Below are 115,343 nucleotides of genomic sequence, written 5' to 3' on the forward strand. Positions count from 1 at the left end.
GTCGATTCCAATTTACGCCTTCCTCTGAAACCTCACCTAGCAACACTGTTAATGTATACTATACTGAATTCACTTTCATGCAAACTGTAGATAATCCTATTAATACAGTTCAGGTTTATCTAACAAACATTGATCCGCAAACATCAAGAGGCACTGAAACAACTGTACAGAATTGAGTACAAATGACCAAGCTAAAAATCTTCATTATTGTATGTTTGGCATGGCAACCGTTTTCTCTTTTTTCCATGGTTCAGCAGGATAGCTTATTTAGTATTGCGCTAAAAAATAAGGCACTGCAATCCCAATCGAATAAATTTTTTTATTTAACTCATGCGTTTTTTTTAGAACATAACTGGGATTCTACCCTGATCTATTCCATGAAGGTGATTGCCGACGGAAATGCTGATCCCCAAATCATTGATTATAGTCATTACTGCCGGGCTATTAGCTTTAAGGAAAAACAACTTTTTAAGGAAGCAGAAAAAGAACTGGGCCTCATTTCTCCCGGATTTGCTTTTGCTTATAAAGTTACACTTAAACTTGGTGCCATTGCATTAGAACTCAAGAACTTTTCCAAAGCATTAACTTACTTTCAGCAAATTGAAAATCTTCCAGACACGGGCTTCTATGATGTGAAAAAAAGTACTGTTTATCATGATATCGGAATCTGTTACCTGCATTTGAAGAATTTTGCCAGGGCAGAAGAATACCTCTTTAAAAGTGAAAAATTGCAACAGGAGCAAAACGATACCTTGTTTATGATTGGCAGCTACATGGATATTGCGAATGTTTATTACGAACAATATAAGGATAAGCAAGCCATTCCTTATTTTCAAAAAGCGTATCAGTTGTCAAAAAAAACAAACGATTTCGGGCTCAGACGGCGGGCCGCCAAAAACATGGCAGTAGTGGAGGAGAACAGGGAAAATTTTCCGGCAGCTTTGCAATACAGGAAAGAATTTGAACAATGGCAGGATTCTGTTAACGATCAGAACAAAGTATGGACCATTGCCGAGATGGAGAAAAATGCGACGGTCATGCAAAAACAGAAGGAAGTGGATCTCCTGGCGACGGAAAATAAACTGAAAGTAGCCCAGCGGAACACTTTATTAGCCATATTGGTATTATCCATTTCTCTGCTGATAGCGGGAAGCTACTTTTATACACAAAAAATTAAAAGCAATAAGATTATACTTGCTCAAAAACACCAGGTAGATGAACTAAACACCGCAAAAGATAAATTATTTTCTATTGTTAGTCATGACCTGCGCTCGTCTGTTGCCGCACTGAAAGTCAGCAATACTAAATTAACCGGCTGTCTGGAAACAAAAGACATAAACGCATTAGATCAATTATTGCGAAATAACAGCGCTATTACAAACGCCACTTATAGCTTATTGGACAACTTGCTTAACTGGGCATTACTGCAAACGAAACAACTTTATTTTCACCAGGAATCCGTTCACCTGCATTCCATTGTGGAGCAGGTGGCATATAACTACAGGCCCCTGATGACAGAAAAAAACATCAGCTTTACCTGCACTATTGATACCGTTATTTTTGTTTTCGCCGACCTGGATTCTTTAAAAGTTATTTTACGAAATTTACTGGACAATGCTATTAAATTCTCTCATGAAGGTGGTATCATTAAAGTATGGTCGCAGGAAGCAGCAAGCGGTTTTTACAACATGGTAGTTGAGGACAACGGAACAGGCATGAATCCATTATCCCACCAGAGCAGGCAGCCGCATTCAGGAACAGGTCTTGGATTACAGTTATGCAAATCTATGGCTGAAAAAAACGGAGGCTATTTATCTATTGAAAGCCAGGAGGGAATTGGCACCAGGGTGTTTGTATCATTACCTACATACCATCCCCATGGATAATATTCATATACTAATCGTTGAGGATAACCCGGCACAAAGTAAAACACTGGCAGATGTATTGACAGCTCACAGCTATATTATATCAGCAGTAGCAGCCAGTTATGCCGAAGCAATCCATTTGTTTTATAAAAACAAAGTGGATTTGGTAATTATTGATATACTTTTAAACGATATTCCCGATGGAATAACGTTTGCTGAAACCATCAATACCGTTCCGAACTCAGCCAGGCCCTTTGTATTCTTAACCAGCTCGAAGGACCGGCAAATTTTCGAAAGAGCCAAACTCGCCCATCCCTTTAGTTTTTTATTAAAGCCTTTCAATGAGCTGGAAATCTTATATGCCATAGAAATGGCGGTAGAGAAATTTTATGGCCAACAACAGGTATTTACCAGTGAAGAACCAGCTGCTGTAGTGAGCAAAGACTTCCTGTTTATAAAAAAGAAAGGCGCCCTGAAAAAAGTACAAACAGGCGATATTATTTATATTGAAGTGGTAGAAAGATACTGTAACATTATTACAGAGAAAGAAAAATTTCTCGTACAGATTTCGCTTTCTAAAATCCTCGACTTAGTGGATACCACCCTCTTTTACCAGACCCACCGGAATTATATTGTAAATGCTGAAAAAATCATTGAAATCATTCCAGCCGATAACCTTATCCTTTTACAAGGCAATCATCAGGTTCTGTTAAGTGATACATACAAGAACTTTATAAACCGATTCCATATCCTGAAATAGCCAATTCGGTTCCCGCTCCGACTCCTTTCATACCTCCTTTTTGCCTTCTCCCGGCAATGAAAGCCGGTTCTGTGTCATTATACCCGTCATGGGGTAGCAGCCTCCCTATCTTTACATTCCAATTACACGATAACATTACATGGGAATTTTTAAAAATCCACGAATCTTATGATTAAAAATATCCCCACTCCACAGAAGTATTCAGACCTCCGCCTGCGGGTGGTATGGCTACCCCTGCTACTGCTGCTAATACTGCCACAATGTAAAAGCAAACACACTGCGATAGCAAAGTTGGATGAGGCCACCCGGTTTGCCGGTGCTTACCAGCCTCCAGGTGTGGGTTCATTCCCTGCTTCTGCAGCTAAGGTGAACAAGTGGATCACAGACCTCGACGAACAGCAGATACGTGCACATGCCTGGGATATCTGGGAATCGATAAATACGCAGGCGGCAGACAGTATGCCTATCTGGGAAAACTGGTTTTCCGGCTATGAAGTATTCAATGCTCCCACATCATTGGAAGTAAGGAAACACGGTCGGGATTATGAATTTCCCTCGCAGTTTTTCCACACCTCCGCACATGTAAGCATTCCCAAAGACCCGGCAGAGAGGCCTGTTTCTTTTAACCGGTTTTCACCAGAACTAGCCCGATACCTGGTTAGCCATCGGTTAACCAGCGCCAGAGTACTGGATTCCATCAACCAGTCATTCGCACCTGGTACGCCCATCGCGGCAATGCAGGTGAACACTTCTGCCGATAGCGTGGCTCCGAATTCAATCGCCTTAAAACCCGTGTTCCAGTTTATCAGGGGCGATACCCTTACAGCATTTCCCTATTGGGCGGGCGTATCGCCTCAAACGACCACCAATTTTAATAACCCCACGCCAGACACCTGGCGACAATGCGTGGTGATTGACCCCACAGGTCAACACCCGCCAGGCAGCACAGTGTGCATATCATGCAACGGGGAACCAGCGCGCAACTGGCCGGTAGTATCACTGAGAGATTTTTATCATATCAAAATCACGAAAGCAGAGGCTGATTCATTTAGTGTGTTCGCCAATACTTCAGGCGACGATGTGGGAAGGCATAATAACAGTGATTCCGCTTCCGTAGCCGACCTGGTAAAAGCCGGTAATTATGCACTGCTGGTTGCCATGCATGTAACAAGTAAGGAGACGATTAACTGGACCTGGCAAACCTTCTGGTGGAGCCCGGATACGAAGAACCCGGTATTCGGAGCTGATAGGCCGGCTACAATTTCCAAACCCTGGAATAACTATAATATGCGCACGGCTTACTACATGGTTGCCCCTGCAGAAGCCATCACAAACGGGGAACCCAATATCCAGTTTAATCCTTACCTGGAGACTAATTTATCAGGAGCCATACCTGGTAACCTGCTAGGCTCGAACGAAAAAATAACATGGTATGGCAATTTTTCTAATTGCATGAGCTGCCATCGTATGGCTGCATGGGGTAATACGGTCTATATTCCAAACGGCTTTATTAATTCATCGGACTCACTGTTCTTCGCCGCTAAAACAAAAACTGATTTTCTCTGGTCCATACCCACCAGGGCACATTAAACCAAACTATTCATCAATCAAAATTCTGCCATGAAAAAGAAAGTGATACTCTCCATCATGTCGCTAACAGCACTGGGGCTTATCTTATTGCTTGGTATACATGCCGGAAAAGAAAATGCACCACTTCCTGCATTTAATATCCAGTTCTCACCGAATGCGCCGAAAGATCTCGCTACTGATAAAGTTACTGACACACAGCTGGTAGTATTTGCCTGGGAGGAATTCCTGGCGCTGAACTGGAAATCCTCCTACAAGAATAGCGGTCTTCGCGATAATCCTGACCTTAATTGGACTTTCAAAAATGCAAACCCTGATTTGGTAGTTTGGGAAACCTATGCACACCGAACCGAATTAAGGCCATACAATGACTCAATGTTGCCATTTGATGTTGCACCGCATTATAGTTTTGGCCAAAAGCTGTACAAGGCCAGTGATAGCACGAGTTTTACGCTGTTTAATATGCTGGATGAAAACAATGAAATAGGGTCCTGCGATGTGTATGCACATGTGAATGAAAATTATAAACAATACCGTGTATTGTACCAGGCCAAGGTAAACCGCGATGAATACAATTATATTTTACAGCATTATCCTACCAAGGCAAAACTCAGCAGCGCAAGGGCATATACGAAGAAGATGATCGATTCTTTAAAAGCCTATTATCCCGATGTGAAAAATTCCTGTAATTGTCCGCCCGATTATAAAGGCATTAGCCTGCCCTGCGGAAAGAATGGTGGTAAAACGGGTGCAATAGAAGTAAAAACAGCCTGGCGGCAACTGACCCAGGAAGACAACCCGGCGCGGTTCTTTACCAGGACTGTGGTATATTTTACCGGTAATAAGGGTCATGTGGTATATCACAACAAAACGTATGCGCTCATTGGCTTACACATCATTCACAAAACAAACAATTACGAAGATTTTGTGTTTGCCACCTGGGAACATGTAGATGTGCAAAAAGATCACATGGGCTATGTACCGTTGGATAGTAATGGTAATGAAACTAACCAATTCTATAAAGATTATCAACGCCTGCATGCCATACCCTCCCTCGTTAATCAGTCCACCGAATATGTACACAAAAAATTGCGGAACATGAACCCGCAATCCGTTTGGCTCAACTACCGGCTGGTAGGCGTACAGGGTAAGCCTACCAAGGATTCTACCAGTTTTAATTTCTTTCTTGCCAATTATGTAGTGGAATCGGATGCTACCCTTGGCGATTTTAATGGAAGTGGTATTGGTACACCATTCGATCATCTACCCAATACCCTGTATAAAGGCCAGTTTATTTCGATGGGCGGTTGCAAGGGCTGTCACGGCGTAGCACAAATAAAGTTGGGTACAGATTTCTCTTTTTTACTCGATAACGTTGGGAAACCAGTGCTGCGTCCAGACCTTGATGGCGACTCTTCCAAGCTGCAAAGGCTCATTAGGGCTACTCAATGACAACATTGCTTTTTACAAAAACCTGGTTTGTGGTGTTCTGCTCCACAAAAAAGAACTGATCCCGTTCAGTTAATTCAGCTGGAGGTATTCTATTAGTTGCCATTATTTATCAGTAATTATCAAACTAATGCACTTGTAATATGTCTACAAATACATTCACTGTTGCCGATTACTTACTAACACGGCTTAAACAATTAAATGTCACTGATGTATTTCAGATTCCGGGTGACTATGTAAAGCATTTTACCCAGGCTCTTGAGTATTTTAATGGAATAAATGCAATTGGTGCAATAAATGAATTAGATGCCGCTTATGCCGCCGATGCTTATGCAAGAACAAGAGGTCTTGCAGCAGTATCGCTGCAATATGGAGTAAGTACATTCAGTGCACTTAATGCTATTGCGGGGGCTTATGTGGAAAGAAGCCCGATAGTAGTGATTAGTGCTGCTCCAGGTGCGGACATGCGTAACCAAACAGATCGGTACGGAATGATCTTCCATCATTCCACCGGGAACCTGCTCGCTGACCAGAATGTGTATAGTAATGTGACAGTGGCCGCGGAAACATTGAGTACGAATGTGGGTGCACCTGAAAAAATTGACAATCTCCTAATTCAGGCAATTACACATAAGCGGCCGGTTTATATTGCATGCTACAAGGAAGTGTGGCAACAGCCCTGTCCACGCCCTTCAGCAAAACCGTTGCAACCATTGCTAATTAAAAGCGAACCGGCTGCACTTGAAAATGCAGTTGATATGGCGTGGCAGATTATTATCAATGCAAAAAATCCATTGATATGGGCCGGCGTGGAAGTGTTGCGTCATGGACTAACAGGCTTGCTCCAGCAGATCATCGATGCAAGCGGTATTTATTATACGACGACTACTCTTGGGAAAACTGTGCTGGATGAAGATCCCCAAAATTTCATTGGTACATATTCAGATGCGGCTTCAGTAAAAAGCGTATTCGATATCGTTGAGCAATCGGACTGTATCATTTCACTCGGAACAATTCTGACGGATGACTACCTCTGGTTCATGGAGAATAAATATGAATACATGGTACTGGCGTCCACAGATCAGATTCGTGCAGGATATTTTAAATACCAGGAAATAACGATGAAAGATTTCATGGAAGCACTACTCAGGAAATTCAAGACAAGCGCGAAGCCGAAGTATCCGCTCAAAATGACCCCGCCCAAATGGCCAGTATATCCTGAGCCATGGGAATCGAATTCCGATCCGAAATTCAACAGTAAACCGGAAGTGATCACTTTCAACAGGTTCTTCCAGCACACGATGCAATTCCTGCAGGATAATAAAATGATGAACGATGTGAACATGGTGTTTGGTGTAAGCTGTTCGCTGTACGTTGCTGCCAATGCAACAGGATTAAAGCAAGGTAGCTTCATCGGTTCGGCAGCATGGCAATGCATAGGTTTTGAAACCGGTGCAGCACTTGGCGCCCAACTCGGAAGCGGAAAGCGTTCATGGACTGTTGCGGGAGACGGAGGATTTATGATGGTAAGCCAATCGTTATCAACCCTTGCGCGTAACAAAGTAAACGCGGTAATCTTTGTGATGAGCAACGGTGTTTATGCGATCGAGCAGGTGTATGTAGATGTAAAAGCGTTCCAACCCAGTTCGGGAGTACCATTCGACGCCTTTGATATTCTTCCCAAATGGGATTATGCTGCACTGGCTAAAGCATTTGGTGCAGAAAGCTTTTGTGCTGAAACAGTTTCCGATCTCAAATCAATACTTCCTAAGCTGAAAGCCCTCAAGAACAAACCGGCATTGGTTGAGGTGATTATTCCATATAACGATCTGCCAGGACAAATGAATCGCCTGGGAGAAGAAACACTGCCTTTATAACTCAACTTTTAAATCAATAATACAATGAACCCAAAAACATACTCCATTTTCGGAGCCGGAGCTGCAGGATTGTACACCGCATGGCGTTTGCTTGAAGGCAAGACCAATGACCCGACATTCAAATCGAAGCAACTCTCGAAAGGCGATGTGCTTGAACTATATGACTGGGGTAAGTACGATTTTTCAAAATCACATCCTGGTTCCCGTGCTGCGGGGGCACGTATTTGCACCTGGCATTACAAAGATGACAAGGACAACTCTTATGTAGAACTTGGTGGAATGCGTTATTCATTCTGGGATCAAAAATCTCCCCATTCAAATGATGGGCGTGCACCAGGTCATCGTCTGGTAACAAAAACTATTGAAAATCTGGGACTTGACAAATATTCAGTTCCTTTCAATGTTACCAACAATCAATTATTTTATCTGCGTTCACGCAATTTTTACATTAATGATATTACTTCCAGCAATCCCGCCCCTTATAATATAAATAATTTTGGAGCTGGAGCCACACCTGACCAGGCTTTTACCATTCTTGAAAATCTTGGTATTCCTGCCGGGGTGAAAAAAGACGGTGGATTTACCCGTTTAGAATGGTGCAGATTCTACAAGGAAGGACGAATCATCAAAAAACTTCCGGAATCTTCTGTTTTCCAGGAGGGGGATTTACTTAAAGATATTGGTTACTGGAACCTGCTTTACGACCAGGTAGGATCGGAAGGATATGATTATGCAGCCGATGGAAATGGTTATAGTTCGAATGTGATCAACACAAACACTGCGGTATCCATGAATATCAATGATGAATTTACTCCGGGTAGCCAGTATAAAACATTGTCTATTGGTTATTCAGGAATGTTCAATGCACTCTTTGACGAAATTGTGAAGCTATGCAAGCAGAAAGGCATTGTTTTCAAGTATTATCCTGATACTCGCCTGCATTCTATTTTATGGAAAAACAAGAAAGCGGTGTTTACTTATGCATCACGCACAAATCCGAACATAGCCGAAGGAACACGTGAGGCGGATGCTGCATGGCTGGCTATTCCACGTGCAGCCATTGATCTTGTAGCTCAGGCTACCCGCTACCATCAGCCGGCAAAAGATGAGGTAGATGTACTTAATCATGAAAAGGTAAATCTCTATCTGGAATCAACAATCATGCAGCCCTCCTATAAAATAGGAATGTTTTTTGACGATCCATGGTGGACTACAGCGGCAAAAAATAATCCTGCAATTTACCCCGCACAAATTACCGGGTATGTTATCACCCCTGATGTAATTGAGCAACTAGGTAAGGATAAATTTCCTGCAAAGGTATTAAAAGACATAAGCACGCTGATTGATGTTCCTTATTCTGGCCTCAATGAAATGGTGAAAGCAATTGAGAACAAAACCGAAGAAGCTTTGACCATTGCACAGGTAAATCAGTTATCAATAGCTGCACGCCGTGATACCATTGGGCCAAGCGTATCCAATTCCCCAATACGCATGGTTGTTTATTTTGGGAACAACGCTAAAGTGCAAGGCAAAAAACCTATCTATGGCATTCTTGCCAGCTATGATGATGAAGACAATACCACTTTCTGGCAGGAATTAGAACTTGGTGCCAGGCGCGAACGCACAGTTCCGGTTTCCAGTGATACGCAACCACTGGAAGGACCAAGAAAAGTGCCTGAACGCATGGTAAAGATGCTTCGAAAGATGTTGGCTGAACTTCATTATGGACCGAATTCTGATTATAGCAATATTCCCGAACCATTGGAAGCAGCCTATATGGACTGGTCTCTTCCCCCATTCAATGCAGGATACCACGAATGGGCGCCACATTTTGATGTAGGTGATGTGCAACGCAAGATTCGTAAACCTTCTCAACTCATTACCGGAAAAGATGCAGATATTTTCATTGTAGGCGAAGCATACTCTAATGATCAGGCTTGGGTGGAAGGTGCATATTGCACTGCTGAATCTGTGCTAAATGATTTTTTTGGTATAGAGCCGATCATCGATAATAGTGAATATCCATTTATTTGTCCGGAATAGCTTGAAAGCCGGATGTCCTTTTATTTGAATATCTATTGTCATTTGTTGTTGTTCACCAGCAAATTTTATTAACTACAGAACGCCTTGCCTGGTTTTTCCGCTTACTTATCAGCCCATAAAATTTCTGATTTCTTAATCGAAAGCTCTTTAACTGGAGCAGCAAACATTTTATAAAGCGAAACTGATCTCATTCAGACAATTCAATGAGAGGCGGTAACCGAAAAGCCTTATGAGTAGGACTAAAAATAACAATTATGTCCACAATTCAAAACGGAACCTGGAGATTCATTCAAAAGTGGTCTGACTCTTCACATTATTCATTTAACGCAACTTTAATTAATGGCACTTTAACCATTAATGATGGGGAGTTTTTTGGTACATACACTGCATTGGACGGAGCCAATCCTGGTCAAATAGCTATTGCCATTGCCGATTTTACTAATCGCACTATCACATCATATGTTGGTAATTACCAGGGAAACTTAATGGGGGGGCAAATGGTAGGGGCGCCAGATAATGGGGCAGCTACCCCAAAGGGAGTTTGGACGGCATTCCACATTTCTATTCTGGAAATTAATGAAGGATCTTATGGTATAGAAGTATAGTTCTCAGAAGATATTTTAGCCAAACAAGAGCTGCATTTGTTTAAAAACGGACTGATCCTGTTCAGTCACTTCAACAGGAGGAGTAAACCGAAAAGCCTCAAGAGTAGGAAAAATTTAAAAATATAAACTATGAATTCATTTATTGGCACTTGGCAAGACCAAGGCAACGCAAAAATTACAATTACCGGTTCTCAAAATTTTTTAACTGTAACCTATAATAATGGACGAGGTCCATTTCAAGGCTTTGAAATTGATTTAACATCACCGGTAATAAATGTAAACTTTACGGATGATGCGCCATTTGTTGGCGTACTAGGAATTAATAATGGGAAAACGCAGATTTTTTGGATTAATGCCACTGTATGGACAAAAATATAATAACTCATACATAGGCTTTTTACAAAAAAACATCAGTTATTAGTGAGGGGCTGATTAGGGTTATTTGATGAGCAATGCTAATTTATATATATCAAATGCATTTGATGAAAAGTGAGGTGAAAATCACTCTCATATGCGGCCTGTCTATTACAGGAAATTAAATATATAAATTACGATTATCCTATTAGATAGCCGGAACAACACATATTGGACAGCCCTCAATTTTGGACTTGAACTGACTCTGATGACGGCTAAAATGGCCGGACAACATAGGTTTAACGATTTAACAAGTGGTGGAACAGTGACATATGGAAATGTCTACAATATTCAAATGTCGGGCCTGATTGTTCAATTGGAGACATTCAAAGTGGCATTCATGCAACAACTGTCAATTTCGGAAACATTGCAGTACCGTCAACCTCTATTACAAGGAATACGGCGACTAGCCTGACTATACCGGTACCAGCCGGGATAACAGCTACGGGGAATGTCAATGTAACGATTACCAATGCATCCAAAGAATAGCAATTGCCGCAAAATCCTCCAAAAAGTTCGATATGATCCCGCTCCCCTCCACTTAAAATTAAAGCCCTCCAAATCATTGATTTGAAGGGCTTTTTTATTAACTCCATTTTAATATTAAACTACATCAGTTGATTTTAAGTTACCCGACTTATCAGGAATAGTTAAATAAGGTAGGCTAAGTTTAATTCTTATCTGACAATTTCAGCCAGCTTTTCACGGCAAATAGGTACGATCATATTTATTAAAGCTATTGTGAGAGTGGCTGTTCAATTTGATTACACCTAACAGAATAACATAGTATTGGTATCACATAATGACATACAAGATGCCGACTTTGGCCTCGGTTATACGGTTAAGTCATAACATTACTTCAATAACCACATCAGTTTGTTGATTTCATCATAACCTTCATACTGCCGGTTAAGCGCATCTACCAGATGCTCACGGTTATAATTCGTCTCAGATGTTGGATATAGCCAACGCATGGGAATGCCGTTTTTATTGTTGACATTGAGGCTGCTCACTGGATTTACAGGAAACACCGGATAAGCATTGCGACGGTATTCAAAGTAGCTGGTTTCCGCATCCTGCATAAAGTTGAGTAAATAACGCTGCATCCATATCTGCTGTAACTGATCCTGTACAAGGGTTTTGAAAGCAGCTTCCCCTGTAAAGTAACCGTTAATGTAAGACTGGTCAATGCTCATGCCATGTGCATATGATGAAGTAACATTCATGAAAGCTGCCAGTGCATCACTTACTCCCTGTTCGTAGTATACTTGTGCAGTACCGGGAGTTATCCAGCCACGAACGCTTGCTTCCGCCAGAATTAATTGCTGTTCTGCATAGGTTAGCAGACGCCTTGGCTCTGTTGCAACTTCTTCCAGGTAACGTTTGTTGATGACAGAATACTCATTTCTGCTATGGCCGGCGTTCATAGTATCGTATGGCACTGAAACATCAAGACCAACATATGCAGACGAATCATTTGCGGTTTTACCGTTAGCTATCTGCTTCAGGGAAGGCTCGGCGATATAATACATACGCCTGTCATTGAATTTCTTCAGGTTGTCTATAGTGAGGGAACTAAGTAGTGTTCGGCTGGTGAACATATCATTGGTGCTGGACAGTGGGTGCTTATTTTGTGTTGAATATTGTAATCCCCAGTAGCCGGTTCCGCTTTCCAGCAGAAATCCTTTGTTGACAATAGTAATAAACCTGTTTTTGATATCCAGAACGTTATCATCTGCCTTATTGCTCAGACTCATAAGTACTTTCAATGCAAAGGCATTCGTTGCACGACGCCATTTGGCCGGATCTCCGTTGTATGGAGTTGGATCACCAGTGAAGGCCTGTCCATTAGCAAAATATCCGTCAGCTTTATTTAACTCATCCAATATAGCTTTGAATACATCTTCCTGTTTATCATATTGGGGTCTGTAAGATCCTGATGATGCCTTATTCGCATCGCTGTAAGGTATATCTCCCATTTCCATGCTTAGCTTATAGAACATAAATGCACGGGCAAAACTAGCTAAGCCTTTATAAGAGTTTTCCATTGTACTACCCGCAGCATATTCCAGCATTTTATCAATGTTGGGAAGAATTGTCATTAACCCAAAGCTACCATTCCCAAGATTGTTATACTGGGCATCCAGTTGTCCCTCATTGGCATATCCTACATATTTAGGCAGTGCATTCTCTGAAATAAATGATTTACTATCGCTTCCGCCAAATTTGGCTATTTGTAAAATTACATTGGTACAAACCATAGAGGCGCTTACCTGTGTGGTGGTATCGGGATTGATATTGATATCATCAAACTTACTACAGCCTGTAATTATTATCAAAGCTGCTATGCTTAATAATTTCATTATATTTTTCATGATATTTTTTTGTATAATTCTTATGTATGAGGCTTCCTGTTTTTATTTTTAGAAATCAACTTTCAGATTCATTCCCACATAACGTTGTGAAGGATCGCTGAAGTTGTCTACGCCACCATCCGGATCAGAATATTTGAATTTTTTAGACCAGAGAAATATATTTTGTCCTGTTGCAGATATAGAGATTTTTTTTGCATTAATATGGTTACTTATTGCTGATGGCAGATTATAGGTTAAGGCTACTTCTCTTATTTTAAGGAAAGTAGTACTATATACATCTACCGGTGATGCATAACCGCCCCAGGCCGTACCTTTATGCTGGTTGTTCAGATAGGTACTATAAGAAACAGGTGCGTCATTGGCTGCATAAGTACGTGTATCTGATACAATATTTCCATAGGTATCATAAGTTGCTGCACCTGAAACCACTTTTACACCTTTACCGATATAAGTCGCTTTTCCTTGTGCATATTCTGTATAACGTTCCGGTATAATAGATTTGGGATGTGAACCTGCGCGCCACATATACATTTCTGTGGTCGTCTGTGCAAGTCCTCCCACGCGGCCGTCTGCAGCAATAGAAAACTGCCAGTTCCTATAACGCAGAGTAGCATTTGCTCCCCATATCCAGTCAGGATCGGAAAAACCAAAGCGGGACGTATAGGAAGAATATAACGGCAGGCCGTTGCTGTGGATAATATTACCATTAGGATCTTTCTGATAATCGTTCAATACATAAGCGTCTGCACGTTGACCTACTTTAACCCATGGCTTGTCTTCGGAAAATTGTTTGTCCAGTTTGGTGTAATAACGTGCATAAGTAGACCAGTTAATGCCGATGTCTAATTTAAGATCTTGTTTGGCGATTGCAGTAACATTACCTGCTACCTCATAACCACGGCGGGTAATTTCTTCGCTGATATTTACATAATTGCTTGTATAACCCGAAGCAGGACTAATACCAGTAGAACGCAGGAAGTTATACATCCTTTTGCTATAGTAAGTAACATCCACTGATACCCTGTTGCTTAAAATGTTTACAGCAGTACCCACTTCAAAAGTAGAAGCTGATTCAGGCTTTACATCTGTGCCCCGTATGCTGCCGGGTAAAGCTGCAGCACTTAGATTGCCCCATGCATTATTGGTAATAGTATATACGGAATTGATATCGTATACTGCCGCAGGTGTTTTGGAATTAGTCCAGGATCCACGTATTTTCCAGAAGTTAAACCAGTTTGTTTTAGGCATTATTTCTGAGGGTACAAAACTGGCAGAGAAAGAAGGATACACATAAGAACGTGTACTGGATGGTAAAGTAGAACTCCAGTCATTACGAAGGGTCGCTTCTGCAAAAGCTATTCCTTTCCATGAAGTACCAATCCTTCCAAATAAACTGTTCACCTGCTGGCGGTTCAGGGAAGAATTTACCACCGCATTATTTACAGAAGCTTTCAGCGAATAAAATCCCGGAATAGAAAGTCCCCCCTTTGTAAATGCCTCCATGCCTTCATCCCGTCGGTAAAACAAAGTTCCACCCACAAAGCCGTCCAGATGAAAACTACCTATCTGGCCATTCGCATTCAGCAAAAGGTCATTGTTCAGACTATACCCTCTGCCCAATCCCTTATTGAAAGAACCGTTACCGGATTCCCCCCATATTTGTGTTCCATTTAGTATTACTGTGGCAACACCGGCACTAACCAATGATCCCTTTGAAACACGCACTTCCTGTGCGTTACTATAAGTATCAAAACCGGTACGGAAAATACCTTTTAACCAGGGAGTAAATTCATAGTTCATTGCCAGGGATCCGTTGAAGATATCTTTATTGAGACTATGAATACGTTCATAACGGTCGAAATAAGGGTTGTTATTAGTTCCCTTATAACTATTGTTCTGGCTCTCATTCTTAACCAGCCAGTAGTTTTTGTAATCCCTTACATCCCAATCCGGGGCTGACCATACCAGCATGGTATACATAGGGTCATATGCTGTATAACCATTGAATCCGATATTGGGCGAGAATTGCTTATTATAGGACATGGTCGATGTCAGCTCAAACCCTTTGATTTTGATGTTACCACCCATACTATAAGTGACTTTATCAAACATAGAGTTCGGATATTGTCCTTTGTTTTTTACCCAGGTTGCGGAAGCCCTGAAGCTACCCAATTCACCCTGCTGTATAACACTAATGTTGTTATTGAGAATATAGCCCTGATCCAGGAAGTTCTTAAAGTTGTTTTTTCCTCTTGCTATGAATGGCATAGACTTCATAGTTTTGGACACCGGGTCCCATTGAATCACATCCTGTCCTTCCAGGGGAGCTCCCCACGAGCCACTGCTTGACCTGTTATACGTGTTGTTGGCAGTGTTGATCGAACGGCCATAGACAGACTGAAGTTCCGGGATGGCAAGAAAGCCGGCTGTGAACATAATACCACTGTTAACAGAAACACTGAGGCCTTTATTACGACTGCTCTTCCTGGTGGTAACCATGATAGCACCGCTGGCGCCGCGATAACCATATAATGCTGCTGCTGTGGCTCCTTTTAATACGTTGATGCTTTCAACATCATCCGGTGAAATATCCCTCAGGGTCATATTGCCATATGGAACACCATCCACAACCAACAGGGGACTTTCTCCGCGTATCTGTAAGTCAGGAGCTTCTGCAAATTCAGTACTGTTCTTTACCATTAATCCAGCAATCCTGCCAGTAAGTGATGTACCAAGATCTACCCCCTTAACAGTTTGCAGCTTTTCACCGGCAATAGACTGTGTAGCATATCCCAGTGCTTTTTCTTCTCTTTTTATACCCAGTGCTGTCACTACAATGCCTTGTAAAGCACTCGTGGAATCCGTCATTACAATGTTGTAGCTAAGCCGACCTGGTACTACCTTTACGGTCTGTGTTCTTTTTCCTACATAAGAAAAACGAAGTATGGCTCCATCGATTGCCATTATAGCATATCTGCCTTCCTGGTCGGTGTTTGTTCCCACACCCGTCCCTTCAATTACTACACTTACATTAGGAACCGGATTATTCGCTTCATTTTTTACCAGTCCGCTTATTTTAACCTGCTGTGCAGTTACGCTTCCTATCAATAAAGTCGTAAAAAACAACGTGCCTAACCAACGTGTTCGTTTTGTTCCCGTTTGGAAATTCTTAATTTTTGCATTCATAATTTGATAATTGATTTTAAATATTTACAGTCCAGCTTTAACCTGCAAGCCTCACTCAAGGCGAAAAAGGAGGATGCAAAGATATCTTCCGACTCAGGCCGGGAGAAATTCTGCGCCCCTACAATAACCCTACAGAATCAATTTCAATATTGATAATCAATCACTTAATGCATAACAAATTGATAACACAGCTTATGTACTGCTTTTTGAATGTTTTACGCAGTTTTACGGGGTTGTTCAAATGATGAGTGCTCCATTTTTTCTTTACAGATATCTGCTCACCTTCTTATTCTTACTACCTGTATGGGCTATTGGTCAAAACACAATCGGTTTGGCCGAGATAAAGAATTATACACGAGAAATAACGCGTGCTCAGGCTCAGACATGGAATATTCAGGAAGACCGGTTTGGTAATCTTTATTTTGCCAATAATGTGGGTTTGTTATGTTTTAATGGTCATGAATGGAAAAAATATTTATTACCTAACAAAACGTTCTTACGTTCCCTGGCAATAGCCCGGGATGACAGAATTTACGTAGGCGGACAGGATGCACTGGGCTATTTTTTCCCTGATGAGAATGGGCTTCTGGTATACCATTCCCTTGCATCTCTGATTCCACCTGCAGATCGGGCCTTTGCAGACGTATGGAATATTGTTACGTATGAAAACGCCGTTTTTTTCAGGTCTTTACATAAAATTTTCAGATACGATCCCTTAAAGGGGAAAATGGAAGTATATAACATAAGAGAAGGTTCCCGGTGGATCTATATGGCTGTTTATGACCAGCATTTATATGCGCAGGATGAAACTACCCTGAAGCTGTTTCAATACACACAGGGACAGTGGAAACCTGCTGTCATCCAACCAGGGCATTCTATCATGGCTATGTATCACTATAATAAGGATACTACATTAATTGCATCCTGGAAAAATGGATTGTTTTTGATGAACAGTCAAAAACAGATCCCTCTTGTAATAGATAGTGCTATTTTTAAAGATCAACTTTATTGTATTGGAAGGATAAATGCAAATACTTACGCGCTTGGAACTGTTTCCAATGGCATCTATTTCATTGACAGAAACGGCCATACCATTAGACATTTGTCTATGCACGAGGGAATTCAGGATAACAATATCAGAACCCTTTTTACAGACCATGAGTCCAATCTCTGGGCAGGACTGGATGAAGGTATTGATATGATCTATTCAGCCTCTGCTATACAAAAGATAAAATCTGATAAGCTGCCATCAACATCTGCCTACACCATTCGTATCCTGAATAATTCTTTATATATAGGATCTGCAGAAGGTTTATATTATACGCAGCTAAGTTTGCCTGCATCTGAAGATATTTCTCTTTCACGCGGAACATTTTCTTTAGTGCCTCACTCGGAAGGACAAACATGGGATATTGATACAATCAACGGAATGATACTGATGGGCCATCATGATGGGGTTTGGAGTATACAGCAGCATGGTGCCAGCTTTATCAATGACAATCAAAAAGGAGTGTGGCAATTCAGACGTTTACCCAAACCAGGCTATCTGGTTGCGGGAACTTATGAAGGACTGCAACTGTTTCGACAAAGAAAAGGAAAACTGGAAACTGTTCCACTTTATCATAATTTCCTCAATGAACCATTACGCTTTATAGAAATAGATGATGAGAACAATATTGTCTGGGCTTCACATCCCTACCGCGGTATTTACCAGATAAAGTTTTCGCCTCAATTTGATTCCGTGAAATCTATCAGGCTGTTTACTAATGCAGAGGGCCTGCCCGGTGCACTGGGCAATTATGTTTTTAAAATAAACAACCACATCGTGTTTGCAACCAGTCAGGGTATTTACGAATTTGATAAGCATAGTCAGACTTTTAAAACATCTGTAAAATACGCTCCTGTATTTGGGAAATTGCCTGTCCAGTATATGGTATCAGATGCTACCGGGAAGATATGGTTTGCTTCAGGGGATAAGTTCGGGGTAGCAGAAAAAAAAACCATCAAATATTTTCCTGAACTACAGGGGCTGCTGGTAGGTGGTTTTGAGAAGATTTATCCTTATAATGATAACAACATATTTATTGCTGCATACAGAGGCATTATTCATCTCAATTATAATAAATATATAGAACCAGATAGTAATCTGTCTGCCCGGTTAACCAAAGTAGTCACCCATTTTAAAAGAGATTCGCTACTTTTCAGTGATTATTTTGTATATAAAGGTCAACTTTCAGAAACGCAGTATCCCGCTAATATACATAATTTGCCCGCCGGTTACAGTGCTTTCCATTTTGAATTTGCTTCTAACCAGGTGAGAGAGTCTGCTAAGGTTTTGTATAGCTACCGTCTGTCAGGACTTGATGAGGAATGGTCTGCGTGGTCAACACAAAATTTTAAGGACTATATCAATCTCCCTTATGGGAACTATCGTTTCGAATTAAGAGCGAAAGACAATCGCGGTAATATATCGCTACCTGTTGTCTATTCATTTGAAATATTACCTTTATGGTACCAGACCAGATGGGCCTTATTGATGTACATCATATTGTTTGTTGCACTCATACTTTTTTTAAATAGGTTGCATCATAACAGACTCCGCATACAAAAAGAAAAGTTTGAGAAAGAAGAGGCCCAGTTAAAATACCTGCATGAGCTGGAGATCAAAAACAACGAACAGGAAATCATTCATCTGAAAAATGAACGGCTGGAAACAGAAGTTATCTATAAAAATAAAGAGCTTGCGGCTACTACTATGCATCTCTATAAAAGAGGCCGTTTGCTGGGTAAAATCAAAGATGAACTTTCCATTGCCACACAAAAACTATCAGTTAAAGAAAGCCGTAATGATTTTAAAAAAGTACTTAAGCTGATTAGTGACGAAGAAAAACGTGAAAATGACTGGGAACAGTTTGCCATTCATTTTGATCAGGTACATAACCAGTTTCTCAGCAAAATGAAATTAACTTATCCCGATCTCACCTCAACCGACCTGAAAACCTGTGCTTACCTGAAAATGGGACTTTCATCTAAAGAAATGGCACAGTTTCTCAATATCAGTTTAAAAGGAGTTGAAATTGCGCGCTACCGGTTACGAAAAAAACTCGGTCTTTCTCCCGGTATACATCTTACAGATTTTATTAATCAGGAAGCTACTAAATAGCGCAGTCCTTCGATGTTAATGTTGTTATGGTGGGATGTGAAGGAATAGAAATAAAAAGGCGTCTCATCAATTATGATGAGACGCCTTTCGTATAGTAGTATTAATAAGACAGACTGTCTTTACCTACCGGACTAGAAACCAGATTTTTCAAAGGAGGTGCGAACTTTGTCAGATCGATACCTTCTACAGCCGTTTTATATTCTTCCATATTAGGAATTCTTCCAAGGATAGCAGAAAGAACAACTACTGGTGTGGAAGCAAGCAAAGATTCTCCTTTTTTACGATCGGAATCTTCCACAACTCTACCCTGGAAAAGACGGGTTGATGTGGCCATTACTGTATCTCCTTTAGCTGCTTTTTCCTGGTTACCCATACAAAGGTTACAACCCGGACGCTCGAGATACATCATGTTTTCGTATTCTGTACGTGCAGCGCCTTTCGGAGCATTGTCGTTGAATTCGAAGCCAGAATATTTCTGCAATATTTCCCAATCTCCTTCTACCTGCAATTCATCAATGATATTGTAAGTTGGAGCTGCTACCACCAGCGGAGCATTGAACTCAACCTTACCTTTCTGTTTTTCCAGGTTCCTGAGCATTTGAGAAACGATTTTCAAATCGCCCTTGTGTACCATGCAGGATCCTACGAAACCAAGATCCACTTTTTTATCACCGTAGTAAGAGAGTGTACGGATGGTATCGTGGGTATAACGCTTAGAAACGTCGTCATTATTCACATCAGGGTCTGCAATCATTGGTTCAACGATGATATCCAGATCCACTACCACTTCAGCGTAATACTTAGCATTCGTATCTGGTGTTAAAGCTGGCTTTTCACCTGATTTAATCTCAGCGATTCTCTTATCAGCTTTATTGATCAATCCCTGCAGTACCTGCCTGCTGTTATCCATGCCTTTTTCGATCATGATCTGGATTCTGCCTTTCGCAATTTCCAGTGATTGAATCAGGGTATCATCTTCAGAAATACAGATGGAAGCTTTTGCTTTCATCTCTGCGGTCCAGTCAGTAAAGGTGAAAGCCTGGTCAGCAGGGAGTGTTCCGATGTGTACTTCAATCACTCTGCCCTGGAAAACGTTCTCTCCGGCAAATTTCTGCAGCATCTGCGCCTGTGTAGCGTGTACAACATCACGGAAATCCATGTGATCCTTCATTTCTCCTTTGAAGGTTACTTTCACTGACTCCGGAATTGGCATGGATGCTTCACCAGTAGCCAATGCCAGGGCAACGGTACCTGAGTCAGCCCCAAAAGCAACACCTTTAGACATTCTTGTGTGAGAGTCACCACCAATGATGATTGCCCACTCATCTATCGTAATATCGTTGAGTACTTTGTGAATTACATCTGTCATGGAATGATATTCACCTTTCGGGTCACGGGCAGTAATCAATCCAAACTCATTCATGAATTTCATGAGTTTTGGAATGTTTGTCTGCGCCTTCTTGTCCCATACTGATGCGGTGTGACAGCCTGACTGGTAAGCACCGTCAACAATTGGCGAAATCACAGTGGCAGCCATAGATTCCAGTTCCTGGGCAGTCATCAGACCGGTCGTATCCTGAGAACCTACGATATTTACCTCTACACGAACATCTGAACCGGCATGTAATACTTTGCCCGGAGTAATACCAACCGCATTTTTGTTAAAGATCTTTTCTACTGCTGTCAGACCCTGGCCCTCGTGAGAAATTTCTTTTGGCAGTGCAAATACAGCGGTAGGTTCAATACCGAGGATCTTAGCCGCTATGGTCTGGATCTTTTTACCGAACACGATAGCATATGATCCGCCAGCCTTGATAAATTCCATTTTCTGAGGCGTCAGTGCCTTAGAAATGTCAATCAGTTCCTTATCGCCGTTGTAAAGTTTCTTTGTCTTTGTGTTGATGGTAAGAACTGTGCCGGTAGCAACAGAGTATACTTCCTCGAGAATATGCTCACCAGCTTCATTGCGAACAAGTTTACCATTTTCGTCTACCTTTTTCACCCAGTTTTTGAGGTCAATACCGATACCACCGGTTACGTCAACAGTCGTGAGGAAAATTGGAGAAATGCCGTTTGTACCACCTACAATCGGGGCAATGTTCACAAATGGAACATAAGGACTTGCCTGTTTGCCCGTCCAGAGGGCCACGTTATTTACACCAGACATTCTTGATGAACCTACGCCCATGGTGCCTTTATCAGCAATCAACATCACGCTCTTGTTAGGATGTTGTGCCTGCAGCGCCCTGATTTCGGCCTGTGCCTGGGGAGTGATCATGCATTTACCATGCAATTCACGGTCAGATCTGGAGTGTGCCTGATTACCCGGAGAGAGTAAGTCAGTAGAAATATCACCTTCACCAGCTATGAAAGTTACTACCTTAATTTCTTCAGGCAGTTCAGGGAGGTTAGTGAAAAATTCCGCTTTAGCATAACTTTCAAGGATCTCTTTAGCTATCTCATTTTCATTTTTGAATGCTTCTTTCAGACGGTCTGTGTCGGCATCATAGAGGAAAACCTGCGTTTTCAGCACATTTGCAGCTTTTTTCGCAATAGCGACATCTTCACCCAGCGCCAGATCCAGCAACACCCCGATGGAAGGACCACCCTTCATATGTGATAATAGCTCAAAAGCAAAAGATGGGGAAATTTCCTCAACTACGGCAGTACCAAGAATGATTTCCTTTAAAAACTGAGCCTTTACACCAGCAGCAGGAGTAGTTCCTGGCAATACGTTGTAAATAAAGAAGTTAAGAGAATCTTTTCTGTGCACATTGTCAAGATCTCTAATTTGCGCGATGACTTCACTTAGTAATTCTGCGCCATCAATCGGCTTGGGATGGAGGTCCTGACCTTTTCTTTCCTCAATTTCATTGAGATACTCATTATAACGACTCATACGACTTTTCTTTTTAAATGCGAAGACGCAAAGGTAAATAATGTAGATAATATTACATAGCTATCTAATAATATCTCACTTTAGCGGAGGGGGAATAAGCATCTCCACCCGCTCCCACTAAAGGAAACAGCTTAAACCATAATTCTCACATGCGATTCTTCGGAGGGTTACTTATTTTAATGTAACCTGCTTATTCTCTGCACTATGCCTTAAATAAATCACACATATGGCCCCCAGTGCGATCATTACCCCCAGCCCCGCAGCGGTAAATGCCTCCAGGTAAGGTCGTGCCGCCGCCATCACATGGTAAAAGCTATTTTCAGGGTGATCTACAGAAAGATACCCCTTGACGAATCCTGCCACTATCAATGCCACCCAGAACACTGCGAGGCTTAAATTATTGATGACTGTCTCCTTTTGAGACGGTCTTTTTATTCTTATAATTGCTGTCTGGTTCCAGCTTTATAATATAATTCAGCCAGCTTTTTCTGATACCCCGATATGATACTCTCTCTCTTGATTTTCATATCTATCAGCTTACTTTCCCTGCTATTAATCAAAAACAGCGTACTCTCTCCCAGATCAAATTTCTGCAATTCACCTGCTAATAATGCCTGTTGGTTATTAATACTCCGCACCTGCACGATTAGCTGTGACTGATAAGCTGTGAGGCTATTAAATGAGGCCGTGATATCATTGTTAATCTCGCGTCCGGATTGCATCAGATCGTAATCTACCTGCTGCTGTTTAAATCTGACCTGTTTCAGTTTTCCCCGCTCTGCACGCAGGAACAACGGGAAAGCAAAATCGACACCTATCTTGTAATTACTCCATCCAAAGTCATAATAATCCGGTACATAAGAACCAAAATCTGTACGTCTGCTCAGCAATGATCCATTGATGTTGATCTTGGGCTTCAGCTTCTCCTGTGCAAACCGGCGTTCTACATCCAGTTGCTCTCCCTTTGCACGCAGCTTTACCAGCTCCGGATGCATATCGGCTAATCCAAGTAAAGAGTCCAGCAGTACTCTGTCTGGCAATTGCAGTTGCTGATTTGACTCCTGTGGAATCGCGTCTTTGGGTAGCTCCAGCGGTGTACCTTTCTCGTTCCAGAGATGGTTGGAAAGTACCAGCATCGCATTCTTTACTTCTATCTCACTCTTAGCCAGCTGGATCTCCCTGTCCTGTACCGTGATGCTTGCTTCGATGGTATCCAGTCCAGGTTTATCACCCAGCAATGCCTGATTAGTCAGTGCTTTAAAACGCTTTGTGGCAAGATCCAGCCCTTCTTTAATCAACACATATTCCCTGAAGGCATAGTACCAGTTCCAGTAATCTTTTACGGCACCAAACCACACGCTGTTTATTTGTTTCACTTTATCTGCTTCTGCATAGTTCAGCATGGCTTTTGCCTGCCAGAGCGTACTACGCCGCGCATCAATCAGCAACCCTGCACCTAGTGGTATGTTCAACCCAACTGCTACAAGACCTGCATCAGTCGTATGTGTTTCAGGATTTGTATACACACCCGTGTTGCGGTCATAGCCTACTTTCAGATCAGCACCGGCAATGTATAAAGGTACCTTCAGTTCATTATGCCAGTTATTATAGTATGTAGTATGACCAAATAATTTACGTCCGAAAGCAGATTTCAATGTCGGGTCAAATTCTCCTTTTGATTGCAGCACGCCGGCCTTTGCCGCATCGCTCAATAAAGCCGCCTGCTTTACGATAGGATGATTCATGAAAACGATATCTTCCAGATCCCCCAGCGAAAAGATTCTGGCCGTATCCTGCGCATAAGCACATTCCCACGAAAACAGCAGTAAGCCGGCAATTAAATAATAGCTTAATTTCTTCATCATTTCTTACTATTTGAATCCTTTGTTGAAGGCTCTTTCTCCAAACTTGGCGGGAAACCATTCAGTTGTCGCCAGATTTCATACCACAGCGGCACTGATCGAAGAATAATACGACCATATACGCCAGAACCCTGTCTGAGCTGAATAGGCCAGGCCTCATCATTTTGAGGAACCGGCGTAGTAGGTTTTATCAGCAATCTGTATTTACCACCATTACTACTGATCCTGTCAATCGCCCATACCTTGCCCGCAAATGTTCCTACCGCTACTGAAGGCCATCCGGAAAACTGCACTGATGGCCAGCCTTCAAACTGTAATCGAACATCACTCGTATCCAGGATCAGGGGCACGTCCATGGCATTTACATATAATTCTGCCGCCACCTGTGGATGGAGTGGTTGTAGTGTTGCAATGGATTCACCTTCTTTGATATTTTCGCCAATACCAGCTTTCAGTGTTTTTACCACATATCCGTCCTGTGGTGCACGTACTACATATAGACCACGGCGTATCGTGATATTGGAGATGTCATTGCGTAGTTTGGCAATATCTCCTTTTACGCCTGCACGGCTTGACAGAGCAGAACTCATATCCGACTGGGCTTTGGCCAGTGATTCCTGGTACTTGGCCCTGATATTGTCGAGGTCAATCAGTGCATTTAGTAAGCCCTGTTTGGAGTTGTTCAATTTGTTTTGTTGTCCGATCACTTTGGCATTGTCTTCCTGCAGTTTGAGGCGGCGGGTTTCAATGTCAGTCAGTGAGAACAGGCCATTCTTATAGCCGGATTCGTACCGTTCCAGACGGGCTTTAGATGTTTCGTAATAATTCTGTACAGCTACCAGGTCAGCACTGTCCATCTTCACATAGTTTTCAGACTGACGCACCTTATTTTCGGCAGCGGACAACTGGTATTGCAATCCACGGTTCATGGCCTGGATCTGAGCAGCTGTTGCCTCCATTTTCTGTACGGCAGCGCTTTCGCTGTTCTTTTTGGCTTCCAGCTGTTCTGCGAGCCGCTCTGGCAATTCAGGGTCAAAGTAAGACTGGCTGGTCTCTGAGATCACCAGGATCGTATCCCCTTTTTTTACTTCCTGACCATCGCGCACGGCCCAGTGTTCAATCCGCCCACCTATCTGGTTCTGCACAGTCTGAGGACGGTCTTCAGGCCTTAGCGCGGTGACAGTTCCTTTGCCTGGAATGGTCTGGCGCCAGGGCAGGAGCAGGATGATAAAGAATATGACGAGGCAGATGCTCATGATCTTGCCCAGCATTTGCGATCCATTTATCTGAATGAGTTCGGCTTGTGACTGTGTATTCAAAGCCTCCATGTGTTTATGATGTAAACTATTTTGTGCCATATTATTTGCCCTCCTCTATTTCAAGATCAGTGACTACAGCCAGTTTCTCTGCGCCGGTTACCATGTCAAATACTGTATTCAGACTAGTCATTAGTTTTTCAATAGCATAACTAATCTGTACCACGATCACTTCCGCAGCTACAAACTGACCGAAAGTCATTTCTCTTTCTACTACGAAAAATGATCCCATCAGCAACAGACCGCCCATCAGGATGGTGCGTAGTGCTACAGAACTGACGAAGAATTTCTTCAGTACATTAAAGTGATCATTACGGGCCATGAGATATTTAGCGGTGATCTCGTCAGTGGTTTTACATACCTGGTCCATCTTTTCAGGATGGCCACGGTAGGTGTCCAGATCAGCTGCTACCTCTTCGAGGTGAGCGACCAGCTCATATTTATAGCCGGATTCGTCAATGCTGGTATTGACCCCATGTCTGAAATAGAGTATGAGCACCAATGCGATGGCGGCAATAGCAAATAACCCCACCGCCATAAATACAGGGTGGTAAAAGGAGAGGAGTATGGCACTGAAAAATATCTGGACGGATGCAGCTACAATGTCCACCAGCAATTTAGTCAGGCCTTTTTGAATAGTGAGAATATCAAAGAAACGGTTCACCAGTTCTGGTGGATGTTCACCATTTATTTCTTCCTTTTTGATACGGGGCAGGCGATACGCGAACTCCATGGCCGCTTTGGCAAATATCTTCTGCTCGAGAAATTCAACAAGCGTCAGTTGTCCGATCAATAGTGCACCCCCAATCACGATACCTGTCAGTACTACCGCTATTAAGATATAGGTAGAACTATACATAGAACCGTTGGACAGCAAGTTATAGACAGCCGTTGTTCCTAACGGCAGCGTGAGACCAATGATGCCGATAAGTACGGCATAAATAAAAATGTAATTAATAGAGGTTCGTTCGTGATGTAACAACCTCACCAACCTTTGCCAGGGTGACGGAGCATCCGCATGCTTCTTCTTCTTCTTCATAAACAAAGTTTATTCTAGTAATGAATTGATGATGTAGTATTACTATATATACTGGTGTGTTATGACGGTAACGAAGCCTGATCAGGATTTAAATGAATAAAAGTGGAGGAGGGGTCAGCACATCCCTGAGGGGTTCTTTAAAAATGCTAAAACTATAGGTCTCCCAATGTACAGAAAGGGGGGAGGCCCAGGTAAGTGTGGAAAGGCTGAGGCCGTCTTCATAAAATGAGAAGAGTTCTTTGCCGCCTTTTTTTACACAGTTATCCCCAAAGTCGCCGATAGGCGCTTCGTCACTGGCATTCTCGATATTATAGGATTTGTAAAAAGCGTACGAATAACGGCATGCGCCTACAGTAAATACTGTAATCAGCAGCAACCATATTATCCTCTTTAACGACGAGTTCCTTAAATTGTTCACAGTTTCCACTATTACAAATATAGGTATTCAGCCTAAAAATAGTAGTGTTATAACAATTATTTATATGAATTGAACAGGATATAATATAGTCCCAATAAGATCTTCACTAAAATTACCGTAAAAAGTATAGGCTTTGACGCATGCTGTTTTGTGGGAAAGTATGTATGACGGTGTAGAATAACTCATTGATAGGTTTGCTGAATACCAAACTTCTTCATCTTTGCAAATAGGGTCTGCGCAGCTATACCCAAGGCTGCGGCAGCTCCTCCTGCACCACTCACCTTGCCATGACTGGCGCGCAGCGCCCTGATAATATGCTCCTTCTCCATCTCCTCCATGGTCTTGATCACCTCCGACGAAGCCACTGGCGTAATATCTGGTTGTGACCGCAAATCAATCGAAGTGATCTCCGATCCCTCTGCCAGCAATACCTGTCTTTCGATCAGGTGCTCCAGTTCCCTGATATTCCCCGGCCAGGGATATTCCTTCATTTGTCGCAATACAGTTGCGCTGATCTTATTGACTGTCTTCCCAAACTTCTCTAAAAAATAATATGCTAACGGTTCTATATCCTCTTTCCGCTCCCGCAATGGGGGCACTTCTATGGGAAACACATTCAATCTGTAATACAGATCCAATCTGAATCTTCCTTCAGCCACCTCTTTCTCTAAATTCCTGTTTGTAGCAGTAATGATCCGCACATCAATAGGTATAATTGCCTGTCCTCCTAATCGCTCTACCTCCCGCTGCTGCAATACCCGCAGCAGTTTTACCTGTGCCTCTAAGGGCAATTCACCTATTTCATCTAAAAATACGGTACCTCCATTTGCCTGTTCAAACTTCCCGATCCGTTGCTGGTTTGCACCTGTAAAAGCCCCTCTCTCATATCCAAACAACTCTGATTCTACCAGTGATAAAGGCAATGCTGCACAGTTTACCGTCACCATTGGCTGATGACTGCGGGAAGAAGCCCTATGTATTGCTGCTGCCACTTTTTCCTTGCCTGTACCGCTTTCGCCGGTGATGAGCACAGAGGTATTGCTGGGTGCTACTTTGCTGATGTGGGCCAATACATTTGAAAATGCCCTGCTCCGGCCTACCATCCCTGTATCCTGTAGTACTGCCGGCTGTTGTTGCTTTGCTTCTAATTCATGTCTGAAGAAGGCAATATCCAGCATGACCAGCAGATCCTTTTCCCTGAATGGTTTTACAAGAAAGCCATACGGGTTCGTGGTCTTAGCCGCTTCCAGTATATCCTGGTTTGTATTCGCTGAAATAAAAAGGAAAGGTAAGCGCTGTGTCATCAGCTCCCTCGCCAGATCAATGCCCGTCAGGTCGCCTTTGAGTATAATATCTATCAGCATCCAGTCAGGTTGTTTACTCTCAATCAGCTTGCGGGCCTGTACCACGCCCGATGCTATGCCGACTACCGTATATCCTGCTTTCTGCAGCATCAGCCGCAAATCGTTTGCTACAATAAACTCGTCCTCTACAATCAATATCTTCATATCATTTCTTTTTGCGCAGCGGGGAAAACTATTGTAATGACAGTACCTTGCTCACTCGTCACCTCAAATGTACCATCCAGCTGTTCACTCAGCCCACGCATGAGGTTCATGCCAAGTGATGATGTATTATCGATGTTAAATTGCTCAGGCAGTCCTGTTCCATTATCGAAGATACGAAGCTGCCAGTGCTGCTCATCTATGTTTTTTAGCGAAATTTCAATAATACCCTGACGTGTTCCGGGGAATGCATATTTGATGGCATTGCTCACTGACTCATTCAGCACAAGTCCCAGCGGTACAGCCTGTGCAACATCTAATTCCAGTGGGGTAATATCCAGGTTGAATAGTATTTGTGCTTTTGTCGGGAAACTTTCCTGCATGTAAGCCACCAGTTCCCTGATATACCAGCTCATGTCAATCCTGGCCAGATTGTCCGTCTGGTATAGCTTCTGGTGGATCAGTGACATAGCATGCATACGATGTTGACTGTTGCGGATCGCATCGATAGCGTCCTGGTTGTCCAGGTAATTGGATTGGGAATTAAGCAGACTAATTACAATCTGTAAATTGTTTTTTACCCGATGATGAATCTCTTTCAGTAACCATTCTTTTTCCTGTAGCAGCTTGCGCAATAATTCATTCTGATTATTGATCTCCTCCTGTTTTTGTTGCAATTGCAGGTTGCTGCGTTGTTTCAGCCTGCTACGGTTATATGTCAGCGCGAGGATAATCAGCAATGCACATACTCCTGCAAAGATTACATTCCTGAATATAATTTCTTTTTGTAATGATGCTTCCTGCAATGCTGACTTTTGTCGTAATAATTGAATATCCTGGTCTTTTTTATTGGTTTCAAACTGGATCTGTAGCACAGCCAGTTGTCTTGATTTATTCAGATTAGTAGTAGAATCTGAGAATAATTTATATAGCTTATAGTGTTCCAGTGCTCCTTGTACATCGCCCGCTGCAGAATCTGCACGATACAGTAACTGGTGGCTTTGTAGTAACCTGATGGCTGGTTCGTCACGGTTCAGGACATCCTCTGAATAAGCTACCAGGTAGGGTTTGCTTTCTTTCATTTTTCCCATACCCTGCAAATAGCCAGCTATAGCAAGCCTGCTTATCTGTCTGAAATAAGGCGATAATTTTTGCCTGTTGTACAGTGTTACGATCTTATTGAAGTACGGCATTCCGCTTTTAAAATCTTTCATGGCAAGATAGGTGTTGATATAACGGGTCAACAGATCTACCCAGGCGTCATCATCTTCTTTAGCAATGGGAATGAGGGATTCTATCTTATGAAGCGTATCCAGCGAAGCTTTGTACTGACCCAGCTTACGAAGAATAAATGAAATATTGATCTGAATACTTTGTATGCTATTCGTATCGCTGTTTGAATAAGCAATTTTTAACCCACGATTGAAGTATTCCAATGCCTGTTCATATTGATCTATGGTATAAAAAATCATACCAAGACGGTTGTAGATAGGGCTCATGATAATACCTGTTTCATGTACTTGTTCTCCCGTTTGCATAGCCATGAGGTTATAACGGAGTGCGTTGGGAAAATCATTCAGAAAAGTATAGGTATTCCCCATCAGGCTATAGAGTCCGTGTAATCTTATAAAGTGTACTTGGTTGTAAAGTTGTAACGCGGTCTGAAGTGTTTGTAATGATTTGGTATACTCTCCGTTCACACTATAGAGATCCCCTACGAATTCCAGCATACTGGCTGCGCTCAGGTAATCGTGGATGCTGCGGTAAATGTCGACGGCATCTTCGTAGTAGAGAATCTTTGCAGGGAGATCGGTGGATCTGTTTTGAAAAGTGCCTCCTATTTCGATCAGGGCTTCTGCCTGTAACCGGGGTGTACCATACTTCCTGAGAATATTGTAGGCTTCCATGCTGGTAGCACGACGGCCATCATCCCTGTGTGATTCGTTCAGGATCTTTGCGGTCAGGAGTTTACCAATACCAATGCCTCCCTGATAGTTCATCTTTCTGCTGAGAGAATCTATTTGTCTGGCAATGGTCCAGGCAGAATCCATATCCTGTTTTTCATAACCTGTCTTCAGGATCAGGCGTTGCCCATCTCTGTACAGGGCGCTGATTTTCGCGGTATCCTGTCCAAATGAAGGAATAAAAAACAGGAGGGCCACCAAAGTGGCCACTCCTTTTATTTGAAGATCATGCATCATATTATACCAGCTGTTTGCGTGGCAGTGCTTCCCTCATCAGATAACAGATACAGATGGCTACACCTGGTCCAATGATGGACGTCAATCCCAGGTATCTGGCCATAATGGCGCCCATCAGGCATCCCAGCAAAAAGCCTCCGATTAATATGGAGACATTTCGCAAACGCTGCATGGCTGCCGGCTCTTTAAAACCAGTACGTACCAGATTGCCCAGATCAAGTGCAGCCTGTGTTACATTGTCCGTCATCATCGTGGTCGGACCATGCGTCTCTTTGGCAAAGAGTTTACCAAAGGCATTCTGCAGTCCCATTGCCACCACTACCATGAATACCAGCAAATATAACATAAAGGAACTCATCAGGGGCAGGAACATCGCCAGCACCCCAGTCATCATCAGCAGCACGCTTTCCACCAGCATGATCCGGTACTTTCTGACTAGTACCCTGGCCAGCCAGCCACCTATCATCACCGCCGCCACAATGCGGAGTGCATAAAATTGAGATCAGCTTTCATAATTACTGGAATGATTGAATAGCTGTCTCAATGCCTTGTCCTGCTACTGTGAAGAATGAAGGCCCTGCCAGCAGTATCACTTTGCTCAGTGGTTTGAAAGCTGCATAGTGTTTACTTTTAAGGTATTCAGCTACTTTATAAGCCTGCAGCATACCTTTGGTCACATTCTCTGCTACCAGTGCTGTCGGAGAGTCGATACCCGCATCTTTCAGATCACTTGCAAATGACAGAGAAGCTACATTCAGTGACAGTGCTTCACGCATAGCGACACTACCTACTTTCGTCATCAGCCCGGGTGTGAATTGATTACGATCGCCGAGACCGATGAGCAACAGTTTCTTTGCCTTGATCTTGCCCGCTGGTGGTGTGATGAGAATTGTTTCCAATGCATGACCTGCAAACTGGCCGGACTTACGGATTTCAGTGATAAGGCCATTGGTGGCTTCATCCAGATATACCATGCCATTGAGTGCTGCTGGCAGGGCAGGAGGGGCGTTGAAAATATCGCCTTCGGTATATTCAAATACACAGGCTATCTGCAGGTCTGCTACAGCTGCAGAAGGTCCTTGTACAAGCCCTTCGATGGTGACGCCATCTACTTTGCCCCAGGCTTTGGAGGTGCCTACAGCAGTATTAGTTTGCTGTGCATGTACAAAAATGTGTGCGAGTAATAATGTGGTTACAACTATTGTGCGTTTCATGTTTATTAAAATTTAAATGCGACATGTGTATTTACGAAGATGCCATAAGGAGTAGCGCCAGTTAAATACAGCATCTGCCTGCAATACGAAGTGCTCACCAAATGGCATGTTACTGTAATGATGCAGGTCTATCAGGTTCACCGGACCTGGAGATGGTTTCATGTTATGATGTTTTTACAGGGGGCAATCTGTATGCCGAGGGTTAACATGCTTTAAATCAATTGTTTAAAATAAATATAGACAATGGCTTATTTACCGTATTTCGTATTTTGAATAAAAAAAACAAAACCGCACCCGGAAAAGGAGTGCGGTTTCGAAAAATATATTGCAGGGTGAATTACACAGTAATCGCTTCGTATGCTTTTTCCATCGCAGTATCCTGTACACCTGGTACACTCAAACCTTCTGCTCTTACCACGGTCACATCCGTCATGCCCATAAACCCTAACACCGCTCTCAGGTAATTTTCTGTATAATCATACACCTTCATCATTCCTTCAGAATAGACGCCTCCTGTAGAAATAGCCAGATATACTTTCTTGCCTTTCACCAATCCTTCCGGTCCATTTGCTCCATAGCTAAATGTCTTTCCTCTTCTGGCAATATGATCAATCCATGACTTCAGATTGGAAGTAATACTGAAGTTATACATCGGTGCGCCGATTACCACTACATCTGCTGCCAGCAATTCAGCAATTGCTTCGTCAGAATGTGCAATCGCACTCACCTGCTCAGCAGATCTATTTTCTTCAGGGGTAAAAAAGGATTGAATATGCGCTTCTTCCAGGTGCGGAAACGGTGCTGCGGCCAGGTCGCGAATTACTACAGTGCTACCGGGATGAGCAGCAGTCAGCTTTTCAACAATGGCATTTCCTAATTGTGCGCTATACGACTGAGACTTTCTTGGGCTGGTGATCAAATGCAATATTCTCATGATGCTTATTTTTAAATTTTAACCCAAAAGTATCTACAATCTCCTCGCGGCTGGCGATACTATATTCCCGGATAGCACTATCCTACAGGATAGTAATATGTCGTATTTTTGTACCATGAGCGTACGAACCAAAGAAACATGCAGAAAACACATCATTCCTGTCAAAGATGCCCTTGATGTACTCGGTGGCAGGTGGAAGCTCCAGCTCCTGATTCATTTGGGCTTTGGTCCCCGTCGTTTCAACCAGCTCGCCAAAGAGCTGGCTCCCATTACAGACAGAACCCTTTCCAAAGAGCTAAAAAGCCTGGAAGCTAACAAGATTATTTCACGCACCGAATATGATGCTTTCCCTCCTGTAGTAGAATACAGGATCACGCCCCACGGAGAATCACTGTTTGCCGTGATTTCAGAACTCGGCAACTGGGGGCGTGCCCATAGAAAGTTAATAATGGATAAGTAAAGTTGTGCTCAGGAAAAGTCTCTGAAAATATCGGCCACCGCAGTTGTCAGCTCCTTCGCCAGCAAAGGCTTTTTTAGCAACTTCACCACCATGGGATTGGCATACGTGCGGCTGATATCACTATAATCAAGCGAAGAGGATACCATGATCACATGGCACTGCGATTTGATCTTAGCAGGATAACTATCAAAAGCCTCCAGGAAATCAAACCCATCCATCTCCGGCATTTGTATATCCAACAATATTATGGTAGGAGGAATACGAGGTAATGTTATATTGGACGATAGAAACTCAAGCGCTTTATTGGCATTATTAAAAGCAAGTATAGTCCGGCTGATCTGCTGTATGGCAATCAACTTTTCATGCAATAGAAGGTCCACTTCATTGTCATCTATCAAAATCACACGTAAATCAGGAATCGAAATCATTTCTGTTCGGAATGCTTATTTCAAATTGTGTACCTTCTCCATACTTGGATTCTACATTGATCGTACCGCCAATCTTGTTCAGGGCTTCTTTCACTATATAAAGGCCAATGCCGCTGCCCGGCTTGTTGTTATTCTTAGATCTGAAGAACATTTTGAAGATGTTGTTCAGGTGTTCACTTAATATACCAATACCATTGTCCGATATTACCAGCGTTGCCTTGTGGGGCTCTACTTTTACTGCCAGGTTCACTTTTGGATGCACCTCATCCGGTTTCTGATATTTAACAGCATTTGATATAAGGTTGTTTAAAATTACACTAATTCGGAAAGTATCTCCCTTAAATTCAACCGGCTGGTCTACATTGACCTGGAACTCTATCGCTGTATTCTGATGTTTGAATTGTGTGATACATTCATTCAGCAGATGGTCAAAAGTAATTTTCTCATACTCCACATCCAATCTTGAATTGCGATAGTATTCAATAATCTTTTGAATAAAGCCATCCAGTTTCTGAATACATACTTCGATCATATTCAGATAGCCGTTAGGGTCAGTAACAGAGTTATCCAGTCTGCTCAGGTTAATGATACCCAGTACAGACATGAGCGGAGAGCGAAGGTCATGCGAAGTAGAGTAGATAAAGCGGTTCAGCTCATCATTGATCTTTTCCAGTTCGATGATCTTTTCTTTCAGTTGTTTGCGGGTTGCATATATTTCGTAGGCATTCTGAATGGTTCTGTGCAGCTCGTGCTCATCCCATGGTTTCTTGATATAGGAGAAGATATGCCCCTTGTTGATGGCATCGATAATGTCTTCTACATCGGTATAGCCGGTGAGCAGGATACGCATGGGATCAGGCAAGGTATCTTTAATCTCATTAAAGAATTCAACACCGGTAGATACGGGCATCTTCTGGTCAGCGATGATAATGTGTACATCGATGCTCTTTAGTAACTGCTTGCCTTCCTGGGCGGAGTTTGCTGTGTAAATTTCATAACTGCGGCGGAAGCTGGCTTTAAAAGCATTTAGGTTGTGTACTTCGTCGTCAATGTAGAGAATCCTGATACGGTTTTCTTTCATCCACTAATGTTTTATACAAAAAACGATAATGATTTAATTGCAGGGCTCTATTCCTGTCTGGGGGGGTACCATCGGAGCAAGACACTAGGTCATAGTGTTTATCTTCAATGGTAAATATATAATAAATTCTGCACCTTCCCCGGGTGCAGTATTAACGAATATCCGTCCCTGATGTTTTTCTATGATACTGAATACGATAGAAAGGCCCAGGCCTGTACCTTCGCCTACGTCTTTGGTAGTAAAGAATGGGTCGAAGATCTTTTCTTTTACTTTTTCTGTCATACCCGGACCAGTGTCTTTGATACTGATCACGGCCATTTCATCTTCCTGCCAGGTAGTGATGATCACACTTTCTTCCCTGCCGTTTGAATGGGTATTAATCGCATTGAAGGCATTGGTCAGTATGTTCATGAATACCTGGTTCATTTTACCGGCATAGCATTCAATCTTAGGTAGTGTACCGTAGTGCTTCGTGACCGTTACATTTGGCGGAATGCTGTTCTTCAGGAGTACCAGCGTGCTATCCAGCCCTTCGTGCAGGTCTACCGATTTCACATCACTTTCGTCAAGGCGGCTGAAGGTACGTAATCCTTTGACAATCTCAGCCGTACGTGTGGCACCATCTTCAATACCTTTTATCAGTGAGGCTATTTCTTCGTGAATATAGTCAATGTCTATCTCTTGTTTGTAAGCCGCGATCTCCCGCAGTTCCATTTTTACATCGGTGGCGGTGGCGAGATCATCGTACTTATTAAGCAGCGTTTTAATATCTGCTATATCCATTTTGAGCGGCTTGATATTGGAAGTGACAAAGTTGATCGGGTTATTGATTTCGTGTGCAATACCAGCAGTAAGCTGACCCAGAGATGCCATTTTCTCTCTTTCCACTAGTTGTGTCTGTGCGTCTTTCAGGTTTTTGAGGGCTACATTCAGCTCTTCATTGCTGGCCTGTAACTCTTCCGTACGTTTATGCACTTTGTCTTCCAGTATAATATTCTGCTCTCTTACAAGGCGCTCATTCTCCTGTGAGGCTTGCAGGGCTTCGGCTCTGAATACATTGATCTTGTGTGCCAGTGCGAAGGAGAGGAGCAGGGCTTCCATTCCTGAGCCGATCTGCAGTGCATAATAGGTAAAGTCATTATATGGCAGCACGTTCATATTGCGTAGTACGAATATGATCACACTGACGAGGAACACAGACCATGCCAGCAAAAAGAAACGGGCGGAGCTATAGCCCATCCGGCTCATCCTGAGTGGTACGATAAATACGATGACGGCAGCGGCAGAAACTACCAGCTGTACCCACACCTGCGCAATGGTATACCAATCCAGCAGGGCAGGAATGAAACATACCAGGTATGCATAAATGAGGTAGTTGATCAGGTTGTGTCCACGCCTGTAATGTTGCTTCGTTTGCAGGAACTGCTGTACGAACATCAATGCCGTTAGTCCATTGAAGATGGGTACCAGTACGGTGGCATGTATTTCCATCCAGGGCCACGAAGGCCATAGAAAGCGGAAGGCAAACCCCTGCAGGGTAGCTTGTGTGAGGCCTACGAAGATATTGTAGGCTACATAGATCAGGTAACTGTTATCCTTGGTAGAAAGGAAGATAAAGAGGTTATAAAACGACATAGCGAGGATGACCCCGACATACAACCCGAAGATAAGTCCCCGGGAGCTGTTTTTGGTCGTAATCTGCTCTTTGGTACCAATGTAGATAGGCAGTTGTAACTGTTCTCCCGCCTTGATGCGCAGGTAGTACAAATGGGTACTGTGTGCCTGGAATACGAGGGGGAATATATAGTTCTGATGATCGAAAATTCTGTTGTGAAACTGGGTGAATTCCCCTAGTCTGGTTTCTTTGTAACTGCCATCAGGCATTTGTTCAAAGAGGGTAATATCGTCGATGGTGGGATATTCTACTTCCAGCAGCAGTTTGCGGGCGGCGCCGGGGTTTTCGATATGGAACCGTGCCCAATGGGTATAGGGTGTGATTTGCAGGTTAGGTACATTCTCTCCTGGTGAGACAAAGGAAATGTGTTGCACATCTCCGATCCCGAGCTTGTTTGACTTGTCAGTAAATAATTCAAGGTATTTGCCTATGCGGGTGAGGGGCATGCCTTCCTCATATACAAAGGGAGCTGCTGCCTGCGTATGCAGATAGCATAATAGGGCGAATAACCATAAGGTAATGATCCGGAACATGCGATAAATTTAGAAAAAATTCACCTTTCACTCTGCACTTTGGTATATTGATAGTCGGGAATTTCCAGGTGATAACTGACTTCGTAAGAGCCTTTGGGGCCAACTTCTGTTTTGGTTTGAACAAGATGTTCGCGCAGATCATAGATAAGTTCCCGCTCCTTTGGATCTGCATATTCCAGGGTATTGACGTCGTTGATCACCATGGCAGTGGCTACGAAGTCGTCTTTAGGATAGAAAAAGGTGCCTTTATCGCCGAGGGATTCGTCGATCATAAATCCTACTCTCTTTCCGATACGTGTGGTGATGGGTGCACATAATACGTGAAAATTATCTATTGGCAGCTGTGCAGCGAGTACTACGCCTGCCCTGGCCAGTACCTGGCTACCGATGCCCATACCGGCTACTTCCTTGGAGTTCCACATTGCACAGATCTCCGCACTACCGGGTTTCACCATGTCATAGATCTTGTTGTCGTACTTGCCGATCGCAGTTTCTATAGGCAGGGGAATGACACCGTCAGCCAGCTGTACTCTGGCGCCACCGTAGGTTTTGGTGCGGGATTCATCTTCAACAATAATTACAATACTATTTTCATGTTGCATCCAGTCCGCATTACCGGACGTGATTTTAGCAATCCCAAAATAGATCTCCAACAACCGGAGGTGGCCGTTGTAAAACCTCAGGCAGGCTTCAGGATCGTCTGGTGCTCTAAATGCCCTTACTGTAATCATGATTTTGCATGTGGGTACTCTTTAATAATAGCATTGGTACTAGGGATGGAGGGAACATAGCTGCATTGCATTCGTTTGCAAAGAATGCAATGCAGTTATGTTCTAACCAGCTTGATTTAAACAAATATCTGCTCGAAGTCTACATAATACCTGCCAGAGCTTTTGTATTGATTCAGCAATATGCGCCTGCAGGTGTCTGTAACAGCAGCACCTCCCAATACAACGGAGGAGGCCAGCTGTGGCCAGGTGGTGATAGTTTTACCAATTTCGCTCAGGGAGTATTTCATCCTGGCAGACATATCATCCAGGGCAACCATGGGACGGAAGATGGGTAATTTTTCTGCGTCAGTCAGCCCTTTTAAGCGTTCCAGGTCCAGATCGGCAGGGATAAAACCATGCAGCAGGGGCCTGTCAGGCTCAAGGTCAAAACGTTCTACATCCACCATCCCTCTGTCATTGGTGTCCATTATTACCGGGATTTGCAAAGCTTTTGCCTTTACCCGGCTCAGAATTTTTATATCGATTCCATCACATTCTTCTATCAGTACATCCAGATTACCATCAGCAGTAAAAAAGTCATCCAGGTTCTGCTCTGTTGCGCCATCCAGGTAACATTTTACTTTGATGAAAGGATCCAGTTCTGCTATTTCCCTGGCTGCTACTACAGCCTTGGATATTTGTATATTGTGTATGCCCGTACGGATACGGTTCATATTGGTCAGTTCTACTTTATCAAAATCCGATAGTCTCAACTCTCCACACACTCTTTCCATAGCAATCGTAAGCGCGATACTGCCACCTACTGAGAGACCGATAATGCCGATCTTCTTTGTACGCAGTGTTTCAATTTCTTCTTTCGTGATCTTATGCTGGTTGCGGCTTGTGCGCAATGCAATAAAATCTTCTTCATCTACTATGTGCACTACTCTGTCAGCCCATGGATAATACACCCATACTCCGATTTCTTCCAGCGCCTGTGTTCCAACATAAGCGGCTAAATGCTGCTCATACTCTTCAGGTGTCAAACGCTTGGTCGGGTTGCTGATCTTAATGAGTTCCTTCAACTGTGATACGATGTGGTCATGAACGCGGATATGCGGGTTATTACTCAATAAGCTGGTAAGGGATTTATACTCTTCGGCATTTCCCAACCTATAAAAGGATGGTGTGAAATTGTCTGTTTCTGGCTGTTGTTGTTTTATATGTTCTTCTAATTGTCTCATTTTGCCTGGCATAAAAAAATTATGAACAACGAATGGTATAAATTGGAATATGAATTGTATAATTAATAAATTTAATATTGTATCAGCACCCACCCCTAAGTGTAGAGATATGTATCGGCATAAGGTTGAAGCCCTCTGAAGGCCTGGTTAGTTAGCGTACTACATATATTAGTTCGTCATCATGTAGTTTCGGGACAAATAGTTTTTATAATCAAATAAAAAAAATTGTTAAAGTTTCACATGAAAGCTATGGTAAAATAACAATTAATTTCAAAAGAATGTGATTTATAGACGTTATTTTAGGAATAAACCGTGAAATACGTAGTTGCCACAACGCCGTCATTGATTAAATTTTTTTAATAATTGGTGTAGTATTTGTGGCATACAGCAGGTCGTCGTAAATTGAATAATTATCTACATCATGATTTTAATACCTGGTATATGAATAAAAGAGAATTTATTAAGTTAGCCGGTCTTGCCAGCGTAGCTGCTGCTGTGGGCAACCCTGCCGGTATGGTGAGTGCTGCTTCATTGAAGGGAAAAAAAGAAACGAACGGAAATAGCCCAAAAGCTCCTTTTACTGTGCCTGCCTTGCCGTATGCTTTTGATGCACTGGAACCAAACATCGACAAGACGACAATGGAAATCCACCATGATAAGCATCATGGCGCCTATGTGAAAAATCTGAACGACGCTGTAAAAGGTACTAAGTACGAAAGCCTGACGCTGGATGAAATCCTGGCTACAATAAAAGCAGATGATAAAGCCATTCGTAACAATGGTGGTGGTCACTACAATCACTCTCTGTTCTGGACATTGCTGTCACCTACTAAAACTACTCCATCCGACAAGCTGAAAGCCGCTGTAACAGCATCTTTTGGCTCATGGGAGAAATTCCAGGATGCGTTCAATACTGCTGCAAAAACAGTATTTGGTTCTGGTTGGGCATGGCTCATTGTTACACCAGCTAAGAAGCTGCAGGTGATATCGACACCAAATCAGGATAATCCTTTAATGAAAGGGATTGTGAAGGAAACGGGTACGCCGGTTCTGGCACTGGATGTATGGGAGCATGCTTATTATCTGAAGTATCATAACGTGCGTCCTGATTATATCAGTGCTTTCTGGAATGTGATTAACTGGAATGAAGTGGATAAGTTGTATGCTGCGGCAGTGAAATAATTAACCAAATTAAAAGGGCTGGCTTTTCGCCAGCCCTTTTAATTTGTGTGCAAACAAAAACGCTCTTGCCGTAGGCAAGAGCGTTTTTGTTTGCTTATTTATTTATTCATTTTCGCTTAAAGAACACAAACCCATTTTTCTCTCCTATCACTTCCAGATTCGGATCCTTCCTCCACGGCTCACTATCAGTAATTCTACAAATAAAATACGTCGGCTTATCCACCGGTCCTTTCAACAGCCACTCCTGATTATAATAATTCTTATTTGTCGCCGGCAACTTCTTTGTATAAAACAAATGCGCATAACTATGATATTTCAACACCTGCACATAATCATCCTTTCCCTGAAACGACTCAAAAAACTCTATCGCCGCTCTCTGTGAAAACGCCTCTATCTTGGGTGTAAAATGCACCACCGTAATCTGAATCGCCCCTATCGTACTTACAAATAACATCAACATGCCCACCTTCACTTTCTTATTAAACAACAACACGGCACTCACAATCACCAGCAACAAATACACTGCCCCATACGCACTCTCCCACAATGAAAACGATACATCTGCCTGCAAATTAGCCTTCGCAAATTTATCTCCAATTGCAGATATCAGCTGTTGCTTATACACACCTACTATCGGCAATAAAGTGATTGCCGTGCCTATCAGCATTCCAATCAACAACATCAGCACAATATTCCATGCGCGCAATACCACTTTCCCTTCTGCAATTCTATATATCTGCCACGCTGCCAAAAAGCTCAATGGAAAATAACACAAAGAAGAATAATGCACAATCTTCGTCTCCACAATAGAGAACAGGATCAACACCACCCAAAACAACACCCACATCCATGTTCTGAAATCTCTCACCTCTGCACCCTGTGCGCCACCATAAATAGACCGATCATTCTTTCCCCTGAAATAACTGAATAGGAATATACTCGCAGGGAAACAACCCACCAGCAATACAATCCAGTGATAAAAGAAATTCCCCCCATGTCCTGCATCAGGCGTAGTGAGCAAACGGATCTGATAAGTCACAAACTCATTGATAAACCACCAGCCATGAGTCAGCAGTTCATACCCAAACCACAGCGCTGTAGTAATAAAGGTAAACAAAGTGATCAGTGCCAGCTGTGGCAGCTTAATCCCTGTTTTCCCTTTCTTCACAATCCAGTATACGATGAAAGTGAGCAGACTCACCAGTATAGCCACCGGCCCTTTCGTCAGTACCGCCAATCCCAGTGCAACACCACCCAGGATAGCAATCCTGTTTGGCTTTGCCGAATAAGGCACGCGAAACACACAGTAAATTGCTAAGAATATGAAATAATTGAAAGTCGGATCAATAATCCCTGACTTGAAATAAAAATGTGGTAACCAGGAGCCGGCATATGCCAGTGCCCACCATAAGCCCATCTTTTCATCAACCAGCTTTTTCCCAATACCAAACAGCGTAACGATGGTAGCAATACCAATGATGGCATTAGGAAAACGTGCGGCAAATTCATTGACACCAAACAGGGCCATACTAATGGCCTGCATCCAGATAAATAATGGCGGCTTTTCCCAGAAAGGAGCAAAGTCGATCTGAACCTGAGAGTAGTTGTGTGTTACCAGCATCTCCCTTGCTGCCTCCGCAAAGTTGATCTCGTCCCAGTCAAACAAGTGCACATGCCCCAGAAAAGGGACGAACAGGATAGCAGCCGCAATGGCGATAAGCAGGTATTTCATTCCGTAATTTAGATTGATCTGTTAAGACTCCTTTATTCTTCCTGATTAACAAATCAACAAAAATAACTAAATCAACTAAGACGAATAGCCGCTTCGGGAATAATTTCGGCAGGTGTATTCCCTTTTCTTTTATCGAATACCATGTAAAGCAGGATACTGCTGCATGTACCGATAATACTTCCTACATACACATCGATAAAGAAGTGCTGCGCCAGATAAATTCTGGACCAGGCAGCACAAAATGCCAGCATGATGAACACCAGTCCCATCACCTTATTACGGCTGATCAGGGAAAGAAAGCAAAACATGGCGAAGGCAGTCGTGGTATGACCGGAAGGGAAGCTGCATCCTCCGTGAACGGTTACCCATTTTACGGTATGAATGATGGCTGGATCTTCGAAGTATTTAATAGGTCTGGGAGCGTTGAAGTAATGTTTGGCAGTTTGTACCAGGATGGTCACCAGCAGCAGGATACAACCTGCATTGAGGAACATCCGGAACTTACGCATGGCCAGGATCACCACCAGCATTATGCCAAAGGTGATACCGTCGCCCACGTAGGTGAGACATGACATGACAACGTCGGCCCAGGGAGCGTGAAAGCTGTTGATAGCCAGAAATAATTCTTCATGTGTGAAGAAGAATATTTGTAGGATGGCTCCTGTTACTACCCATAACAGGAATGGTGCAAAGAACCATACGTTCTTGCTGAACAGTGTAACAATCGTTTTCAATTGTCGTGAATTTTAACGTTGTAGGTATGCTGAGTAGTTTCCCTTTTTTAGTCCCGCAATTGGTCTTGACGTAGTACCCGTATGACATTTATGGGCACATCAATTTTTATATGCTCATTTTGTCAGCTGGCATTGGATACCTGTAGTTCGCAGGCTAAAATAGTGTAACTACTCAGGTTGTAGGTTTGAGTGTATTTCTTATAAAGAACTTTTTTATCCTGTTGAAGATCCTCACATAGAATTCTTTATTGAACAGGTTGGAGTCGTTCATGGCTTTCACGATCAGGAACACGGCGATGGGGATCAACACGATGTTTGACAACCACATGCCACTCCAGGTAGCCATTACGTCTTTACGGGCCATTTTCTCGCCCGTCATAAAGAATATATTGAAGATCACAAAGAATGCAACGGCAAAGATGAGCGGGGTACCCAGGCCACCCTTACGGATGATAGAGCCCAGGGGTGCTCCGATCAGGAACATCACGATACAGGAGAAGGCCAGTGTAAATTTACGCTGCCATTCTACCTTATGCAGGATCAGGGTATTGTGTTTATCCTGGAATTCCTTGGCAGGGCCTTCCAGGTTACTCTGACCATCACGAACACTTTGTTCTGTTCTCTCGAATACAAAACGACGGGCATCTTCAGGCACCAGGTCCCTGAAGTTCTTTGTTTTGATAGGAGGGGCGGTCGCCAGCCAACCGGTATCTTTCCATTGTCCGAACGGATAGCGGCTGGTAATATATACATTCACTGTACGGGTAAAGACTTTTTCCTGTTCCTTCAGTGAATCGATGGCTTTATCCAGTTGTCTTACATTCAGCATTTGCTGGTTAGAGGCGAAGAGGCCCATATCCAGGCGGCTGAAAGCAAAAGAGCTCAGGTCAAATGCTTTTTTATACTGGCTGAAGCCCAGTCTGATCAGGTCACCTGGCTGGTTGAAGTTGCGGTTGCCGCGTTCTTCATAGCGCCAGCCGTTTTCCAGGATAAAGTATAAGAAGCGTTTGTCGTTAGACAGTACCATTTCGCCTTTTTTGGCAAGGATCAGTTTGTCGCCGCCACCTGGGCTATGATCGATGATCATGACCTGGTGGATAGTTTTGTTATCCTTTTCCTTGTTGGCTACTTTGATGGTATAGTCCGGAATATCTGTATAGAACACGCCAGCCTTGATATTGAAGGCGGGTTTGGAGTTCGTAATATCGTAGAGGAGTGATTTGGCGCGGAGGTTTGCCACCGGCATCACATAGTTGTTAAAGAGGAAAGCCAGCACAGCGATGATGGAGCAGCAGTACAGTACGGGGCGCATGAAGCGCAGCAGGGAGATACCAGACGATTTGATGGCAACGAGTTCAAAGCTTTCGCCCAGGTTACCGAAGGTCATTATAGAAGACAGGAGTACCGCCAGCGGGAGTGCCAGAGATACCAGGTTAGCGCTGGTATAAGTGATCAGTTCGATGATCACGGGTGTATCCAGTCCCTTTCCCACCAGGTCATCAATGTATTTCCAGAGGAATTGCATGATGAGCACGAACAAGGTGACAAAGAAGGTAGCCACGAAGGGCCCCAGAAATGTCTTTATAATTAGCTTATCCAGTTTTTTCACTCCTGCTCTAACGTTAAGGTGCTGTTTATTAGTACTATTCTTTGGTTTTATGCCTGTGCAGTGAAAAAGGCATAAAACCTTTTCCCTGCTAAAATGGCCGCTGTCTGTGTTGTTGCAATTGCATATCACTGTAAAGCGGGCATTTACAATGGGCAAATTTAACATGATTTCCGATAGTCCCGAATATCGGCGTTTAAAATAAGGTTAAATTTATCTTTGCAGCTATGAACAAAGTAATCCTTACTGTTGAGGAACAGGCACTTGTATCAAATCCTGACTGGATTTATCTAAAAAATAACATTCTGCAAAAGGTGATGAGCCTGCTGGGCGACCTGCATGTTGCCTTACAGGCAGCACTTCCCCTGCAGGAAATGTCGTTTCCTGGAGATGGGGGAGGTAAACTGAGCAAGGGAGAACGTTACAAAGATTTGCCTTATATCATGCTGGATTATCCACGCTACTTCAACCGTGAGGATATTTTTGCATTCCGGACCATGTTCTGGTGGGGACATTACTTTATCGCCACGCTGCATCTCGGCGGGGAGTTGAAACTGCGGTATTCACAGACAATCATCGATAGCTGGCAGGCACTATCTGCTGCCCGGTTTCAGATCTATGTAAGAGAGGACGATCCCTGGCATCATGATTTTGAGTATGGGAATTTCATTTCTATATCAGATTTGCCGGTATCGGAATTTGAAATGCTTATACACCGGCTTCCATTTATTAAGATCGCAAAGCCCTGGCCATTAGAGAGCTGGGAAGGACTAATACCTGGTGTAGTGGACGATTATACACTACTACTACAGTTATTGTGCGGCTTTTGAAACGGTTGGTGTTAATTGCCAATACGGTGGAACAGGTCTTTTACCTGGTAATCCCATAGTTGGCTTTGGTCAGCTATTTCTTTTTTCTCTGCAAAATCCCTTACAATAAGGATTGTCTCGTTAGTTACTTCAGAAATGGTAATGCGAAATTCAAAGAATTCTTCTTTGGGCGCATGTTTCCAATGTAAACGAATAAACTCATCTTCTTCCTGTTCCAGCACCTCCGCTTCTTCAACAGATCCATTCCAGGAGAAGGAAAATACGTTGTCCCTGTAATCTACTTTATCCGCAAACCACTCCTGTAATCCAGCAGGTGTGGATAGGAATTCATATAAGATACTGGGTGAGCACCGTACGGGGTATTCCAACTCATATTGCACTTTCTTAGACATCGCTCAAAGTAATTAGTAAATCAATATCATCTGGCTGCAATTATAGAAAAATATTTATTCTGTCAAAATTATTTTGCATTTTTTTTTAATAATTGCCCAAATCTTTTTACACTTTATAAATAACAATTCTATTATGAAAATTAACGATACATTAGCATTTCGCAGCACTTCTTTCACAGCAATTTACTGTCAGATGAGCATTTCAGCCTTCTAATATGTACGTTGTGAATGGTGAAACGTTTTTGCTTAAAAATGATTCAACAAGTAACAATTTATTTTGGCTACTATCTAAAAAAACTTATTTTTGTCTGGCATTCATCAAAAAGGTAACGTTTTTTTCACCTGTAACTGTTCCGAGTCTTTATGTCAATGCGCCAACTCAAAATCACTAAGTCCATCACTAACCGTGAGTCCCAATCACTGGAGAAATACTTACAGGAAATTGGGAAAGTAGACTTAATCACGCCGGAGGAAGAAGTGAACCTGGCTATCCGCATTAAGCAAGGAGATCAGAGAGCACTGGAAAAGCTTACAAAGGCTAACCTGCGCTTCGTGGTATCTGTTGCCAAGCAATATCAGAACCAGGGTTTATCTCTCAGTGATCTGATTAATGAGGGCAACCTCGGTCTTATTAAGGCTGCACAGCGTTTCGATGAAACACGTGGTTTTAAATTTATCTCTTATGCCGTATGGTGGATTCGTCAATCTATCCTGCAGGCATTGGCAGAACAAAGCCGCATTGTTCGTTTACCGCTTAATAAGGTAGGTCTGAGCAATAAGATCAGCAAAGCATACTCTCAACTCGAACAGGAATTTGAAAGAGAACCTTCACCAGACGAACTGGCTACTATTCTCGAAATCAATACAGAAGAAGTTGAAGCCACTTTAGGTGTTGCCGCACGTCACGTATCTATGGATGCACCTTTCATCGACGGAGAAGACAATTCCCTGCTGGATGTACTGGCTAATCCAAATGCAAGCAGCGCAGATGAGGAACTGGATCACCACGATTCACTGCGTCGCGAAATAGAACGTTCTTTATCTACACTCACAGATCGTCAGAAAGATGTAATTATGCTATACTTTGGTATCGCAGTAGAACATCCGATGTCTCTGGAAGATATAGGGGAGAAGTTCGGTCTCACCCGCGAAAGGGTTCGCCAGATCAAAGATAAGGCGATCACCAAGCTGAGAACTACCAGCCGCAGCAAACTGCTGAGGAACTACCTGGGCAACTAAGTAAGATTTACGTTCATCATATTGAAAAAGGATAATACCAATCGGTATTATCCTTTTTTTATTTCAGGCCGATATAGTTCTGCTTCGCTACTTCCTTAGCGCTCTCAGGGAGATAAGCCGCCTATAACCCGCCCATAAGCCGCTTATAAACCGTAGATAACCCGCATCTATAAAGAGGCGGGTTATCTACGGGATAGGTACGATTTACCTATGGGTTATGGCCAGGATCGCCGCGAAAAAACTTCCTTCTCTTCGTCACCAGTAGCGACCTGGCCAGATAATCCTGCTTTTGCCGAAGGCGGGCGGGGGATTATTAGATATTTCTTTTCGCTACCTTTTTATTATTTTTGCAACCCTTAAGCTATTTCCCGGCTTAATTAAAAACAGGTTTCTGATGTTTGAATCATTATCAGAGCGGCTCGACTCCGCCTTCAAGCAGTTGAAAGGTGAAGGCCGTATCAGTGAAATAAATATTGCCAGTACCGTAAAGGAAATCCGCCGTGCGCTGGTAGATGCTGACGTTAACTATAAAATCGCGAAAGACTTTACCGACAGGGTAAGGGAAAAAGCGCTGGGTGAAAAGGTACTTACTGCCATTTCTCCGGGTCAGCTCATGGTGAAAATCGTGAAAGACGAGTTGGCAGAACTGATGGGGGGATCCGAAGTCGAACTGGATATCAAATCCAATCCTTCAGTTATCCTGATTGCAGGTCTGCAGGGTTCCGGTAAAACCACTTTCTCCGGTAAACTTGCTAACTTTCTCAAAACTAAAAAAGGTAAAAAGCCCCTGCTGGTGGCAGCTGACATCTACCGTCCTGCGGCGATTGATCAGCTGAAAGTACTGGGCGAGCAGATTGGTGTAGAAGTTTACAGCGAACCTGAGAACAAGGACGCTGTGAAAATTGCCCAGAATGCAATCGCACAGGCTAAGCAGAATGGTAATACTGTCGTGATCATCGATACCGCCGGTCGTCTGGCAGTCGATGAAGTCATGATGACGGAGGTAGCCAATGTAAAGGCTGCTGTAAAACCAAACGAAATCCTCTTTGTCGTGGATGCCATGACAGGTCAGGATGCCGTAAATACTGCCAAAGCCTTCAATGAACGCCTGGACTTCAGTGGGGTAGTACTCACAAAGTTGGATGGTGATACCCGTGGTGGTGCTGCATTAACTATCAAATACACAGTTGAGAAGCCCATCAAGTTCGTGAGCATGGGCGAAAAGCTGGATACCCTCGATGTGTTTTACCCTGAGCGTATGGCACAGCGTATTCTGGGTATGGGTGATATCACTACCCTGGTAGAACGTGCGCAGGCACAGTTCAACGAAGAGCAGGCGAAGAAGCTGGAAAAGAAGATCCGTCAGAACCAGTTCGATTTTGATGATTTCCGTGAGCAGCTGAACCAGATTAAGAAAATGGGTAACCTGAAAGACCTGATGGGCATGATCCCAGGTATCGGTAAGGCTATCAAAGATATTGACATCAGTGATGATGCGTTCAAAGGTATAGAAGCTATTATCGGCTCTATGACCCCGTCAGAGCGTAGCAATCCAGACCTGATTGATGGCAGCCGCCGTCGCCGTATTGCGAAAGGCGCCGGTAAAGACATCCAGGATGTGAACCAGTTTATGAAACAATTTGAACAAATGCGCCAGATGATGAAACAAATGAATAAATTTGGTGCGGGAGGTAGAGGTCTGAGAGCAATGGGCAAGTAAAATATTCATGAAAATGGGATTTACCAACTGGGATGAAAACCATTTTCAGGAAAAAAAGCCAGCTTTAGGAGCGAAACCAGATAAACTGGAAACAAAACTTTTTGCAGCAAAAGGGAATTTTTAACAGAAAATATTTTGAACTAATCCTTTTTAAGATTACTTTTGCTGCCCCAATTGAATAATATTTTTTAACAACTCGCAAAAAAATAATTCGAATTATTTATGCCAGTCAAGATCAGATTACAACGTCATGGCGCTAAAAAGAGACCTTTTTATTTTATCGTAGTTGCCGATGCTCGCGCGCCAAGAGACGGTAAGTTCATTCAGAAGATCGGTACTTACAATCCACTGACAGTTCCTGCCTCTATCAACATTGATACTGAAAAGGCACTGCGTTGGTTACAGAAAGGTGCTCAGCCAACTGATACCGTTAGAAGAATCCTGTCTTTCAAAGGTGTGCTTTACCTGAAGCACCTGTTGAGAGGTGTAAAGCTGGGCCTGTTCGACGAGCCTACTGCTTTCCAGAAATTCGAACAATGGCAGGCTGAACACGAGCAGAAAGTTGCTGCACGTCGCGATAGCCACAAGAAAGCCAGAATCGCTACACCAATTGTGAGAAGAGTAGAAGACGCTTCTGCTCCACAGGAAGGTGGCGAAGCTTAATCAGGCTTTCAAATAAAATACTGAAAGGGAAATACTCAAGGGTATTTCCCTTTTTACTTATTAGTCGTCAGATAATGAATAATTACTTTAGCATAGGTAAACTGGTTTCTGTATTTGGATTACAGGGTGAGTTTATTCTGAAGCACAGCCTGGGCAAAAGGGCATCCCTGCAAGGGGTGGAAGCCATCTTCCTGGAAGAGCGTAAGAATAGCTTTATACCTTATTTCGTACAGAAAGCCAGTGTGAAGGACCATGAACATACCTTTGTGAAGCTGGAAGGCATTGACACCAAGGAAGATGCGCGTAAGCTGGTACAAACGCCTGTTTACCTGGGTGAGGCAGATTTTAAGGCACAGGCAGCGTCGTCTGCTCCGCTGGCCATGCTGGGTTATGCTGTGCATGACAAAGAGCTGGGCGAACTGGGGGTGATAGAAGAAGTGATCGAAATGCCGATGCAGGTATTGCTGAAGATCATGTATAAGGAGAAAGAGGTGCTGTTGCCACTGAATGAGCAATCGCTGATAAAGGTGGATAAGAAAGGACAGATTGTGCATGTAGACCTGCCTGAAGGATTGCTGGATATTTATCTGGATTAGAATTATTAACACATGAGGATCGATATTATTACCGTACAGCCAGGGTTGCTGGAAAGCCCCTTTTCGCACTCGATATTAAAGCGGGCGCAGACAAAAGGATTGCTGGAAATACACACCCATAATCTCCGGGATTATTCTACCCAGAAGCAAAAGCAGGTAGATGATTATCAGTTCGGGGGAGGGGCAGGTATGGTGATGATGCTGGAGCCGGTAGTAAGGGCCATTGAGACCCTGCAGGAGAAGATCACCTATGATGAGGTAATCTATCTTACACCGGATGGCGAGACCCTGAACCAGGGAATTGCCAACCAGTTGTCGCTGAAAGGGAACCTGCTTATGCTGTGTGGGCATTATAAAGGGATTGATGAGCGGATCCGACAGCATTTTGTGACGAAGGAGATTTCTATTGGCGACTATGTACTCTCCGGCGGCGAGTTGGCGGCAGCGGTACTGGTAGATGCGATAGGTCGACTGATTCCGGGAGTGTTGAATGATGAGCAATCTGCCTTGCTGGATTCATTCCAGGATAACCTGCTGGCGCCACCGGTATATACCCGTCCTGAGGAGTTCAGGGGCTGGAAGGTACCGGAAGTGCTGATGAGCGGGGATCATAAGAAGATTGATAACTGGCGGCATGAGATGGCCCTGGAAAGGACTAAGGATCGCAGGCCTGATTTGCTGGATAAGCACTAGGACAAGCAGGTTATTGGTTAATCTTCCCTTATTAAAGCCACCAGCAAAGAGTTGCACTCATTTATCCTGCTTTGTATTTTACCTGCATTCGCAAAGCAAATTTTGACAGCAACTTCATCCATTAAAAAGTTAAGCTAAAATTGAACTCATTTTCAATTAGTTAAAAAATTATTCCTTAATAAAAGGCACTGTTATTTGGAAGTTGTGGATTTCTCGATTACCTTTGCAGTCCGATAAATAAATTTGAAAGATGAACGCGATTTCTTTTGTTCACGAGCAACTGACAGGTAATACAAAAAAATACCCTAAGTTTAAAGCCGGTGACAATGTCACTGTAAACTATAAAATTGTTGAAGGTAACAAGGAAAGAATCCAGTCCTTCAAAGGTGATGTAATCAAGATCCAGGGTACTGGTTTTACTGCATCATTCACAGTAAGAAAGATCTCTGATGGAATTGGTGTAGAAAGAGTTTTCCCTCTGTTCTCTCCAAACATCGATGGTATCGTACTGAACAAAGTTGGTAAAGTAAGAAGAGCAAGACTGTTCTACCTGCGTGAACGTGCTGGTAAAGCTGCTCGTATTAAAGAAAAAAGGGTTTAGTATAAATACAGGGAAATTAGTGATAACGGGGACCATTCCGGTTCCCGTTTTTTTTTGTCACTTCCCGGTACCAGCAACCTCTACTCATGTTAATCTGACTACTGCAGGGAAATTTCCCTTGTTGACCCCGTCTGCCTACTCTTAAAATGGAATTAAAGTTTCTCTGATCTTCGAGCAGTACAATTGAATCCCGGATTATATTACCTATCTTTGTTAGCTTAACATTTTAAAACAGAGAAAATGACTGCCGTTATTGTAAAATCACCACTGTTATTGTTCCAGGATCTGGGTATGAGCGAACTGTTGTTGATCGCCCTGGTTGTATTACTGTTATTTGGCGGTAAGAAAATCCCTGAACTGATGCGCGGACTGGGTAAAGGTATCCGTGAGTTCAATGATGCCAAGAACAATGTACGTAAGGAGATCGAAGATGGAATGAAGGAAACACCTTCAACTACAGATCAGAAAGGAGCTTAATTCCTTCCCTGTACTTTACTGACTAAAAAATATCAAACAAAAGGAGAAGTCGTGCGCCTATGATAGTCATAGACTAGCATTTCCACGTCATAAAACCTGAAGTACGCCACAACCTGGACGCAACACTTTTTGTGTCCGGCTTACGAGTTTGACCTGATATTTTATTTTTTCAAGCAATTAACTGGTTTGGCTTTGTCTGAATTCAGCAGTATATCGGCTTTTCATGAAGCATTATACGCCGGCAGAACAACCTGTACGGAAGCGGTGCAATATTACCTTGACCGTATAGCAAAGACAAAACATCTGAATGCATACCTGGAGGTTTGGGAAGAGGAAGCTCTTCAAAAAGCAGCCGAGCTGGATGTCCGTTTACAAAACGGGGAAAAGCTGGGGTCGCTGGGGGGCGTTGTGATCGGGATTAAGGATGTGATCTGCTACAAAGGGCATAAAATAAGTGCGGCATCTAAGATGCTGGAAGGGTTTACATCTATGTATTCTGCCACCGCTGTCGAAAGATTGCTGGAGGCAGATGCCATTTTGATAGGTAATCTCAATTGTGATGAGTTCGCAATGGGGTCTACTAATGAGAATTCGGCACATGGACCAGTACTCAATGCATTGGATATCACTCGTGTACCTGGTGGTTCATCAGGTGGTTCGGCGGTAGCGGTGCAGGCAGATCTGTGTATGGTAAGCCTTGGTAGCGATACCGGTGGTTCTGTACGTCAGCCAGCGGATTTCTGTGGAATAGTTGGCTTAAAACCGACTTATGGCAGGATCTCCCGCTATGGACTGATCGCTTATGCGTCCTCTTTTGATCAGATAGGTATCTTTGGCAGGAATGTTGCAGATGTGGCAGGTGTACTACAACAAATAGCAGGGCCCGATAACTATGATAGCACGGTATCTTCAGAAGAAGTGCCTGATTATCAGACGAGGGAACACAATAAATCGTGGAAAATCGCGTATTTAAAGGACGCGATATTTCACCCTGGATTGGACCCCGAAATGAAAGAGGAGTACCAAAGCTTTTTTGAAGAACTGAATGCCTCAGGGAATTCAGTGTCAGCGGTGGATTTCGCCTATCTTGATTATGTAGTTCCTGCTTATTATGTATTAACTACAGCAGAGGCTTCATCCAATCTTTCCCGTTTCGATGGGGTAAAATATGGACATAGGACACCGCTTCAGAATTTAGATTTAACAGATTTTTATAAGAAAAGCAGATCGGAAGGTTTCGGTATAGAAGTAAAACGACGTATCTTACTGGGCACTTTCGTGCTAAGCGCAGGATATTACGACGCTTACTTTACGAAAGCGCAGCAGGTGAGGAGACTGGTGGTCAACAAATTATCAGAAATCCTGTCAACTTATGATGCGATTTTGATGCCAACTGTGCCGTCGACAGCTTTTAAAATAGGGGAGAAAACAGATGACCCTATTGCCATGTACCTGGCAGATATCTATACGGTACTGGCAAACCTGGCCGGAGTTCCGGCAATTTCCGTACCTTTGCAGCGGCATTCAAACGGGATGCCTTATGGTGTACAGATCATCACAAAGAAATTTAGCGAAGCGAACCTGTTAAATATTGCAGAGACAATTATGCAATCAAAGCAGGTCACTCCTGTTTAAAATATAATATGTGTATGAGGAAAATCTTTTTACTATTGCTGTTACCAACTTTGGGTGCATGGCATTTTGAAGCGAATGGTGGCAACGGCATACCTAAGAAGGTGGTTACTCCCATAGGAGGCCCAGATACTACGGTATTGAACCACAAAGTTCGGTTACCCAAGGACACAATTGTTGTTCCTTCAGTAACCTCTCAGGCCGTGCGTCAAAACGCACAGAGCTTGCCGTCCAGCATCAGCAATCCAAAGGTCTATGAACAGATCAACAACAACATTGTAGCTGGATATATCAATAACTTTGCCAGCAGGTATAGCCAACATCTGCAGGTAATGATTTCCAGAGGTCAGCCATACTTTGTGATGGTAGAAAAGATCTTTAGAGAGCATGGTATTCCTGAAGAAATGAAATACCTGGCGGTTATTGAGTCTAGTTTTAACACCAACGCCCGTTCCCGTGTAGGGGCTGTAGGCGCCTGGCAGTTTATGTCGGGTACTGCACGCATCTTCGGACTGAGCGTAGGTAAGAAAGTAGACGAACGTAAAGACTTCTACAAATCCACTGTAGCAGCGGCTAAGTTCCTCAATGAACTGTACAACCAGTTCGGCGATTGGTTACTGGTAGTAGCGGCATACAACTGCGGTCCAGGCGGCGTACAACGCGCTATGGCAGCAAGTGGACGCAGCGATTTCTGGGGCATGCAGTATTTTCTGCCTGCTGAATCCAGGAACCATGTGTACAAATTCATCGCGACCGGTTACATCCTCGATAGGTTCAATACCTTCTTCGGTGTGGGGAACGATGACAACAGTGATCATCCTGGCATAAGCACAATCAATGTTCCGGCTTCCTCAGTAGCCTACACTTCAACTGAACTGACAGAAGAAGAAATGTACAATACTGTAGAGTTCAACATTGCCGGCAAATACCGCCTTGATGCAATCGCTAAGAAACTGAATGTAGAACAGGCACAGCTGGAACACCTGAACCCTGATTTCGCAAGAATGATGTCAGGACCAGATAATAGCTATGACCTGCGCATTCCAAAAGACAAAATGAAACAGTTCCAGGCAGAAAAAGAAGAGATCCTGAAAGAATCTCTGGCCCTGATGCTGGATGAAAAAGCGACAGGAGTAGATAAGTCTAAGTTTCCACCGCCGGCTAAGTTAGTGCTGACACCGGAAGCAAAGGCAGCAGCGAAAGCGAAAGCAAAAGCACCGGTTGCTAAGAAGAAGGCAGCAGCTGCTAAGAAGAAAGCGCCGGCAAAGAAAGCGACAAGTGGTAAGAAACCGGCAGCCGCAAAGAAGAAGACAACGCATAAGAAGTAAGATATTACAGCAATCAAAAGATATTGCAACAATAAAAAAGCCGCTCGTAACGAGCGGCTTTTTTTATTCTTTAGTTCCGAATTGGTTCAGGATTGCGAAGCAATCCTGAACCAATTCGGCTTGTATTTAAGCCTTTATGCATTGCTTACCTGCAACTTATTCGCTGAGATCTTCTTGACCAGATCCAGCAGTGGCCCTGTCATAAATGTTGTCGTCAGCGCCATCAATACGAGCATCGCAAATACCTCGGGAGATAAGATACCGAGATCATACCCAATATTCAACACCACCAGTTCCATCAACCCTCTTGTATTCATGAGCGCACCAATCGCCAGTGACTCAGCCCATGGTTGCCCCATCAGTTTTGCAGTCAATGCACTGCCACCCAGTTTACCACCTACAGCTACCAGCATAATCAGTCCAAACGCAGCCCACAGGTGACCCTGTCCCAGTAAACCGATCTGCGTACGTAAACCTGTAAATGCAAAGAAGATAGGTAATAACAAGAGTACACTTACATCTTCCAGTTTATCTGTCAGCAGCTTTTGCACAGATGCTTCTGCAGGAATGATCACACCTGCCAGGAATGCACCAAACAAAGCATGAATGCCAATCGTCTCTGCTATAAATGCAGACAGCAACATGAGGCAGAATGCTACCGCTACGGTTGCTTTTTCTTTGCCAGCTGCCAGCAGCTGTGGTATTTTCTTCGCGAGGAATGGCTTGATCACATACAGCATTACACTCAGGAACGCCATTGCCATTACCAATGTAATGAGGGCACTCCATATGGAACCTGCTTTTACAACTGTAATCACTACAGCAAGAATACACCATGCTGTCACATCATCCGCTGCTGCACAGGTAATAGCCAGTATACCCAGTGGGGTACCTGTCAGTTTCCTTTCCTGTACGATACGGGCCAGTACCGGAAATGCCGTGATACTCATGGCGATTCCCATGAACAGGGCGAAAGACAGGAAGCTCACATTCGGTACTGAGAATTGTGTATACAGATTATACGCCAGTAATACACCAAGAAAGAAAGGCAGTACAATGCTCGCATGACTGATCATGACCGCATCATGTGCTTTATTTTTTACTTTAGATACATCCAGCTCCATCCCTACTACAAACATGAAGAAGGCCAGTCCGATCTGACTCAGAAACTGGAGGTTCTTAAAACTGTCAGGAGGGAAGAGGAAATCTTTTCCTTCAGGCCACAACATTCCAAAGAGAGAAGGCCCAAGGCATACGCCTGCAATAATTTCACCTACTACCGATGGTTGACCAATGCGATTTGCCAGCCAACCAAATATTCTTGCTACCAGTACGATGACGAGTACCTGAAATAATAATAGGGAAAGAGGCTGTTGCATATTGTGTAATAAGGTAGCACCGATACCTGTACCAGCAGCTGCGCCATGAGCAGCAGCGGGAGCATTAGGTAACAGTCTAGCCGCACCGGTCTTCAGGGGCAATAGGTTGCCCTGCCGGATCACGAGCCAGGTAAGGCCGCCAAATACGCCGATGATGGCTGGGTATAACAACAGTTTCTTTCGCATAGTCACAATTTTTATTGATCAAACAACAAGTCTATCAACCGAAAGATAATGATAATCTTTAATTGCTACCGCACTGTACTTTCAGCGAACAGTGCTCCAAACCCATTGCTGTAAATGAAAGCAAGGATTTTGTCAGCCCGGAGGTGAAGGATTTTTATCAAATACCATGGTTAGTGATGAAGGCAAAGTATTATCCAATAAGGCGTGTAGGATTATTGCTTCAAATGACATCAAATGAGAGGCTGCCTATAACAGCAAGGGTATAATCGATGAGGCGTGCTATATTAAAAAAGTATGAATCTTTTCATTTTCACTTAGTAGTTTGTAACTTCTATAATAACTTGTCTAGCATATGGATACCAGGAGAGACTTTCTAAAAAAAGCCGCATTATTATCCGGTGGCGCCGGACTGGCGGGCGTATTGCCCCCTGCCATTCAAAGAGCATTGGCCATTGACCCTGCTCCCGGCACTACATATCTGGATGCTGAGCACATCGTGATCCTTATGCAGGAGAACAGATCATTTGATCATTGCTATGGTACGTTGCGTGGTGTACGTGGCTTCAATGATCCACGTGCTATACAGTTGCCGAATAAAAATCTGGTATGGCTGCAATCGAACAAGGAAGGAGAAACCTATGCACCTTTCCGCCTGGATCTGAAAGATTCAAAAGCAACGTGGATGAGCAGCCTGCCACATAGCTGGGAAAACCAGGTAGATGCACGTAATGGTGGTAAGTATGATAAATGGCTGGATGTAAAACGCTCCGGCAATAAAGCATATGCACACCTGCCGATGACCATGGGGTATTATACAAGAGAAGATATTCCATTCTATTATTCACTGGCAGATGCTTTCACAATTTGCGACCAGAACTTCTGTTCCTCACTCACAGGTACGACGCCGAATCGTTTGTATTTCTGGAGTGGTACGATACGTAACCAGGAAGGGATTCCGGCAGTGCGTAACAATGAATGTGATTATCCTGAACCAGGTAGCTGGACCACGTATCCTGAAAGACTGGAAGATGCCGGTATTTCATGGAAAGTGTACCAGAATGAACTGAGTGTGGGTGTAGGTTTGGATGGGGAAGAAGATGCATGGCTGGCGAATTTTACAGACAATCCATTGGAGTTCTTTACTCAGTACAAACCGCAATTATCCGAAGCTCATTTGCAATATGTGCAGAGAGAAATTGCACGTTTGGAAAAAGAATTAGAAGATAAAGCACTGCCACATGATGAGAGAGCTGATCGCGAAGAGAAACTGGCAGAATGGAAAAAACACCATGAACAGTACAATGCAGAGAAGTATGCTGCATTGTCTCAACGTGAAAAGAACCTGCATGACAAAGCTTTTGTAACGAATAAGAAAGACCCTGATTACCATAAACTCACCCCACTGCATTATCATGATGGCAATGTAGAAAGAGTGGTGAATGTACCCAAAGGAGATGTGTTATATCAGTTCCGCGAAGATGTGAAAACAGGGCAGTTACCGACTGTATCGTGGCTGGTAGCACCTGAAGCATTCTCTGATCATCCTGGTTCACCATGGTATGGTGCGTGGTATATTTCGGAAGTAATGGATATACTCACACAGAATCCGGATGTGTGGAAGAAGACGGTGTTCATTTTAGCATATGATGAAAATGATGGTGACTTTGATCATGTGCCACCATTTGTACCTCCGCATGGAGAGGGTCATGGTAAAGCGTCTAAAGGGATTGATCTGGCAGCGGAATTCGTAACGCGTGAGCAGGAGATGAAGAAGAAAGGTTGGGAAGAGGAAGATATACGCGAGAGTGTAATTGGATTAGGTTATCGTGTACCATTAGTCATCGCATCGCCATGGAGCAGAGGAGGAGTGGTGAATTCACAGGTGTTTGATCATACTTCTACCTTACAGTTCCTGGAAAAATTCCTGGAGCATAAAACGGGTAAGAAAGTGATAGAAACGAATATCAGTACATGGAGACGTACGGTGTGTGGGGATCTGAGTTCAGTGTTCCAACCATTTACAGGAGATAAGCCGACGGAGCTGAAGCCGATTGTGCGGGATGAATATATTCAGACGATTCACATGGCGAAGTTCAAAGGGATTCCAGCAGGGTTTAAGTTATTGACAAAAGATGAAATTGCAGCTATCAATGCAGATCCTGCGAATGCACCATATATGGCGAAGCAGGAAAAGGGAACGAAGCTGTCATCTGCATTGCCGTATGATTTGCATGTAGAAGGGATGTTGAGTAAAGATAAGGAGCATTTTAAAATCAGCTTTGGCAGTGGCAAAGGGGTAGGTGCGCCATTCAATGTATATGCGCATGACATTGCAAAGAATTGGGCTTATACGGTTGCAGCAGGAGATACTTTGAAGGATGAGTGGCCGTTGACGCAGTTTGAAAATGGAGCGTATTATTTGAGTGTGTATGGGCCGAATGGTTTCTTAAGGGAGTTCAGAGGGAACAGTAAAGATCCGCAGGTGGAATGCGTGTGTAAGTACGAGGTGAATGCGAAGATTGCATTTCATTTGAATAATCTGGATAGTAAGAACCACAAGGTCTTTGTGAAGGATAATGCTTATAAGAGAGGAGAACAGCAGGAGTTTGTGTTGGGGGCAAAGGCAAAAAAACAGGTGGTGTTTGCTTTATCAGATCATGGTGGTTGGTATGATTTCAGTGTGATTGTGGATGGTTGTGCAAGGAGGTATGCGGGCAGAGTGGAAACAGGAGGGATGAGTATTACTGATCCGGTAATGGGGCGCACGATATAAAGTAAAATACTGGTCCAACACTTCATGGTGGCTCTGCCACCATGAAGTGTTGGACCCAAATAGCAGAAAGCCCGTCCTCCGAAGGAGGACGGGCTTTCTGCTATTTGTTATTTGGTTAAGGAGAATGGTCTGTCGGTTATTGCGATACCACGAGATCTTTCTGGTTGATCAGACATTTCTAAATGTAGGATGCCTCCATTCGTAATATCGGTATGAGATAACCAATCCTTCGTCAACACCTGTCCATTCAGCGTAGCCGATTTGATATACACATTCTTCATACTATTATTATTCGCCTCAATTACAAACTGCTTCCCATTCTCTAAAGTGATGGTGGTTTTATTAAACACCGGACTCCCCATCACATACTGATCTGTTCCCGGACACACACTATAAAACCCTAATGCACTCAACACATACCATGAAGAAGTCTGTCCCTGATCCTCATCTCCCGGATACCCATTCTCCGTCGCATTATACAACTTCTCCATCACTGCTCTCGCCCAATACTGCGCTTTCCACGGCTGCCCCGCATAGTTATACAAATACACCATGTGTTGTATCGGCTGATTGCCATGTGCATACTGCCCCATATTCGCCATCACCATTTCCGTCATCTCATGTATCGGCCCACCATAAGTCCCGACTTTATAATTATTAGGAGAAGCAAACACTGCATCCAGCTTATGCACAAAATTACTATCACCCCCCATCAGGTTGATCAACCCCTGTATATCATGAAACACTGACCACTGCCAATGCCATGCATTCCCCTCTGTAAAAGGGCCTCCCCATTCAATCGGATCAAAATCCGCTTTGAAGCTGCCATCTGCTTCTCTTCCTCTCATAAATCCTGTCACACTATCCCACACATTTTTATAGTTGTACATCTGCCTGCTAAACACACCTTCACAAAAGGTATTACCTGTTTCTTTCGCCAGGGTATACCCGCAGAAATCATCATACGCATATTCCAGGGTTTTTGCTGTCGCTTCTCTCACACCAGGATAAGGTACATATCCTAAAGTATAATACTCTTTCCAGCCATCACGGCCATTCGCCGGCCCCCATGGACCTTTGTTTGTCGCTTCGTGCAAATAAGCTTTCAATGCTTTTTGCGGATCAAAAGTATGCAGTCCTTTTGCCCATGCATCTGCCAATAAAGAGATCGCATGATTACCGATCATACTTCCACCTTCACCAGGAAAAGACCAGGAAGGTAACCAGCCACATTGATCATATGCATCCAGTAATGCCGCTACATAACGACCGTGCATAGTGGGATGCAGCAATGCATTGAGCGGAAACTGTGCACGGAAGGTATCCCAGAACCCAGTATCTGTATACAGGTAACCTGCATGCACTTTATCGTCATAAGGGCTATAGTAATAAGGTAATCCATCCTTATCATATTCAAAGAACTGACGGGAGAATAAACTAGCTCTGAAAAAGCAGGAATAGAAGGTGGCTTTTTGTGCAGGCGTACCGCCTTCGACCTTTACCTTGCCCAGATAGTCATTCCATACTTTCCATGCAGCAGCCTTTGTCTGATCAAAGGACGCGAAGCTACCCAATTCTCTTTGCAGGTTCAGTTCTGCCTGATCCTGGCTGATATAACTGCTGGCAGCTTTTACCTGTACAACAGCGCCTTTTTTGAATTTGATATAAGCGTTTTTACCACTGAGTGTATCGGCAGTGATCGTACCGGTCTTACTATCCCACACACCATACGCCGTGAATGGCTGATCGAATTGTAATACAAAATAGCTACGCAGCTCTCTGGATAACTGCTGGCCATTGTTAATATACCCGATGATCTTTCTTTCGGCAGGAATGATCTTTACATTACTGATACGGGTATATCCATCCAGCACTACCCATGCATCGCCGGAGCGGGGAAATGTAAACCGAAGGTGTGCTCCTCTTTCTGTAGGTGCAATTTCTGTAGTGATTTTGTTGTCGAGCGTAACCTTGTAATAGTTGGGTTTCGCAATTTCATTTTTGTGGCTGAATCGTGCCGCACGCTGAAACTGGTTCACTGCCAGTGTGCCGGTAACAGGCATGAGCGAGAATACACAATAGTCATTAGACCATGAGCTACATTGATGGGCTTGTTGAAACCCGCGAATACTGTCTTTTTCGTACTGGTATTTCCAGCCATCACCATTTTTACCTGTTTGTGGTGTCCAGGTATGCATTCCAAATGGAAGGGCTGTGGTTGGATAGGTGTTGCCTCTGGTGAGGGTGAAACTGGAATTGGTACCTTGAAGGGTATTTACGTACCTGACCAGGTCGGTAGTGTCAGCAAATAGCGACTGGCAGTACAAAAGACTGCACAGCATGAGACCTTTTCTAAGCATGATTGTGGATATTTTAGCAGGGGTGAAAGTAAATAAAAATAATTCATAGGTCAATGTTTTTGGTTAGCAGGCAAAGAACGAAAAAATCGCTTCTGCCGAAGGGCAGAAGCGATTTTTTCGTGTGAGTGATGACCAGCGGCCAGCGGGATGAAAGGTTGCTATTGCTTATATTTGCAACAATAAAAATCAGCTAGCGTATGGAATCATTAAAAGGTAAAAATGCGTTGATCACAGGCGCAGGTAAGGGGATTGGGAAGGCAGTGGCTCAACAGTTGGCAGCAGAAGGTGCGAACCTCGCACTGATTGCACGTACAGAAAAAGATTTACAGGCAGTAGCTGCTGAACTGGCAGGTACAGGTGTAAAGATTGTATATGCTACGGCAGACGTAGCAGACAGACAGGCAGTAGAAACTGCGATTGCTAAACTGACCGCTGAACTGGGTACGATCGATATCCTGATCAACAACGCCGGTGTGGGTAAGTTTGGTAAATTCCTGGATCTGTCACCAGAAGAGTGGGAGCATATTGTGAAGGTAAACCTGTTCGGTGCTTACTACACTGTACGTGCGGTATTGCCAGGTATGCTGTCCCGCCAGACGGGAGATATCGTAAATATCTCTTCTACAGCGGGTAAGAATGGAGCTGCAGTAACCAGTGCTTACAGCGCATCGAAGTTTGGTTTGATTGGTATGTCTGAATCACTGATGCAGGAAGTGCGTAAGTCTAACATCCGTGTGACGACGCTGACACCCAGCACTATTGCCACTGATATGGCGATTGATCTGAAACTGACTGATGGTAATCCTGAGAAGGTGATGCAGGCAGAAGATTTTGCGGAGTTGATTGTAAGTCAGCTGAAGCTGAACAGGAGAGTGTTTGTGAAAGAGGCGGGTATCTGGTCAACAAATCCGTGATAAAAGAATATGGCATTTAGCCGGTCGCAGGCCATAGGCGACCAAATAAAGGAGAGTATATCAAAAATAAATAAACCTTCTCAGAAGTGCTTAAAGGACTACCTATCTCCATTAGGTATCCGAATAAATAAGAGCTGACCATTACTTTTTGGTCAGCTCTTATTTATTCGGATACCTGTTATAGGCATATCATCGTTTAAGCAATTGTCAGGGCCTTCATTTTGCTTTTGAGCCCCATTTGCAGTTTTAATTTAATAAAGAAAGCGCCTGTTCAAATGCGGGGAGTTTCATTTCAGTTAATGCCTCCTGCATCAGCATCTTCCCATACAATATCTTTCCTTCATAGCTCCCTAAGTTCACCTCTCCCTTACTCATCATCTTTTTCACTTCGGGTAGCGTAGGTACTTTCATATCCTGATCATGTGTCTCCTTCATTTCAGCCGCCATTCTTAAGAAGATCGTACCATAATACAGGAACACCACTTGTCTCATCAGGTAGAACTTTGCCTTTTGCAACGCAGTTGGCGTCTCTCCAAAATAAGCAGTCAGGAAAGTATCGATATGCTGTTCATTTGCTGCAAAATACAAAGCCACTATTGCCAGATCTACATATCGGTCATTTTTAAAACTCGCTTCCCAGTCGATGAGCCAGATCTTTTCCCCATCAAAAAGTACATTAGCTGGATTCAGATCATTGTGTGAAGACACGAGTTCTTCATTGATAGGATAAATACTTTTTATCTGGTCAAAGTGTGCGAAATGCTCCGCAGTGGCACTTTCCGGAAACATATTCATTTCCAGAAAACGATCTCTGAAATGCGTCATCCCCTCGAGAAAATTGATCAATGGCGGAAAGAGTGGGAGGGCATGAATCGCCTTTACCTTTTCCGCAATGCTTTTTAGCTGCACATCTTTTTCCGGCAGACCTACCCATATAGGAGGTCCTGCAATAAACCGGCAAATGGACACCGCAGCATTTGCATCAGCATATAATACGGCTGGTGCAATACCTGCATCCGCCGCAGCACGCAGACAGGCGTATTCACGTGCAGGGTCAATCAGTTCATTGATGGCCATGACAAGCCTTAAGATATAGGCCTGCCCGTTTACCTGGATCTTATACACCAAAGCGGGTGATAGTCCCCTTGTCATGAGTTCAATGTCTTCTACCGTGGATGTCCCAAAGGTTTGCTGCAGGGCAGCTTCTACCACCTTTAGCTTGTGCGGCGGCAAAATGGAAAGTAGGGAGTGGTGCATACAATTAAATAATGTTGCCGCCAAGTTCTGTGAGCATGTCAGAAAAAGCATCCAGTTTTTTGGCTTTGGCAGTGGTGATAGTATCTGTGGAAAAAATGTCCTGGGCTACAACTTCGGCAGAGGCCAGGGATTCTTCAAAGATCTGTTTACCTATGTCGGTCAAACCTACATAACTAACACGGGCATCTCTTTCGTAAGCCTCCCGCTGTACAAGACCTATTTTCTCTAAAGGTATCAGCATGCGGGTAACGCCGGAAGCAGTAAAACCTACTTTCTCGGCAAGGTCCACACGGCGAAGCTTTTGCCCCGGTGCCTGGTGTAATATCAAAAGGATGGCAAAGTCGGTATAGCCAATGCCATGGCCGGATAACCGGGTTTCTAACCTTCTGGAAAGGATCACATGGGCCTTCGAGAGGTTGAGTATGAGCTTTAATGATGGACTAATGGCAGTCATGGTATTTAGTTGTAAAATACTTGACATGTCAAGTATTTTGTGAAGGTATGGGATTCCCTTTTAAAAACAAAATCCTCCACAACGGTCAGCATTAAACCTTGATCAGGACCATCGATTTTATAATAAATTCAGGGGTTTAGTGCACGATTGAAGGATAGCAGGATCTCTGTGGGTATAAAGGTTGTCTTTGTGACACTTATATTATATATTTATCCTAAACTATCATGCAATGAATTTCCGTTATGTATTACTGGTCATGTTGATGAGCAACGTACCCACGTTACTTTATGGTGTATATTCCAATTTCCCCTTATGATGAGAGGAAATAAGCCGGAGAATACAGATTTTGTTAATAAATTACTGACTGATAAGGAAGTACTGGATATAGATCAGCATAGCACAGGTAGTAAACAGTTGTACAGAAAAGGCGATGCCGTAGTATGGGTATCAGAAATGCCGGATACGGGATACCTGAATGGTGCATTGTTCAACCTGGGCGATAATGCGCAGGAGCAGTCAGTTACTTATGCTGATTTAGGTATTAAAGACAGCTGGCAGGCCAAAGATCTATGGACCGGAGAAGAACAGGGAACAACCAAAGTTATGATTAAGCAGGCTATACAACCACATGGTACAGTATTACTGCGTTTACACAAAAAATAAGAAAACAGTGTCTATGAAAGTTTTTAGCAGGGTACTTAGTATCTGTGGGTTTGTCATGTTCGCACACTCGTCGGTATCGGCACAATTGAATAAGCCGGCGGCACTGGCGCTCATTAAACGTGTTTTGCCTACACAGGCAGCTTCTTTTGAGGTAGGTGAATTGCCTGCTTCCGAAGCAAAAGATGTATTTGAGATTACACCACACCAGGGAAAGATCTTACTAAAAGGGAATAATGGAGTGGCAGTTGCTTCTGCCCTGTATTATTACCTGACTGAATATTGCCATTGCCAGATCACCTGGAATGGTACACAGCTGAAACTACCGGCAAAATTGCCAATGCCGGCAGCTACCGTAAAGAAAACCACACCTTATCAATATCGTTATTACCTGAACTATTGCACATTCAACTACAGCATGAGCTGGTGGGATTGGACGCGCTGGCAAAAGGAGATCGACTGGATGGCGATGCATGGCATCAATATGCCGCTGGCCATTACAGGGGAAGAGTATACCTGGTATGAGGTGTATAAACAAATGGGCTTTACAGATAAAGAGCTGGGAGGGTTCTTTTGTGGCCCGGCTTACTTCTCCTGGTTCTGGATGGGGAATTTAGATGGCTGGGGTGGTCCGTTGCCACTTAGCTGGATGAAGAGTCATAAGACCTTGCAGCAGCAGATCATAAAGCAGGAACGTGCGTTAGGAATGACACCCGTATTACCTGCATTTACAGGGCATGTACCGGCCGCATTCAAAGAGAAATATCCTCAGGCGAAACTGAAAGCGACCAACTGGAATAATGGTTTTGCTGATACCTACATCTTAGATTCAGAAGATCCTTTGTTTGCAAAGATTGGTAAGCAGTTTTTAGAAACACAGACCAGGCTGTTTGGAACAGATCATTTGTATTCAGCAGATACATTCAATGAGAATGAACCCCCTTCTGATGATCCGGAGTTCCTCTCTAAATTGAGTGCACGGATTTATGAGGGTATGAGACAGGCAGATACCAGTGCGGTGTGGGTCATGCAGGGATGGCTGTTCTATAGTGATCGTAAGTTCTGGAAGGCACCACAGATCGAAGCGCTGTTGAAAGCAGTGCCGGATAATAAAATGATTCTGTTAGACCTGGCCGCAGAAATTGAACCGGTATGGAAAAGAACAGATGCATTCTATGGCAAGCCATGGATCTGGAACCAGCTGAACAACTTCGGAGGCAATGTGAACCTGTTTGGTCGTTTGGAAGGAGTGGCGGCAGGACCCGCACTGGCATTACAGGATCCGAATTCAAAAAACCTGAAAGGGATTGGACTGACCATGGAAGCGATAGAGAACAATCCGGTGATCTATGAACTGACCATGCAGCATACCTGGCAAACAGAACCTATACAGCTGGATGAGTGGCTGAGAAAATACGCACGTAACCGTTATGGTGTGGATAATTATACTTTGGTACAGGCATGGCAGGTATTGAGAAAGACGGCTTATAATGGACAGACGATACGTGATGGAGCAGAGTCGATCATTACCGGCAGACCTACATTTGATAGTACTACCATATGGACAAGAACTAGGCTGAACTATGCGCCATTGGACCTGATTCCTGCATGGGACTTATTCATCAAGGCTTCTAAGAAAGGCGTGCGTACAGATGGATTTACGTATGACCTGGTAGATGTGACCAGACAGGTGATGGCGAACTATGCCACGCCTTTGCAACAACAGTTTGTGAGTGCTTATAAGACACGCAATATGGCCGGGTTTCATAAATATAGCAAAGCATATCTGGAATTGATAGATGATATGGATCGCTTATTAGCTACGAAAAAAGATTTTCTGTTAGGGCCATGGATTGCGAGTGCGCGCAACTGGGGTACTACTCCTGCAGAGAAGGCGCTGTACGAACAGAATGCCCGTGACCTGATCACCTTGTGGGGAGATGCGGAGAGTCCATTGCATGAATATGCAAACAGGCAATGGAGCGGATTGCTGAAGGATTTTTATAAGGCACGCTGGGAGCAGTTCTTTGATTACCTGATGACGGAGGAACGACCGGATTTCAAAGCGTTTGATAAGAAGATCAGTCAGTGGGAGTGGCAGTTTGTAAAGACGCAGAAGACCTATCCTTTGACGACCAGTGGCGATCCGGTAGTGGTAGCACAGCAGATGTATACAAAATATCATGACCTAATAGTTGCAGCTTATGAAAGATAATCAACGATTGCAGTCATTGGACGCACTGAGAGGGTTTGATATGTTCTGGATTATGAGTGGGGAGCATATCATTCATACACTGGCGAAGGCGACCGGGTGGGCGCCGGTGGAATGGATGTCAGCACAGTTGAATCATACGGAGTGGAATGGGTTTACTTTTTATGATATGATCTTTCCGTTGTTCCTGTTTATTGCAGGGGTGACGATGCCATTGTCGTTGCAAAAGAAGATGGATGTGGCGGGTGTAAAGTATACTTATTTACTGCCAGGTGAGGAGAAGCGGAAGCTATATAAGGTAATGCTGAAGCGGGCTTTGATATTGGTGGTATTGGGTTTTATCGTGAATGGATTGTTGAAGTTTAATGGATTGGAGAATACAAGATTTCCGAGTGTGTTGGGAAGGATAGGGCTGGCATGGTTCTTTGCAGGATTGATTAGTTTGAACTTTTCTGTGAAGGGACAGGTGTATTGGTTAGTGGGGATACTGTTAGGATATTGGGCATTGATGATGTGGGTGCCGGTGCCGGGGTATGGAGCGGGTGTATTGACGATGGATGGATCGTTGGAGTCCTATATTGATAGGGTGTTAGTGCCGGGGAGGTTGCATGATAAGGTGCATGATCCGGAGGGTGTATTGTCTACATTGCCGGCGATCGGGACGGCGCTGTTAGGAACATTGGTAGGGACTTTTATACAGAGAGGCGTGCAAACGCCGTTGAGAAAAGGTGTCATGATATTTGCCTTTGGAGCGGTGTTGGTGTTGTTAGGGTATGTATGGGGTTTCAGTTTCCCTATTAATAAGCGGTTGTGGACGAGTTCTTTTGTATTGTATGCAGGTGGTTTTAGCGTGTTGTTCCTGGCAGTGTTTTATTTGATAATAGATGTGTGGGGACTCAGGAAATGGGCATTCCCATTTGTGATCATTGGTACAAATTCGATCCTGATCTATATGGCGGCAGAGGGGATGGTAGATTTTAGATATACTGCAGGGTTTGTGTTTAATGGGGTAATACAATATGCGCCGTTATTGTGGCAGCCTGTGTTTGCGGCAATGTCGGTGACGTTTGTACAGTTATGTTTGTTGTATGTCTTGTATAGAAATAAGTTGTTCCTGAAGATCTAAAAAAGGGATGTATCAAAAATAAAAAAACCTCTTCAGAATTGCATAAAGGACTACTTATCTCCATTAGGTACCCGAATAAAACGAGGCCGTATCTTACTTCTGATACGGCCTCGTTTTCTTTGAAAATGGGTTTCATTTTCGTTGGTGAATTCCCTCTTTCACGAATGTTTTTTATTGTTTGAATAAGCCAAGTATGTTTAGTTTGTCAATTATCAATAGCAATACAAAAACAAAGATTGATAATACCGTAAAGCCAATGACTATATAAGCAAAGTAGTGGATGGTCCATTGCAAAGCAATCTTTAACCTGTGGATAAATGAGGTAGATTGAGCAGTCGCGCCTTCATACAAGGACAACTTCACTGTACAGAATTCATTTTCTGTATTGAAATTTCCTAAGTCAACACCGAGGTTTTGCAACCTGTCTTCCAATTCCAATTGTCTATCATAAATAGGTAACAATTCCTGATTGGTACCGGGTTGTTTTTTCAACGCTTCTAATGATGTTACTGTTTTCTCTAAAGAAACCTTTTGCGCATTCAATTGTCTATACTCATTCGTCTTATCTACTTTCGTAATTGACATAGACCGGATGATGCCAATTCCCTGTATTTCATGATAGAAGGCATCGAACGTTTCAGGATTCACGCCAATCATCAAATGCAACTCCCGATCGCCTTTTCTCCCTAATGCTTTTTCATACTGGATCATGGCTTTGTAGGACTCTATTTTCTTTCGCACATTTTCTTCGTCCTTTTGAAAGTCACTGGTGGTTGTTCTTACCACTGCGGTCTTCTCATACTTTTGATTAGTAGAAAAATCCGGTTGTGGACCTGCTGTAGGAGCCATTTTTAATTTAGATGTGGCATAGTTCTTTCTCAGTCCGTTCACCTGATCAAAGTAATTCTCATAATAATCCCCGGTACTATTCGTATTCGACGCTACATACCCATAAATCAATCTGAAAATAAACAATACACAGAATACTCCCGCCCCCCAGCGGAAGAGACGCCAAAACCTGGCCTTAATTGAGGTTTGCATAGTTTAAAATTGTAATGTGAATATAGGCTAAATTTCTACTGAAATACCAAATGCTGCATTCAGCACCAACTTACCTTCGGCCTCTGTGCCATCAGGTAATTTCAATCCTTTTAATTTAGTGGTTTTCCCTTTGGTCAGCAGATCAATCATTTGTTTGTCAGATAGTTTCTTTCCATGGGTTTCAAAAGGCACCTTGAATCCACATACTTTAAAGTTGGAACATCCATACGCTGCATTCCCTTTGATCAAAGGATGCTCCTTACATTTAGGGCACTGCAGGCTGGAAATTTCCTGTTTAGGTTTAGGTGCTTTTTTAGGTTTCTCTTCTTTTTCGGGCGCTGTTGCTGGTGCGGGCGCTGGCGTTTGCACGGCTACAATGGTTTTGTAGGAGGCGTTCTTCACTTCCTGGGTCAGGTCCACCACCATCTGGATCAGTTCCTGTTTAAAGGTATCCAGCTGGTATTCCCCTTTTTCTATCAGTCTTAATTTCCGCTCCCATTGTCCTGTCAGCTCTGCACTTTTCAGCAGGTCGGAAGTAATGGTATCGATCAGGTCCATACCGGTTTGGGTAGCGAACAGGTTCTTTTTTCTCTTCTCTATGTATTTACGTCTGAACAGGGTTTCGATGATATTCGCACGGGTAGAAGGACGGCCGATACCGTTGTCCTTCATCAATTCTCTCATTTCTTCATCGTCTACCTGCTTACCGGCGGTTTCCATGGCACGGAGCAGGGTGGCTTCCGTAAATGCTTTTGGGGGCGTGGTTTTACCCTGGTGTACCCTTGGAGTATGGGGGCCGCTTTCACCCACTACAAATACGGGCAGTACTTTTTCCTCGATTTCTTCTTTGCCGTCTTTGGTTTCTTTTGGCGCGGGTGCATCATTGGCATACACTTCTTTCCAGCCGGGTTCCAGTATCTGTTTACCTGTTACTTTGAATTCAACCTGACCTACTACACCCAATACGGTGGTGTTCGAAATCTTACATTCCGGGTAGAAGGCCGCGATAAAGCGTCTGGCTACCAGGTCGTAAATGCGCTTTTCTTCCAGCGGAAGATTGCTGGGATATACACCTGTAGGGATGATGGCATGGTGATCCGTTACCTTTTTATCGTCAAAGACGGTTTTCAGTTTGGGGATCGGTTTAGCCAGTATAGGTGCTGTCAGGTTAGCGTATGGTTTCAGGTCCTGTAAGATCCCTTCAACTTTTGGATGGAGGTCTTCAGAGAGGTAGGTGGTATCCACCCTTGGGTAGGTGACCAGTTTCTTCTCGTACAGGCTCTGGATATATTTTAAGGTATCGTCTGCCGTGAATGCGAATTTCTTGTTGGCTTCTACCTGCAAACCGGTCAGGTCAAATAAACGAGGGTTGCCTTCTTTTCCTTCCTTCTTTTCGAAACTTGTGATTTCGAAAGGATGTTGTTTCAGGTATTCCAATCCCTTATTGGCTCTGTCCAGGTTTTTGATACGGTCAATAGTGGCTGTGAATTCTGTTTCGCGGTAGATGGTTTTGAGTTCCCAGTATTCTTCTGATACGAAGGCGTTGATTTCCTTTTGCCTTTGTACGATCATGGCGAGGGTAGGGGTTTGCACACGGCCGATGGACAAGACGGTTTTGCCGATGGCAAATTTCTTGGTGAAGAGGCGGGTGGCGTTCATACCCAGCAGCCAGTCGCCAATAGCGCGGGCACTACCTGCAGCGTATAAGTTATCGTACTGATTCGCGTCTTTGAGTTTCTGAAAACCATCGCGGATGGCTTGTTCCGTCAGGGATGAGATCCACAGCCTTTTCACAGGTGCAGAACACTGGGCTTTGAGTAATACCCAGCGTTGAATGAGTTCTCCTTCCTGCCCGGCATCCCCGCAGTTGATCACCTCATCACAGGCTTGTACTAAGGTTTCGATGACTTTGAATTGCTTTTCCACACCACCGTTGGATATGAGTTTAATACCGAAGTGGGAGGGGATCATGGGTAGATCTTCCAGTCGCCAGAATTTCCATTGCTCGGTGTAATCGTGAGGTTCTTTGAGGGTACAGAAGTGCCCGAAGGTCCAGGTGACCTGGTACCCGTTTCCTTCATAGTATCCATCTTTGCGTGTTTTAGCGCCGATTACTTCAGCGATGTCGCGGGCGACACTGGGTTTTTCTGCAATGCAAACCTTCATAAATTACATTCCCTGATGGGGCAGGCAAATGTAGGAAAACAAAACCACGAAAAAATCGATTTTACCTTCGGCAAAATCGATTTTTTCGCAAGGGGCATGGACTGCGGCCGGTTGGAAAGGCTATCCGGTATTCTTCGGTTAGCTGGAAAATGTTATTTAATAATCAACGAACTGTTCATCCACATAACACCACAACCATCTTTCTCCCGGTTCTGCCGATATCACCACCGGATGTTGTGTTTTATGAAAATGCTTCGTCATATGCTTCTCTGGCGACTGGTCGCAACATAAAGTTGCGCCGCAGGTCTGGCAGGTACGAAGGTGCACCCAGTCAGATCCTATTTTTACACACTCCCCGCATACATGTTCCTCATCAACTTTGAGTGTCTTGATTGCTGTAATATGTGAACAAATTTCTGACATAGTTATTTATTTCACCTCTGCGAGGTATTTGTGTACAAAACTGATGGCCATAGACCCTTCGCCTACAGCTGCCGCTACCCTGTTCATGGCATTTGCTCTTACGTCGCCGGCTGCAAAAATGCCCGGACAACTGGTTTCCAACAGATAAGGATCTCTCTGCTGTTTCCAGATCTGCTCAAACTCAGGGTGCGTGAACAGGTCCCGACCCGTTTCTATAAATCCTTTGTCGTTCTTGATGATATTCATTTCCAGCCATTCTGTAAATGGCTTCGCACCAATAAAGATGTACAATCCATCTGCATGTTCCTGTGTCTGCTCACCTGTTTTGGTGTTGGAAATGATCAGGCATTCCAGTCTGTCAGATCCTCTGGCTTCTACCACTTCAGCAAATGGACGTACATGAATATTATCCGTTTCCACGATCCTATCTATAAGGTAGGCAGACATGGTGCTGGACAAATCTTCTCTGCGAATGAGGATATTCACATTCCTTGCAAACTTGGAGAGATACATGGCAGCCTGTCCGGCAGAGTTACCGCCACCTACTATGAACACATCTTTGTCCTTGCAGGCAGGGGCCTCTGTCATAGCAGCACCATAGTAAATACCGGCACCTGTAAAATCAGCTACACCTTTTGTATCCAGTGTGCGGTAATCCACACCTGTGGTAATTACCACACTCCGGCTGTTTACAAATGTGTCATCTTCCATGATGATCTTATTGTATCCACCCGTTTGCTCAATGGCTTTCACTGATTGCGGGGTGATGAACTCTGTTCCTAAACGTTGTGCCTGAGAGATGGCTCTACGGGCCAGATCAGCCCCACTCAACCCCTTTGGAAAACCCAGGTAGTTTTCAATTCTGGAACTGGTGCCAGCCTGTCCGCCGGGGGCACGTTTCTCTATCAGCAGGGTTTTCAATCCTTCAGAAGCGCCATATACACCCGCTGCTAAACCGGCAGGTCCTGCACCAATAATCACTACATCGTACACTTCATGTTTGATCTGTGGATTCAGGCCTACTTTGCGGGCAGTGTCCTGTATAGAAGGATTGGAGAGGAAAGTGCCATCTTCGAAGAAGATCACTGGTACATCCTTTTCATCCAGTTTATTGAGAGCAAGCAGATTACAACCTTCCTGGTTGCTATGTATATCCAGCCATTTATAAGGAATGAGGTTCCCTGCCAGAAAATCTTTGATGGCATGGCAGGTGCGTGAGTACTGGTACCCAACTACCTTAATGCCTTTGAATTCCGGGTGATAATCGCTTTTCCAGTCATCCAGCAGATCATCAATCACAGGGTAGAGTTTGTCTTCTGGCGGATCCCATGGCTTTACCAGATAGTAATCCAGTTGTACCGTATTGATGGCTTTAATAGCTGCGTCCGTATCAGAGTAAGCAGTGAGTAATACCCTTTTTGCATCCGGGTAAAATTTGATCGCCTTTTCCAGGAAAGTCACCCCATCCATCACCGGCATGCGTTGATCGCTGATGAACATGGCGATGGTTTCTCCTTTGTTCTTCAGTTCCAGCAGGCTATTGAGCGCTTCCTGCACATCGGAGGTACTGATGATCTTATAATGCTGTCTATACTTGTTTTTCAAGTCACGCACGATCGCCCGTAAAACCTGCGGATCGTCGTCAATACAAAGAATAATAGGTTGGTTCGTATTTTTCTCAGTGTCTTTATCTGGCATAAGCGCACCGTTTTTTTAGTGAATTAATGGATGGGGATCAGCACAGAAAAAAGTGTCTTTCCCGGGACTGAATTTACTTTAATATTTCCATGATGTTGTTTCACGATCTGGCAGGAAATGTCCAGACCGAGTCCGGTACCTTTACCAATTTCTTTGGTTGTAAAGAAAGGGTCGAAGATCCTGGACTGGATATTCTCAGGAATACCGGGCCCGTTGTCGATGATGGAGACCTTTACACAGGTGCCATCTTTCTCTGTTTTTATTTCGAGGGTACTGTTTTCCCGGCCCTGCATAGCATCCACTGCATTATCGATCAGGTTGGTCCATACCTGGTTCATTTCCCCGATCATGATACTGACAGGTGGGAGAGAAGTATCGTAGTTTTCGATGAGTTGCACATGTCCTTTGCGCAGTTTGTACTCCATGATGTTGAGCGTATTCCGGATACCATCATGAATATCTGTGAGTCTTTTATCATGGGACTGGTCCATGTGGGTAAAGGTTTTCACAGAGCCAACCAGTTTTACGATGCGGGCAGAAGCTTCTTCGATGTCCAGCACCATTCTTTCGGTGACGAGGTTCTTGTCGATCCAGTTGAGTACAGCCGACAGAGAATTTGGTGACATATGGGATTTAAATTCTTCCAGTATGTCTATGGTAATGCCGAATTCCACGAAATTCTCAGCTATTTCCACACCATTGGCCACATCGTGGTCATCCAGCCAGTTCACCATGTCATCTTCCTTTGCGCCTCTTTCCATCATGGTGAGTTTGGGTCTGTCGGTAGATTTGAGGATGGCGAACATTTTATCTTTTACAAAAGTCACATCTTCCGGGGTCATCTTTATGGACATGACCTCCTGGAAGGTATCCGGCATGAGTTGCAGGTGCTTCCTTAAAGAGGAGGCGCCCCGAACGATGGCGGCAGCGGGGTTGTTCAGTTCATGCGCCAGACCGGCGGAGAGCTTGCCCAGTGCCATCATCTTTTCATTCTGGCGCATCATGGTGGTATATTCCCTGACCCTGTTTGTCATCACATGCACTAATGCCTGGGTGAGTTCAAACTGGGTATGGATCATGACATCGATCTTTTCGATAGGGAAGCACATGAGCTGTGATTCCACCATTGCTTCGCTGTAGATGGTCGCTGTCATACCGCGGGAGAAGGGGAGGTAGCCACTGATAGTACCTGCTTCCATGACGGTAATTTCGACGGGATCGTTGTTCTGCATGTAGTACAGACGGAGCTTTCCTGAAATAAGGATATAGGTAGCATTGAGGGGTTCGCCTGTTTTGAACATAAAATCCCCTGGTAGAAGCGTTTTGGGTTCGCTGTTTTCAGCCAGCCATCGAAGTTGTTCGACGGGTACGTCTTTGAACGCCTCGACTGATTGTAGCCATTCAGTGGAAATGTTTACCATAACTTAAAGTTAAAGATAATTTGCCCGTAAGTGGAGAGCAAAAGATGTTCCGGAAAGGATAGACGAGAGAAGCGATGAAATGTACAAGTGGAAATGATTATAATATCATTAAATACTGGAACTTAATAAAAAATCACTGGGGCTTTTGGCGTATTTTGCGTAAGTTTAAATAACACGCGTACATACGCCATCCCTATTGACCTATAAAAGCACATGTTTATGTATAAGTATTTGTATCAGTGATAAATGTAAGACGATGTCAAAAAGTGGAAAGAATATATTTTTAGCCGATGACGACGCCGACGATTGTCTGCTTTTTGAAGACGCTCTCAAAGAGGTCGCGGATGATATTATTCTGACTACAATCTCTGATGGCAAAGAACTCATGGATATGTTAGACGAGCGCGTTCCCTCGCCTCCCGACATGATCTTCCTGGACTTGAATATGCCTCGTAAAAATGGTTTTGAATGTCTCAGGGAAATCAGGACAGATCAGCGCCTCAAGTCCATTCCCGTAATTATCTTTTCTACCTCATCACAACCGGAATTTATAGAACAGGTGTACATTTCAGGAGCTAACCGATACATCAGGAAGCCCTCTTCCTTTTCGGAACTTATGAAAGCAATAGCAGAAATGTTATCTATTGATTGGGATACCAATGAAAGATTCCCTAAACGAGATAAATTCTTTATCTCCTTTTAAGAAAACAACGCTCCTGTCGTGGGAAATATAGAACAACACTTAAAAGAATTACTGGCATTACGTCAATCCGTGCAAAATATGGATGAGCAAATCCGGGTAGAGACAGCAAAAAAAGCAATTAACAACGAAAGCCGTTTCAGAGAAAGTGTGGAACAGGCTCCGGTAGGTATTGCTATTTTCAGAGGGCGGAATATGGTGTTTGAAATGGCGAATGCTATGTACCTGGAACTGATCACCCGTCCTGTGGAAGCAGTGGTGGGCAGGTCGCTCTACGACGTATTGCCGGAAGTAAAGGAATCGGTAAAGCCGCTGTTGGACAATGTTTGGGATACCGTTACTCCGCACTATGGAAATGAGTTTCCTGTCATTCTGTACAGACATGGGGTGCCGGAGATGGTGTATTTCAACTTCGTCTACCAACCACTGAAGAATAGTACCGGGGAAATTGATGGTATAATGGTGGCTGCGACAGATGTGACAGCAGCAGTAATAGCCAAGCACTCCCTGATTGAAAGCGAGAACCAGTTTCGCAACCTTGTGATGCAATCGCCTATAGCCATGGCTATTTTCAAAGGAAGGGAGATGGTGATTGATATGGCAAATAATACCATGCTGCAGACAATGTGGCGCAGAACATCCGCCCAGGTAACGGGTTTGAACCTGCTGGATGTGTTCCCTGAACTGGCAGGGCAGAAGTTTCCTGAGTTATTACAACAGGTGTACAATAGTGGGATTGCCTACCAGGAAAAAGAGGCGATCGCTTATGTAGATGGTCCGGATGGCATGAAGCGGTTTTACCTGGATTTTGAATATAAGCCCCTGTTTGACCTGGAAAAGAATGTATATGCCATCATGGCCACAGTGTCTGATGTGACAGAGCGAAAGGAGCATGAGATGGCACTCCGACTGTCAGAAGAACGGTTCAGGGTATTGGGTGATACGCTGTCACAGATGGTCTGGACCACGGATCCGGAAGGCAAATTGAACTATGCCAGCAAGCAGTATTTTGAGTTTACAGGCATGACACTGGAGGAGTTGAATGGGATAGGATGGTTTAGTGTGATACATCCGGAAGACCTGATGAAGAACTTACCTATATGGCAGGAGGCGTTGAGTAAAGGCGTTGAGTATCAGATAGAGCATAGAATGAGAAAAGCAGATGGTACCTATCGCTGGCACCTGACACGGACGGTGCCCCAAAAAGATGCGGAAGGGAATGTGAATATGTGGGTAGGATCTACGACGGATATTCATGAAGGCAAAATGTTTATAGATAAGCTGGAAGCAGAGGTGCAGGAGAGAACGAAGGCCTTGCAGCGATCCAATGATGAGCTGAGGAAATCGAATGAGGAGTTGGCACAGTTTGCATATGTAGCGAGTCATGACCTGCAGGAGCCGTTGAGGAAGATCCAGACATTTGCAAGCCGGTTATTGGAAACGGAGTATAAGAACATCTCAGATAAAGGGAAGGATTACTTTTCCCGTATGCAGGCGGCGGCGCAGCGAATGCGGCAGCTGATAGAAGACCTGTTATCGTTTTCGAGGACGAGTAATAATGGGGAGCAGTTGTTTGAGTATGTGGATCTGACGCAGGTGTTGATGAGAGTAAAGGAGCAATTGAGTGATCAGATAGATAAGAAAGAGGCGGTAATAGAATATGATTTGCTGCCAGTGTTGTCGGCAATTCCTTTCCAGATAGAGCAACTGTTTATGAATTTGCTGACCAATGCGTTGAAATTTTCGGGAAAGGGGGTGAAGCCTCTTGTCAGTGTGAAGATGGAGGATAATGTGTATACGCTGGTAGGAGGATTACCTTATCATAAGATTACGATTGCGGATAATGGGATTGGGTTTGATCCGCAGTTTAGTGAGCGGATCTTCCAGGTGTTTCAGCGGTTGCATTTGCGGAACCAGTTTGAGGGGACGGGGATAGGATTGGCGATTTGTAAGAAGATAATGGATAATCATAACGGGGTGATAACGGCGGAGGGAAAGCCGGGGGAAGGTGCTGTGTTTACGTTGTTATTTCCGGTTGGGTGAATAGATTTCATTTTGCATTCGCATGTTCATTTGCATAAAAAACGCTTTTGCCGGTTTGCGGCAAAAGCGTTTTTTATTTTTATATTTTAGGTGCCAATAGTTCCCACAATTCGGGGGACCAGGGCCATTGTCGTTTTACGGTTTCTTTATCCATGTTACTCAATACAAGTGGGAATTGCTTTCCTGCAAATGTGGGTTCCAGCCGTTTTACCACTTTACACACCTCGATGTATACGTTTGCAGCGGCTACTGTGAGCTCCTGCGTGGGTGTGCCTTGTCTTGCATAGTCATTCCACTTTTTCCAGAACACATACACCATTCTATCTCTGAGTGCATTCCCTTCCGGCAATTGCTGTATATTATTATACAGGAGGGTTAAAAACGATTGTAGTTTTTGCGGGTCGCTGTAAATAGACTTTGCCCATTTACCACCTGCCTGTCTGAACAGGTGTTCCAATACTACATAGGGTAAAGTGGCCTCTGGACTGTTGGCGTCAGGGATGTTGCTAAATACCTGTGTGATCAGATCTCCCGGTTCAAGTGCAAAGAGCAATTCTGCTATCGGCCATTGGCTATACAAGGCAGCCCATCCCTGGTATTCCCAGTCATTTAAGGTAGCATATCGCCTCTTTGAATGGAGAGTAGGCATACTGAATTTGATATGCTGTGCAAAATTCTCAGGGGTGAATAAGCGGTTCAGTTGTTCCCGGTATTCAGGGTCTATGAAACCGGTTCCTTCCAGATATTTCCGTACCATGTATTGTGTATCTTTATCAGAAGCATTTTGCAGGTAGTCAAGGCTGATCTGCACCAGTTCTGATGTAACCAGTTTGCCTGTCTGCATGATCTGTAATAACTGGTGGAGAATACCACCGGGCTTAGGCATACTCAAAAGCAACTTATAGAGTTCGATCACTTCTGCTTTCCTGATAGTCCTGTTCTGCCAGGCATCCTGTAACATTCTTTCTGCTTCCATGAAGGATTGCATCCCATTTTTCTTCATCATGGTTTGCCTGAAAGCAGGGAGGAAAGCACCGGTTTGGTCACTCTTGTCAGTATCACTCAGTAGCCAGTTTGCTTTTGTGAGCGATACGATATGAGGGAGTTGAGCTCTGACGCTGGCATCGGTAGCAGCTAGTTTGCCGAGTAGCTGTACCCATTCATCCAGCGGGGACTGTGCATAGTAGGCAATATGTCTGTACAATGAAGAGGTAATCGCGGGTGCTAACTGACTGAAATCTACTTCCAGTGTTTTGAGCAATGCGTAGGTAGCTGCCAGTTCGCGGATATCTTTGGATTGTTCCAGTAGTAACCCCAGACTACGTTTCAGATCAGGAGAGTCGCTGTAGGAAAAGGTTTTGAGCCGCTCTATGACTGCGTTTCGTGTTTGGTCAGGATACCAGCTGGATTCCAGCACTTCTCTGAACAGTTGTAATAATGCCTCTTTATTAGCGGGAGTAACGGGTACTTCCAGCACGGCATTGATCAACTGTGTTTTCAGGTAGTGGTCTGTTTCAGCGACAGCGAGGTCGGTGACTACCTGTAAAGTAGCTTCAGATTTACGGCCGGTATTTAAGAGAATATTTATTAACGCACTACGTAGCGCAAGCAGGGGTTCCAGTTTGATGGCGGCTGCCAGTGTGGGTTCCAGTTTGGCCTGGTGCTGTACGAATTGTTTTTCCAGATATGGAATGGCAGCTTCTCTTACATAAGGGTTCTTATCGTTTAGCGCCGTGATCAGCAGATCTGGTATTTCTGCATGTTCTAATAAAGACAGCAGGCGTATTTTCAAACCAGCAGAAGGTGTTTGTGCAAACAGTTGTGTTAATTCGGTTTGCAACTCAGGATGTGCTACCAGTCTGTCGCTGATCAATGCCAGCAGTTCCGGTTGATCAGGTGCTTTTTGTAAAGCGGAGAAGATACCACTGAATAAAGTGGTGTCTATTTCACGCAGGTTTGATAAAAGTTGAATGATGGCTGCTCTTACATACAGATCAGTTTCTGACATGAATCGCGCTGCAAGATGTTCAATCACTGTAGCAGAAGGCGCTGGTAATACGGCTAAGAACCCGATGGCTGCCAGTCTTGTATTTCTATGCTCTAATGGAGAGAGGAACTGCAAAGCTAAAGTAGCTGCTGCATCTGTCGGGAACTGTTTTATTAATTCCAGCAAAGCAGGTTTTACGCTGTCGGGAGCCAATGCAATAAATTCACTCACTTTAGAAATTGTATCCGCAGATTTATTGACAGTGCGTAAGAGACCATCTATGCACACTTGCAGAATGATTGGATCGAGGTCATTGACCATTGTATCGGCGAGTATTTCCTCTACACTATCCAGGTGAGCAGCGAGCTGGCTGATGGTCTCAATTGCCAGCAGGCGCAATGTCCTTTCCGGCTCCAGGCAGGCAAACCAGCTCAGGGTATCGATCAGTGCCTCCCGCTGACTCAGGCGGGTAATGGGGATGGCGCATAACAATTCCAGCATACGGGTACGCACAGAAAGGGTATGTTCCTCTCTGGCTGCTGCTGCCAGTTTTTCAACCGCTTCGTCAGTTTCAAGAAAAGGTTGCAGGCTATCGAGTGCTTCCAGTCTTTCGTGTTCTGATCTTTCTGTGGAGATTAATATATCGAATAGAGCAAGTGCTTCTGACATCTTCAAAATTAGTTTAGGTTAATCAGCAAATCCAGGTCCGTCATCATTTGTCGTATTGCGTTGTAAAGCTTCTATATCCATACATGCATTGCGGCAGGCATCTTTCATAGCACGCATCACGTCATTGTCCTGTGGAACAAATGGTTTAGCCATGATGGCTTGCAGCAGTTCCGGAACGGGTGTCCAGCTACAGTTTGCCTGTAGATAATTGATGTATGGCAGCATGCCGGCAGGGGTTTGTTGTTTTTCGAGCTGCTGCCTGAATTCGGTTTCAGTGGGTTGTAATACTTCGTGCAGTAAAATCTGGTTAACGTATCTGCCTCTCTTTTCCAATAATTGCCACAGTCCTTCTCGCAGTTCAGCGAATGCAGGATTCGTTTTCAGTGCCAGGAGGTAGTGATTGAACTTTGATTCATTACCGAGGTCAATGGTCAATACCTGAGTGAGTGCATACCTGCTCAGGTTATCATCCATGTCTTTGTGTATGGCGAGGAAGCGGAGTATTTCAATATCAGATACGCCTTCCTGGTACAGGCTACTGCTGTTACCTGGTGTAAGGGCTGCCCAAAGTATACGGTTGGCCATTTCCGGGTTTTCATCATAATACATCCAGATGTGTGGGAAGATGCCGGAGAAGTTATGCTCCACATCTGCTTTGTGCAACCATTGCTCCCAGTTGATGTTGGCGCTGCCTGCCTGTGAAATGGCATTTTCCAGTACCTGTGTGCAGATATCCTTCATTGTTTGATCCTGCTCATGATCTGCCAGTTGGCCGAAAACCTTCACGGTAGCAGGGCTGAGTTGCGGGATCATACTGATCTTCTTCGCCAGCAGGCGACGCAGCTCCCGGTTCAGTTGCGTGTATAACAAAACAGGAGCGGCAGCTTCTACGACTTCGATATTCGCTTTGGTCAGTGGAATAAGCAGGATGCCTTTGATCCCTGCCTCTTTGATAGCAGGAGATGGAGCCTTCAATGCTTTGCAGTAAAAGTTGTTCAGGCTATCATCGTTAGGCGTAAAGCTTGTGATGGCCTGCAGAATAGCAGTGCGGCATTCTTCTTTTTGTTCCTGTTCATAAGCCTGTACAAAGCGTTCGAAGAGTGCGGGGCATTGTGCGATCAGTTTACCAAGAATATTGTAAATGGCCACTGCCAGATCAGCCCGTATGTTTTGTGCAGACATCGCCAGCAGTGCATTAACGAGCGTTTCATTTTTAGCTGTGTAAGGAGCTAAGAGATATAACAGTTGTAGGTTTTGAGCGGTAGCGAGTTGTGCACACAGGTATTCAATGATAGCAGGTGTGAGTTGCAGGCTGTATTCAAATACCCTTAAGGCAGCCTGCTTTACACTTTGATCAGGATCTTGTGTATAGGCATGCAGGATAGCATCTGTCAGTTCAGTACTTTCTATACCATGAACGGCCAGTAATTGTATACACCAGATACGGATAAAGGGATTGGTATCTGTTTTTAGTAGTGCTAATAATGCTGCTACAGGTACGAAGGAGCGGTCAAAGCAGAAACGAAGTACCATTTCCCTGATGGCAATGGGTTCATCAGGTGTTAATAGCGATGCGATTGTGGCGATGTCCAGTGTATCCTGCAACAGGAGTCTGTTTACAATCACCAGTTTATCTGTTTCCGCTGCCTGATGCATGATCTCTTTATAGAACGTGATGTCTTCGGGACTGGCGTCTACAGGTATTAATAACCAGGAGAGAATGATGCGGCAGGTGTCTGCATTCTCCTGTTGTTTGTAAAATTCAATCAGGTGTTGTCTGGCTGTTTGATCCTTGATGGACAATCGACCTAATATAGGCAGTATCAGGTCGCGTGACTCATCCTGTGCCAGTGAGGCGATCATAATATCGATCAGCGCTGTGGTATTATTTAGTTGGCGAAGGCCGGTAGCTGCCAGTTGACGGATCATGTCTGCTTTCAGGGTGGTATCCGTTTCGGTGGCAATGAGCGACAACCATTTCTCAGCAATGGCGGGGTCATGGAGATACCGGGTGGCGCCGGACAATAGTGAATATTTTGTATCAGTATCAGAGAGGGGCACCATATCCAGCATCATTAAGGTTTGGGAGGTATGTGCCGTCCGTCTTTCCCTGATCTCATCAGTGATCTTACTCATATTTTAATACGTTGGGTTTAATACCGGAAAGGGCGTCAGCGAGTGATTGTTGCTGAGGAGCGTCCAGATCCAGTTTAACAATAGCGTCCAGGGCTTTTTGCCTGGAGAGTGTATCAATTAGTTCATTGCGTACTACTGCCAGCAGTACATCGAATTGATGGGTAATGCCGGGGCGCAGGTAGCCATCGAGGCACAGGCGCAGGAGTTCTCTGTCAGTATCGTAGCGCAGAACATCTTCGAGTGCAGGGATCACCTGTGGATAGATCCCGGCAACATTGGCCAGCAGGCCGGCACAGGTCAGCCTGAATGGAGAACCAGGTTCTGTGAGTTCTGTGGCAAATACATCGACCAGTTGTGGATGACGTGCTACAGAGAGGGCTTTCACCTGGTTGAACAATACTTCGCGTATGCTATCGTCTCTTTCGCGGGAGAAGAGGAGTAAAAGCGGATCGAGGATCTGTTCAGTTTTCAGGCGGTTGGTAACGAGCGAAAGTACCTTTCTTCTATGTTCGGCTACCGGGAGGTCTTTGATGCTTTCCAGCATAATATTGCTGATGTGCACATCTCTGCCCATGTAAGGGGCCAGCATATCGGTGACGGCAGCAAATTCTCCATCGTCGTATACAGAAGGATTGGCAGCGAAGGCGTTGGCCACGGCCAGTCTGATTTCCGGAATGCGCATGGAAGGTTTGATGAGTTCCAGCAGGTCGTAGCGGATGCCATTAGTACCCGTTTGAGACAGTGCTGTTGCTAAAGTAATGAGCTGTGCATCGCTCATTTGTTTATTATCAGCGAGGCGGCGCATGACGCGTATGCGGATGTCCGGATCGTTTTTGATATCGAAGTAAGGTTGTGCAGCAGCAAAGAGTTTATCGCCCCAGCGGGTGCATTTCTCAGCCAGCGTGAGTGCTTGAGATTGCAGCAGGGTAGGAGAGTTACGATGTTTTTCCAGGGCGGCAACGGCCATATCTTCAGTGATGAGTGGGAGGTTGGCCAGGGTATCCTGGATGGCGACCATTTCGGGTTCACTGAGATGAGGGGTGGCAGAGAGTTCGATGAAGAAGTCTACCAGTTGCTGGTCCTGGTGAATACTGTCCTGTAGTCTGAATAAGATGGCAACGCGGGTATCTCTTTCCTTTTCCTGTCTGAAGAACTGAAGGAGGGCATCAAAGAGGACACGTGGCTCCGGGAAGCGGGAGGTGTTCAACGAAGAAAGGAAGAACATAACTTCATCCCGCAATCTTTTGTCTTTGACATCAGGTAATACCTGTAGCAGGGCGGTGATGACTTCTGGTTCGTGCAGGTGGCTTTTGGCCAGCTGTAGAATCTGTGCTTTGATCACTGTTTCTGCGTAAAGGCTACCCAGTACCTGTCTGATCAGTCCCGGCAGGGATTGTTGGGTTTTGTCCATACTATTTTCAATTAAAGATATGCTGGTATAAAAGGGGGGCTTACAATGTGATGATCGCCTCGATCTTGTCCAAAGCGACAACGCATCTTTTACCATCATGGGTTCTTAGCTCTACGGCTTCCGGATACAGGTTGCTCACAATACCTTGTAGTGTGGCGTGGGTGATATAGATACTGATTTGTTGCTGTTCCATACGGCTGCTTTCAAGTAAGGATATGAATATGGGTGATGGCATGGATGATCCGTTTAAATGAATAATGAGGTAACGGTAAAATTGCATACGAACATAAACAGGGCCAAAAGTAAGGAAGTTTGATTTTAATAACAACCTTGGCAGTGGGGCGAGGGGGAACTTTCACATTTTTTTAAAAAGCAGACCCTGTAGTCTGCGGGCTTTATCCAGCCATTAGGATTTTATCAAATCTCAACTTGCCGGCCTTGATTTTGAATACGTAGAAGATTGCGTATTCGCCACCATCGTATTCAGGATCAGATTTTTTGTTATAGCCACTGAGTTGCAGTGTTACAGTTTGTTCATTCTTATCGTAGGTAGCTTCCATGCTATAGTATTCTTCCTGATCATCTGTAAATTCGGCTGTTTTGGACGTGCCTTTTTCGTATAGATCTTTTGTTTTTATTTTCAGGAAGGCGGTAATAAATTGTTTATCGAAGATTTTGTCGAAGTATAGGTCGAACGATTTCTCAGTGACAGGGGCTTCTTTTTCTGCGAGGTTAGGTACACCGACAATATACCAGAATTCAGCATTGTTGTAAGGAAAGTTAAAGAAGGTTTTAGTTGTTTCTTTATCTCTCTGATAGATAGCGTCTCTAAGGGTACGGACCTGGTCAATCCAGGTAGTAGTGGTGTCGGTGGACGCGATGGCAGTGTGGGCACACAAGAGCAGGCAAATGTATAGTAGGGTTCTTTTCATGAGGTAAATTTAAAATTTTATATTTGAATAACTTTTACCCCGCAACTTAATTTGTTATGATTCCACTGCATCTACAATCTACATACAGTATGTTGACATGTGCTTTTAAACATCCTTTGGAGCAACATACATACGAAGGCGTGATACGGTTTTTGTATTATGACATGTCTGACGGATGTCTGGCGCAGGTATTGTCTTTGATGGTAGATAAAGAGATAGCTATGATCAAGAATGATATAGCCCGATATTATAATGCAGACGAAAGTCATTATCTTGATGTGAAAGAGCAACTCATCAGCTGTGGGTATGATGATTGGTTAAATGAAGATGATTAATACCTTACTACAATATTTGTTGCACCTGCCAATTGGATTTGTGTGGCTCATTTTCTTATTAGAGAATGTGATGATCACCTGTGGGGTATTGTAGATAGGCAGGTGTTTTTATAAGGGAGGGTATACGGCGAAGGAGTGGGGGATTTGGGAGTAGAGCCATTGCCTTCAGGTGTGCGGGATTTGCCGGTGATTCAGCAGCACCTTGAATTTTACTGGAGGGGAACTTTTTTCAGCATTAAAGAGATCGCAGAAGCTTCCGTCTGTGAAAAATGATCTTCACAAAAGAGACGAGTTCGCTGATAGCAGTGATCCCCAATGCATATTTGAAAGTAGACGGATCTACGCCTAAGATGAATACAATCAGGATAACCACGGGTAAGATCATCATACCATATCCTTTCCATCCAATCCACTTTTGGGTAAGAGATACCAGCACCCCCCAGATCAGGCTGAAAAAGCCGGCGGCTGCCAGTAAGCCCAGCATGACGAAGCTACCTTTTTCAGGAGCGAAGAAATTATAGAACAAGATGCTCCATAACATGACAAGGAGGATATATAGCAGGATGTATGGTACGCGTTTCATAGCGACAAAAATATGAGAAAATCTTAATTAATCCGCTTGTTGAGGCAGGAGTTGATGTTGTTGCAGGAGAAGTTTTTTTCGGGGAAGTTGTTTATGAGGTGATTAATTCGGAACTCATAAAAATTCAGCCTACAGCGATTAGCAGAGGGTTACCTGAGAATAATAAAAGGGAACATCGTCAGATGTTCCCTTTTATTATTCCTGGTCTTCATCATCTTCTGTTTCTTCCAGTTTATCCTTATCGCTCCCTCTCTTCAGCTTCACCTTCGGGTTACTTTGTGTTCCCGTTACATTGAACGGGATGCCCAATATCCCTAATGGCGGCAATCCCAGTCTGCCTTTCAGGTTTAATTTCCCATCAAAACTCACTTGACCTTCAAATCTGGGGCGGAAACCAGCCACACGCATTTTGGTCTTCTCAATCGTAATGATATTATTATTGATTTTGGATTTGATATTGATTTTTGACAAATCCGGGTCTCGTACGTCATCCTTGCCGGTGGCGCTACTTACTGCATTGAATAACCGGAATCCCTTCATTTTTACTTGCTTCACAGACAGCACGCCTTCTCCTTTCAGAGAAGGATAGACTGGCTGCATATTGTCATCCAGTCTTCCGCTTAGGTGGTATTCAAGTCCTACGATACCACTGGCGCTACCTGCGGAGGTGGCCATATCATGGAATAATTTGATTTCATTGTAGGCGCGCTTTATATCAAATTCAGCAGCGGAGATATGGTAATCGAAAGTGGCTTTCCGGGTATTGATACTGGTATACTTTGCATCCATCTCCACTGGCGCTCCGATTATAGTAAAGCCGGTTTTGTTCAGCTGGAGGTAGTTGCTGTCAATTACCAGCTGGCCATGGAAATCGTTGATATTAATACCGTTAAAATATATCCTTGCAGCATTGGCATTCAGGGTAAGCGACAGGTTGGCGGGCACCATGACCACGCCGGAAGCGGAAGAAGTGCTGGAGGTTGTAGTAGTGTTAGCTGTAGGGTTGGTGGCTGTTGAATGACCTCCATATACCATCAGTTCATCCACTAATATATAATCGCTTTTAAAATTAAACTGCCCATGCAAAACCTGATCTTTTTGCGTAGCATACCCGATCACATTGGTCAAATAGCCATCCAGGCGGATGGTGGATTTACCATAACGGGCATTGAACTGATCGAACCACATCTTATCCTGGTCAAAACGGAACACGCCGTTAGCAATATAAAATGGGAGTGGGAATAGTTCAGAGGTAAGGGTGATATCTTTTACAACCAGGCTTCCTTTGTTGTATAACCTGTTGTAGCGTCCTGCCATAGCATCGCTTTGTGTACCGCGTAATGACAGGTTGGTTTTGATCAGACCTGTCACATCATATCCTTGCTTTGCAAACACTTTGTATATCTTACCAAGGTCAATATTCCCATTGGAGGTGATATTATAACGCAGGTTATCAAAGTTGTTCAGATCCGCTTTCAACACAAATGGTTGTCCCTCAAATTCAAATGATATCGGTTTGACATTTACATTTAGTGATTTGAAAGTACCTGTAGTGTTGGTAATAGTGGCATCAATATTTATTTTTTCCAAAGGATTGGGGTAGTACTTTGTATGCACAACGCCATTGTTCATAGTGAGAGTGGCGGTGGTGACAGGGAACAATCTTTTTACCGGTACGTAACTGCCTTTTGTGACAATGTTTATATGCAGGTCTCCGGCCATAGATAAGCTATCCAATGGGTAGAACTGCTTCACGTCGTCCAGATGAAGTATTCCTTCCAGGCTGGCATCCACGAGTGGACTGCTGGCATTGCTGACCTGGAAATAGCCTTTGATATAGTTACTCAGCACATTTGCATTGATGTTTTTAACGGCAAGCATAGCATGTGCATAGTTGCTGTCGGGGCAGGAAGCCTGGATGTCAAAATTGATATTGTCAACAGCCTTTGGTAAAGAAGCGAATTTGAAATACCCATTATGGAAGGAAGACTGGAAGCTAAATGCCGGGATGCTGCTGATGACGGTATCGGCTTGTTTCCGCAGTCCTCTGTATACAACGGACTTTGCATATTTTCCATCAGCCAGCAGGTGGGCCTGTAGTCTGCCTTTCATGGCAAATGAGTCCAGTCCTACGGCTTTACTCCATTTTTCCAGGTCTATATCTGTATTCAGTTTAACATGAACTTCCGGCGTTTTGATACCTTTCAGTTTCATGATCGCGCTAAAGTAATCCTTGTCAATATTGAAGAAAATAGAGTCGATATTCACAATCAGGCTATCGGTATTCAGCTGTCGTAATTGTGACTGGAAGTTGAGGAACAGGTTTTTTACAGGGGCGGGTGCTTTTGCATTGGAGATGGTACCATTTCTGATCTGCATATTAAATGTGAGATCAGGCATGGTGTTGGTTGCTGCAATGTATTGACCAGTCAGGGTGGCATTTACATCCGCGGTTCCCGCTACATGTGTATGTTCCAGCCAGGTGGTGTATTCATGTGGCAGGGCACTGAAAATGGCGCTCAGGCTGGATTCTTTTGAATTGAGTTTGAAATCCATGGCATATCCATTCTTTAAAAATCCGAATTTCCCATTTAATTGTACAGGGAGTTCATTGATTTTCAGGTCATTCTTTTCAAAGATCAGATCCAGTGAATTGGTATTGATTTTTGTAATCAGCTCTCCATCCAGCTTTTTATTCTGGATATAAGGTGTATTGCCATAGCTCAGATCGAAAGAGGAGGCACGAAGGCGGGAATACAGATCAAACTGGGCTTTGCTGAGATCTCCTTTACCCAGGTAATCAACATTCTGGGCCTTTACATAAAGCGGGAGTGACTGGTCGTTGTAAATGATATTGCACTGTTCCAGCTGAATGCGTGCTATTTTCAGAGAGGCGCTACCGCTATCTGTTTTAGTGCTGTTAGTAGATGGTGCTGATTGGTAGACGTTATAGTTTGGATGGCCGGCAGCATCTACCAGCACGTGAATATTTCCTTTTGTGAGGTAAATTTCATCGATGCTGATGGCGTTTGAGAAAATGCTGGCGAGGTTTACACCCAGGGCTACTTCATCAGCGGCGATCAGTGTATCTTTTTGGAAAGGCGCGGCGCCTTTCAGATTGAAATCATAGAGGGTTAATGTGAGGGAAGGGAAGTGATTGAAAAAGGAAAGTCTTGCCTTTGAGAAGTTGAGATCCCCAGTAATACTGTTATTGGTCCATGTCTTGATCTTGTTGGAGACAGTCGATGGAAAGAGGACGGGGAGGAGGAATAGCAGTAATAAAAGTGATACAATAGAAATGCCGGCAATCTTCAGTGTTCGTAGTGCTGTTCTTTTGATTTGGACGTAGCTCATAAAAGCCCCCGGGTATTTTTTTAAACCCGGGGTAAAGGTAAGTGGTTTTTCATGAGCTCGATTAGAATGGGTTAAAAGTGAGGAAGTTATAATGATTATTTTAAATGTGTTTGGTTGAGTATTGATGTATTGGTGGAATTAATTATTCATTTGATCGACAGAGAGAATGTGTTGTGTAAATAAATTGGGGGAAACAAAAAGAAGGCGCCTTAGGTAAGTCGCCGTTCTTTTTCAGTGTACAGTACTTACCTGGTATTGCATGATCCATTATTACAGCTATCACAGCAGGTAGTATTGACCAGTGCCTGAATGATGAACATGGCACCAAATATGGCAATGATCAGGAGTTGCATCTGTATAGCCACACCGATTAAAATTATGCCGGCAATCAGTCTTATTATCCTGAAAAAGCTCCAGTTTTTAACTATTTTGTTCATAAGTTTTTTCCCGATTTGGTTGTAAAAATCCGATAGGAAAACGAGAATGACTGTAACTATTGTTACATATTTAGTTTTAGATTAACAATATCATGGTACAATTGGGTATAGACAGACTACTACTTACTGCATGGGACTGGAAAGCCAGGCGGATAGGTTTCGTAACGAACAATGCGGCTGTTACCTCAAATTTTGAAGCTTCCAGGAAAGCCTTAATAAGAAATGGATTTAATGTTGTCAGGTTATTTTCTCCTGAGCACGGATTGGATACTACCGGTCCGGATGGTCACTTTATGGGAAATACAATGGATAATCTGACAGGTTTGCCGGTAGTGAGCTTATATGGTGAAAAGTTGGCCCCGGATCAGAAGGACTTTGAAGATCTGGATATAATCCTGATTGACCTGCCTGATATTGGTAGTCGTTTTTATACTTATTTATGGACTTTGACTTATGTGCTGGAGGCCGGAGCGCGCTATGGAAAAAAATTGATTGTATTAGACAGGCCTAATCCAATTTCTGGAAATCTCCTGCTAGCCGAAGGTCCGATGCTTGATGAAGTGAATGCCGCCAGTTTTATTGGCAGGTGGGCGATCCCTGTTCGTCATAGCTGTACAATAGGAGAGCTGTCGTATTATTTTAACATGGAAAGAAAAATTGGGTGTGACCTTCAGGTTGTCACATGTACTGGGTGGAGGCGTCATATGTTTCATCCTGATTGGAGCGAATCATTTGTACCTGCTTCTCCTGCTATTAATACTTTTGAGACGGCCTTGCTTTATCCCTGTCTTTGCTTCCTGGAAGCGACAAATATCAGTGAGGGTAGAGGTACCGCTGTGCCTTTTAGGGTAGCAGGTGCTCCATGGATAAATGCAGGAGAGCTGGCGAACATATTTAATGATAATATTAAAACAGCTGTTGTGGCCCGTGAAGTTGATTTCGTGCCGGAAGTGGGTAGATATGCAGGTAATAGTTGCAAAGGTATAATTTTGCATGTGACAGATAGATACCAGTTTCACGCAGTAAAAACGGGGTTACTATTGATTAAGCTGATCATGGATACTTATAAGGGGAGGTTTGAATGGGCACCATACAAAACCCTTGTAAATGGAAAGGGGGAAAACCATTTGACATTATTATTGGGTCAACTGGATGCAGAAGATTTTTTCAAATTGCCTTTTGAGGGTTTTAAGGAGGAGTTGGATAGTTATGTTAGCAATGGGAATTGGAGAGAAAGAGTAGAGCCTATATTGCTATATGAGGACTAAAACGATGGAAGATATGAGAGAGTTATATTTGTTTTAGGTAGGATATGTCGTCTTCCTATTTTCCTTATATTCCAATTACTAATGAGGTAAATGGTAAAAGAATGGAGGAATTAATAGAGCATTTTCCGCGGAAAAATTGCTTCTACCTGCATATCAATCTTACGAAGATAATCGGCTCCATATGTTCCATTCTCCAATCCATTCTTCAATGTTTCCGGCACATAATCGTCGAGAACAGTACAATGGGAGGCAATAATTGTGGCTATTGCACACACTGTATCTGTATCCGAATTCTCTATTTGGTTTACCACATTCAAAAATACATCTGCCATCGTTTTTGCATTCTTCAATGCAGAGAGGGCTTGTGTCACTATCCTCATTGCATTTCCGGGATCATTTTCAATACCATTTTGTTCCCATCCTTCGCCTGACTGCACAATTAAAAACGCCTCCAATTGTTGGCGAGTACCTCCGTGATGCAAAAAATGCACAGACGGTGCTACTGCCAATGCAGATGTAGTCCCTGCGACGCAGTCTACAGGAGAATTTTTTGTGATTGTACAACTTATTCTGTCAATAAAAATGCTTCCAAAACAAGACACTTTTGCCGTGTGTTTTATTTAATACTGTTAGAAGCGGGAGGCTTTTGGTGAATTCCACACAGTCTATAAGTGAAATAGCCTGGAGCTCAATTTTAAGAATAATTCGTACTTCTCTCGTTTTCTTTAAGAAGTAAGAAGGGATAAGTCCTGAAAAAGTTAAGAATATGAAACATGCTAACAAAGATCTTATATAGTCCATCTCGCCTTCCCTAATTCCATATTTTTTTAATAATAAGTAAAAAGTTACATCATTGAGGTAAATAGGATAACTGCCTGCGTTTTAAGGTGTCTAATTTTGTTCCTGAAATAACACATATACAGGAATATGAATACAAATGCGCATTCTGATATCGAAAAAGACTTCAAACCCAAAGGTACTATCGTCTTCATAATTCTATTGCTGCTTCTTACTGTTTTGGTATGGTTCAGCGTGTATAATCTTCAGTTGGAGAGACATTGAGTTAATAATAACTATTATTATGAATAAGTATGAAATAAAAGTCGTTTTACTGAGTAGTTCGGTAATGGCGGTATTCTTTTTTGCTCTCCTTTATAATGTATTTGCCAGGAAAATAGATGTACCTACCTGTATTCCCTATCAGGCATCTTTTCAGCAGTCATTGGTTAAGCAGGTTGATAATACACATTATGAAGTATATGTTATTGCAAAGATGTGGGCCTTTGATCCCGCGGAAATAACGATACCAGTGGGTAGTACAGTTGATTTTTATCTGAGCTCTGCTGATGTGGTACATGGATTCAATATTGAACGAAAGGGAGTCAACCTGATGGCTGTACCGGGTGCTGTTAATAAGGTGACAGTAAAATTTACAGACTATGGAACATATAGAATTGTATGTCATGAATATTGTGGTGCGGGGCATCATAATATGATGGCCCAGGTATTAGTTACTTATTTAAAGAGATAAAGAATGAATATATCAGCATCATATAGAAGAACAATTCTTACCGGTCTTTTTATGCCTATGACACTCTTTATATTGGGTGCTTATAATGGTGTAATGCAAACACTTTACAGAGCAGGCGTTATTCATAAAGCAGCGGTTGCAGGTATTAATTATTATCAGGGACTTACTATGCATGGTGTTATTAATGCTATTGTCCTCACCACATTTTTTGCTGTGGTTTTCGGACATGTAACAATGAGTCATTACCTGAAGAAGGAGCCTCCTGGATGGTCTTACCGCATATCGATGGTATTGATGGTGATTGGTACTTTAATAGATGCGATATTAATGATAATGGGTAAGGCGCAGGCTCTTTATACATTTTATGCCCCGCTTAAAAATTCACCTTTGTTTTATCTGGGTACATCTTTATTGATTGTGGGTAGCTGGGTCGCGTTTTTTGGCTGGATTAAAATGTATATCGATTGGAAGAAGGAACATCCTGACGGGAAAATGCCCATTGCCGTTTTAGGTACGTTCGTGAATTTTACAATGTGGGTTATCAGTAGTATCCCGGTGGCATATGAATCATTGGTATTGTTAATGCCCTGGTCGGCCGGCTGGACAGAAGATATTAATGTGCCGCTTACCCGCATGCTGTTCTGGATGTTTGGACATCCTTTGGTTTATTTTTGGTTATTGCCTGCATATATAGCATTTTATACCATTCTACCCAAAATAAGCGGAGGAAAACTATACTCCGGAAATGCAGCAAGGTTAGCTTTTTTGTTATTTCTTATATTATCTACTCCTGTAGGTGTACATCATCAGTTTAGTGAACCGGTAATGGGGCAGGGAACCAAACTTTGGGTAAGCATACTTACTTATGCGGTGTCTATTCCCAGTTTCATGACTGCATTTACTGTTGGGGCTTCTTTAGAATTGGCAGGGCGAAAACGGGGAGCCAGAGGTTTGTTTGACTGGATGGCAAAATTGCCCTGGTTCCGATCTGAATATTTCCTGTTCGGATATTTCCTGTGTGGGTTGATATTATTCATTTTTGGAGGACTGTCAGGAATCATCAATGCGTCCTATTCTCTCAATCAAATGGTGCATAATACCGGCTGGGTACCTGGGCATTTTCATATGACAGTGGCCGGACCTGTCCTACTGGTAATACTGGGTATGAGTATTTACATGTATAGTACTGTATCCGGAAAGCCTGTAAAATTTTTAACCATGGTTACTATTGTTCCGTACGTTTGGATGATCGGTGTGGCATTACTCTCACATGGATTAATGGCAGGAGGGTTAATGGGGGAACCCCGGAGAACCAATATGGGAATGTCTTATACTAATCCTGAAAGCAATCTGTTTAATTCAAATTGGATACCTACAGCAACAGTTACTATGTTCGGGGGCATCGTGATGGGAGTTGCAGCATTGATATATTTTGTGAGTTTCTTTGCCACAGCACTTGGCAAAAGAACAAAGCAACCAGTTATTTCGCTACCGGAATCAGAAGAATTACATGAAGAAAAACCAATTCCACTGTTACACAATATGAAGCCCTGGATCATTGCCAGTATAATATTGGTAATGCTTACTTACATTCCTTCTTTAATGAACGTATTCAAATACAGCACGCCTGTTCCCAATAAATTCAATGCAGAAAGTCCTGTAAATGAAAGCGGCAATAATGATAAGTATTCTCAACCTGTGACAAATGAAAGAGCTAAGTAAAAGAGCATGGGTACTGTTTTTCGGTATTGCATTTATACTGCCGGCAATGACTTACGGTGCATTATACTGGTACAACCATCGTATTGCAGGCCTGCCTTATTACGGTGAAAATTACAGGTTAGAAACCAGTCGTCCATATTATACAGTTCCTGATTTCTCATTTGTAAATCAGGACGGCAATTTGATTGACAATAATTTTATAAAAGATAAAATATGGGTGGCACATTATTTTTTTACCACCTGTACTACTATTTGTCCAAAAATGATGAATGGGATGAACGATGTGCAGAAAGTATTTGCGGGTAATGATGATGTTCGCCTTGTATCTTTTACTGTAGATCCGGAACAGGATAGCCCTGCTGTTTTAAAACAATATGCTCAATTACGGGACATACAAAGCAAGCAGTGGGGACTATTAACCGGTGATAAGAAAATGCTATATCAATATGCCCGTAAAGGATTGTTTATTGTGGCTACAGACGGGGACGGAGGCGACGGAGACTTTATTCATAGTGAAAAATTGGTGTTGATGGACCGTTTAGGGCATATACGGGGATATTATGATGGAACCGAAAAAAATGACATCCAACTATTGATTAACGATATCAGGCGCTTGCTTGCAGATAATTAGAATTATGAAGAAAAGAATTTTCAAAGGATATTTTGTATTGGGTTTTATTGTGATTTTATTGCTCTTTATGTTTAGCAATGTTGATGCACAGCCAGATGTTACACATGGGAAGCAGTTATTTACTAATCGTTGCGCTGCTTGTCATGCTATAGCAAAAGATGTAACCGGACCGGCGTTAAAAGATGTTGACAAGAGACATACAGAAGACTGGATTATAAAGTTTGTGCAAGGGTCGCAATCTGTTATCAAATCAGGAGATCCAGTTGCTGTTCAATTGTTTGAAAAGTTCAATAATACTATCATGCCCAATCATCCGGATTTGAGTAATGATGATATCAAAAGTATCATTGCCTATATTAAAGATGAAGGTGCAAGACAAGCCGCTTTACCGGCATTGCCCGCTGTAATCAACGATGATAAGCCGTATGCCGGGAAAAGCAGTGTTTTGCATCAGTTAGTTTACTTAGATATTCCAGGTGAGCACCGACCATTAAACCTTCAGTCTCCATTCGTTTTATTATCGCTTGCCGGCATAATTATAGCCCTGGTTTTATGCTTCTGGGTAGTTGTTAAAACTTATGATATCCTCGAAAGGTATCAAAAATCAAAAGAATAGAATTTTCTGGCGTATATCGTCCGGTAAAATCTGAAAAATAAATGCTTAGCCCAATTATAAGGTTTTTTATCAACATTTTAATTCATATTAATTACCTGTCATAACGTCTGCGTAACAAATGTTACCGTTTTACTTATTTGCTGCCAGTACTTTTGTAGCAAATAGGAAGTTAATGAATGCTACAACGTATATTATAAAATTGAGTCTGTTCCTGTTGATGGGAACAAACGGCTTGCTCTCAGTCGCATTTGCGCAGGAAAATACCCGGAATATAAGTCTCACGGAGGCAATCTCAACGGCCCTGTTGAATAACAAAGATATTCATCTGGCACTGCTGGATGAACGTATTGCAGCTTCTGACTATAAGCAAACACAAGCGATCTTTCTTCCACAGGTGGATGTTTCTTATACTGCTATGAGCACGAACAATCCGCTGAATGCCTTTGGCTTCAAGCTACAGCAAAGGACGATAACACAAGGTGATTTTAACCCGGCTACATTGAATCATCCATCTTCTACACCGGATTATATGGCCAAACTGGAATTACAGCAGCCACTGTTGAATATGGATATGCTGTATCAGCGCCGGGGGGCCGAAAAGAAAACAGAGGTTTATCAATATAAAACACAGCGAACCAGGGAGTATTTAACCTTCGAAGTGCAAAAAGCTTACCTGCAGTTACAATTGACTTATACAGCTGTTAAAGTATTGGAAGAGGCTTTGCAGACAACCAATGATGTTTATACTTATACCAAAAATCATTTTGATCAGGGCCTGATTCAAAAATCAGATGTATTAAATGCGCAGGTACAGGTGGCAACAATAACAAGTAATCTTACCAAAGCAAACAGTAATATCCGTAACGCATCTGACCATCTCAGTTTATTGATGGGTGAAAAAACCGGCACCATATACAAAATCACGGATGGCTTTACAACGGCTCCGCAAATGCCTGATGCCGTGCGGGATGTTACTTTTTCAAGAGCAGATTTTATGGCTATGCAAAAAGCGGTGGAAGCATCTGACCTGGTGATCAGGTCAACACAAATGAAATACCTGCCCAGATTGAATGCATTTGGAAACTTTCAATACAATGATAATAGTATGGTGGGTTTTGGTGCGAATGCCTATCTCGTTGGTGTGCAATTGTCATGGAATATTTTTAATGGTAACCGTACTAAGAACACGATCACTACCCAAAAGCTGGAACGTGATAAGTTAGTTACACAATTAGAAGATAAAAAGAATCAAAGCCAGTTGGAATTGGATAAAGCTTATCGTGATCTGGCTGATGCCCGGTCAGAAACCGGAAGGGGGGAAGTATCCGTTGAGCAGGCGGCGGAAGCGTTACGCATTATACAGAACCGGTATGAGCAGGGGCTGGTGAACACGACAGACGTATTGTTGGCTCAAATGCAACTTTCGCAACAAAAATTATTGCTGGCACAGGCACAGTTCTCTGCTAATGTGACCCTGGCTTACCTGCAATTTTTAACCACAAGCACTAATAAATAAATTTTCATAAATGAATAGCGTTTACATCTCAAAAACAATAGCACTTATATGCACCGGTTTTGGATTATTATCCTTAACCTCATGTTCTTCACATGAGAATACGGATAATAAAACAAGCACAGATAGCGCAATAGTCGTAACGGTCGCCACTCCTTCATCGACAGGACAATCGGGGTTAAATATAAGTGGTCAGATTGAAGCGGGTGAAACAGCTGGTATCAGCACGAGGGTGATGGGTTACATTACTATGATAAATGTAAAAGTGGGGGATAAGGTGAGTAATGGACAATTGTTGGTTACTATCAGCAATCAGGATATACTGGCAAAAAGGGCGCAGACGGATGCAATGATCACTGAAGCAGATGCTGCCTATAAAAACGCGCAAAAGGATTTTGAGCGCTTTACTAATCTATACAAGCAGCAAAGTGCTTCCGCAAAGGAACTTGAAAATATCAGCCTGCAGTATACATCTGCGAAATCCCGGCTGGAAAGTGCAAAACAGATGCGCAATGAAGTAAACGCAAGCCTGAGTTATACCCGTTTAATCGCACCTTTTAGTGGTGTGGTTACTCAAAAGCTGGCTGACGTAGGCAACATGGCCAATCCTGGTATGCCGATATTAACGCTGGAACAAAGTGGCAGTTACCAGGTAAGTGCTGCTGTTCCTGAAAATGCCATCAGCCGGATCCGTCAGGGATCAGCCGCAATCATTAGTGTTAGCGCAGTGAATAAAACCATCAATGGGAAAATTTCCCAGATTAGTCAGTCCTCAGAATTTTCAGGCGGGCAGTACGTCATCAAGGTGCAAATTCCTGATCATGAAAAAGAGGGTTTGTATGCAGGCATGTATGCCAATGTATCTATTCCTGTGGCAGCAGCCAGTGAGATAAAGAATGATCAGGTGATGGTACCGCTTTCCTGTATTGAGCATAAAGATGCATTAACCGGGCTATATACTGTGGGTAATAACAGCACTGCTCTATTACGCTGGGTGAGGCTGGGAAAAGCAAATGGGAATCTGGTGGAAGTGCTGAGTGGATTAGCTGCAAACGAACAGTTTATTGTTAATGCTGAAGGCCGGTTATTTAACGGTGCTGCTGTTCAGATAAAAAAATAATAACGATGAAAAATGGATTCTCAGGGAATATAGCAAAGGCTTTTATACAGTCGAAATTAACGATACTGCTGATGATCGCCTTTTTGTTGATTGGCGGTTACAGTACTTTTTTAATTCCTCGTGAAGAAGAGCCACAGATAAAGGTACCAATGGCCGATATCTTTATTGGTTATCCTGGAGCATCACCCAAAGATGTGGAAACGAAAGTGGCTATTCCGGTGGAAAAAATGGTCTCCAACATTAAAGGAGTGGAATATGTGTATTCCACTTCAATGCAGGGACAAGCGATGTTGGTAGTACAGTTTAATGTAGGGGAAGATGTGGAGCGCTCATTGGTGAAATTATACAGTGAGCTTATGAAAAATATGGATAGGATGCCACAGGGGGTTACGCTGCCTCTGATTAAAACCAGGGCGATAGATGATGTGCCGGTATTAGGTTTAACCCTATGGAGTGATAAATATGATGATTACCAGTTGAAACAGATTGGACAGGAGCTGGCGAATGAGGTGAAAAAGATAAATGACGTTTCGGATGTCAATATTATTGGTGGGCGAAACAGCGAGGTGAAAGTTTTGCTGGATAAGAATAGAATGGCAGAAAACCATGTAGATTTTTTATCTGTCAGCAAACAGGTGCAGGCAAGTAATGTGCAGTTGGCAGGTGGTACGTTGCTTCAAAAGGATACGGCGTTTTCAGTTGAAACAGGAAATTTTCTGACTTCTTCAGATGATGTGGGTAATCTGGTAGTGGGTATTAATCAACAGCACCCCGTTTATCTAAAGGAGATTGCAACAGTGGTAGAAGATGCAGAAACGCCCAGACAGTATGTATTGTTTGGTTATGGGAGTGCAGATGCTGCAAACGCAAACGCTCATACATTCAAATCCAATTACCCGGCCGTTACGCTTTCCATTGCCAAGAAAAAAGGTGCAGATGCCATGCAATTATCAGAACAGATCCTGAGCAAGGTGAAACATCTGGAGAAGGGGCTGCTTCCTGGTGATGTACATTTAACTGTTACCCGGAACTACGGGGAAAGTGCGTCGGATAAAGTAGGCGAATTGCTGTTCCACTTGTTTATCGCTATTGTAGTGGTTACTGTGTTTGTGATGCTGGCGATGGGATGGCGTGGTGGTCTGGTCGTGTTTTTGTCAGTACCTGTCACCTTTGCACTTACCTTGTTCGCCTACTATTTTATGCACTACACGCTTAACAGGATCACCTTGTTCGCGTTAGTGTTTATAACAGGTATTGTGGTGGATGATTCTATCATTATAGCAGAGAACATGCACCGTCACTTTAAAATGAAAAAGTTACCACCATTACAGGCCGCCATTTATGCCATTAATGAGGTGGGCAATCCAACGATACTGGCTACTTTTACGGTGATTGCAGCAGTACTGCCAATGGCTTTTGTATCCGGTATGATGGGACCATATATGAGCCCTATGCCTATAGGAGCCTCTATTGCCATGATACTATCACTGATCGTTGCACTTACATTAACACCTTATCTGGGATATATTTTCCTGCGTGAGAAAGAAAAACATGGTGTGGTGCATGAAGATAGCAATGCACCATTACTGGAATCAACCCGTATCTATAAAATATATCGTTCCTTTATTAATCCTTTACTGGAAACCCGCTGGAAACGCTGGACGTTCATACTAAGTATAGTGGTGATTCTGTTCGCTTCACTGTCTATGTTTTATACTAAAGCCGTTGCGGTAAAAATGCTGCCTTTTGATAATAAGAACGAGTTCCAGGTAGTGATAGATATGCCGGAAGGTACGACGCTTGAAAAAACGCAGGCTGCAGCGAAAGATATTGCCAGCTATGTTGCACACCAGCCTATGGTTAAAAATTATCAGACCTATATCGGGACTTCAGCCCCAATCAGTTTTAATGGACTGGTAAGGCACTACGATTTGCGCCGTGGTGATAATGTGGCTGATATACAGATTAACCTGGTAGATAAAAAGAACAGGAGTATCCAGAGCCATGATATTGCTAAAGAAATGCGTGGAGCCGTACAATCTATCGCCAGGAAATATAATGCCAATGTGAAGGTGGTGGAAGTGCCGCCAGGACCTCCGGTATTATCAACTCTAGTTGCAGAAATTTATGGGCCTGATTATAATGAGCAGATCAGAATCGCCGGCGAGGTAAAAAAAATACTTGGCACCACCAATGATGTGGTAGATGTGGACTGGATGACAGAAGCAGACCAGCCGGAGTATCATTTAGAAGTTGATAAAGAAAAGGCAATGCGTTATGGCATAGCTACCGGGCAGGTTGCCGCAACAGTTAATGCTGCATTGTCTGGCATGTCTGCAGGAAATATATCTCAGCCGGCGGCATTTGTTCAAACAGGCATAAAGCTGCAATTGAGTGATCCTGATAAGAGCAATATAGACGATGTACTAAACCTGAAAGTTATAGGCATGCAGGGCAATGCCGTACCGATAAGGGATCTCGTAAATGTTACCCGTCAATTAAAACCCAAAAGTATTTACCGCAAAAATCAGAAGGAAGTGGTGTATGTGCTGGCAGATATGGCGGGGGATTTAGAGAGCCCATCTTATGCCATATCAGATGTATCAGATCATTTAAAAAGCATCAGGTTGCCTAAGGGATTTTCTCTAAAAGAGGAATATACTCATCAGCCGGAACTGGAAGATAACTACAGCCTGAAATGGGATGGAGAGTGGCAGATCACTTTTGAAGTTTTTCGTGATCTGGGTATTGCTTTCGCTGTGGTGATCATCATGATCTATATTTTGATTGTTGGATGGTTTCAGAATTTTACTGTACCCTTAGTGATGCTTGCTGCTATCCCGTTGTCATTAATTGGGATTGTATTGGGGCATTGGATGATGCATGCATATTTCACGGCCACCTCTATGATCGGTTTTATTGCATTGGCGGGTGTCATGGTGCGAAATTCCATACTACTTATTGACTTCGTAAATATCCGGCTGAAAGAAGGGATCCCTTTAAAGCGGGCAATTATTGAAGCAGGTGCTGTACGTACCACTCCGATATTACTGACGGCAGGAGCGGTGGCGCTGGGAGCGGTCATCATTTTGTTTGACCCGATCTTCCAGGGATTAGCCATATCGTTAATGGGCGGGACAATTACGTCTACTTTCCTGACATTAATCGTAGTGCCATTATTATACTTTAAGATGATGCGTAAAAAAAACTTAAAATCTGAATGATGAAATTATTTGTAGTAACCTCTTTGAAAGAGTACCTGGGGGATATATCCAAAATATTTAATCAGGCCAATATTCATGTTTTCAGCACTGTTGATATTGTTGGTCATAAACAGGATAAACCTCCTGATCTTCTGGATGACTGGTTTGCCAGTGGTGGTGAAGATATTGATTCAATGATGATCTTCTCTTTTACGAGCGAAGCCGGAGCCGATCATGGAATGAAGCTTATCGTTGATTATAATAAAAATCTTAAAGAAAACTTTCCGGTTAGAGCATTCGTTTTGCCCGTTGAAAGATCTGTTTAATTATACAATTATTAAAAAATGATAGAAAGAATAGTCCGTGTAGTTGCCGGCACGTTTTTCCTGACAAGTATAACATTAGCTTATACTTTAAATACCAACTGGCTATGGTTAGGTGTTTTCGTAGGCCTCAACTTATTACAATCTGCATTCACTGGCTTTTGCCCGCTGGAGAAGATTTTAAAAGCTCTGGGTGTCAACAACCAATAATAGTAGAATGTAACGGGTATAACAAAAGTGTTTTCATTAAAACTGGTTTTATGGATTTTTTCAAACAATTATTTAGTGGTTTTCCAGCAATTGATCTGGGGAAAATTATTAAAGATGGTGCGTTTTTAGTGGACGTACGTACTGCTGCAGAATTTGCCAATGGGCATGTGAAGGGTTCGGTAAATATACCCCTGGATCAGATAGCTTCGCAGCTTTCCAGATTTAAGGATAAAAAAAGCATCGTTGTATTTTGTCAAAGCGGTGGCAGAAGCAGTCAGGCTAAGTCTATTCTGGAAAAGAATGGATTTAGCCAGGTGATCAATGGCGGGAGCTGGAATAATGTTGCTAAATATTGCCAGGCATAATAAGCACAGTAGAAAAGTTCAACAGATGCACTATTCAGAGAATACAATGTTCCGGATTAACGCATTTCTGTTAACTTTAGGTGTATGAATGAGTCAGCCCGTTTAGATTTTGTATTTGAACCTGCCTTAATGGAAGAGATTAAGGAGTTTGGTGAACTGCGATCATTTAAAGATGGAGATATTATCATAGATTATGGTAAATATATCCGTATGATGCCACTTGTTGTCAAAGGTTCCTTAAAGGTCCTTAAAAGGAACGATAACGGCAATGAAATACTATTGTACTATCTATCCAGTAGTGAGACTTGCTCAATGGCCTACAGCTGTTGCCTTGAAGAGAAGAAGAGTGAGGTTAAAGCTATTGCTGAAGGCGATCTGGTGATCATTGCGATCCCGCATAATAAACTGGATGAATGGCTTTGCAAATATCCAAGCTGGAAAAATTACATTCTGCGGAGCTTTAACGAACGGTTTTCCGAACTCTTAAAATCTATTGAAAGCATTGCATTCCTTAAGCTTGATGAACGGCTGATTGCTTACCTGAAAGAAAAGAAGCGGCTCTCTGGCTCAAACGTTATCAAAGCTTCCCATTATCAGATAGCGGACGAACTTGCCACATCCAGAGTGGTTGTATCCCGGTTACTTAAACTACTGGAAAATGATGGCAAGGTATTATTGTACCGTAATGAAATAAAATTATTACAGGAGTTTAACTGAGTATTACCGGATTTTCGATTTTATAGCATCATCCAATGCGTTTCTTTACATAGCAGGTTCCCGCGTCACAGCAGGTAGTATTGATCATTGCCTGGACAATGATCATAGATCCCAGGTTGAAGGGCCTTTCAAAACCACCCTTGCCCTTGGCTTTGATTCCTTATGTATGTAAGTAAATTGCAGGAATTCGTCTTGAATGATCAATTTTCCTTTGAATAATTCAAAGTACGCTTCAGGGGCATTTAATTTTGCTTTGTTAGAAGGACGTTCAAGGTTAAGATAGACGGGTTCGGGAGAAAAAGATGTTGCATTTCTTCCGCTAATGTTGTTTTCCCGATTTGTCTTGGTCCTAAAACAGCAACTGCGGGAAATTCTTCCAGGAACAGATGTATTTCGGACTGTGCATTACACATTATCATCCTTGCAGTTTTAATGCTAAATTTTCGATTGGCAAGGAAATAATTGTGTATTAACTAAGTTAATGTTTTGTTTTTCAGTCATTTAGTTGAAATTCCAAATGATTTTTCAATTCACATTTATGACTTCCATTCGATGGTAAGGTCTTTGACTTCTGCATCAACTGTGCGCCCTGGATCTCCGTAAAAACAGGTTATGGGTACCAGCTTCAACAGCTTTACGGATGGCAATAATAGAGCATTTTCCGCGGAAAAATTGCTTCTACCTGCATATCAATCTTACGAAGATAATCGGCTCCATATGTTCCATTCTCCAATCCATTCTTCAATGTTTCCGGCACATAATCGTCGAGAACAGTACAACGGGAGGCAATAATTGCGGCTATTGCACACACTGTATCTGTATCCGAATTCTCTATTTGGTTTACCACATTCAAAAATACATCTGCCATCGTTTTTGCATTCTTCAATGCAGAGAGGGCTTGTGTCACTATCCTCATTGCATTTCCGGGATCATTTTCAATGCCATTTTGTTCCCATCCTTCGCCTAACTGCGCAGTTAAAAACGCCTCCAATTGCTGGTGAGTACCTCCGTGATGCAAAAAATGCACAGACAGTGCTACTGCCAATGCAGATGTAGTCCCTGCGAGGTTATTATGTGTTATACGGCCCTGTAGCAGTGTCAGTCGTTTCACTTCTTCAATATCTTCAATCACACCAAAAACACCTGCGCGCATTGCTGCACCGCTGGTGGTTCTGCTGGAAGGTGCAAGCTGGCTCACAAACTCTGCCGGAGTTTTGCACTCTGCTAATAGTTTTTGCATGTGTCTTGAATATCCTACGTGAGGATCACGTTTGAATGTATGCAGCCAGGCGCTTACAAATTCCTCTGCTGTAATATCAAAAGATTGCTTTGCGAGTAGCAGTTCCATATTTGCCAGTGACATCTGTGTATCATCTGTATAATCGCCCTTTTTATAAGCTGTCAGTTTAGGATGCTCCGCATGTACGAGGTCAGATAGGTCGGCATTGGTAGCGTGGGGCAGGTATTCATATTTCATGCCATAGCTGTCGCCCAGCGCCATGGTATAGAGAAAGGATGCATGCATATAGTCAGATGTATATTTCCCTCTTACATGGAAAGGGTTGATTACTTTCCAAAAGTAAAATATTTTCAGGTATCCGAAATGATTTTAAATGGTGGTGGTTTTTTGTATTGACCATTACGATAAGTATATATTTTGATTGAGGCATAGGGGGCTTTTGAAAAATGGATTTGCATGTTCAAAACTTAATAAGAAAGGAACCGTCTTATAAATAAATTAGACGGTTTCTTTCTTATGACAGGGAAGGAGACAGATGTCGAACTATTGGATAGAGGACTTTCAATTATTCTTTCATACCCCCCGTCTTATATAAATAGTAAGCCGTTTGATAAGTGGCAATTGTCTTTTTTATTAGCTGTCTATCAGCAGGGATTGATAGTAAATCATCTGTTTGTTTATCCAGTTTAAATACGCCTACCTGTTGTTGCGGACTTAAAACAGCCAGGGTATCATGTTGAAGATACCCCAGTTTTTGATAAGTAGCTAGCCATGCTCTGGATTGATATGTTGGTAACAAAACATCCTGTCCGTACCAGCTTGTCTCATATTGCCAGTGTAGTAAACCTAATAATGTGGGGAAAAGATCAATTTGTGAACACTGCTGACTGATGGTTTTTAACGTATCGTTTTTAAGATTATAAACAAGACAGGGAATATGATATTTTGAAACGTTGATCTCGTTCTTGCCCGCACTGCTGGCGCAATGATCGGCAACGAATATGATCACTGTATTGTTAAACCATGGCTTAGACTGTATCTTTTTTAAAAATTCACCAATGGCATAATCTGTGTATTTGACTGCTCCCTCACGACCGGAACCGGATGGGATATCAATCTTTCCGGATGGGTAAGTAAAGGGCCTGTGGTTGGAGGTGGTCATTACAAAATCAAAAAACGGCCGTTGGTGGCTGTATTGTGTATCTGCATGGCGTATGACTGCATCATACAGGTCTTCATCGCAAATACCCCAGGCATTCTTAAAGTGAATAGCTTGTGCGGGAATAGTTGTGCGGGTGGTAGCTAATCGTTCATTAGGTAGTAGCCGTTCGCCATTATCAGTAATGTCAAATCCATTATTTCCGAAGAAGTTATTCATATTGTCGAAGAACCCATCGCCTCCATAAAAAAAGGTAGTGGAATACCCGGCTTTTCTGAAAATTGAGCCTACAGTATGCAGATGGACATTGTCTTTCCTCCTTACGATACTGTTGCCCGGTGTAGGAGGTACGCATAAGGATAGGGCCTCCATTCCCCTAACGGTACGTGTACCGGTAGCATACATATTGGTAAATAAGACAGCACAATTGGCCAGCGAGTCGAGTATAGGAGTAATGTGTTGATCATTACCAAAATGGTGCATATACTCTGCGCTGAAACTTTCGATCGTCACCAATATTACATTGGGGCGTACGGCCTGACCGGGGTTTGTGACGATTCTGCGTAAACTATTGTTGCCATTGACAAACTGGATTAATGGCTCCTGCAACTGTTTTTGGGTTATTGCAAAAGCTTCACTTTCTTCTTCTTTTGCATAGAAGTCGTAATAATTCAGTTCGTTATTTTTGAATGCCGCAAAGAATGAAAAGATACCGGCCTTAGAGAGTTCGTTCTGATAACGGTTATTGCCGCTATCAGCCCAGGAATTGGATACAAGGAAGTAACCCGCCAGAGTGAACGTTAACACCGAACCTGTTAATAAAAATCTCTTTTTAAGTGGCGTATCGGATTGAAAACTTTGAAGGAAGATCTTCTTTTTATAAAATATAAAAAATACCAGCGATGTAAGCAGGACCATGCTGCTGATGAGCCAGGGTAAAGGGTAAGATTGATTAATGTTATTAATTACCTCGAATGTGTATATCAGATAGTCGACTGCAATGAAATTGAACCGGCTTTCAAATTCGTCCCAAAATGCCAGTTCTGCAAAGAAGGAGAACATGACTATTAGCACTACAATATAAAAACAGGTAAAGGTGATAATACGGTTCACAAGGGTATTGTTCCATTTTTGTGGCAACAATAATAAGTACAGCGAATAGGCGGCACTAAAAAATAAGGCTACCATGGTATCAAAAACAAGTCCTTTTGCATAAATATTTAATATTGCTGGCAATGTAATACTTGCTTTCTGCCAGGCCAGTACTAAAAATATTGTTCTTATTAAAAAAGAAACAAGCAAGAAGAAAATTAAAAAATTAATCAGTACGGAATATCGTGTCTTACGTGAGTTCATAGCGGAATAAATGCCGAAGTTCGACCTGAAATCTGTAGAAATCCTGAACAGGTTTTAAAGGAAGGTAGATGTTGTCAAGGCTGATGAAAAGCCGGAATTATCAAGATCCTGAGTTTTGTGGAAAAAATCAAATACAAGATTGGGTGTCGATAAACGGAGTATTCTTTTGTACAGGGAAGGAGACGGAAGTTGAACTTTTGGATATACGATTTCAGGATTATTTATAATAGATGAGCGAACATGATATAGAAATTTTATTTAACGATATTTGGCATCAATATTTTTCATGGCTTTATATTATTAATACCCATAATCAGGTAACATGGCAAACTTCGGGAAACAGATGCTGAACATTTTGGGAGAGATTAAAGGAACAGGCTCCTTTGTAAGTAGTGGAGTTCTGCCTTTCCTCTTCCCTGGTTTACAGATCCGGGGCATGGATGAAATCGGGTTTCCTATCAATGCTACCCAAATTAAAACGTTGATCAAAATAGCACACCAGGCGCCATTCGGTAAGGGAAGCAAGACAGTGCTCGACAAAGCTGTGAGAAGTGCCTGGGAAATCGATGCTGACCAAATAAAATTTGTTAATAAAAAATGGGGAGGGTTTGTAGACGGGATTGTGAGACTAATTATGCCTTCTATGGGGCTTGACGGGCTTTCAGTTTCTGCAAACCTGTACAAGTTGCTGATATATCAGAAAGGAGAAAAGGTAACAAAGCAGGGCAATTGCTGTTTTTATGTTCGGCTTCAATTGACTTACTACAACAATCCAGTGAATCTCTGGTAGGAAGAATTGCTTATATAAAACTGCGGGGCATTGATGTTTTGGAATATGCAACCCGTCAATCAGAAAAAATAAATGAGTTTTGGTTAAGGCAACATATATGTATTAGATAACATGATTTTGTAATTGGATATATTTTATTACAATTTCATAATTAAAATGGGCTTGTTTTGTTACATAAATTTATATTTTTTACCTTTGTTATATAACAGAATAGTATGGCATTTAAAAGACATGTTGAAAAATATCTTCACATTTGGAAAACTAATTCTTCTCGAAAACCGCTGATTGTCAGAGGTGCCAGACAGGTCGGGAAGACAACATTAGTAAATGATTTTTCCAGTTCGTATGACCATTTTATTTCCTTAAATCTTGAAAAAGGAACAGATAGAAAGTATTTTGAGGATTTTGATGATGTAAAAGCCATTTGTGAATCATTATTCCTAACCTACAATATACCCTTAGCCGAAGTTGGTAATACATTATTATTTATAGATGAAATACAGGAATGCCCCAAAGCAATTCAATTACTACGCTTCTTTTATGAAGAAGTTCCAACTTTACATATTATCAGTGCCGGTTCTCTTTTGGAATTTGCTATTCAAAAAGTAAAAAGTTTTCCAGTTGGACGGGTTGAATTTCTGTATCTCCATCCAATGAACTTCGAGGAATATCTGGAAGCAATTGGTAGGGGGGACTTAATCGAGCAGTTGAAAATACTTCCGGTTAAACCTGTTGCTCATCAAGTATTGATGGATATATTTCATCGCTACGCGATTATAGGAGGAATGCCGGAAATCATTAAAACGGATATTGAGAAAAACAACCTTGCAGATCTTACCAGGATATATGAGAGTATATGGGGAACGTATAAAAATGATGTTGAAAAATATACTACGAATGAAACAGAAAGAAAAATAATTAAACATATTATGGATACGGCTCCGCTGTATTTAGACGAGCGTGTTAAATTTCAGGGTTTTGGTAATTCCTCTTATAGATCAAGGGAGGTAGGAGAGGCATTTAGGACGCTTGAAGACGCGAAGATAATTCGTTTAATTTATCCAACTACCGATTTACAACCTCCTCCAAGGGCTGATTTAAAAAAATCACCAAGATTTCAAATACTGGATACAGGCCTTGTAAACTATACGTTGTCTATTCAAGCGCAAATGTTAAGCATGAGCGATTTGAGTAATACTTATAAGGGTGCAGTGATTCCTCATTTGATTACCCAAGAAGTTATTTCAATGAGCGAGATCTCTCCTAACAATCCGCATTTTTGGGTAAGAGAGAAATCACAATCAAATGCAGAGGTCGATTTAGTACAGGTAAATGGAGAATATTTAATTCCTATAGAAATAAAGTCGGGCAGTACGGGTACGCTCAGATCACTTCATCAGTTCATTGATGCAGCAGATCATGCTTATGCGGTTAGAATTTACGGAGGTACATTTTCTTTAGAGAGGGCTATTACACCTGGTAAGAAACCTTATTTATTGATGAATCTACCTTATTACCTGGGAACACAATTACATGGATATTTGAATTGGTTATTGCAGCAAAAAATTTGAGAGGAAATATAATAGGTTGCTGGCTCAGGGATGAAGAATTTATTATTCTTACAAACGTTGAATGAACGACCCCCTAAATTTTAAGGACCATGTATTTTTAACAACCTTAATCAGACAATATGGCAAACTTTGGGAAACAGATGCTGAACATTTTGGGAGAGATTAAAGGAACAGGCTCCTTTGTAAGTAGTGGAGTTCAGCCTTTCCTCTTCCCCGGTTTGCAAATCCGGGGCATGGATGAAATCGGGTTTCCTATCAATGCTACCCAAATTAAAGCGCTGATCAATTTAGCTCACCAGGCCCCATTCGGTAAAGGAAGCAAGACAGTGCTCGACAAAGCCGTGAGAAGTGCCTGGGAAATCGATGCTGGTCAAATAAAATTTGTCAATAAAGAATGGGGAGGATTTGTAGAAGGTATTGTGAGACAAATCAAGCCTGCCATGGGGCTTGACGGCCTTTCGGTTTCTGCAAACCTGTACAAGTTGCTGATCTATCAGAAAGGGGACTTCTTTCTGCCCCATAAAGATTCTGAGAAGGAGCTAGGTATGTTTGGATCGCTTATTATAGGGTTACCTTCCAGCCATAAAGGGGGAGAGTTGGTAGTAAATTTTGACGGATGTAGTGAGACCATTGACTTTTCTGACCCGGTCAACAGGTATCAAATTCCATTTGCGGCTTTTTATGCTGATTGTGAGCATGAGATCAGGCCTATTACATCTGGTTATCGGGTTTGCCTTGTATATAACCTGGTTCAGACTAAGGGGGATGAGAAGATCCAGCCAGAAAAGCTGAATGATCAGGTAAAGAAACTGGCCGCACTTTTGAAGGCCAGTGAAGAAGACCTGGATATTCCCAAAATTGTGCTATTGGGGCATCAGTATACACCCTCTAACTTCACTATGAATGCCTTGAAATTAAATGACAGACATAAGGCAGAAGCTCTAATCAGGGCAGCGGAGCTAGCGGGATTTTATATAAAGCCGGGTTTGGTTACTTCCTATCAAGTGGGTGAGCTAATGGAAGATGATACTAAACAATCGTCTGCAGGTCGAAACTATAGGAAACGGAATCGTTATTATGAGGAGTATGATCATGAGAATCTGACAGAAAATGGAATAATAGGAGAGGTGTATGATGAACATGTTGGTATCGAGCATTGGATGAAGGGGGGGATACCGCCATTGCGAAATATTCAGTTCGATGAGATGGACCTGATATCAGCTATAACACTTAATGCTGGAGAGCCCATACAAAAGGCTGCCGAAGGCTATACTGGCAATGCAGGCATGGAAATGCAATATTGGTATCACTATGGCGCTATTTTCCTGTGGCCTCGAAAGTACCATTATGACATGGTGATAGATCTTGATACGGATAATAAGCTGGAATGGATCGACTATTATAACCAACATTGGGGAACCCTCACAAAGGTAGATATCGCCCTTACAAGAAAACTGGTAGAAGGAGGGATGCCTGTAAATCACCTGAAAGAGAAAGTTGATTATAGTCCATTGGCAGATTGGCTGATAAACCTGAACGATGAGAAGTACCTATTGAAGAAAGGTTCGAAATTTTTGACAGACCATTTTGTTCGTATTGCTGTTGATAAATGGATAAAGCTGGTCAAACATTATCCTATAGATAAATTTGAAGATATCTTCTTAACGGTAGGCAATAAAAAAGATGTGCCCGTTGTCAGGCATCTATTACTCATCTTTAATGACTTGTTGGCGGATAACAACCCCTCAGCAAAGACATTTGTGGGACAACAAGCCTCGTGCATACCTGGCTACCTGGAGAACCTGAAATTAACTGCGGAAAGTGAGAAAAAGGCTGTTAGGGAGATTTTACGAAGCCTTTTGCAAATCGACGAGAAGAAAGTGATCAAAGAAAAAAACTGGCACAGGAAGATAACAGCAGCCCTTACAAAGAAACTAACGCGAGAATACGTAAATGACATCCTGATAGCTGAAATACTGTGTTCCGGGAACAAATCAAATCTCGCCGAGCAATTATTGTCAGTTTGCATTAGTGATCTCCAACGCAGGGTACTGGATAAACCTAAACCTCCTATTAGCTGGTCAAGACCTGTGCCTAAAAAATCTGGTATCTATGGATATGTTTGGGATATCCTGGCAGATTTCCTCAAATCTGCCACATTGCAGATTTTTGATTATCAGGCTATACTGGAAAAGCGGAATGAAATGGAGTATGCTATCAGAGATGTTGTTATTGACATTAAAATGGAAACCATCAGGAAGGGATCTCCTCATATACTCAGGCTTACTAAAACACAATATGCGTATGAAAGGGAGCTAGCTAAGTGGAAAGAGGATGTTGAAATATTAGGAAAAATGAAATGAAGAATGTTGGGTTTGAACTTTTACTATGCAGATTTAACACTTAATGTTAAATCTGTATGGTGGACCCCATTACCGAAGCGCATATGACGTAGCATCTTCAAATATCAAATTCCCTCTTCCACAGGCCCGATTCCCTCATTGATCTATAAAATCAGCCTACCTATACTTTTCTCCTATTATTAGTTAACCTCTTGGTTATCTTTAAGTTTCCCTATTTCCATTTAACCTTCCCCTGCATGGTAGCGTACATCAGTAAACCCGGTTTAAATTCCCTAGCCACTATTTAATTTAATGATGAATACCCGTATTAATACATGTATTATTCTGTGGATGTTGTTAATCAACCTGCATACAACAAAAGGCCAGTCCCCATCCATAATACCTTTACCAGCAGAAGCTGCCGCCCTCTTTCAATACAATAGTACGCCTGTAAGTATGATGACGGGTGTCCCGCAAATCTCCTACCCGATTTATGAAATCAATACTGGTAAGATAAAAGTACCTATCACGCTCAGTTATCACGCCTCTGGTATTAAAGTAACCCAGAAAGCGACCTGGGTGGGCCTTGGATGGTCGCTTCTGGCAGGCGGTTCTATCGCCCGCCAGATAAGAGGAGATGAAGATGAGACAACAACATCTGGTTGGTTTAATCAATCTACGCCAATTAGCAGCTTCGGTAGTGTATTAACTTATGATGGACGAAAGAATTATTATGAAAGCAGACCAGACCTGCAGCCTGACTTCTTCAATTATAATTTTACCGGCAAGTCCGGGCGGTTCTTATATTCCAGGGATTTACAGGATTTTGTCACCGCTCCCTACAAACCTGTCAGAATTATTCATACAAGTGACAATAACTATGAGATCACAGATGATGACGGCAGCAGGTATTTCTTTACAAAACCATTCAAAACGACTACTGACAATACAGGACTACAAAGTCACATCATTGGCTGGAACCTGACTAAGATTATTTCCAATGATGGGGCAGACAGTGTGATCTTTAATTATGCAACACCTACAGCTAGTGGTGATAAAGCAGCTGACAATGTGCTCACCTTTAATAAAGTATATCGCAAGAACGTATCAGGTACCGATGATGCAGCCTCTTATGTAGCTGATGAAGTTATCGAAACCATCACCTACTCCTATAATAGTGTACCTAACATCAGTGAAATTATTTTCCGGCAGGGGAAGGTGAAGCTTTATGGCAATACCGTCAGATCTGACTATGCAGGGAATGCGCTGGATAGCATTGTCGTATATAGCAATGACAACGGCACCTATAACCGGGTTAAAAAGGTTTCATTTAACTATAGCTACTTTTACACCGGCAATTCATATCCCAGCTATACAGATTACCGGCTCAAACTCCTTTCATTTTCTAACGATGACCTGAATGGAGAGCAACCGGAAAAGTACACTTTCGGTTATAATAGTACAACCTTACCTAATACTTTGTCCTGTTCACAGGACTGGTGGGGATTTTACAATGGTGTAACACAATACACCCTCATGCCCAGGCAACTCCCTTCTCAGACAACCATTCAGATGTACGGGTACTTAGGCACTGCTGACAGATCCTCTTCTGCAACATATATTATGGCTGGAATCCTGAACCAGGTTACCTACCCCACTGGTGGTTATACCACTTATGATTACGCAATCAATACATATGAGAGAACGCCCGATAATAAAGACTCTACAATTGCGTCCATCACACTGGCTGGACCTGCTAAGACGGGGGTTACTTATGGATGGGATAGCGCCACAACAACATTTTTGGTCAGACCTCCGGGTAATAATCAGTATTATTACGAGTTGAAAATTTCAATAGATTTCTCTGCATCTTCGGCTAACCCACCTTTCACCTACGCACAGGACGTGCAGTTGAGAGATATCACCACGGGAAAAACAGTAGCGAGCTGGAATTCTGATACTTATCTCAATGCGGGTACAAGCGGTATAGCTCATACGCTTACGGCCACTTACACCTGTGACACCAGTCATACGTATCAGCTGTATGTCGGTATAAATGATCTGCCGACTACGACCGTGACTGCAAGAATCTCTATTGCTGTTCCGGACAACAGTACAAAATACAAATATGGTGGTGGTATCCGTGTGGAAACAATCAGCAGTTATAATCTTGACAATACCCTGCAGAAAAAAGATGTATATAAATATGGGGAAAATGAATCCGGCATCGGTTACCTGCCTACATCCGCGGACGATATGACAACTAACATCTTTTACAACACCACTACCAGGAGATATATTGCAACCTCTTCTACTGGTTGTAAAACGGAAGATGGAGACAAATATACTTATATCGCACAATCCTCTTATCCTACTATTACTTTCCAGGGAGCGAATGTATTATACCCTTACGTGACAAAGTATGAATACAGTAATACACGGCCTAATGGTAAAACAATCTTTACATATAAAATCCCCAATGACTTTATCACCATTGGTAATCAATCTGCCCTTGGAGGAAAAGAAAGAATAGATAACGGACTTTCCGATGAACTACCCATCAAAACTACCTATTATAAATTCAATAGCGAGGACAGTTCTTTTTCAGTTATAAAAGAAACAATCAATACCTGGGATTTATTCAACTTTAGTCAGGACTCTGCCTTAATGGTATTTCCTACTGTAGAATATTCCACTACGCAGCATTGTGGCGATTCTTATTTAGACTACAGTTCATTTGTCTACATGGTAAAAAGCGGTGGAAGACACCTTTCTGCTGTTACAGAAAATAACTATGATGATAATGGTACCGTATTCAGTAATACGGTCAGCTATACCTATAATGATAAAAACCATCCTCAGACAATCACAAAATTCAATAGTAAAAACGATACGCTTGTCACGGAAATGCGGTATCCTGGTGAGCATAGTAGCATAGATGTAAATGCTGATGTGCTGGATCACATGGTCACTAAAAATATGCTGAACCAATTTTACTGGCAAGGAAACTATACAAACGCAACCTTATTAAGTTATAAACACACCCTCTTTAGTGATAGCTGGGGAAGTAATGATAGTTTGATCGCACCCAAAATCGATAGTAACTGGCAACTAGGTAATGACAACAGTTTACCGGCCATCACTATTGCTTACCAAAGTTATGGACAACATGGTAATATACGCCAGATAAGGGATGCGCAGGGCATTACCACTGCTTACACGTGGTCTGCAGACGACTCGTATCCTGTAGCACAAACAGCAGGAGCCGCCGTTAACCAGGTAATATATGATGGGTTTGAAGATGCCAATAGCTGGACAGGTATTACCCGCGATAATACCGTTTCCCATACAGGTAGATATGCTGGTTTGATCAGTGGTGGTACTTATACCAATGCTACCTGGAATACAATTTCACTCTCTACTGCAACCACGTTCCGTTATTCCGGCTGGGTATACAGTAATGGACCAACTGCTACCCTCAACTTACTGATGAAGACCAGTTCAGAAACTGGTAACTACACTTATATAGATAACGTTTCCTCCTCCCAGACTGGTAAGTGGATATATCTTGAAAAAGAGTACACTATTCCTGCCGGTGTTGCGTACGTAAGCCTTCGCCTTGACAATAATAGCAGCGGTAAAGTTTGGTTTGATGAGGTTAGCCTGCGTCCCTCCGCTTCACAAATGAGTCATTATTCATTCCTCCCACTGGTGGGTATGAGCAGTAAAACGGACGAAGGCAATCATACGATTTATTATGAGTTCGATGGCCTGAACCGTCTGAAATTGATAAGGAACAAAGATAAGAATATACTGAAAATGTACTGCTATAATTACGCTGGTGATATTGACAGATGTGAGGGAACTACTTATTATAATGATTACCAGAGTCAGACATACGCTAAAACCTGTGTAGTAAGTGGTGCCAGCACGACGGTTACTTACGCCGTTGACGCGGGGAAATACAGTTCGCGTACCAGTGTAGCGGATGCCAACAGCAAGGCCCTTGCAGACATTGCGGCGAACGGTCAGGCTTATGCCAACCTGATGGGAGATTGTAGTTATTACCTGAGTGAGCAAATGAAAGATACCTTTACCGCAGTATGTGCGGATAATGGAGTAGGATCAGCAATGGTATATTCTATAGCAGAAGGAACAGACACATCTTTCATAAGTCAGGATGATGCCAATACTAAAGCCAAAGCACGTCTCAATTTACAGGGACAATTATATGCCAATTCTAACGGTTGTACCTGGACAAATGAAGTACAAAGCGGTACCTATACCAAGGTCTGTTCTTCTTCCTCAGCAGAAGGTACAGCGGTAATTTATACCGTTGCTGCAGGAACTTACTCGTCAGCAGTGAGTCTTGCCGCAGCCAATGCACTGGCACTCCAGGATGTAACGAGTAATGGTCAGGCTTATGCTAATACGAATGGCCTTTGTTATTATTATAGCGATGTACAATCTGCTATCGCAACTACGACCTGTTCCACCGGTTATGTGGGTACAGATGTCACTTTTACTGTAGCTGCCCGTCATGATTCTTCCCTCATCAGTAAAGATTCAGCAAATGCAGCAGCACTGAGATACGCCAAGGCAAATGCGCAAAGCAATGCAAATTCAACTGGTACATGCCTGGCATGTAACCTGATATTAAGCAAAAAATCAGGTAGCAGCAATTTAGGTACCTTTAATGTCTCAGTTGTCAATTCCACCACAGGTGCAAGTGTTTACAACC

88 protein-coding genes and 1 pseudogene (1 of these 89 running past the window's edge) are annotated in these 115,343 nt (G+C 43.0%); 46 read left to right on the forward strand and 43 right to left on the reverse strand.

The annotated features are described in order from the left end of the window. The first annotated feature begins 182 nt into the window (after positions 1-182). The 8 genes from QQL36_RS10815 to QQL36_RS10850 all read left to right on the forward strand — a co-directional run bounded on the left by QQL36_RS10815 (position 183) and on the right by QQL36_RS10850 (position 10,564). Positions 183-1,886, forward strand: a complete 1,704-nt coding sequence (locus tag QQL36_RS10815) for a tetratricopeptide repeat-containing sensor histidine kinase (protein WP_321569716.1) — start codon at positions 183-185, stop codon at positions 1,884-1,886. Then, positions 1,879-2,625 carry a response regulator transcription factor gene (locus QQL36_RS10820; protein WP_321569717.1) on the forward strand — a complete coding sequence of 249 codons (747 nt, stop codon included), beginning with the start codon at positions 1,879-1,881 and terminating at the stop codon, positions 2,623-2,625. The genes QQL36_RS10815 and QQL36_RS10820 overlap by 8 nt, the downstream gene beginning before the upstream one ends. 168 nt (positions 2,626-2,793) lie before the next feature. Next, positions 2,794-4,215 (forward strand): hypothetical protein, encoded by a 1,422-nt coding sequence (locus QQL36_RS10825; RefSeq protein ID WP_321569718.1) that lies wholly within the window; start codon positions 2,794-2,796, stop codon positions 4,213-4,215. A 30-nt stretch (positions 4,216-4,245) separates the two neighbouring features. Further along, positions 4,246-5,664 (forward strand): hypothetical protein, encoded by a 1,419-nt coding sequence (locus tag QQL36_RS10830; protein WP_321569719.1) that lies wholly within the window; start codon positions 4,246-4,248, stop codon positions 5,662-5,664. 140 nt (positions 5,665-5,804) lie between these two features. Then, entirely contained in the window at positions 5,805-7,538 is a 1,734-nt protein-coding gene (locus tag QQL36_RS10835; protein WP_321569720.1) for an alpha-keto acid decarboxylase family protein, read from the forward strand. 24 nt (positions 7,539-7,562) lie between these two features. Continuing rightward, the gene (locus QQL36_RS10840; protein WP_321569721.1) at positions 7,563-9,581 is read left to right on the forward strand and encodes a hypothetical protein; all 2,019 of its coding nucleotides are present in this window, start codon (positions 7,563-7,565) and stop codon (positions 9,579-9,581) included. A 254-nt stretch (positions 9,582-9,835) separates the two neighbouring features. Then, positions 9,836-10,186 (forward strand): hypothetical protein, encoded by a 351-nt coding sequence (locus tag QQL36_RS10845; RefSeq protein ID WP_321569722.1) that lies wholly within the window; start codon positions 9,836-9,838, stop codon positions 10,184-10,186. 129 nt (positions 10,187-10,315) lie between these two features. Further along, entirely contained in the window at positions 10,316-10,564 is a 249-nt protein-coding gene (locus tag QQL36_RS10850; RefSeq protein ID WP_083724178.1) for a hypothetical protein, read from the forward strand. 890 nt (positions 10,565-11,454) lie between these two features. On the opposite strand, the gene QQL36_RS10855 is transcribed toward QQL36_RS10850, so the two are convergent. Together QQL36_RS10855 and QQL36_RS10860 are read right to left on the reverse strand one after the other, a co-directional pair. After that, positions 11,455-12,975, reverse strand: a complete 1,521-nt coding sequence (locus QQL36_RS10855; RefSeq protein ID WP_321569723.1) for a SusD/RagB family nutrient-binding outer membrane lipoprotein — start codon at positions 12,973-12,975, stop codon at positions 11,455-11,457. 48 nt (positions 12,976-13,023) lie between these two features. After that, positions 13,024-16,161 (reverse strand): SusC/RagA family TonB-linked outer membrane protein, encoded by a 3,138-nt coding sequence (locus tag QQL36_RS10860; protein ID WP_321569724.1) that lies wholly within the window; start codon positions 16,159-16,161, stop codon positions 13,024-13,026. Between the two features lie 331 nt (positions 16,162-16,492). On the opposite strand from QQL36_RS10860, the gene QQL36_RS10865 reads away from it, so the two are divergent. Further along, a complete protein-coding gene (locus QQL36_RS10865) occupies positions 16,493-19,324 on the forward strand; it encodes a triple tyrosine motif-containing protein (protein WP_321569725.1) in 2,832 nt (943 codons plus the stop codon). Positions 19,325-19,424: 100 nt separating this feature from the next. Here QQL36_RS10865 and QQL36_RS10870 read toward each other — a convergent pair whose 3' ends face one another. From QQL36_RS10870 to QQL36_RS10925, 12 genes are all read right to left on the reverse strand, one after another. Next, the gene (locus QQL36_RS10870; RefSeq protein WP_321569726.1) at positions 19,425-22,223 is read right to left on the reverse strand and encodes a bifunctional aconitate hydratase 2/2-methylisocitrate dehydratase; all 2,799 of its coding nucleotides are present in this window, start codon (positions 22,221-22,223) and stop codon (positions 19,425-19,427) included. A gap of 171 nt (positions 22,224-22,394) precedes the next feature. Then, positions 22,395-22,607, reverse strand: a complete 213-nt coding sequence (locus QQL36_RS10875) for a hypothetical protein (RefSeq protein WP_321569727.1) — start codon at positions 22,605-22,607, stop codon at positions 22,395-22,397. A gap of 53 nt (positions 22,608-22,660) precedes the next feature. Next, positions 22,661-24,088, reverse strand: coding sequence for a TolC family protein (locus QQL36_RS10880; protein ID WP_321569728.1), 1,428 nt, complete (start codon positions 24,086-24,088; stop codon positions 22,661-22,663). Next, the gene (locus QQL36_RS10885) at positions 24,085-25,443 is read right to left on the reverse strand and encodes an HlyD family secretion protein (RefSeq protein ID WP_083724186.1); all 1,359 of its coding nucleotides are present in this window, start codon (positions 25,441-25,443) and stop codon (positions 24,085-24,087) included. Before QQL36_RS10885 ends, QQL36_RS10880 begins: the two co-directional genes overlap by 4 nt. A 1-nt stretch (position 25,444) precedes the next feature. Then, positions 25,445-26,440 (reverse strand): ABC transporter transmembrane domain-containing protein, encoded by a 996-nt coding sequence (locus QQL36_RS10890; RefSeq protein ID WP_321569729.1) that lies wholly within the window; start codon positions 26,438-26,440, stop codon positions 25,445-25,447. Between the two features lie 88 nt (positions 26,441-26,528). Then, complete coding sequence (locus QQL36_RS10895) at positions 26,529-26,858, reverse strand: hypothetical protein (RefSeq protein WP_143708886.1); 330 nt, start codon at positions 26,856-26,858, stop codon at positions 26,529-26,531. A 182-nt stretch (positions 26,859-27,040) separates the two neighbouring features. Beyond that, positions 27,041-28,366: a sigma-54 dependent transcriptional regulator gene (locus tag QQL36_RS10900; RefSeq protein ID WP_321569730.1), complete on the reverse strand. Its 1,326-nt coding sequence runs from the start codon at positions 28,364-28,366 to the stop codon at positions 27,041-27,043. Further along, the gene (locus QQL36_RS10905) at positions 28,363-30,564 is read right to left on the reverse strand and encodes a histidine kinase dimerization/phosphoacceptor domain -containing protein (RefSeq protein ID WP_321569731.1); all 2,202 of its coding nucleotides are present in this window, start codon (positions 30,562-30,564) and stop codon (positions 28,363-28,365) included. The genes QQL36_RS10900 and QQL36_RS10905 overlap by 4 nt, the downstream gene beginning before the upstream one ends. A gap of 1 nt (position 30,565) precedes the next feature. Next, positions 30,566-31,042: a YoaK family protein gene (locus QQL36_RS10910; RefSeq protein ID WP_321569732.1), complete on the reverse strand. Its 477-nt coding sequence runs from the start codon at positions 31,040-31,042 to the stop codon at positions 30,566-30,568. Between the two features lie 37 nt (positions 31,043-31,079). Then, the gene (locus QQL36_RS10915) at positions 31,080-31,778 is read right to left on the reverse strand and encodes a M17 family peptidase N-terminal domain-containing protein (protein ID WP_321569733.1); all 699 of its coding nucleotides are present in this window, start codon (positions 31,776-31,778) and stop codon (positions 31,080-31,082) included. Between the two features lie 12 nt (positions 31,779-31,790). Next, the gene (locus QQL36_RS10920; RefSeq protein WP_321569734.1) at positions 31,791-31,940 is read right to left on the reverse strand and encodes a hypothetical protein; all 150 of its coding nucleotides are present in this window, start codon (positions 31,938-31,940) and stop codon (positions 31,791-31,793) included. A gap of 175 nt (positions 31,941-32,115) precedes the next feature. After that, entirely contained in the window at positions 32,116-32,712 is a 597-nt protein-coding gene (locus tag QQL36_RS10925) for an FMN-dependent NADH-azoreductase (RefSeq protein ID WP_235643764.1), read from the reverse strand. A 115-nt stretch (positions 32,713-32,827) separates the two neighbouring features. Between QQL36_RS10925 and QQL36_RS10930 the strand changes: the two genes are divergently transcribed. After that, a complete protein-coding gene (locus tag QQL36_RS10930) occupies positions 32,828-33,172 on the forward strand; it encodes a winged helix-turn-helix transcriptional regulator (protein WP_083724202.1) in 345 nt (114 codons plus the stop codon). Positions 33,173-33,180: 8 nt separating this feature from the next. Here the strand turns inward: QQL36_RS10930 and QQL36_RS10935 are convergent, their stop codons facing one another. The 5 genes from QQL36_RS10935 to QQL36_RS10955 all read right to left on the reverse strand — a co-directional run bounded on the left by QQL36_RS10935 (position 33,181) and on the right by QQL36_RS10955 (position 38,843). Then, the gene (locus QQL36_RS10935; RefSeq protein ID WP_321569735.1) at positions 33,181-33,600 is read right to left on the reverse strand and encodes a two-component system response regulator; all 420 of its coding nucleotides are present in this window, start codon (positions 33,598-33,600) and stop codon (positions 33,181-33,183) included. Continuing rightward, positions 33,584-34,681 carry a sensor histidine kinase gene (locus QQL36_RS10940; RefSeq protein ID WP_083724206.1) on the reverse strand — a complete coding sequence of 366 codons (1,098 nt, stop codon included), beginning with the start codon at positions 34,679-34,681 and terminating at the stop codon, positions 33,584-33,586. Before QQL36_RS10940 ends, QQL36_RS10935 begins: the two co-directional genes overlap by 17 nt. An 84-nt stretch (positions 34,682-34,765) precedes the next feature. Continuing rightward, positions 34,766-36,889 carry a 7TM diverse intracellular signaling domain-containing protein gene (locus QQL36_RS10945; protein WP_321569736.1) on the reverse strand — a complete coding sequence of 708 codons (2,124 nt, stop codon included), beginning with the start codon at positions 36,887-36,889 and terminating at the stop codon, positions 34,766-34,768. Between the two features lie 20 nt (positions 36,890-36,909). Then, entirely contained in the window at positions 36,910-37,620 is a 711-nt protein-coding gene (locus QQL36_RS10950; RefSeq protein WP_083724210.1) for a hypothetical protein, read from the reverse strand. A 116-nt stretch (positions 37,621-37,736) separates the two neighbouring features. Further along, on the reverse strand, positions 37,737-38,843 hold the full coding sequence (locus QQL36_RS10955; RefSeq protein WP_321569737.1) for a ThiF family adenylyltransferase: 1,107 nt from the start codon (positions 38,841-38,843) through the stop codon (positions 37,737-37,739). A gap of 441 nt (positions 38,844-39,284) precedes the next feature. Here QQL36_RS10955 and QQL36_RS10960 point away from each other — a divergent pair, with 441 nt between their 5' ends. After that, positions 39,285-40,025 (forward strand): superoxide dismutase, encoded by a 741-nt coding sequence (locus tag QQL36_RS10960; RefSeq protein WP_083724224.1) that lies wholly within the window; start codon positions 39,285-39,287, stop codon positions 40,023-40,025. Positions 40,026-40,131: 106 nt separating this feature from the next. Here QQL36_RS10960 and QQL36_RS10965 read toward each other — a convergent pair whose 3' ends face one another. From QQL36_RS10965 to QQL36_RS10975, 3 genes are all read right to left on the reverse strand, one after another. Further along, complete coding sequence (locus QQL36_RS10965; protein ID WP_321569738.1) at positions 40,132-41,757, reverse strand: glycosyltransferase family 39 protein; 1,626 nt, start codon at positions 41,755-41,757, stop codon at positions 40,132-40,134. 71 nt (positions 41,758-41,828) lie between these two features. Then, a complete protein-coding gene (locus QQL36_RS10970; RefSeq protein ID WP_083730145.1) occupies positions 41,829-42,491 on the reverse strand; it encodes a phosphatase PAP2 family protein in 663 nt (220 codons plus the stop codon). Between the two features lie 172 nt (positions 42,492-42,663). Then, entirely contained in the window at positions 42,664-44,100 is a 1,437-nt protein-coding gene (locus QQL36_RS10975; protein WP_083730157.1) for an LptF/LptG family permease, read from the reverse strand. Between the two features lie 224 nt (positions 44,101-44,324). Between QQL36_RS10975 and QQL36_RS10980 the strand changes: the two genes are divergently transcribed. Beyond that, on the forward strand, positions 44,325-44,927 hold the full coding sequence (locus QQL36_RS10980) for a hypothetical protein (RefSeq protein WP_083730146.1): 603 nt from the start codon (positions 44,325-44,327) through the stop codon (positions 44,925-44,927). Positions 44,928-44,938: 11 nt separating this feature from the next. Here the strand turns inward: QQL36_RS10980 and QQL36_RS10985 are convergent, their stop codons facing one another. Further along, a complete protein-coding gene (locus QQL36_RS10985; protein WP_083730147.1) occupies positions 44,939-45,319 on the reverse strand; it encodes an START-like domain-containing protein in 381 nt (126 codons plus the stop codon). Positions 45,320-45,688: 369 nt separating this feature from the next. On the opposite strand from QQL36_RS10985, the gene QQL36_RS10990 reads away from it, so the two are divergent. The 9 genes and pseudogenes from QQL36_RS10990 to QQL36_RS11030 all read left to right on the forward strand — a co-directional run bounded on the left by QQL36_RS10990 (position 45,689) and on the right by QQL36_RS11030 (position 54,268). Beyond that, a complete protein-coding gene (locus QQL36_RS10990; RefSeq protein ID WP_072365353.1) occupies positions 45,689-46,558 on the forward strand; it encodes an RNA polymerase sigma factor RpoD/SigA in 870 nt (289 codons plus the stop codon). Positions 46,559-46,952: 394 nt separating this feature from the next. After that, entirely contained in the window at positions 46,953-48,278 is a 1,326-nt protein-coding gene (gene ffh, locus QQL36_RS10995; RefSeq protein WP_083730148.1) for a signal recognition particle protein, read from the forward strand. A 222-nt stretch (positions 48,279-48,500) separates the two neighbouring features. Beyond that, a pseudogene (gene rpsP / locus QQL36_RS11000) lies at positions 48,501-48,752 on the forward strand (30S ribosomal protein S16); the annotation flags it as partial. A 263-nt stretch (positions 48,753-49,015) separates the two neighbouring features. Continuing rightward, on the forward strand, positions 49,016-49,537 hold the full coding sequence (rimM, locus tag QQL36_RS11005) for a ribosome maturation factor RimM (RefSeq protein ID WP_083730150.1): 522 nt from the start codon (positions 49,016-49,018) through the stop codon (positions 49,535-49,537). Between the two features lie 12 nt (positions 49,538-49,549). Then, positions 49,550-50,230, forward strand: a complete 681-nt coding sequence (trmD, locus tag QQL36_RS11010; protein ID WP_083730151.1) for a tRNA (guanosine(37)-N1)-methyltransferase TrmD — start codon at positions 49,550-49,552, stop codon at positions 50,228-50,230. 250 nt (positions 50,231-50,480) lie between these two features. Continuing rightward, positions 50,481-50,831 carry a 50S ribosomal protein L19 gene (rplS, locus tag QQL36_RS11015; RefSeq protein WP_083730152.1) on the forward strand — a complete coding sequence of 117 codons (351 nt, stop codon included), beginning with the start codon at positions 50,481-50,483 and terminating at the stop codon, positions 50,829-50,831. A 240-nt stretch (positions 50,832-51,071) separates the two neighbouring features. After that, positions 51,072-51,308, forward strand: a complete 237-nt coding sequence (locus tag QQL36_RS11020; RefSeq protein WP_072365366.1) for a twin-arginine translocase TatA/TatE family subunit — start codon at positions 51,072-51,074, stop codon at positions 51,306-51,308. Positions 51,309-51,500: 192 nt separating this feature from the next. Further along, the gene (gene gatA, locus QQL36_RS11025; protein WP_083730153.1) at positions 51,501-52,943 is read left to right on the forward strand and encodes an Asp-tRNA(Asn)/Glu-tRNA(Gln) amidotransferase subunit GatA; all 1,443 of its coding nucleotides are present in this window, start codon (positions 51,501-51,503) and stop codon (positions 52,941-52,943) included. Positions 52,944-52,957: 14 nt separating this feature from the next. Continuing rightward, complete coding sequence (locus tag QQL36_RS11030; protein WP_321569739.1) at positions 52,958-54,268, forward strand: lytic transglycosylase domain-containing protein; 1,311 nt, start codon at positions 52,958-52,960, stop codon at positions 54,266-54,268. Between the two features lie 134 nt (positions 54,269-54,402). Here QQL36_RS11030 and QQL36_RS11035 read toward each other — a convergent pair whose 3' ends face one another. Next, positions 54,403-55,833 carry a cation:proton antiporter gene (locus QQL36_RS11035; RefSeq protein ID WP_321569740.1) on the reverse strand — a complete coding sequence of 477 codons (1,431 nt, stop codon included), beginning with the start codon at positions 55,831-55,833 and terminating at the stop codon, positions 54,403-54,405. A 352-nt stretch (positions 55,834-56,185) separates the two neighbouring features. Between QQL36_RS11035 and QQL36_RS11040 the strand changes: the two genes are divergently transcribed. Continuing rightward, on the forward strand, positions 56,186-58,606 hold the full coding sequence (locus QQL36_RS11040; RefSeq protein ID WP_321569741.1) for a phosphocholine-specific phospholipase C: 2,421 nt from the start codon (positions 56,186-56,188) through the stop codon (positions 58,604-58,606). 107 nt (positions 58,607-58,713) lie between these two features. On the opposite strand, the gene QQL36_RS11045 is transcribed toward QQL36_RS11040, so the two are convergent. Continuing rightward, on the reverse strand, positions 58,714-60,966 hold the full coding sequence (locus QQL36_RS11045) for a GH92 family glycosyl hydrolase (RefSeq protein WP_321569742.1): 2,253 nt from the start codon (positions 60,964-60,966) through the stop codon (positions 58,714-58,716). Positions 60,967-61,163: 197 nt separating this feature from the next. Between QQL36_RS11045 and QQL36_RS11050 the strand changes: the two genes are divergently transcribed. Then, positions 61,164-61,880: a 3-ketoacyl-ACP reductase gene (locus QQL36_RS11050; protein WP_083726087.1), complete on the forward strand. Its 717-nt coding sequence runs from the start codon at positions 61,164-61,166 to the stop codon at positions 61,878-61,880. Positions 61,881-62,126: 246 nt separating this feature from the next. Here the strand turns inward: QQL36_RS11050 and QQL36_RS11055 are convergent, their stop codons facing one another. Together QQL36_RS11055 and QQL36_RS11060 are read right to left on the reverse strand one after the other, a co-directional pair. After that, positions 62,127-63,137 carry a phosphotransferase gene (locus QQL36_RS11055; RefSeq protein WP_321569743.1) on the reverse strand — a complete coding sequence of 337 codons (1,011 nt, stop codon included), beginning with the start codon at positions 63,135-63,137 and terminating at the stop codon, positions 62,127-62,129. 4 nt (positions 63,138-63,141) lie between these two features. Further along, the gene (locus QQL36_RS11060) at positions 63,142-63,618 is read right to left on the reverse strand and encodes a MarR family winged helix-turn-helix transcriptional regulator (RefSeq protein WP_321569744.1); all 477 of its coding nucleotides are present in this window, start codon (positions 63,616-63,618) and stop codon (positions 63,142-63,144) included. 285 nt (positions 63,619-63,903) lie between these two features. On the opposite strand from QQL36_RS11060, the gene QQL36_RS11065 reads away from it, so the two are divergent. The 3 genes from QQL36_RS11065 to QQL36_RS11075 are packed head-to-tail and all read left to right on the forward strand — an operon-like array spanning position 63,904 to position 67,589. Then, on the forward strand, positions 63,904-64,254 hold the full coding sequence (locus QQL36_RS11065; RefSeq protein ID WP_321569745.1) for a hypothetical protein: 351 nt from the start codon (positions 63,904-63,906) through the stop codon (positions 64,252-64,254). Positions 64,255-64,267: 13 nt separating this feature from the next. After that, positions 64,268-66,466: an alpha-N-acetylglucosaminidase gene (locus QQL36_RS11070; RefSeq protein ID WP_321569746.1), complete on the forward strand. Its 2,199-nt coding sequence runs from the start codon at positions 64,268-64,270 to the stop codon at positions 66,464-66,466. Then, positions 66,456-67,589 carry an acyltransferase family protein gene (locus tag QQL36_RS11075; RefSeq protein WP_083726077.1) on the forward strand — a complete coding sequence of 378 codons (1,134 nt, stop codon included), beginning with the start codon at positions 66,456-66,458 and terminating at the stop codon, positions 67,587-67,589. The genes QQL36_RS11070 and QQL36_RS11075 overlap by 11 nt, the downstream gene beginning before the upstream one ends. A 171-nt stretch (positions 67,590-67,760) precedes the next feature. On the opposite strand, the gene QQL36_RS11080 is transcribed toward QQL36_RS11075, so the two are convergent. The 5 genes from QQL36_RS11080 to QQL36_RS11100 form a co-directional block, all read right to left on the reverse strand. Continuing rightward, positions 67,761-68,630: a DUF4349 domain-containing protein gene (locus QQL36_RS11080; RefSeq protein WP_321569747.1), complete on the reverse strand. Its 870-nt coding sequence runs from the start codon at positions 68,628-68,630 to the stop codon at positions 67,761-67,763. 27 nt (positions 68,631-68,657) lie between these two features. Then, positions 68,658-70,796 (reverse strand): DNA topoisomerase 3, encoded by a 2,139-nt coding sequence (locus QQL36_RS11085; protein WP_321569748.1) that lies wholly within the window; start codon positions 70,794-70,796, stop codon positions 68,658-68,660. A gap of 156 nt (positions 70,797-70,952) precedes the next feature. Beyond that, positions 70,953-71,219, reverse strand: a complete 267-nt coding sequence (locus QQL36_RS11090; RefSeq protein ID WP_083726071.1) for a UBP-type zinc finger domain-containing protein — start codon at positions 71,217-71,219, stop codon at positions 70,953-70,955. 6 nt (positions 71,220-71,225) lie between these two features. Continuing rightward, positions 71,226-72,917, reverse strand: coding sequence for an FAD-dependent oxidoreductase (locus QQL36_RS11095; protein WP_083726069.1), 1,692 nt, complete (start codon positions 72,915-72,917; stop codon positions 71,226-71,228). A gap of 23 nt (positions 72,918-72,940) precedes the next feature. Next, positions 72,941-74,338, reverse strand: coding sequence for an ATP-binding protein (locus QQL36_RS11100; RefSeq protein ID WP_321569749.1), 1,398 nt, complete (start codon positions 74,336-74,338; stop codon positions 72,941-72,943). Between the two features lie 256 nt (positions 74,339-74,594). Here QQL36_RS11100 and QQL36_RS11105 point away from each other — a divergent pair, with 256 nt between their 5' ends. Both QQL36_RS11105 and QQL36_RS11110 read left to right on the forward strand, forming a co-directional pair. Continuing rightward, on the forward strand, positions 74,595-75,041 hold the full coding sequence (locus QQL36_RS11105) for a response regulator (protein ID WP_083726065.1): 447 nt from the start codon (positions 74,595-74,597) through the stop codon (positions 75,039-75,041). Between the two features lie 78 nt (positions 75,042-75,119). After that, positions 75,120-77,081 (forward strand): PAS domain-containing protein, encoded by a 1,962-nt coding sequence (locus QQL36_RS11110; RefSeq protein WP_321569750.1) that lies wholly within the window; start codon positions 75,120-75,122, stop codon positions 77,079-77,081. Positions 77,082-77,160: 79 nt separating this feature from the next. Here QQL36_RS11110 and QQL36_RS11115 read toward each other — a convergent pair whose 3' ends face one another. The 5 genes from QQL36_RS11115 to QQL36_RS11135 form a co-directional block, all read right to left on the reverse strand. Then, positions 77,161-79,737, reverse strand: coding sequence for a hypothetical protein (locus tag QQL36_RS11115; protein ID WP_321569751.1), 2,577 nt, complete (start codon positions 79,735-79,737; stop codon positions 77,161-77,163). 18 nt (positions 79,738-79,755) lie between these two features. Beyond that, a complete protein-coding gene (locus QQL36_RS11120; protein WP_321569752.1) occupies positions 79,756-81,873 on the reverse strand; it encodes a hypothetical protein in 2,118 nt (705 codons plus the stop codon). Then, complete coding sequence (locus QQL36_RS11125) at positions 81,866-83,284, reverse strand: hypothetical protein (protein ID WP_083726059.1); 1,419 nt, start codon at positions 83,282-83,284, stop codon at positions 81,866-81,868. Before QQL36_RS11125 ends, QQL36_RS11120 begins: the two co-directional genes overlap by 8 nt. A 40-nt stretch (positions 83,285-83,324) precedes the next feature. After that, on the reverse strand, positions 83,325-83,519 hold the full coding sequence (locus QQL36_RS11130) for a hypothetical protein (protein ID WP_083726057.1): 195 nt from the start codon (positions 83,517-83,519) through the stop codon (positions 83,325-83,327). Between the two features lie 160 nt (positions 83,520-83,679). Further along, a complete protein-coding gene (locus tag QQL36_RS11135; RefSeq protein ID WP_143708965.1) occupies positions 83,680-84,216 on the reverse strand; it encodes a hypothetical protein in 537 nt (178 codons plus the stop codon). Positions 84,217-84,305: 89 nt separating this feature from the next. On the opposite strand from QQL36_RS11135, the gene QQL36_RS11140 reads away from it, so the two are divergent. Continuing rightward, positions 84,306-84,551: a hypothetical protein gene (locus QQL36_RS11140; protein ID WP_083726053.1), complete on the forward strand. Its 246-nt coding sequence runs from the start codon at positions 84,306-84,308 to the stop codon at positions 84,549-84,551. Between the two features lie 235 nt (positions 84,552-84,786). Here QQL36_RS11140 and QQL36_RS11145 read toward each other — a convergent pair whose 3' ends face one another. From QQL36_RS11145 to QQL36_RS11155, 3 genes are all read right to left on the reverse strand, one after another. Continuing rightward, entirely contained in the window at positions 84,787-85,134 is a 348-nt protein-coding gene (locus tag QQL36_RS11145; protein ID WP_083726051.1) for a hypothetical protein, read from the reverse strand. A gap of 195 nt (positions 85,135-85,329) precedes the next feature. Next, entirely contained in the window at positions 85,330-88,488 is a 3,159-nt protein-coding gene (locus tag QQL36_RS11150; RefSeq protein WP_083726049.1) for an AsmA-like C-terminal region-containing protein, read from the reverse strand. 245 nt (positions 88,489-88,733) lie between these two features. Continuing rightward, positions 88,734-88,925: a hypothetical protein gene (locus QQL36_RS11155; RefSeq protein ID WP_083726047.1), complete on the reverse strand. Its 192-nt coding sequence runs from the start codon at positions 88,923-88,925 to the stop codon at positions 88,734-88,736. 92 nt (positions 88,926-89,017) lie between these two features. On the opposite strand from QQL36_RS11155, the gene QQL36_RS11160 reads away from it, so the two are divergent. Next, positions 89,018-90,193 carry a DUF1343 domain-containing protein gene (locus QQL36_RS11160; RefSeq protein WP_321569753.1) on the forward strand — a complete coding sequence of 392 codons (1,176 nt, stop codon included), beginning with the start codon at positions 89,018-89,020 and terminating at the stop codon, positions 90,191-90,193. 110 nt (positions 90,194-90,303) lie between these two features. On the opposite strand, the gene QQL36_RS11165 is transcribed toward QQL36_RS11160, so the two are convergent. Continuing rightward, positions 90,304-90,630 (reverse strand): hypothetical protein, encoded by a 327-nt coding sequence (locus QQL36_RS11165; RefSeq protein ID WP_321569754.1) that lies wholly within the window; start codon positions 90,628-90,630, stop codon positions 90,304-90,306. Positions 90,631-91,120: 490 nt separating this feature from the next. Here QQL36_RS11165 and QQL36_RS35640 point away from each other — a divergent pair, with 490 nt between their 5' ends. The 12 genes from QQL36_RS35640 to QQL36_RS11220 all read left to right on the forward strand — a co-directional run bounded on the left by QQL36_RS35640 (position 91,121) and on the right by QQL36_RS11220 (position 102,144). Continuing rightward, on the forward strand, positions 91,121-91,255 hold the full coding sequence (locus tag QQL36_RS35640; RefSeq protein WP_143708963.1) for a cytochrome c oxidase subunit 2A: 135 nt from the start codon (positions 91,121-91,123) through the stop codon (positions 91,253-91,255). A 19-nt stretch (positions 91,256-91,274) separates the two neighbouring features. After that, positions 91,275-91,724 (forward strand): cytochrome c oxidase subunit II, encoded by a 450-nt coding sequence (locus QQL36_RS11170; RefSeq protein ID WP_083726042.1) that lies wholly within the window; start codon positions 91,275-91,277, stop codon positions 91,722-91,724. A gap of 3 nt (positions 91,725-91,727) precedes the next feature. Further along, positions 91,728-93,446 (forward strand): cbb3-type cytochrome c oxidase subunit I, encoded by a 1,719-nt coding sequence (locus tag QQL36_RS11175; protein WP_321569755.1) that lies wholly within the window; start codon positions 91,728-91,730, stop codon positions 93,444-93,446. Next, complete coding sequence (locus QQL36_RS11180) at positions 93,430-94,077, forward strand: SCO family protein (protein ID WP_321569756.1); 648 nt, start codon at positions 93,430-93,432, stop codon at positions 94,075-94,077. Before QQL36_RS11175 ends, QQL36_RS11180 begins: the two co-directional genes overlap by 17 nt. Before the next feature lie 4 nt (positions 94,078-94,081). Then, positions 94,082-94,693, forward strand: coding sequence for a cytochrome c (locus QQL36_RS11185; protein WP_321569757.1), 612 nt, complete (start codon positions 94,082-94,084; stop codon positions 94,691-94,693). Positions 94,694-94,865: 172 nt separating this feature from the next. Then, on the forward strand, positions 94,866-96,209 hold the full coding sequence (locus QQL36_RS11190; protein ID WP_321569758.1) for a TolC family protein: 1,344 nt from the start codon (positions 94,866-94,868) through the stop codon (positions 96,207-96,209). A 10-nt stretch (positions 96,210-96,219) separates the two neighbouring features. After that, on the forward strand, positions 96,220-97,326 hold the full coding sequence (locus QQL36_RS11195; protein WP_321569759.1) for an efflux RND transporter periplasmic adaptor subunit: 1,107 nt from the start codon (positions 96,220-96,222) through the stop codon (positions 97,324-97,326). A 5-nt stretch (positions 97,327-97,331) separates the two neighbouring features. Next, positions 97,332-100,550, forward strand: coding sequence for an efflux RND transporter permease subunit (locus tag QQL36_RS11200; protein WP_321569760.1), 3,219 nt, complete (start codon positions 97,332-97,334; stop codon positions 100,548-100,550). Continuing rightward, on the forward strand, positions 100,547-100,855 hold the full coding sequence (locus QQL36_RS11205) for a hypothetical protein (RefSeq protein WP_083726031.1): 309 nt from the start codon (positions 100,547-100,549) through the stop codon (positions 100,853-100,855). The genes QQL36_RS11200 and QQL36_RS11205 overlap by 4 nt, the downstream gene beginning before the upstream one ends. A gap of 18 nt (positions 100,856-100,873) precedes the next feature. Beyond that, positions 100,874-101,062 carry a DUF2892 domain-containing protein gene (locus tag QQL36_RS11210; protein ID WP_083726029.1) on the forward strand — a complete coding sequence of 63 codons (189 nt, stop codon included), beginning with the start codon at positions 100,874-100,876 and terminating at the stop codon, positions 101,060-101,062. A gap of 50 nt (positions 101,063-101,112) precedes the next feature. Next, the gene (locus QQL36_RS11215; protein WP_083726027.1) at positions 101,113-101,427 is read left to right on the forward strand and encodes a rhodanese-like domain-containing protein; all 315 of its coding nucleotides are present in this window, start codon (positions 101,113-101,115) and stop codon (positions 101,425-101,427) included. 84 nt (positions 101,428-101,511) lie between these two features. After that, a complete protein-coding gene (locus QQL36_RS11220) occupies positions 101,512-102,144 on the forward strand; it encodes a Crp/Fnr family transcriptional regulator (protein WP_083726025.1) in 633 nt (210 codons plus the stop codon). A 634-nt stretch (positions 102,145-102,778) separates the two neighbouring features. Here QQL36_RS11220 and QQL36_RS11225 read toward each other — a convergent pair. Then, positions 102,779-103,669 carry an ADP-ribosylglycohydrolase family protein gene (locus QQL36_RS11225; RefSeq protein WP_321569761.1) on the reverse strand — a complete coding sequence of 297 codons (891 nt, stop codon included), beginning with the start codon at positions 103,667-103,669 and terminating at the stop codon, positions 102,779-102,781. A 280-nt stretch (positions 103,670-103,949) separates the two neighbouring features. Further along, positions 103,950-105,779, reverse strand: a complete 1,830-nt coding sequence (locus QQL36_RS11230) for an LTA synthase family protein (protein WP_321569762.1) — start codon at positions 105,777-105,779, stop codon at positions 103,950-103,952. A 442-nt stretch (positions 105,780-106,221) separates the two neighbouring features. On the opposite strand from QQL36_RS11230, the gene QQL36_RS11235 reads away from it, so the two are divergent. From QQL36_RS11235 to QQL36_RS11250, 4 genes are all read left to right on the forward strand, one after another. Further along, the gene (locus QQL36_RS11235) at positions 106,222-106,689 is read left to right on the forward strand and encodes a hypothetical protein (RefSeq protein WP_321569763.1); all 468 of its coding nucleotides are present in this window, start codon (positions 106,222-106,224) and stop codon (positions 106,687-106,689) included. Between the two features lie 215 nt (positions 106,690-106,904). Beyond that, positions 106,905-108,260: an ATP-binding protein gene (locus QQL36_RS11240; RefSeq protein WP_321569764.1), complete on the forward strand. Its 1,356-nt coding sequence runs from the start codon at positions 106,905-106,907 to the stop codon at positions 108,258-108,260. 119 nt (positions 108,261-108,379) lie between these two features. Then, positions 108,380-110,623 carry a 2OG-Fe(II) oxygenase gene (locus tag QQL36_RS11245; protein WP_321569765.1) on the forward strand — a complete coding sequence of 748 codons (2,244 nt, stop codon included), beginning with the start codon at positions 108,380-108,382 and terminating at the stop codon, positions 110,621-110,623. 330 nt (positions 110,624-110,953) lie between these two features. After that, on the forward strand, positions 110,954-115,343 hold the 5' portion of the coding sequence (locus QQL36_RS11250; protein ID WP_321569766.1) for a DUF5977 domain-containing protein. 704 nt of this gene lie beyond the right edge of the window; the window shows 4,390 of its 5,094 coding nt (coding positions 1-4,390); its start codon is at positions 110,954-110,956; its stop codon lies beyond the right edge, outside the window.

Source organism: Chitinophaga sp. LS1, assembly GCF_034274695.1.
Lineage (GTDB): Bacteria > Bacteroidota > Bacteroidia > Chitinophagales > Chitinophagaceae > Chitinophaga.

Excerpts from the sequence above, each read along its gene's own strand:
- QQL36_RS10900 (WP_321569730.1), bottom strand. The coding sequence starts at position 28,366 with ATGAAGATATTGATTGTAGAGGACGAGTTTATTGTAGCAAACGATTTG.
- QQL36_RS10965 (WP_321569738.1), bottom strand. The coding sequence starts at position 41,757 with ATGAAATACCTGCTTATCGCCATTGCGGCTGCTATCCTGTTCGTCCCT.
- QQL36_RS11085 (WP_321569748.1), bottom strand. The coding sequence starts at position 70,796 with ATGAAGGTTTGCATTGCAGAAAAACCCAGTGTCGCCCGCGACATCGCT.
- QQL36_RS10855 (WP_321569723.1), bottom strand. The coding sequence starts at position 12,975 with ATGAAAAATATAATGAAATTATTAAGCATAGCAGCTTTGATAATAATT.
- QQL36_RS11190 (WP_321569758.1), top strand. The coding sequence starts at position 94,866 with ATGAATGCTACAACGTATATTATAAAATTGAGTCTGTTCCTGTTGATG.
- QQL36_RS11035 (WP_321569740.1), bottom strand. The coding sequence starts at position 55,833 with ATGCGAAAGAAACTGTTGTTATACCCAGCCATCATCGGCGTATTTGGC.
- QQL36_RS11055 (WP_321569743.1), bottom strand. The coding sequence starts at position 63,137 with ATGCACCACTCCCTACTTTCCATTTTGCCGCCGCACAAGCTAAAGGTG.
- QQL36_RS11180 (WP_321569756.1), top strand. The coding sequence starts at position 93,430 with ATGAAAGAGCTAAGTAAAAGAGCATGGGTACTGTTTTTCGGTATTGCA.
- QQL36_RS11155 (WP_083726047.1), bottom strand. The coding sequence starts at position 88,925 with ATGAACAAAATAGTTAAAAACTGGAGCTTTTTCAGGATAATAAGACTG.
- QQL36_RS11215 (WP_083726027.1), top strand. The coding sequence starts at position 101,113 with ATGGATTTTTTCAAACAATTATTTAGTGGTTTTCCAGCAATTGATCTG.
- QQL36_RS11075 (WP_083726077.1), top strand. The coding sequence starts at position 66,456 with ATGAAAGATAATCAACGATTGCAGTCATTGGACGCACTGAGAGGGTTT.
- QQL36_RS11125 (WP_083726059.1), bottom strand. The coding sequence starts at position 83,284 with ATGGACAAAACCCAACAATCCCTGCCGGGACTGATCAGACAGGTACTG.
- QQL36_RS11195 (WP_321569759.1), top strand. The coding sequence starts at position 96,220 with ATGAATAGCGTTTACATCTCAAAAACAATAGCACTTATATGCACCGGT.
- QQL36_RS11240 (WP_321569764.1), top strand. The coding sequence starts at position 106,905 with ATGGCATTTAAAAGACATGTTGAAAAATATCTTCACATTTGGAAAACT.
- QQL36_RS10860 (WP_321569724.1), bottom strand. The coding sequence starts at position 16,161 with ATGAATGCAAAAATTAAGAATTTCCAAACGGGAACAAAACGAACACGT.
- QQL36_RS10935 (WP_321569735.1), bottom strand. The coding sequence starts at position 33,600 with ATGATTTCGATTCCTGATTTACGTGTGATTTTGATAGATGACAATGAA.
- QQL36_RS11135 (WP_143708965.1), bottom strand. The coding sequence starts at position 84,216 with ATGAAAAGAACCCTACTATACATTTGCCTGCTCTTGTGTGCCCACACT.
- QQL36_RS11200 (WP_321569760.1), top strand. The coding sequence starts at position 97,332 with ATGAAAAATGGATTCTCAGGGAATATAGCAAAGGCTTTTATACAGTCG.
- QQL36_RS11090 (WP_083726071.1), bottom strand. The coding sequence starts at position 71,219 with ATGTCAGAAATTTGTTCACATATTACAGCAATCAAGACACTCAAAGTT.
- QQL36_RS10945 (WP_321569736.1), bottom strand. The coding sequence starts at position 36,889 with ATGTTCCGGATCATTACCTTATGGTTATTCGCCCTATTATGCTATCTG.
- QQL36_RS10930 (WP_083724202.1), top strand. The coding sequence starts at position 32,828 with ATGAGCGTACGAACCAAAGAAACATGCAGAAAACACATCATTCCTGTC.
- QQL36_RS11175 (WP_321569755.1), top strand. The coding sequence starts at position 91,728 with ATGAATATATCAGCATCATATAGAAGAACAATTCTTACCGGTCTTTTT.
- QQL36_RS11065 (WP_321569745.1), top strand. The coding sequence starts at position 63,904 with ATGATGAGAGGAAATAAGCCGGAGAATACAGATTTTGTTAATAAATTA.
- QQL36_RS11105 (WP_083726065.1), top strand. The coding sequence starts at position 74,595 with ATGTCAAAAAGTGGAAAGAATATATTTTTAGCCGATGACGACGCCGAC.
- ffh (WP_083730148.1), top strand. The coding sequence starts at position 46,953 with ATGTTTGAATCATTATCAGAGCGGCTCGACTCCGCCTTCAAGCAGTTG.
- QQL36_RS11140 (WP_083726053.1), top strand. The coding sequence starts at position 84,306 with ATGTTGACATGTGCTTTTAAACATCCTTTGGAGCAACATACATACGAA.
- QQL36_RS10880 (WP_321569728.1), bottom strand. The coding sequence starts at position 24,088 with ATGATGAAGAAATTAAGCTATTATTTAATTGCCGGCTTACTGCTGTTT.
- QQL36_RS10820 (WP_321569717.1), top strand. The coding sequence starts at position 1,879 with ATGGATAATATTCATATACTAATCGTTGAGGATAACCCGGCACAAAGT.
- QQL36_RS11040 (WP_321569741.1), top strand. The coding sequence starts at position 56,186 with ATGGATACCAGGAGAGACTTTCTAAAAAAAGCCGCATTATTATCCGGT.
- QQL36_RS11245 (WP_321569765.1), top strand. The coding sequence starts at position 108,380 with ATGGCAAACTTTGGGAAACAGATGCTGAACATTTTGGGAGAGATTAAA.
- QQL36_RS11145 (WP_083726051.1), bottom strand. The coding sequence starts at position 85,134 with ATGAAACGCGTACCATACATCCTGCTATATATCCTCCTTGTCATGTTA.
- QQL36_RS10980 (WP_083730146.1), top strand. The coding sequence starts at position 44,325 with ATGAACAAAGTAATCCTTACTGTTGAGGAACAGGCACTTGTATCAAAT.
- QQL36_RS11185 (WP_321569757.1), top strand. The coding sequence starts at position 94,082 with ATGAAGAAAAGAATTTTCAAAGGATATTTTGTATTGGGTTTTATTGTG.
- QQL36_RS11120 (WP_321569752.1), bottom strand. The coding sequence starts at position 81,873 with ATGAGTAAGATCACTGATGAGATCAGGGAAAGACGGACGGCACATACC.
- QQL36_RS35640 (WP_143708963.1), top strand. The coding sequence starts at position 91,121 with ATGAATACAAATGCGCATTCTGATATCGAAAAAGACTTCAAACCCAAA.
- QQL36_RS11110 (WP_321569750.1), top strand. The coding sequence starts at position 75,120 with ATGGATGAGCAAATCCGGGTAGAGACAGCAAAAAAAGCAATTAACAAC.
- QQL36_RS11210 (WP_083726029.1), top strand. The coding sequence starts at position 100,874 with ATGATAGAAAGAATAGTCCGTGTAGTTGCCGGCACGTTTTTCCTGACA.
- QQL36_RS10990 (WP_072365353.1), top strand. The coding sequence starts at position 45,689 with ATGCGCCAACTCAAAATCACTAAGTCCATCACTAACCGTGAGTCCCAA.
- QQL36_RS10915 (WP_321569733.1), bottom strand. The coding sequence starts at position 31,778 with ATGAAACGCACAATAGTTGTAACCACATTATTACTCGCACACATTTTT.
- QQL36_RS10815 (WP_321569716.1), top strand. The coding sequence starts at position 183 with ATGACCAAGCTAAAAATCTTCATTATTGTATGTTTGGCATGGCAACCG.
- QQL36_RS11060 (WP_321569744.1), bottom strand. The coding sequence starts at position 63,618 with ATGTCAAGTATTTTACAACTAAATACCATGACTGCCATTAGTCCATCA.
- QQL36_RS11050 (WP_083726087.1), top strand. The coding sequence starts at position 61,164 with ATGGAATCATTAAAAGGTAAAAATGCGTTGATCACAGGCGCAGGTAAG.
- QQL36_RS10830 (WP_321569719.1), top strand. The coding sequence starts at position 4,246 with ATGAAAAAGAAAGTGATACTCTCCATCATGTCGCTAACAGCACTGGGG.
- QQL36_RS10825 (WP_321569718.1), top strand. The coding sequence starts at position 2,794 with ATGATTAAAAATATCCCCACTCCACAGAAGTATTCAGACCTCCGCCTG.
- QQL36_RS10845 (WP_321569722.1), top strand. The coding sequence starts at position 9,836 with ATGTCCACAATTCAAAACGGAACCTGGAGATTCATTCAAAAGTGGTCT.
- QQL36_RS10905 (WP_321569731.1), bottom strand. The coding sequence starts at position 30,564 with ATGATGCATGATCTTCAAATAAAAGGAGTGGCCACTTTGGTGGCCCTC.
- QQL36_RS11100 (WP_321569749.1), bottom strand. The coding sequence starts at position 74,338 with ATGGTAAACATTTCCACTGAATGGCTACAATCAGTCGAGGCGTTCAAA.
- QQL36_RS10955 (WP_321569737.1), bottom strand. The coding sequence starts at position 38,843 with ATGAGACAATTAGAAGAACATATAAAACAACAACAGCCAGAAACAGAC.
- QQL36_RS10920 (WP_321569734.1), bottom strand. The coding sequence starts at position 31,940 with ATGAAACCATCTCCAGGTCCGGTGAACCTGATAGACCTGCATCATTAC.
- QQL36_RS10940 (WP_083724206.1), bottom strand. The coding sequence starts at position 34,681 with ATGAAAGAAAACCGTATCAGGATTCTCTACATTGACGACGAAGTACAC.
- QQL36_RS11095 (WP_083726069.1), bottom strand. The coding sequence starts at position 72,917 with ATGCCAGATAAAGACACTGAGAAAAATACGAACCAACCTATTATTCTT.
- rimM (WP_083730150.1), top strand. The coding sequence starts at position 49,016 with ATGAATAATTACTTTAGCATAGGTAAACTGGTTTCTGTATTTGGATTA.
- QQL36_RS10960 (WP_083724224.1), top strand. The coding sequence starts at position 39,285 with ATGAATAAAAGAGAATTTATTAAGTTAGCCGGTCTTGCCAGCGTAGCT.
- QQL36_RS11030 (WP_321569739.1), top strand. The coding sequence starts at position 52,958 with ATGAGGAAAATCTTTTTACTATTGCTGTTACCAACTTTGGGTGCATGG.
- QQL36_RS11020 (WP_072365366.1), top strand. The coding sequence starts at position 51,072 with ATGACTGCCGTTATTGTAAAATCACCACTGTTATTGTTCCAGGATCTG.
- QQL36_RS11045 (WP_321569742.1), bottom strand. The coding sequence starts at position 60,966 with ATGCTTAGAAAAGGTCTCATGCTGTGCAGTCTTTTGTACTGCCAGTCG.
- rplS (WP_083730152.1), top strand. The coding sequence starts at position 50,481 with ATGAACGCGATTTCTTTTGTTCACGAGCAACTGACAGGTAATACAAAA.
- QQL36_RS11115 (WP_321569751.1), bottom strand. The coding sequence starts at position 79,737 with ATGTCAGAAGCACTTGCTCTATTCGATATATTAATCTCCACAGAAAGA.
- QQL36_RS10950 (WP_083724210.1), bottom strand. The coding sequence starts at position 37,620 with ATGATTACAGTAAGGGCATTTAGAGCACCAGACGATCCTGAAGCCTGC.
- trmD (WP_083730151.1), top strand. The coding sequence starts at position 49,550 with ATGAGGATCGATATTATTACCGTACAGCCAGGGTTGCTGGAAAGCCCC.
- QQL36_RS10890 (WP_321569729.1), bottom strand. The coding sequence starts at position 26,440 with ATGAAGAAGAAGAAGAAGCATGCGGATGCTCCGTCACCCTGGCAAAGG.
- QQL36_RS11225 (WP_321569761.1), bottom strand. The coding sequence starts at position 103,669 with ATGCATGCATCCTTTCTCTATACCATGGCGCTGGGCGACAGCTATGGC.
- QQL36_RS10925 (WP_235643764.1), bottom strand. The coding sequence starts at position 32,712 with ATGAGAATATTGCATTTGATCACCAGCCCAAGAAAGTCTCAGTCGTAT.
- QQL36_RS11220 (WP_083726025.1), top strand. The coding sequence starts at position 101,512 with ATGAATGAGTCAGCCCGTTTAGATTTTGTATTTGAACCTGCCTTAATG.
- QQL36_RS10835 (WP_321569720.1), top strand. The coding sequence starts at position 5,805 with ATGTCTACAAATACATTCACTGTTGCCGATTACTTACTAACACGGCTT.
- QQL36_RS11235 (WP_321569763.1), top strand. The coding sequence starts at position 106,222 with ATGGCAAACTTCGGGAAACAGATGCTGAACATTTTGGGAGAGATTAAA.
- QQL36_RS11130 (WP_083726057.1), bottom strand. The coding sequence starts at position 83,519 with ATGCCATCACCCATATTCATATCCTTACTTGAAAGCAGCCGTATGGAA.
- QQL36_RS10885 (WP_083724186.1), bottom strand. The coding sequence starts at position 25,443 with ATGGCACAAAATAGTTTACATCATAAACACATGGAGGCTTTGAATACA.
- QQL36_RS11160 (WP_321569753.1), top strand. The coding sequence starts at position 89,018 with ATGGTACAATTGGGTATAGACAGACTACTACTTACTGCATGGGACTGG.
- QQL36_RS10870 (WP_321569726.1), bottom strand. The coding sequence starts at position 22,223 with ATGAGTCGTTATAATGAGTATCTCAATGAAATTGAGGAAAGAAAAGGT.
- QQL36_RS11150 (WP_083726049.1), bottom strand. The coding sequence starts at position 88,488 with ATGAGCTACGTCCAAATCAAAAGAACAGCACTACGAACACTGAAGATT.
- QQL36_RS11080 (WP_321569747.1), bottom strand. The coding sequence starts at position 68,630 with ATGCAAACCTCAATTAAGGCCAGGTTTTGGCGTCTCTTCCGCTGGGGG.
- QQL36_RS11070 (WP_321569746.1), top strand. The coding sequence starts at position 64,268 with ATGAAAGTTTTTAGCAGGGTACTTAGTATCTGTGGGTTTGTCATGTTC.
- QQL36_RS10850 (WP_083724178.1), top strand. The coding sequence starts at position 10,316 with ATGAATTCATTTATTGGCACTTGGCAAGACCAAGGCAACGCAAAAATT.
- QQL36_RS10985 (WP_083730147.1), bottom strand. The coding sequence starts at position 45,319 with ATGTCTAAGAAAGTGCAATATGAGTTGGAATACCCCGTACGGTGCTCA.
- QQL36_RS11205 (WP_083726031.1), top strand. The coding sequence starts at position 100,547 with ATGATGAAATTATTTGTAGTAACCTCTTTGAAAGAGTACCTGGGGGAT.
- QQL36_RS11170 (WP_083726042.1), top strand. The coding sequence starts at position 91,275 with ATGAATAAGTATGAAATAAAAGTCGTTTTACTGAGTAGTTCGGTAATG.
- QQL36_RS10840 (WP_321569721.1), top strand. The coding sequence starts at position 7,563 with ATGAACCCAAAAACATACTCCATTTTCGGAGCCGGAGCTGCAGGATTG.